Genomic DNA, 115,343 nt, shown 5'->3' with positions numbered 1-115,343 from the left:
ATGGCATTAGCACAAGAGACGAGCATTTTGCTGCTGGACGAACCTACTACCTATTTAGATATGTCCCATCAAATGGAAGTGTTGAATATTGTTCAAAAGCTGAACAGAGAGCACCAATGTACGATTGTCATGGTGCTACACGATATTAATCATGCTGCCCGTTATTCTGATGAAATCATTGCAATGCGGGATGGCGCGATTATTGGCCATGGACCACCGCTTGCCATTATGACCTTTGAACTTCTAAAGGATGTCTTTCAGATTCAGGCAAAAATTATGTATGATGAGGAACTTCATATCCCTATCTGCATTTCTTATGATGTGTTTAAATAACGGTTTGAGCGTGGCCTACTTTAGGCTGCGCTTTTCTGTTATACGTATAACAGAAAAGCAGAGTAAACGGACAGTAAGGATTCAGGCATTTTCATCTAAATGGAGCGTAGAATAATAATGGGTGTATGCAGTCGAAAGGGGATATGTCAAAAATGAATGGTGGAAAACTTTCTTTATAAAAGAGAACGCGGCATCTATTGTTTCAGGAGTATAGTTGTCAGCAAAATAATAAAAAGACTATCCAGCAAAATTTCCCGGATAGTCCTACGCTGCCTATAGCAAACAAATTATTTATTGAATAAGTCGAATAAGCCGCCGATACCGCCTTCACCTGTGGATTTGCCGCCGCCGCCCTGCGAAATAGGAGCTGCTGCAAAGACACGGCTCGCCAAACGGCTGAATGGAAGGGATTGCACCCATACTGTTCCTGGTCCGCGCAATGTAGCAAAGAAAATACCTTCACCACCAAATAAAGCTGTCTTAACACCGCCAACCGCTTCAATATCATAATCCACGTCAGATGTCATAGCTACTAAACACCCTGTGTCAATACGGAGTCGTTCGCCAGGGTGCAGCCTGCGCTCATGGATTGTGCCTCCTGCGTGAATGAATGCCATGCCATCACCCTCAAGCTTCTGCATGATAAAACCTTCACCGCCAAAGAAGCCAGTTCCTAGTTTACGCTGAAATTCTACTCCTACAGATACACCTTTAGCAGCCGCTAAAAATGCGTCCTTTTGACAAATAATTTTCCCATTTAATGTACTTAAATCCATCGGGATAATTTTCCCAGGATATGGAGAGGCAAAATAGACATGGCGCTTTCCTTTTCCTTCATTCGTAAATGTTGTCATGAAGAGACTTTCACCTGTAACAAGGCGTTTTCCGGCTCCCATTAATTTACCCATAATGCCACCGCCGCCTCGGCTGTTGGAGCCATCGCCAAAGATTGTTTCCATTTTAATATCGTCTTCCATCATCATTAATGCTCCGGCTTCTGCCACTACCGTTTCGTACGGATCAAGTTCGACTTCTACAAACTGCATATCATCACCAAAAAGTTTGTAGTCAATTTCATGATTGTTCATGTTATTGCCTCCTGAAAAAAGTTATTTAATACCTAATACTTTATGAGTGCCTAAAAAGTTTCATTAATCCCGAAAAAAATCGCAGGAAATAATTATATAGAAAAAAAGGGCTTAAAGTAGAAAATGTCGAATAAAATGACAAAGGCGATTACCTGATTATGTAAGGGAGGGACGGAAGATGAATGTGAAAAATTATATTGATGGGTGCTGGAGAGAGGGAGACCTGAAAACGGTACCTGTTATTAATCCGGCAAACGGAGAGCAGATCGCGATGATTCCATTATCAACCCAGGATGAGGTAGACGAGGCGGCTTTAGCAGCGAAACGTGCACAAAAACAGTGGGCACTCGTACCTGCGCCAAAACGAGCGGATTATTTATATGAGATTGGTTATAAGTTGAAAGAAAAGAAAGAGTATTTAGCCGAGCTGCTCACAAAAGAGATGGGTAAGGTCATTGAAGAGGCACGAGGAGAAGTACAGGAAGCGATCGATATGGCATTTTATATGGCTGGAGAAGGAAGACGCCTGTTTGGGGAGACCGTACCTTCAGAGCTTGCCAATAAATTTGCTATGAGCGTTCGTACGCCGGTTGGGGTAGCAGGGTTAATCACGCCTTGGAACTTCCCGATTGCTATTGCATCCTGGAAGGCATTTCCTGCTCTTGTATCAGGCAATACAGTTGTTTGGAAACCATCAAATGAAAGTCCTCTTATGGCCTATGAATTTGGGAAAATTTTTGAAGAAGTAGGGTTGCCCCCCGGCGTAGTAAACATTGTTTTCGGAGCGGGCCCTACTGTAGGGACAGCAATAGTTGAACATCCGGATATCTCGATCATTTCCTTTACTGGCTCAAATGCAACGGGAAGTAAAGTAGCGGAGCTGGGAGGTAGGCTACTTAAAAAGGTATCACTGGAGTTAGGCGGTAAAAATGCAGTTATCGTTATGGATGATGCAAACCTGGATCTAGCGGTGGAAGGGATTTTGTGGAGCGCATTTGGTACAGCCGGCCAGCGGTGTACAGCATGCAGCCGAGTCATTGTTCACAAAGCAGTGAAAGAGGAAATAGTAGACCGCCTATTAAAAGCAATGGATCAGCTGACAATCGGTGATGGGCTTGATCCAAAGACAAAGGTAGGACCGGTAGTAAATAAGGCAGCGCTGGAGAAAATCAACCACTATGTACAAATTGGGAAGCAGGAAGGAGCTACTTTAGTAAGAGGCGGCAATATTTTAGCTGATCCACCTTATGATAAAGGGTTTTATTTTGAACCGACATTATTTACAGACGTACGTCCAGATATGACGATTGCCCAAGAGGAAATTTTCGGGCCGATCATCAGCTTAATTGAAGTTTCTAGTTTAGATGAAGCAATTGAGGTAAACAACAATGTGAAATTCGGTCTTTCCAGTGCTATATTCTCACAGGACGTCAATACAATCTTTAAAGCGCAGCATTTGCTTGATACAGGCATTGTCTATATAAACGCCGGGACAACGGGTGCAGAGATCCATCTGCCATTTGGCGGTACAAAGGGGACGGGAAATGGGCACCGTGACTCAGGGCAGGCAGCGTTGGATGTATATACAGAATGGAAGAGCATTTACGTAGATTACAGCGGCAAACTGCAGCGTGCTCAAATTGATACGTAAAAATAGAAAGCAAAGGGGATGTCTATATGAAGGTGGTCGTATTAGGTGCTGGACTAATGGGGAAAGAAGTGGCGCGTGATCTAGTAGCGAGCGAAAAGGTTGAAAAAATCATTTTGGCGGATGTGACACCGGAAAAAGGACATGAGTTCGTCCAAGCATTAGGGACGGATAAAATCGACGTAGCAGCATTGGATGCCACATCAGATGAAGCCCTTCGCCAAATAATGGCGCAGGGAAATGTCGTAGTAAACGCTTTATTCTATGAGTTCAATGAGCGAGTCGCAAAAGCAGCAATCGAAGTGGGGGTGCATGCGGTAGATTTAGGAGGCCATATTGGCGGGATAACAGAAAACATCTTAAATTTATCGGAAGAAGCTGCTGCAAAAAAAGTAACGATTATTCCAGATTTAGGGGTAGCACCTGGAATGATCAACATTCTAGCAGGCTATGGGGCAACGAAGCTGGATAAGGTGGAATCCATTAAATTATACGTAGGCGGTATTCCGACAGACCCTAAGCCGCCTCTTAAATACACACAGGTATTTTCACTGGAAGGGGTATTTGATCATTATACGGAGCCGAGTAAGGCAATTCAAAAAGGCAAGCTGACAGAAGTAGAGTCACTTACCGGTATTGAACCAATCTATTTTGAGGGATTTGGTGTATTAGAGGCGTTTTATACTTCGGGGGGCATTTCTACACTTTACAAAACATTCCCTAATATAAAAACACTTGAATACAAAACAATCCGCTACAAAGGGCATGCAGATCACTTTAAGCTGCTTGCCGAGCTGGGATTCCTCAGCAAGAACAATATGGTACAGATAGAAGGCCGTGATGTATCTGTACGTTCAGTCGTTCGGGAAGCACTGAAGAAAAAGCTTGATATTGGCAATAATGTGGACGCTGTACTTCTGCGAGCTATTATTGCAGGCGAAAAGAATGAAGAGCAGATGACGTATGAATACGAAATGATTGTACGTAAGGATGAGGAAGCGAATGTGACAGCTATGGCCCGTGCAACGGCCAATACTATCTCGATTGTGGCACAGATGATCGGAAATGGAGAGATTGACCAGCGCGGTGTGTTCCCACCGGAGCAGATTGTTCCAGGGAGAGCGTTCATTAAGGAAATGTCAAAACGGGGCGTTGTTATTAAGGAAACATCACACCGCTCGGCAATGATCGTGAAATGGTAGGGTGAGCTTATGAATTTTGACTTTACGGCAGAGCAGGAGTTATTGAGAAAAACGGTGAGGCAGTTTGTAGATGCAGAAATTATGCCATATATCGGGGAGTGGGATGCTGCAGGTGCGTTTGATAGACGCATCTGGCAGCGCCTTGCTGCTCTTGGGTTAATGGGAGTATGCGTACCTGAAAAATACGGCGGGGCAGGCATGGATTATAATAGCCTTGCTATCGTATGTGAGGAACTGGAACGCGGGGACACAGCTTTCCGAACGGCTGTTTCTGTGCATACGGGTTTGAATTCCATGACCCTTATGCAATGGGCGACAGAAGAGCAAAAGCAAAAGTACCTGGTTCCGCAGGCAAAAGGCGAGAAAATCGGCGCCTTTGGACTAACAGAGCCAGCAGCAGGTTCAGATGTTGCAGCCATGCAGAGCACAGCTGTCCGTGATGGGGAGTATTATATATTAAACGGCCAAAAGACATGGATTTCACTCTGCGATGTAGCAGACCATTTTATTATTTTTGCTTACACGGATAAGTCGAAGAAGCATCATGGCATCAGCGCTTTTATTGTGGAGCGTACTTTCGAAGGATTCTCTTCAAAGGCGATTAAAGGCAAATACGGCATTCGGGCGGGGAATACGGGAGAATTGTTCTTCGAAGACGTTCGCATACCGGCGGAAAATCTCCTTGGCCAAGAAGGGGAAGGATTTAAAATTGCCATGTCTGCCCTCGATAACGGCCGCTTCACTGTAGCAGCAGGAGCAGTAGGCCTCATTCAGGCATGCTTGGAGGCAAGTATTAAATACTGTAAGGAACGGGAAACGTTCGGTAAGCCGATTGGCGAGCATCAACTAGTTGGTCAGATGCTTGCACAGATGGAGGCAGGCTATCAGATGAGCCGGCTGCTTGTATATCGTGTAGGAGAGCTAAAGAACAAAGGAGTCCGCAATACCCGTGAAACGTCGCTTGCGAAATGGCAGGCTTGTGATTTTGCCAATAAGGCGGCAGATGATGCACTGCAGATCCATGGCGCCTATGGCTATTCTGACGAGTATCCGGTTGCAAGATATTTACGCAATTCTAAAGCACCTGTTATCTATGAAGGAACAAGGGAAATCCATACGATCATGCAGGCAGATTATGTACTTGGCCGTCGCGAAGACAAGCCGCTTAATCATATGCTGCCGTCTTGGCCTTTTGACTAGCAGATTGTATAGAAGCCATAACTATTTACTAAACAGCGGCGGTGGAAAAATAGAGAAGCCTGCAAAGCAGGCTTCTCTATTTTAAAGTGTATTCCTTTTCCAAAATAGAGTAGTAATATTGGTCCGTCCATTGCCCCCGCCACATCAGCTCCCCTCTAAAGATTCCTTCTCGGGTCATGCCGATCCGCTCCATAACAGAAGAAGACGCAATGTTTTGGGCGTTGCACATACCGACAATTTTATGAGCGCCAAGCCCTTCAAAGCTCCATTTTAAAAGAAGTTCCGCTGCTTTTCCTCCATAACCTTTCCCGCTATATTCAGGCAGTACAGCAAAGCCGATTTCCCAACTTTCCCTAAAATCGATATAGCTCCAGATTTGGGCTAGGCCGATTTTTTCTATCGTTTCCCCCTGTTATAAACAGATGAGGAAATCGTATCTTTTTGGTTTTGCTTTATCCGCTAGTCTTTGGCTATACTTCCTCCATACAGTGTCTAAATCCGTTTCTACCGATTCTTCGTACTGCCATAACTCACGGTCACACTCGATTTGGCAAATGAAATCTAAATCTTCATTGGAAATAATTTTTAAAAATAAATTGCCGCTTGTTAACTTCATTCCTGTCATTTCCTCCTTTTAAAGCTCATTGTCATTGACGAGCTGACTAATGAATACACATGAATTCCCCAACTTTTCTCTATAACATGGCTTTCTATAAGGATATCCTCCAAAATAATCCTATTCTTGAGAGTGTACAGGCTGTATTCTTTTTACAAAATATACAGAAAAAGCGTAACTTTTTTTCCTGATGTAAGTCTACTGTAAAAAAGGGAGGCAGGATGGAATGAAAGAAAAAAAGAAGTTAAAAATTAGTGGAATATTAGCATTGGCAGCGGTGCTCTTGTTTGGGGTTGCTTATTTCTTTAGTCCGCAGCCTCATGCGTACGCCTCATCGATTGTTTTTGAGGATCAGGGTTTTTATGCAAGCTTCGATAGACAGCTTAAGAAAGCAAGTATTTCAAATGGCGAGATTTATGTGTTAGGTGAGAAGGGGAAAAAGGTAAGTCCTTTTATTTCTCTGGAAGAGGATAATAAGACACTTGTCATAAAAAAACTGACAGAAGGTTCCTATACTCTTCATATAAAAAAGACGGCGTTTAAGAAGAAGGCTTCCTCCGATATAACGATTTCTTTTTCAGTAGTAAAAGAATTGCAGGCCATTAAGTCTGAAAAGGATTTACAGGATTATTTCCAAGCAGTATTAAATGAGGGCAATAACTCTTACGTCCAAATAGAGGAAGAAAAGTCTGATTCTATGGTCAGCAATGACACAGCAGGCTCCTCTTCCGGTACAAACAATCAGGTTGAAGGTATTGAAGAAGGAGATATTGCTGTTACAGATGGAAAATATATTTATTCGATTAATGATCAAAGCATCTTTATTACGGATGCAAAAAAGATGGAGATAGCGAGTAAAATCGGTCTGCAGGAAGCCTATCCATCGAAGCTTCTTTTGCATGAAGGAAAACTGCTCGTATTTTATGATAAATATGTGGAGGAAAAAAGAAAAAGAGGTTATTATTCTGGAACAAGCATGACGCAGGTCGCAGTCTATGACGTTTCTGATGCCGCAAAGCCGCAGCTTATCCGGGAAGTAGGTCAGGAAGGATATGCGGTCGGCATACGGGAATATAATGGCATTTTATATATGGTAACAAACAGCAGTCCAAACTATTGGCTGCTGCAGGAAGAGAAAGAGCTGGATTTAAGACCGCGACTATTCGATTCAAGTAAAAAGGAAATGACGCGTGCACCGCTCGATACTATCCATATTTTTCCGGGAAGCAGGGAGGCAAATTACGCCATTGTTTCAGCACTTGATCTGCGTAAGGGCAAAAAGGGCGAATTTGTAGTAGAGACATTTGTAGGCGCAGGCTCATCGTTGTATATGTCAGAAAAAGCGATTTATATGGCGGCGCCGTCCTATACATCTTTAGGAGCGATACAGTATTCTATAGGGGAAACATCGATTATGCCGATGTGGAACAATGATACAGAGTTATATAAGTTCACCATTAATGGTACTTCTATCGACATGACTGCCCGGACAACAGTTGAGGGATCACTCGTTAACCAGTTTTCTATGGATGAGTATAATGGATACTTCCGTATCGCTACTACGACAGGGCAGGCCTCGATGCAGGGGGCGAATTCCAATAATCATCTGTTCGTTTTGGACGCAAATCTACAAGAGGTTGGAAAGCTGACGGATTTAGCCCGGGGGGAAAAGATTTACTCTGTCCGATTTATGGGAGAGAAGGCGTATATCGTTACATTTAAAGAAACAGACCCTCTCTTTATCATCGACGTAGCAAATCCTAAAGCTCCTAAAGTGCTTGGTGAATTGAAAATTCCGGGCTTCAGTAATTACCTGCATCCACTCGATGAGACGCATCTTATTGGAATCGGCTACGATACAAAAGTAGAGCCGGATGCATATACGAAGCAGCCGATCGTTTATACGATGGGAATGAAGGTATCGCTGTTTGATGTAAGCGATGTTTCAAAGCCAAAAGAAGTAGACAGTGAGATTATCGGTGGACGAGGGACATATTCAGATGTACAGCACGACCATAAAGCTTTGTATCGCGACAAGAAAAATAACTTTTATGGATTCCCTGTTGTCCTTTATAATAAAGAACAATATATGGGTGGCGGCGCCCTTATCTACCGTATTACTTCTGACGGTATTGATCTTGCCGGAGATTTAATCACAAAGGCACAAGGGGAACAATATGAGGAATGGAATACAAGCGTGCAGCGGTTACTGTATGTCGGGGATACAATGTATGCGATCTCACCGTCTAAAATTGAGTCCTATCACCGAACAACATTTGACAAGCTGAAAACAGTAAAATTGAAATAAAACAGGAGGTGTCCGGAAAGTTTTCTCTGGGACACCTCCTTTGCGGAATAATGACATATTGATACGTCCGCACGTATATTGCGGGGAATAGCTGTGTTAAAAGCTACATTAGCTTTTAACACAGCCTTTTCTAATTTATTGAAACAGTTTATAAGGTAGTGAAAAGGCGATACTTTTGCGAAGTGGCAAAGGACTGCTATAGGAAGTTTGCCATTTCTTCATTTGTGGGAATGGTTAATGATAGGGCAGTATTTCGCTTACAGTTACGAATTCATAGCCTTCTTTTGATAAGAACTCAAGAACTGCAGGAAGCGCATCAGCAGTTGATTGATGGATATCGTGCATAAGGATAATGGCATTATTATGTATTTGCTGTTTTACCATTGCAACTACTTTATCAGCATTTTTATGTTTCCAATCTAATGTATCAATCGACCAAAGAATACCGTCACGCGGAAGATTCTGTTCAATTGCTTCATTTGTTGCACCGTAAGGAGGACGAAATACAGTGGCCTCTTGACCGGTGGCATTAAAAATTGCCTCTTCAGTTGTTGCAAATTCATTCATAACTTGAGCCGCTGTTAGTTTAGTAAGCACAGGATGGCTCCATGTATGATTCCCTAATTCATGACCTGCATCCTTCACTTTCCGGGCAATATCCGGGTAATGCTGAACGCGGTTCCCAAGCATAAAGAATGTTGCTTTCGCGTGATAACGCTCTAAACATTGCAAAATTTGAAGCGTTACTTCAGGATGCGGGCCATCATCAAAAGTGAGTGCTACCCGCTTCTGCTCGTTTCCCTGACTAGCAGGAGGTGTCTCTGTTGTTCCAATTGGCTGCTGAAAGTCGGAGGCAAGGAGCGGATTCAAAAATGACAACGATACATTGATTGAAAGAGGGCCCACTTTGGCAGGGGCAATCATCCCTGCATCAAAGTATATGATGAGCTCATTATGAGAAATAGCAAATTGGTCAAATAAGACCCAACGAGGCTCTGTTGCAAGGTCCACTTTATCCGGCCAGATGCTCCTACGTGAAGTGGGACTGGTTTTTAATCGAGTCCGTATATGGTGGGAGAGTGTTTCCAGACTATTTATATCTTCTCCGAGCAACGTCCGGATATCTATAGTTCTAGCGTTCTCCTTATCATAAAAAATGGTTTTTATGTTTGTCTTTATGTCTTTATCATTTTTGGAAATATGCTCGGTAAAAACGAAGGAAAAATATTTGCCATTGTGCTGATATGTATCCAATTGGATTGTAAGCGCGGCTGGCGGAGAAGTATTCCCGTCTTTATTTTTACTTTTAAGCATATCGTTTATATAGGATTTTTTTGATTTTTGTATGTAATCTTCTATGATCGTATTGAATTTTTCATCTTCTATTTGTGGATACTGGATGAAAAAGGGTACACTGCGTTCAGTTGATTTTTCTGTCACCACAAGAACTTCCGGGAAAGTGGAAGATTCTTTCGTTACCGTTGAATCAATCGGGGATCCGGCAGCTGTTTTCTGGGAGTGAGAAAATGCTTTCCCGTCTTCTGAAGTGATGAAAAAAACAATAGCACCAGTCAATGCTAATATAAAAGTAATTAATGCAAAGTCAATCCAAGGATTGCGCCTTCTTCCAGGTATATGCTCCATGATGTATGCGCTCCTTTCTATTACTGTCAATATCCATGGGATTTATAAAAAAGAAGTTGAGGTTTTTTCATTTATTCGTTAAGATGTGTCTATCCAAAAGGGGGGTTCCATTTCCAGATGAACATATATGATAATGAATTGGCAATCGACTGTATTTTGCTTGCAGGCCGCATTATGATGGAAAGCGGGGCCGAAACATATCGGGTAGAAGATACAATGCTGCGTATGGCGCACTCTCAAAACATGGAAAACTCGCAAAGCTATGTAACGCCAACGGGGATTATTTTCTCCCTCGGAAGGACCCAGCCTACGAGAATCACATCCATTTCTACAAGGGTCACAGACTTGCATAAAATAGCACTTGTAAATAATGTATCTAGAAAACTTACATCTCACATCATAACATTGGAACAAGCTTATGACGAGTTACAGAAAATACAAAAAACTAATTACTTTTTGCCGATTTTACTTCAAGTATTGGCAGCATCTATTGCCAGCAGCTGCTTCATCATCTTATTGAAAGGCTCTTGGCTAGATGTACCGGCAGTCTTTGTGGCTGGCGGTGTCGGCTTGTATGTTGTAACCGTTGTTCATGCAAAGACAAGGGTGAAATTCTTCTCGGAGTTTTTGGCAGCGCTGGTAATAGGAATCATCGCTTTCTTAGCGGTGAAATTTGAAGTTGGACAAGATTTAGACCGCATTATTATTGGGGGAGTCATGCCTCTCGTACCTGGCTTACTTATGACGAATGCAGTCCGTGATTTAATGGCAGGGCATTTTATGGCAGGTATGGGGAAAGGTGTAGAAGCATTTCTGACGGCCTTTGCGATAGGAGCGGGAATCGCTCTTGTGCTATCTTTTTAACTTGAAGTGGCAAATGGGCAGAGGACTCACTTCAGCGGGTAACCGGTATGCCTGTAAAAACTGCAGGCTCAGGCGGTTATCCGAAAAGGTGATTTAGGCTGGCTGCTGTATAGTATCAGCTAACCGACATGTGTGCTGTCAGCGTAAGGGCGAAGCTTCATACAGGTATAACAATATCGATACATAATAGATGGAGGGGACGTCAATATGGAAACTTTTTTACAAATAGGGCTTAGCTTTGTGGCAACAGCCTGCTTTGGCGTCATTTTCAATGCACCCATTAAAGCCATTCCATGGTGTGGTATTGTAGGAGCAGTAGGATGGATAATTTACTCCTTATTATCTCAAAATGGTGTATATGAAGTGCATGCCTCTTTTTTAGGTGCTTTTGTCGTAGCCATCGTAGCGCATATTTACGCTAGACAATTCCGGATGCCGATGATTGTATTCAGCGTCTCCGGCATTATTCCGCTTGTACCCGGTGGTATTGCTTATAATGCGATGCGTCATATTGTTGAGGTGGATTATTTAACAGGGATGGAATACGGGATGCGTGCCTTTTTAATTTCAGGCGCTATTGCGATGGGCCTCGTTTTTGCTGAAGTCATCATGCAGCTGATGTTCCGCTTTATGAATAGAGGACGTACATCCATCCAATCATTTGTTAAAGAGAAGAAAGCAACAAAATTAAAATAAGAAAACCCGCTGCATCGGTAAAAAGATGAGCGGGTTTAGTTTTACTGAAAACAAGCTATTTGCCTAATTACAGACTATAGCATTGCGTGGCGCATCAAATGATGAATTATCTGAAGATGATCCTCGGTTATTTTCCACTATACATATATTCGATTTCCTTAGGCTCTACAGGTCTGCTGATATAATAACCTTGGATACTATCGCAGCCGTAGCTTTTCAGTAAATCTTTTTGTTCCTCGATTTCAACGCCCTCTGCTAATACAGTTAAGTTCATCGATTTTCCGAATTTCACCATACCATCAATTAAACGCTGCGTTTTTTCAGACTGCAGCAGGGAGCTGATGAACGTTTGGTCGATTTTCAAGATTTCAATTGGCAGCAGCTGCATATAGCGGAAGGAAGCATAACCTGTACCGAAGTCATCTAGCGCAAAGGTAATACCTTCATTTTCTAGTTGGCGCATTTGCTTAATAATGGATGTTTCTGCTTCAGCCTCTAATGCAAACTTCTCCGTGATTTCAATTTGAAGCAGGCTAGGCGGACAATTTGTTTTCGCCAGTGTATCCAAAATGGATTTTGCCATATTTTTATCCCGGAATTCACGTACCGAAGAGTTAATGCTTACCTTTAGGTTGATACCGGCATTACGCCACTCTACAGCCTGTTCACAGGCACGCTCCAGCATGAAGGAGCCGATACGGTTGATTAAGCCGGTTTCTTCGGCGATCGGAATCAATTCATCTGGTGCCACAACACCTATTTCCTCATCTTCCCAACGAACAAGCGCTTCAACGGCTGTTATGTTGCCTGTTTTTAAATCCAATTGCGGCTGATATAAAACTTTTAAGTTCTTTTGGTCTAAAGCCAAAAGCAGACGTTTCTCAATTACAGCTTTACGGTTTAGAGCCTTATGCGTTGTTTTTGATAAGGAAACGATACTGTCGCCCCCAGCTTCCCGGACAGAAGCAATCGTTGCAAGAGAAGCCTTCATCAGCTGTGTGAATGTCGATTGGTCTTCTGGATAACGTGTAATCCCCCCGCTTACAGAAAGCGGTACGGCTACATTCTGGTTATAGATTGGATGTTGCTGCAAATACGTCAGGAATCCCTGGGTAAACCATTCAGGCAGCGGAGTGATGACAACAAATTCATGCTCGTTAATACGTGCCATCGTACTGTCCTGGAAGTACATTTTCATGCGTTTTGTAAATTCTACAATAAGTCCGCTGTCTATCTCACTTTCGTGCAGGTCTTTTAATGTGTAAAATTTATCAATGCTTAAGTAAACGAAAGAAAAATGCCGTTTTGCCCCGATCATGTCGTTAATGATTTTCTCAAGGCGATGGATATTCATCAAACCCGTTTCTGTATCAATATAAGCGATTTTTTCGAGCTGCAGCTGAATAATTTTATCTTTTGTAATATCTTTTTCAATAAGGGTGAAGCGAGTTTTCTCCTTCGTTAGCCCAAGGGTCGGAATAGCCGTCAAATGCACCCAATAAGTTTGGCCGTCCTTTGTTGCCTTCTCTACTTCTCCCTGCCATATATGTCCATTATTCATTGTTCTCCAAATTGTCTGTGTAAGCTTTGCGCTTTCCTCATTCTCAGGGAACAGCTTCCAAAAAGTCTTGCCGAGTACACGTTTTGGCGTCCAATGGCTTGCTTTTAAAAATTGCTGGTTACAGCCAATAATGAATCCTTCGTAATCCAGTGTGACAGTCATAAAAGAAGACTGGATCCCGTTTTGTAAATTGATAAGCTCCTGCTGCTGATCATCTGCCGTCACAACGTCCTGTTGGGGAACTGTCATGACAAAAATTGCCTCTTCTTCATTGTATCGACATGGTCTTGTCAGCAGGGAGGCTTCTATTAGCTCCTCTTTTTTTGATAGCAGGTGCAGGTGATTGAACTGGATGGATTGTTCACTAGTAAAAATTGCTTCCTGCACATCTTTTGGTAATGAAGCGAACAAGTAATCGCTTACAGAACCTTTTATAAAATCATCTGCCTCATAACCAAAATAATGACGACCTAGTGCACTCCATTTCAGTACTTTCCCTTGACGACTTATGATAAAAGATGGGAAAGGAGTCTGCTCTAATAGTTCGTTATTCATTTGGTACATTTGTAGTGGACTCATGAATAATATCTCCTTGAATTGTAAATGTATAAGAATATTATAGGTAATATCAGTCTCATAGTCACTATTAAACTACTATTAATATTTTGATAGTAATTTGAAGAAGGACTTTTATCATTGCTTTCAAAAAAAAAGAAGAAAAGATATTAAAATGGTAATAAGAAATTTATACCCTTATAAGGGAGTGCAGTATACTTATCTTTTTAAATTAACAAAGGTGTCCTATGCAGAATGGAAGGGATATTGTATTTAAATTAGGAGAAAAGAACGGAAAAGTACGGTGGAAAATCAGGGATAATTTATTGGTAAAAGAGCTTGCAATGCAAAGGGAGGATGGCTCTATATTTCTTTTCTGTATCTTTTATACTGTTCTTCTTAAAATGTTGTATATAAAAAATGATTTCTATTCCAGAAGTAAAGAAATCGGGAGAGGGGATATTACATTTATAGGCAATAAAAGGTAATGGAAACAAGGAGTTAGACTGTAGTGGACTGCAGAATAGGCGGTCATAACAGCAGAGAATGCCTAAATTGCATATCAAAAATTTGCTACCTTTTGCTGATGATTATAAATTTGTGTAACACAATTGACATATTCAACCAAATAATAGCGTGTTCTTTTTTCGAACCGACCGTTCAAAAATACTGAATATTATGTCATAATGGGGAAATAAAAGATTCGAGTTTCGAATTAATTGATAGGAGATGCTTTTGTGAGGGCAGTTTTTTCTTATGTAAAACCTTACAGATGGCCTGCAATTATTGCGCTGATGCTAATGTTTGTGGAGCTGTTTGTCGAATTGGCACAGCCGCTCATCATTGCGAAAATTATTGATGAGGGAATTTTGCCGAGTGACGGTACTGCCATTTGGCTATGGGGAATCGTCATGCTATTTTTATCTTTTCTTGCGTTAGGAGCAGGGATCACAAATTCCTATTTTAGTTCCCATGTAGCGCAGAGCTTTGGATTTGATCTGCGGAATGCTTTATTTCGGAAAATCCAATCATTTACAATGGCGACATATTTGAGGTTTCCGACCTCCAGTCTAATTACAAGATTGACAAGCGACATTACACAGGTGCAGAACGTCCTGTTTATGAGTTTGCGAATTATGCTCAGAGCCCCTCTTGTCGTAATAGGAAGTATTATTATGGCGCTTTTAGTAAATGCCAAAATGGCAATATTTTTGTTATTAGGTGTCCCTTTTTTATTAGTGTTCCTTATTATAATGGTCAAAAAAGGAATTACATATTTTTCGGTAGTCCAAGCTAGACTTGACCGTGTAAATCGTGTCCTTCAGGAAAGCTTACAGGCAATCCGGCTTGTAAAAGCATATATGAGGGGGCAGTACGAGGCGAGTCGCTTCCAAAAGGTTGCCTCCAACCTTCAGGTAGATACGGTAAAGGCACTGCGTATTATGGAACTGATTATGCCGGTGCTTCTCGTCGTAATGAACCTATGCCTGCTTCTTGCCCTATGGTTCGGTTCTGCCGAGGTACGGAGTGGAAATGCACAGGTAGGAGATCTTGTTGCTGTTGTAAATTACGCGATGCGTATGACAGGGGCTTTCTCAATGTTTGCCTTTATTATCATTGCTTTTGCACGTGCGAAGGCATCAGCAGAACGTATGGAAGACATTTTATTGATCGAAGAAGGAACAGAAGACAGAGCAGGCATTAAGGAAATAGAGGAAAACCAAATTGGAACAATCGCATTTCATAATGTGACATTCCGTTATCCTGGAACAAATGTTGATGTCTTATCTGATGTGTCTTTTTCTGTATCACAAGGACAGAAACTTGCTATTATGGGTGCGACAGGAGCAGGCAAATCTACGCTATTAAGTTTGATTCCGCGCTTTTACGATGTAACAGCCGGTGAAGTATATGTAAACGGACGCAATGTGGCGTCATGGGACCTTGATATACTGAGAGGGATGATTGGCTTTGTTCCTCAGCAATCAATGTTATTTACAGGTTCTATTGTAAATAATGTAAGCTGGGGCAAGCAAAACGCAGCATTGGAGGAAGTCCAGGCTGCAGCAGCTCAGGCACAGATACACAGTGCAGTGGAGAGCTTTCCAGATGCCTATGAGACAAAGGTTGGGCAAAAAGGTGTCAACCTGTCAGGGGGACAAAAACAACGCCTATCGATTGCAAGGGCGCTTATCCGTAAATCACATATTTTAATTTTGGACGATAGTACATCTGCGCTTGATGTGAAGACAGAAGCAGCATTGTGGGATGCGTTAGCAGAGGAAGAAACAACAATGCTTGTCGTAACACAAAAGGTGCGTACAGCCCGTGATGCAGATCGGATATTGCTGTTGGATGAAGGTCGGGTAGTAGGCTTTGGGACACATGAGGAGCTGCTCAGCGGCAGTGAATTGTATAAAAAAATAGCCGCTTCACAGCAGGAGGTGGAGTAATATGAAATACTTACAAAATCCATTCGGCTATGAGCGGATCTTAAAGAAAGACGACTTGGGCTCCGGCAAGAAACAGAAGGGAGCCCGGGCTGCTGACTGGAAATATACACTTAAGCGCATATGGCAAGTTGTTGATGAGCAGCGTTCACTCCTTGTACTTGTGTTTATGATGGTTCTTGTAAGCTCCGTTTTATCGCTTACCGGCCCGTTTTTAGTTGGAAGAATTATTGATCACTATGTTGTGCCAGGAGAATATGACGGAATGATTAACCTTATTCTGGTGCTGATAGTAGTGTATTGTATATTGTCTATATCTTTGTTTTTACAAAACTACTGGATGATCGGCATCGCGCAGGCTACGATTTATCGTATGCGTACAGGTGTATTTGCCAAACTGATGCACCTGCCGGTAACCTATTTTGATAAACGCCAGCATGGAGAATTGATGAGCCGTGCTACGAATGATATTGAAACATTGAGCTCTACGTTGAACAGTGCCTTTATTCAAGTTGTTTCAAGTGTGCTAACCTTGACGGGCACAGTGCTTGTCATGTTGTATTTGAGCCCTTTACTGACAGTGCTGACGATGATTATTATTCCGCTTATGTTTATGGCCATGCGCTGGATTACACGCCGGACAGGCAGACTGTTCAAGGAGCAGCAGGCGGCTATTGGTGCGCTGAATGGAATGATTGAGGAGACAATTTCCGGACAGCGCATCGTTAAAGCCTTTTCTCAGGAGCAGCAGGTGATTGAGGAGTTTGAGGAGAAAAGTGGACGTCTCCGAACAGTCGGATTTTGGGCCTTATCTTATTCGGGGTATATTCCCAAAGTGATGAACGCTCTGAATAATATGAGTTTTGCAATTGTAGCCGGCATTGGCGGTCTACTTGCGCTAAATGGTTATGTCACTATCGGTACGATCGTTATTTTTACGGAATATGCACGCCAATTTACAAGGCCGCTGAATGATTTGGCAAACCAGTTCAATACAGTTCTTTCAGCTATTGCAGGAGCAGAGCGTGTTTTCGCCATTCTGGATGAACCGGCTGAGGAGGATAAAGGAGTAAGGGATATCAAGCTTCAAGGTGCTGTGACGTTTCGCCAAGTCTATTTTAAATACAATCCCGAGGCAGAAAAGGATACGCTGTCTGATATAAACTTTGCTATTCAGCCCGGCCAGACAGTAGCATTAGTAGGGCCAACAGGAGCTGGAAAGACAACGATTATGCAGCTGCTTGCGCGCTTTTATGATGTCAGAAGCGGTACTGTAGAGTTTGATGGGCGTAATGTGCAGACGATTGCAAGGGAAACGCTTCGCAGCCAAATGGCCTTTGTGCTGCAGGACCCCTTCCTATTTGAAGCAAGCGTGTTTGACAATATCCGTTACGGAAAATTGGATGCGACAGATGACGAGATTATAGAGGCAGCAAAAAAAGCGAATGCTCATGATTTCATTATGAAATTGCCCGAAGGATACAAGACAGTACTTTCAGCAGATGGCGGCGAAATCTCACAGGGGCAGAAGCAGCTGCTCTCCATCGCACGGGCCCTCGTGGCCGACCCGGTTGTTCTGTTATTGGACGAAGCGACAAGTTCGATTGATACAGTGACAGAAATGAAGATTCAGGAAGCTCTTGAGGTGTTGATGGAAGGGCGAACAAGCTTTGTAATTGCTCACCGTCTGAATACTGTACGAAATGCCGATGTCGTCCTCGTTATGCAGCAAGGTCAGCTGGTTGAATCAGGTATGCAGGAAGAATTGATTGCCCGCGGCGGCATTTATGCAAGTATGCTCCGGGCAGGAAAAGATATTGATGCACTGTTAGACAGGTAATAAAGAGGGCTGCCCTGAAAAGTAAGCACTTTCCGGGGACAGCTCTCTTTCTATTGGTGAATATTTGCAAATAAGCCTGGCTGTTAGGATGGCATATAAGCATGAGGCTCTTTTTGTGCAAGGGGTACCTTTCAGATATTTCTTTTTATTAGGCAACGCTGATAAATTGGTGAGAACCGCTGATAACTCCCCAGAAATCCCTGATAACCACCAAAATATCACCGCTCCTACGACAACTTCATAAATAAAGGCCTAATAAGGAGAAATTATCAAAACGATGGATTGCATAATGAGAATCGTTCCTCTAAAATAAAGAACATCATTTTACAAGGAGTTCGATGTATGAATTTTTCTTTTATGACGGTATCATTCCCTGTCGATAGGGAGACATATAGCGAGATGAAGGCGCTTTGTGAAGAAGTGCATCATGCAGATAAAGCACACTATGAATCCATTTTAAATTTGCCGACTGCTCAAAACAGTGAGGTATCAGGTTTTTTTGTGCTTGTTTACAACGATGAGGATGACCGGCTGGTCGGGCTGGCGAGTGCCATTGATCTGCTTGGGTTGAACACGTTTGAATGGTCAATCATCGTCTCCCCAATGTACCGCCGAATCGGAATAGGTGATGCCATCTATCATGTTCTGCGTGAGGGACTTGAGGTAAGGGGAGCTGAAGGAGAGCTTGCCCTGATGATGGAAGGAGTGGAAAGCGGGCTCGTGTTCCTTGAGAAACATGGATATGTTTATAGTTTTTCAGAAGCGACATTGGAGGCACGTGCAGAGCAGTCGGAAAGTCATCCTGGTCTGAAAATCCGTCCATTTGCTGCCAAGGATACAGAATCGCTTGTTGACATATTTAGCGAGGCGTTCGGTGACCTGCGAGAGGAAGCGCTCGAATTAATCCATTTCAATACGCATACAGAAGGGCTTGTGCTATGGGTAGCAGAAGAGGATGGAAATATCATCGGGACAGTAACAACACGAAAAGAAGGGGAAGCCCAATGGATTACAGCGTTTGCAGTTCATCCCGATGCTGGAGGCCGGGGCATTGGTACAGCAATTCTATGTTTTGTAAAGCAGCTTGCATTCCAAAATGGGGAAAAGCATGTGCTGCTTGATGTGGAGCTGGAGAACGACAGAGCATTGGCTGTATATAAGAAGGCAGGCTTCAGCAAGGCTGCACAGGTAGATTATTTTGCATACAGTGGATGACCGTCATAATCTGCAAAGTATATATAAAAAGAGAAAAAGCGGCTCTTTTTTTGCTGAGTGGAAACCAGTATTTCCTGTTGCTAATAGATAGCCGGTAAAAGGCAAACAGCAATGAAAGTTATTAATATTGTGCTGAAAGAAAGCATATGAAGTGCTGTGTCTGCATATACTTTTAACAAAGGAGATGATGCAGATGCGTATGCCAGCGCTGCCAAAGGATAAGGCGGGTCCGAAACGTTCCTATATCCAGCTATTAAAAGAAAAGCTGTTCAAGCTAAAGAAAAAACAGCCGTTTATCAAAGTACCTGAACGTAAATAGGCTGCACTGATGCCGATATCAGTGCAGCTTTTTTTATTTTATAATAAAAAGGTTTCTTCATTTGGACCGATTAAATAGAGCTCATGCATAGCCCGTGTAAGTGCCACATATAGCAGCTTTCTATCAACCGGATGATCATAAAAAGGGGGATCAAAAGCGGCAATCATGACAGCATCGAATTCCAACCCTTTCGCAAGATGGCTTGGTACGATGAGAAGCTTTGACTGATCAAGTGCGGCTGTTTCGTCGAGCAGTTCAGCTTCAATATTAGCTTTTACAAGGGCGGCGGCGAATTTTTTTGCTTCGCTTGTCGTTTTTGTAATAAGTGCAATGGAACGATGGCCGGACGATCTAATCGTACGGTACGTTTCTATTATAACGTTCTCGTCAAATGCCGGGCATGGAATGAAGACTGGCGGTTTTCCATGTCGTACAACCGGTTCGACCAATGGTAAATTCTCGTCCATTTTCGCTAGAATTTTATTGGCTGTATTCATAATTTCTATCGTTGTACGATAGCTTTTTTGCAGCGTAGCATAAGTGGCGCGCGGGAACAGCTTAAGCACCGACTCCCATTCGGTAAGAGAGCGGTAGCTGTGAATTCCCTGGGCTAGATCACCTACCATCGTAAACATATCTGTTTCCAGTCCAGCCTTCAGAGCAGCGAGCTGGAAGAGGGAATAATCCTGTGCTTCATCAATGAATATTACCCGCATTTTCCATTTGTCAGGAACTCCTTTAATACGAGCATGCAAATAGTAAAGGGCTGCTAAATCTTCAAGTACCCAAGCTTCTTTCCGATGTGCGGAGAGAAACATCTCGATTTCCTCTAAAGACCATTCGGGTGCTGCCTCCGATAAAAGCATACGATTTGTTACAAGCTCACGATACATGATCTTAATTTTTACCTTTTCAAATTTCCGCATATAGAGAGTGGCTGTGGACTTTACCTCTTGTTTGATTTTCGGGATGCGCTCATCACGTTCATCAATATATTTCGTGACGACACGGCGACGTTTTGCATCATCCCGAATACCGTTCAAAGCCCGCCCGATAATCTCTTCATATTTTGCATTTAGTGTATTCAAAACAGCTGCTGTCTTCCGCTTTACCTCTGTCTGAATGACTTTCTTAATCCGTTCCAGCCGTTTCTCAATCGGCATATAGGCAAATTCAACGAGGAACAGTTTCTTAAGATGGGAAGCCCGTAGAATGCGGTATTTTTCAATAAATACATCCTCAAAAAGAGCGGCCAGTTTTTGTTCATGCATAGCCGTATAACGATCCATTATATCCCGATAAAGAAGAGAGCCTTTTATTTGCGGGATATTGAAACGGGGAAGCATATCTGTATTATTTTCGACAATGCTCTCGAGCTGTTCGTTTGGATTCTGCAGCTTTAATTTGATGCCGATTGCGTTCTGTACATATTCAGCATAGGTTGTCTGGCAGATACGATCTACGCCTAGCTCTGGCAGTACATCACCGATATATTCAATAAACAGTTTATTTGGAGCAAGGATCATTAACTGCTCAGGCTTGAAATGCTCTCCCATTGTATAAAGAAAGTAGGAAATACGGTGAAGGGCGATTGTCGTCTTACCAGAGCCTGCCGCCCCTTGGACGAGAATCGGCTGACGTAGATGGGCACGGATGATTTCGTTTTGTTCTTTTTGAATAGTGGAAACAATTTCAGTGAGCCGGACATCTGCCTTTCCTTCAAGTGCTTCCTGAAGAAGTTCGTCATTTGTCGTCAAATCAATGTCCCGGTAATCAAGCAATTCTCCGGATTCAATCTTATACTGCCGCTTCGAAAATAGATGACCGGAATGTTCCTCGTCCCTTACCTGATAGGTTAAATCTCCGAGTCGTCCGTCATAATACACATTGGCGACAGGAGAACGCCAGTCAACAATAATCGGCTCATGTGTATCCCGGTGGAAAAGGGAGGTTTTGCCGATATAGAGGAACTCTTCTGGTTCGCCCTCCCGCTGAAAATGGATACGGGCAAAATAAGGCTTATTCATCACTGCCTCCAATGCCTCTTTCTGTGTTCGTGCCATTTCAAAGAATCGGGAGTTAGTTAAAATGTTTAAATAGCTATCACTCGAATCAATATATTCCAAGTTTGCCATAGCTGATCGGATTTTCTCCTGAGAAGATTGCAGGTCCCTTTCGGATTCTGTTAGCAGTATGTTCATGTATTCTTTTGTATGTTTTAATCTTGCTGCTTCTTTTTGATATTCTGCAGTTTGTTGACTCATTGCATTTCCCTCCTGTCGCTAGATCTATTATATCTGGGTGGAGATTTTCATTTCTTTATTGGTAGTCACTCGGACCGGCCTCTAGTGTTCTTTATGCTAACCTGCCTTCTATCAAAGTGGAAGCCTTCTGAAGTGAAGAAGGCAAATTAGAATTTTATTCTATTATATAAAAGATTGGGGAGCCATAGAAAATAGGGAGCTCCTGATATATTGGAACATCTTCTCTTTTATTTCTTCGGAAAAAGCAATACTTTCCCGCATACTATCATTTACAAAATGACTAACTTTTCATTTGTTTCTAGATAATAGGGAGCGATTGTTGTTACAATTGATGAGAAAGCTATTGAAAAGGAGATGTAAAGGGACAGTGTTTAAAAAGACAATAATGTTTATCACCGCGCTGGCAATATTAACAGCCTGCAGTGATAAGGAAGCGCCTGCAAATAATGAAGAGGCTTCTGGGAAGACACAGGGAAATTTGCAAACTCAGGAAGAACAGTCGGAGGTTAAAGAGACTGAACAGCAAGCCGAATATATTGAAAGTTCTTCTGAAGAAAATGTTAATTCTATTGAATGGGCCTCATTACCTGAATATAGTAAAATTATTGAACAAATAGGCGATAAAGATTATAACTTTGAAACAGTAACTGATAATGACGGAAAGCGGGTACTGTATATCATCGATGGAAATGGAGAAAAGCAATATAAAACCGTATTTATTAAAAGTACTAGTCACTTAAAGATAATTAATATAAATGGGAACGGCCTTGTCTTTAACGGAGATTTACATTTGTAAAGAAAGATTATTGCTTTTTTGATTCAACTCTATCGATTTGACCCTGTTTTATATTTATATAAGAGATAGGAAGATAATGGCTCCTCAAGGCCTTAAGTTATTAATGCGTTTGCTTAGTATACAAAGCTCTACGGGATGTCCGGATTGTATGATGATACTTTCAATAATAGTACTTTTAAAATTAGGAGTAGGGGTGGTGAAGTGATGATCCATTTCATAATATCGGTTGTCATTGCACTTAGCATCATTTTGCTTATAGGCTTTGCTATGGGGATATCGGTTTATAACCGTGAAAACATAGAGAAAGGAGGAAGAGAATCCTAAAGTGATTTTCTTCCTCTTTTTTATGCATGAAAGGATTCGTTTGTCCTCTACCACTTTGCTACATGTTCTTCTATACAGCCGAGCATTTGTTTAATTTGTATACTGCTGTTTTCTAAACGGATACGGCCGTTATAGTAGCCCATCATTTGATGGACTTCCGAACGGATGAGCTTAGCATCTGTTTTGGCAACGCGCTCGAAAAACGGTGTGAAGGTTAGTTCCACCGTTTCACTAAATTTAGATTTGACCGTCCAAGGCTCCATGAAGTTTTGCGGATTATAATCGAACAGAACGTCCTCGTGAATTTTAATCATTGTACCATCAATAAACACAGCATTTTCCGTCATACCCGTGCCATCCGTCCATTTTCCTCCAAAATTCAAACCAATCCGGCGTCCGCGCAGGCGCTGGCTTGCCATAGCCCAATTCCATGTAGCCTCCCGCGGCCAAACGCCTCTTCCGTAATCCAGCACAGAGAAGCTTTCTTCCTCATTGAAGACATAGCGGCGGTCGCCAATTTTTACTATTCCTGTCGTTGGGAGTGTATGATGTTTGGCTGTAAATTGAAACATTTGCCGGTTCCAAGGGATGACGACATTTAATGAATCGTCCTCTTCAGGGTGGTGGATTGTGAGCTCTGCATAAAGGTGCTCTCCGTCAAAGTCATTGCTAATGACAGATAAATGAGTATCACCATTTAGATAGGTAATATTGATGTGCATATCACTGTTGGCAAAGCTGATGGTTTCCAATACTTTTGTCGGCATTTTTACCTTGGCGCCTAACGGAATGGTGATCGTTTTTTCAAAATAGCGCTGTGTTTCATATTCAAGAAAGTACACGAAGCAAACGGCAGCGTAGTCGAGATGACTGATCGTGACAGAAAATAAAATATCTTCCCCATATACGCACCAGTAGTTCCATTTTTTTTTGCGCATAAAATGACCGCTTAAGTTGCAGTCAATGATCGGCTTTCGGGCAAAACCAATTACTTCGGGGTTTAAGTTACCCTTCTTATCACAAAGAGGCATTGCCTCAAATATTTCTTTTTCTGCATGTTGCTTCATATCACATCACCATCTCCTCTTGTGACCTACTCTTTTCTTCCTATTCTAACAAAACAATAAAGGAATTGTTTGAGATTTAATTGGAAAATTGCGGATTTTATTCCGCTATAATTTATATATATTTTTAATCTAAGCGCAAAAACGGATCTCATTTACAATTATAGCAGGACATAATTGTATAAATGTAGCATATTTTTAGCATGACCTGAAGATTGCTTTTTCAATTCAAAAATATTTAGAAAATAAGAGGCATATAAAAGGATAAGAAAGAAAAAGGAGGAAGGAAGAATTCCTACTTACAATCGAGATGCAGCGGTGGAATATGCAGAAAAATGGTGGAACGGCAGAAATCCGAATTACCCATCGTTTGCAGTAGATTGCACAAGTTTTATTTCTCAATGCCTATTCGCTGGTGGAGCCCCAATGAGAGGCGCACCTGATCGTGGGAAAGGCTGGTGGATTACAGGTGGTTGGAAAAGTGGAGACAGCAAACATTACCGGAGCGAAACATGGAGCTATAGCTGGTCTGTCGCCCATAGTCTAAGGTGGTATTTGGAAACATCTAAATCGGGGCTGACAGCAAAACAAGTACCCTCTGTCTCTGATTTACAAATTGGTGATGTTATTTTTTATGATTTTCAAGGAAACGGTGTTATTGATCATAGCACGATCGTCACAAGTATCAGAAATGGCATTCCTTATGTTCACGCCCATACAAATGACAGCCAAAACCGTCATTATGAATACAGAAATTCAGGAGCATATACGCCGAACATCCAGTACTACTTCTATCGGATTGACGATGTATTTTTGTAATAGGAGACTTTTTTCCGCCATGATATTCTCCTGACTACTGTATAGTAGAGACTTATAGAGAAATCTGTTTTATGTAATTAGATTAGAAGATATTTTAAAACTTCTCTAATTATGATAAGGTTGGTTGGAGGAAAAGAGCATCTGTTTACTTATAATAATATACTTTCAATATTTTAAGGAGAGATTCGGGAAATGAATGAACAATCGCTATCTGTAAGAGAAGCGGTCATTGGTCGACGTTCAATTAAAGTATTTAACGGCCAGCCTGTGGACCGGGAAGATTTGCTTAGTATTATTAATGATGCTGTATGGGCACCTAATCATGGTAACCGGGAGCCTTGGCGTCTAGTTGTAGCATGTGGACCGGAGCTGGAAAAGCTCTATGATTTACTGCGCGATCTTGCTATCCCTCGTTGGAAAGAACTTTCTTCAGAAGAGCTAAAGAATCAGATGAAGAAGTTTACGTTACCAGGTGCATATATATTCGTCATTGTGCCGGAAGATGCCCGCCAAAAAGAACGCCTGGAGGATTACGGAGCGGCTGCCTGTCTCCTGCAAAATATCCAGCTGCTTGCATGGGATAAAGGTATCGGCTCCTGCTGGAAGACGCCTGGATTCCTTGATGTGCCAAAATTCCGGGAGGCGATGAAGGTAGCACCGGGAGAGCGGGTTATCTCAATGCTCCAGCTTGGTTATTTTGATGAACTGCCGAAAGGGAAAGAACGTAAAACAGCTGAAGAAATTATCACGGTTTTCGGCGAATCATAAAAGTGCATTTTGTTATGGACGTTTAAAGGTAATTATTTGTTTAGGTATTTCTTTTAGCCTGAAGGCAAGAGAGATACTGTCGCCCATATTTTAACAAGCACATCCATAAAGGTAAAAGTAGAATCCGTTCGCTTTTTGCATACAAGCAGGCTTACCGGCCGGCATGTACCTAGTATGACTAGATGCAGAAAGCTTGCGGATTTTTTCCTTTTTAGGAGAATGAGTAGGTTTTACATGTAAAGCCTAATCGATAAGGCAGTAAAATGTATACGACAACAGTATAGATAGGCAGGACCTGCAAACGTCATCTTCATAAAGATAGCTGCTGAACTGTAAATGAACGTACTGTCTTCCATGATAGAAGCCACAAGTAAACCTGTGAAAAGCCCCGATACAGCTAGGGTACTGACCTTGTTTTGGTGGAATGCTTTATCCCGTAATCAACAAAATCGCTGGTCCGGGCATGAGTATTAGCAATATAGCTATCGCTTAAAAGTGAACATTACATTAAATTGCATATAAATTCCTCTGTATATGTATCCTATCATCAATCAACAGAGTACTAAATGTATTCGAATGACAAAAAAGTGGCATGAACCCGTATATTTTTTGAGAGATAGGGTATTTTTATATGGTAATAAGCTATAGAGGAGTGGAATTTTATATGAAAAACGTAAAATGGCTGGCAATCCCAATGAGCATGCTATTATTAGCAGCTTGTGGTAATGATGACGAGAAAGTCAAGGATAAACCTAAGGATGCGCCGACGGAACAAAACGAGAGTACGACAGACAACAACGCTACAACGAATAATGGCACTACAGATAATGCGGATAATAATGCTAACAATAATGCGGTATCCAATGCGAATGCTTCCTTTGACTTTACACACTTTTCCCTTGATGTCGATTACTCTGAGACAAAAAGCTTTGAAGTAGAATATGAAAATGAACAGTCGGGTGTAGAGGCCTCAATTGAGGATGATATAAATGGTGATAATTCATATGGCGATGAAGCATATGAACGATTGGAACCGATCTTCCAGAGTTTCAAGTTTGGCGCTTCAACACCTGAAGATGAAGTGATCACAGAAGTGCTTAATGTATTTAACCTAAGAGATGACTACACAGAGCTGGAATTAGAAATACGCTTTACAGATGGTACAGAAAAAGAGTACCATAACCGAAAATAACAAAAACTGTCTATATACCTTATAGAGTAGGCGCTTTAAAAAAGTCTATTCTATAGGGTTTTTTCTTTGGAAAGGCAAAAGTATACAGAAGCAGACTGATATGCTGAAGTGATACTTTCCTGAGACTCATTTTAAGCATTATTAAAAATGAGTAAATATACATAAGGCAGCAATATAGCAATGAGCCGATTAATAATGAAAATAGAAATATGAGAAAGAAGATGAACGAATAGAAAAAAGGAAGGAAAAATGCTCCTTCCAGCTAATATGAAAACACCTCATTTAATGAATGCGCTTCTTGAATCCTCTCAAGCTCTATATTTTTTAAATATTCCTTCGTCCCTGTACCGCCTATGAAAAATTTAACGTGCGGAACTGTTTTAGCAAAGGCATCGAGAGTCAATAAACTTTTCCCCCCATCCGCCCAAGCCTCCCCGGTTGTAGCGCTCAATAGCACAATTGCTGGATTAGCAAGGCGAACGGTAGATTCAATAGCCGTTGGAGCAGGCGAAGGACCAAGCATCAGTGTGCGGTAGCCGCGCAACAAGCACTGTACGAGCAGAATCTGCAGCGGAATTTCATGACGTTCATTTGGCAGGCAGCTGCCCAATACAAGTGGTGCGTGGTCTGGTACATAAAAACGCCGGCGGACATTGGCTAAAAAGTCGCGAATCGTTTGGCTGCTGACCGCCTCCTGATATTCTCCCCATTCTTTATCACACCATAGCTGACCGATCCTTTGCAAAAAAGGAAGGATAATCTGCTGTATGGAAATATCTATCCCGAATTGGTGATGCGCCTGTTCAAGAAGATGAAGTATTTTCTTTTCATCCGCAAGCTTGCCGGCATCTTCTAAAGCATAAAGAAAGTAACCGAACCGGTCTACAGGAACGTCGATGATTTCCTCCTGTTCCTCAGGTTCCTGGACGGCGAGCATGGCTGCTTGCTTGATGCTATGCCCTGCCTCTGTCAAAACGACGATTTTCTGAAGTAAGGAGACTTCAGCCTGGTTATAAATACGATAGCCGTTTTCCAGGCGCTCCGGTGTAATGATTCCGTAGCGGTCTTCCCATTTACGGATGACCTGTTTGGATAGACCTGTCATATCAGCTACTTGTTGAATTGAGTATGTGAGCTTTTTGTTCATTCAATCACCTCTTTTTAAATCTGTTCTATAGGTGCTACTAACATTCAACAAAAAAAAGTGATGGTTGTCAAATGTTGCAAGAGTTAAGTATAATGTTTGTATAATGATATCTTTTGATTTAGCGCTGAAGGTCCGTTAATACCATATAATCAGTAAATTCCTTCGATAAAATTGGCTATTTTCAGTACAGTATATCTTTCTCTTACATTCTCTGTATAACGTTTGCTATCATGAAGAAGAAAAGGCTGCCGAGACATAAAAGTTTTTTCTTCTAACATGCCGGAGACAAAATATCTTCTAACTAAAGGAGATGTGAAACCGATGATGGAGAAATAATCATTAAAAAGAATATGCTGTACAGCAACAGACATTTTACGGATATCATCATGTGCTATAGCGAAGCCGATGATTTATTTACATGCGGGAGGAATATTGCTGGATTTAAATGGATAAATATTGGGGTATACTTTATTACTAATAGTAACTTCAGATGATTATTGACCTTCTTGGAAGGCATTTTCCAATCTCTTTTTAGAGATGGGCGGTATGCTTAATATGCCTTTCCTGCCGTGACAATGCCGCCGCTATATCTTTTTCTAAATATTACTAATTACGATTGGCTAACAAAATAAATCTACGTATTGGATCACAGCTAATCTATTTAAGAAAGGCTAAGAATAAAACTATTGTAGTAGAAAAGGGGAGCTTGCATGAAAAAACACCCGTTGGAAAGATGGGGAGAGATAGTAGGGGGCAAGAAGACGAGATGGGTCACCCTTGGCCTTTGGATTGCTCTGGCTGTTGTACTTGCAATGATTTTTCCGCAAGTAAATAGTGTAGATAACTATGGAGGCTCCGACCTGCCGGCTGAATTGATGTCCCAGCAGGCAGATGCGCTGTTAGAGGAACAGTTTCCCTCAGACTCAGGTATTCCATTGTTAATCGTTTGGTATAGGGAAGCCGGTTTAGAAATGAGTGACATTGAAGGGATACAGAAATTATATGCAGCACTTGGAGCAAATCCGCTGCCCGGGCAGGAGGCTCTTCCACCCTTTGATCAGATGCCCCCGCAGGCTTTAATGGGTTCTGTATCTGAGAATGGCGCTTCGATTGTGACACCTGTGTTTTTCAGTACAGAGGCGAATACAGATACGTTAAAGAGTAATTTAGCCGAGATTAAACGTATGACAGAAGAGCAAATGGAGGAAAATCCGTATGATACATCTTTACATGATGATGTATTGCACGCCCGTTTTTCAGGCCCTGTAGGGATTTCAGTTGATGCTACTGATTTATTTAAATCTGCTGACTTTCAGCTGATGGTGGCAACCGTCATTATTATCCTTGTCATTTTACTGTTAATTTACCGTTCACCCATTTTGGCGATTGTGCCGCTTGTAGTTGTCGGAATTGCTTTTATGGTGGTCAGCCCGCTTCTGGGATGGATGGCGGACTCCGGCTGGATTGATAAGGATGCACAGGCAATCTCCATTATGATTGTCCTTTTATTTGGGGCAGGTACAGACTACTGTCTATTTTTGATCACACGCTATCGGGATGTCCTGCTGGAGGAGGAAAATAAATTTCTGGCACTTGCACAGGCCATTCGCGAATCTGCCGGCGCTATCGTCATGAGCGGATTAACAGTGGTGATCGGTCTTGCAACACTGGCATTAGCAGATTATGGGGCGTTTCAGCGCTTTGCGGTTCCATTCAGCTTTGGTGTTTTGCTGACGGGTATTGCGGTCTTGACTCTCCTGCCTGCCGTTCTTGCAGTTTTGGGAAGAGCCGCATTTTGGCCATTTGTTCCCCGTACAGCCGATATGGCGAAGGCTTACGCTGCAGACAAGAAAAAGCCTTATAAGGAGCCTAAGCAAAACCACCGCTATATGCGGAAGCTTGGAAATTTTGTAACAAGCAACCCTTGGCTTGTCATTATTTTAACAGGTACTGTATTAATCGGTCTGGCGTACACTTCAACTCATATTAAATATAATTATGATTTATTGTCTTCTTTCCCGGAGGATATGCCTTCACGTGAAGGGTTTACTTTAATTGAAGAGAACTTTACACCAGGTGAACTGGCGCCAGTACAGGTGTTGATTGATACAGGAGGAAAGGATACAAATATTACGGAGGATCTGGCAGCATTGCCTTATGTTGATTTCGTAAGTGAAGTACGAACTGGTGAAACGAAACCAGATATCCAGCTGTATGAAGTAGATTTGAATAAAAATCCATATTCAAATGAAGCAATGGATGATGTGGAAAAGATGAAAGAAGATATGAAGGAAATTATGACAGGTGCTGGTCTGGCAGAAACGGGCTTCTGGCTTGGCGGCGAGACGAGTGCACAGCTTGATACAAAAGAAGTACAGTATCATGATGAAACACTGATTCAGCCGGTTATGATTGTAATTATCTTCCTTGTCCTGCTCGTATACTTGCGGGCCCTTATTACAGCTGTTCATCTCATGATTACAGTCATTGTGTCATTCTTTGCCGCATTAGGAGCGGGATGGCTCATTATTCATGGATTGCTCGGCCAGGAGGCAATGGCAAGCGCCATTCCATTGTATAGCTTTGTGTTTATTATTGCACTTGGTAATGACTATAATATCTTTATGATTTCTGATATTTGGAAAAACCGTAAACGTGACCACAGGCATACAGATGCAATCGCAGGAGGAGTTGCTTCAACAGGAGCAGTTATTACTTCTGCAGGGTTGATCTTAGCAGGGACATTTGCCGTGCTTGCAACACTTCCAATTCAATTGCTCGTACAATTTGGTATTGTGACAGCGGTAGGGATCCTTCTTGATACATTTATTGTACGGCCTTTGCTGGTGCCGGCATTAATTACGGTGTTCGGGAAGTTTTCTTACTGGCCAAGCAAGCTTTGGAGAAAAGAATGAGAGAGAACGTAAAAGGGCATCTTCTTTATTAGACAGAGCAAGATGCTGTATAGGAATAAAGATTTTAATAAGGGTCTACCCGCTTTTTAGGGGTAGGCTCTTTCATATTTTGGATAATGAATGAAGTTTTTTCTATTTGCTGCTATAATTTATTTGAAACTTATTACCTTTTTTAACCGTATATTTATTGTATAACTATAGGAGGAAAGCTAAATGTTTAAAAAAATTGCTTCTGATGCACTCGGTCTGTCTGATATCGGGGTAGTGGTACCACGCTCTGATTTTGATAAAACAGATGCCGATGATTTTATTTTTAATGAAATTGATGAGGAAATTTATTTCTTGATTAAGACAAAGGCAGATGAATATTGCTTTACAAATTATGGCCTTATTCATGTAGACGGAACAAGTGCGTTGAGTAAAAAACGCCTTCTTCGCCGCTATGACTATGAGCATTATACAATTGATAATGTCTTCCTTGAAACAGCGGGCACGATTGACCTGGATGTGGAAATTAAGTTTACAATCGGGAGTACAGCCCTTTCTATTGATATCCATAAAAAACATATTGATGAAATTAAAGACCTCTATAAAGCTCTTCATGCAATTTCCCTTGAACAGAAGTCAAATGCCTATAAATTGGATGCTGCAAAGCAAAGTTTGACTCTTGCTTCTACGGCGATAGGGCGGGGCAGTAATAGTGAATCTACACCAGCTGCTTCCTTTGAGCAAATCGTTGAGTTTTCGCATGATTGGCTTATTCAAAACAAAGAAGCTTTCATGAAAAAAGATTTCGGAGCTACATTTGAAAAATATATTAATAACTAATAGAGAGCACCAAGCATATCGCGAGGTGCCTTTTCTTTTCTGGTTCACTTTTTAAAAAGGATTTCTGCGCTTTTATATGCAGAAGCCGAGCGATAATAAGCTACTTATCATATACAGGAATGTAATAAAATGAAGGACATATAAGTTCATAGTTTTTGGCCGGATAGCTGTTTATTTATTAGTCATCTACATAATCGTAATGGGATAGGGGGTATCATGTATGGAAGAAAAGGTATTGTTGTTTCTTGATAATTTAAAAAAGATTCATTTGTTTTTTGGGAAAGGAGCCAGACAAATAGGCACCCGGATGGCGGCAAAGCTGGCGGTAAAAGGTATGAGCTTCTCTGCTAAGGATTATGAGGAAACTGTAAAGACGATTAAAGTGAATACTAAATGGTATCAAAAGATAAGGATGAATCAAAAGCTGCAGCATCTCTATTATGCTCAATTTGCCGGGCAGCCGCATAGGGTCGAACAGGCCCTCGCCCTACAGAAGCAGATGACGATTGGAGGAGAAGAATCTTATCGAGCAGCGATGTATATAAAAGAGCCAGAGCAGATTGATAAAATAAAGAAGATTTCCGCTTTTCTGAAGAAAAAAGCCGGGATGAAATGGTTCTCTTTACCACAGCCCTTGCTTGCTGTACTTGCAGCAAGATCTGAAGCAGCAGAGGAGCTGGCCGCAGCGTATGAGAATTACTACACTCGTTTGACAGACCTCGGGTGGTATAGCGGCAATCAGGGAAAGTGGGCAGCGCTTTTACTTGTTGTAGGAACAGGTAGTTTTGATCAAGCTGTATGGGAGTGTGTTGGTCGCTTTTCAAAGGCAATGGAGGACGAGGATAAGCTCGATCTGGACACCTATAGCGTAGTCTGTCTGCTTGCTATTGCTCAAGCGGAACTGAAAGCAATAGGTGAGCTGGATGCCATTTGTGAATTTATAGATGATAGGACTGATGATTTACCGATAGAAGGTGACCTGCTTTTGCTGGCAGCACAGCTTCACACATCTAGTGAGGTATATAGCGATCCGCCGCATATAGACGTATCAGATATGGATTATCTGGATCTCATAGACGCTGTTATTGATGGGACATTCGATGGTTCGGATGGAAGCGGAGACGGAGGAAGTGATGGTGGTGGAGACAGCGGGGGAGGAGATTAAAACAGTTTGTAAAGTTACATAGAACGTGGTCAGCAAAAATAAAAAGCCGGCGAATGTCCCGTTTTTTCTTTTACTTTTTCGATTATAAAATGGGGGGAGTAAATGGAGACATTGTTTGATGTAGTGTGGAACAGCAGATTGCAAGGGGAATTGCTGATGGCTTATACCTACTATTGGGAAGCCCATCAAAAAAGGCTGTTGCCAACATGCAACAGACGGGAGTTGCCGGTAATCGCTTTAACTGAAGGAGACAAGGCTGCTATTAGCCAATTGTTATATAACGATTTTTTACTTTGCAGGACATCGCGCTTTATGCTGTTTCCTTCAGTGATCAGGGGTACGCGCTTTATTTTGCCCGCTGCCTGGACCAGGTTGTACAGCTGCACGAATATATTTATCGGGCAGCAGGGAAGGGGATGGAACTAATTACCATTGCAGAGTAGACTGCCATGCTTGATCGGATGTTTTACGAAGAACATAAGAGGGAGGAAAACTGGAAGATTCCTGTTATGCCCTTCTATATCGGAGAACATCTTGATAAAAAAGGTAAGGGACATGCAGGGAAAGTGTTCTTTTATTCTCCTTCATTTTGTAAGGGTAAATAAAAAGGATATAATAAATGTAACCAATCGGACAGGGAGAATTGCTATGAATTTATTTATTGTTAGTGATATTCACGGAATGTACAAGCAGTTTGAGGAAATAATAAAGTACTGGGACAGGGAAAGCCTGCTTGTCATTTTAGGCGATATGATTGACCGCGGGGAGTATTCGTATGAGGTGGTACAGCGTATAATGGAGCTCCAGAAACAATACCCTGACAAGGTCGTTGTAATGAAGGGCAATCATGAAGATATGCTGATGTACTATGTAGATGGACATATGAAGGATCCGACACCATTTTTAGTGAACGGCGGATTAGAAATGCTGCGCTCGTTTATCAAGGATTTGGATGAAGAGGCAGTTGAGCAAAATGCTGTTATTCTTAAAACACAATTTGCAGCGGAAATAGAATTTTTGCGAAATGCCCGTCATTACTATCAATACGGCAGCCTTCTTATCACACATGCGGGTTTTGATTCCCTACTTGAAGACTGGCAGGAGACAAGTCCCCAAGACTTTTTATGGATTCGCAATCACTATAAGGAAGAAAATAAAACAGGACTTATCAATATTTTTGGCCATACGCCGGTACGAAATATGCATGAGATAGATGATATTTGGATCAGTCCCGGCGGCAAATACATTGGTATTGATGGCGGATGTGCATATGGAGGCCAGTTGAATGCGCTTTTCATCAGCGAGCAGGGTGAAATAATAGATATGTTTGTAGTTTGTTCGGATAGGAAGATGGAAAGTAAAGAATGATAAAATTCAAAAACAGTAAAAGGTGAACAACAAGATGAATTTTTACATCGTTATGCAAGGACGTACGTATGTAGAGGAGAAAACTAAGGGTGTTATTTGGTCTTTGATCAAGGATAAAAGCGGGCAAACCCCACACTTTTGGGAACGTATGAAAGAAGTAAAAGCAGGAGACGCCATTTTCCATTATGTAAAAGGAGAAATTATGGCGATAAGTATAGCCAAAGAAGATTGCTACGAAGGGAAAAATCCTTATCAAGAGAGGGACAGCACGGTAGGATTTACTGTTGAAACAGCATACGAGGAGCTGGAAAGACCACTTTCTATTAAAGAGAACCTAAAAGCAATCCAGCCATTGCTGCCAGTGAAATATTCAGCCTTTCAGGAAGATGGAGATGGGAACCAAGGCTATCTCTATCCATGCAATGAGCTATTGGCTCTTAAATTGCTTGAGTTAATAAGTGATCTGAATATTTATGAACAAGAATAAGAGCAGCTTGAGTTTGCAATCGGCACTATTGCGAGTAAAGAAAGAAATACATTGGCCCCGATACTCGCAGAGACTGAATCAGAGGCGAAAATGAAGCTGCGAAAAGGGAAGCAGAAATTCACACAAGGCTTGTTGCCCCTCTGGGATCATCAATGTGCTCTTTGTGAAATTAATTTACCGGAACTGCTAATGGCAACTCACTCGAAGCCTTGGAAAGACAGCACAGATGAGGAACGGCTCGATATTTATAATGGTTTATTGCTATGCTGTAACCACGAAATTTTATATGATCAGGGATATATTGCATTTGATGGCTCAGGCAAAATTCATATTGCCAGTGAAATAGATATTACTGAGTACGGAAAATATGGCATACATGCTAAAATGCGTGTTAATCGGAGAGAGGAAAATAAACCTTATTTTAAATGGCATAAACGGAATATTTTTAGAGGATAAAAGAGAGGGCTCCCGGTAGATTATCCGAAGCCATCTTTTTATTCTTCTACCAAGTAATGGTAAATACCGTATTGTACAGGCTGTTCTAGTACCATATTCATTGTGACGACAGAATAGGTCTTTCCTTTATCAAGCAACTTTTCATTTTGGGCAGAAAGCGGATCAACCCTTACTGGCCCTAGGTAATAAAAATTTAAACGTTCCATTAAATTTCCTACTTTCAATTTCCTTATTTTTCAGCGATGAGCTTTTCTACGGCAGGGATATCTGCGGGGGCAAACTCAAGCGACATTAATTGGTTGCGAGGCACCCATCGTGTCTCTGCATGTTCTAAAGCAGTAGGTTCTCCTTTTAAGATAACAGAAAGGTAAGTTTCAAGCCGTACAATTACTTTTTCGTATTCATAAGTAGTATCCTCTATTTTTCTCCCGACAGAAATTTCACAGTTGAATTCCTCCTTGATTTCACGGGCAAGTGCTTCTTGGGGAGTTTCATCTCCTTCAATTTTTCCACCCGGGAATTCCCAATAGTTAGGCAGCGTCATTTCTGAACTTCGTAGAGCACAAAAAATTTCTTTATTTTTATTTTCAATTATTGCACCCACTACATGTACTGTTTTTTTCATTTAAATCATCCATTCTACATATTTATATTTATCTTACTACATGTCTTCTATATTAGGATGTAAGGAGAAAAGGAAGTTTTCCAGTTATATGGGTTCATCCTAATCTTCCCGCATAATTTGTCAATATTAAGATACAACTTAAATGAAAATAAGTGTCATAAAGGGTAAAGGAGCAGCCCGACACTGAATTTAGATTAAATTGTATATGGATTTCTCTATCTACTGCGATAAAAGTGGTAAAATATAAACAGAAGCAAAGGTATTCACATTCTCTTTCCAGGGAAGAATAGGAATGAAAGATGTCTCCCGTATTATACAATTATTGTAACCTGATCAGCTATGTCAGTCACAGATGTTCTTTTTAGGGATGTAATTTGCGGATTTTATATAATAAGTAAATAGGATAAATAAAGAGCTGAGAAGACAAACATGTCTTATATGATGGTTCCCCAAAAGCAAAATAACACATCACTTCTATTAGTGAGGTGTCCGATTATGGGTAGTAATTGTATAATTTGCCTGGTTGATAGCCTGTTCGACAATTTGACTGAAGCGATTTGTGCTTGTATCGTCCCGGGCGAGCAGGGAGGTGATCAGACGCTGTTGAATGTAGAGCGTGTCATCATCAGAATGCTGCATATCCTGTTCGTCCATTAAATAATAGTGCCGGTTTTGGTTTTTGTTAAATATCTCGTTAGCAGTTTCTTTATTGTTGCGGATAAGTACAAAATCGATCCAACGCAGAAAGTGCAGTCCCAAATAATAGCTTAGAACAAATAGACGGTCCTCGTCGTTTTTCCAATCCTTTAAAAAAGCATGGAGTTCTTGTGAGATGTTTAGCTTCTCCATAAAAAAGAAATTATACTGGTGGGAGAAGTTTTTCTCTACTTTTGTAACGGTTACTTTCGGGTGACGGCGGAGAAGCTTCCAGCAGTTTAAAACAGTGGCAAGTGCATCTTCTTCGTTATGAATTTTAGTAGTAAGCGGGGGTAGCTGTGGGCTCCATCTCCGATAAAAACTCTCAAATTCCCCCAGTTCTTCCTCCGTTAACGAAACTAAACAATGCTGAACGGTTAACTTTATCATTCCTCTGATTACCCATCCCTTTATCGTAGTCTATTAGTGAATAATATATTAATCGAATAGTAAAAAAAATACAATAGAGAACGTAAATTCTTCCTAAAACAGGGAGGTAGGCGGGTGTTAATTAGAAGAAGGGGGAATCTAAATGAAAGGGATTATTAAAGTATTATTCATTGCATTAGCCGGTGCACTAGCCTTTAGCTTTCTGCATTTTCCGGTTCCGTGGTTACTCGGCTCCATTTTTACGGTACTCATTAGTCAATTTATCATACAGGGGGAGCTTTCATGGCCGCCGATTTTACGTAATATTGGCTTAATCATTGTAGGGGTAGCAATCGGCCAGCAATTTGATCTTTCTTTGTTCAATGGTATGGGAACTCTCCTGCTCTACATGGCAGCACTGAATATAGGACTGATAGCCTTTGCTGTCATCCTGGCAATCTGGACAGCCAAATGGACAGGCATGTCCTTAAAGACATCACTGACGGCCAGTATTCCGGGAGGGCTATCGCAATTCGTCCTGTTTGCAGAAGAGGAAAAAGATGTTGATCTGGCTGTTGTAACTTTTTTTCATATTATTCGTGTAGTAGCAGTCGTCCTTGTTATTCCCTTTATAGTATCAGGACATATTGTCACTAATGGAGGACAGCCTGTTGTATTTGACTTATGGCTTATTCCCGTCTTTATACTTGCTGCCTGCTCGGTATGGATTGGATTGAAAATAAAGCTGCCAGTTGCGCATTTTTTAACTCCTGTTTTGTTAGTTATCATTATACATATGTGCGGGGCGGAGGTACCGCATATTCCTGTATCATTACTTCATATAGCACAGTTGTTGATCGGTGCCTATATCGGGCTGCTTTTAAAACCCGATATGATTCGGCTTCCTAAAAAAGTTCTGATGGCAGGGCTGCTCAATACGGTTGCGCTTATCATTGTAACTTATGGAGGAAGCTTGATTGTCAAATGGCTTTTAGGTTATTCGTTTGCCACTAGTTTTTTAAGTACGGCTCCGGGAGGGCTGGACCAAATGGGACTCCTTGCGGCTGCAGTAGGAGCAGACATTTCCATAGTGACTGTATTCCAGCTATTCCGGCTGCTGTTTATCTTCCTTGTCGTACTCCCACTACTGAAAATGGCGGCACGAAAAATGATAAAATCCTAACCTGGAGAACACAAGCGGTAGGAAGTATATAGGCTGTATTTGGTTAGGTTGTTCTTCTTCGTTGGATATGGAAAGAGTGAAAGAGAAATGATTGACTTATACAAATAAAAGAAGCTTAGTATCAAGCCATTTATCCATATAAGAAACAGAGGCAGGACGTTGTATTCAAATCAGGTGAAAAACAGCTTGTTCTTTTGTTATAAGTTGTTGGATGTGCGGAATAATATGGGGAAAAAGAGGTGATCATGCATGGAATCCTATGGCATGGAGGAATGTGATGTGTGCTTCGATCTCGTTGACACGACAAACCGCCGGCATTATGAATTGGTAGATTCCTACAATGTGTGCTGCTTTATGTGCATTAGCTGTTATGAAAGAATGCTTGATATGACAGAGGAGCAGCTTGATCACTTTTTTCCGCCCCATATCCGTCGAAAAGTTGTAAACAAATATGAAGGGATTCCGTTTATTAAGTGGATCAGCCGTTTTAATTAACAGACGCCCGAAAATATAATGCGTAACTCCCTATTATGGCAGGGCTGAAGGCATATTGTGTGTAATGCTTTATGGCAAATAGCTGCTGAAAGATGAAGAGCTGTCTGGAAAGTTTCTACTTTCTAGACGGCTTTTTCATTACGTGTGTATATTTTGCCTCTTAAAGATTGGTAAGGAGGGAACAAAAAAGCAATTAAACGAGGCGTATAAGTGAGTATATTTTTATAAAATATGTACAAATGCTGACATAGCCTAATTAATAATAACTTGTGTCATTTATAAGAAAAAAGTCTGCCATATTGGAAGTTGGGGTACGGTTGGGTTATACTAATGGAAGTGATTATATGAGGGAGTAATGAAAAAAGACAAAATGGAGAAGCAATCTTATTCTAAATTGTGGGCGCAGGCAGTCAAAACAGGGATTATTAAATCAAATCTAGTCCCTATGGTAGCTGGTTTGATGCTTGCATTATATACGTATGAACTTAGTTTTACTGATAATATATGGAATCTCGTTTTAGCTTGTGCCGGATCGGCAGCTGTTATTGGGGCAGCGGGTTCCTTTAACAATGTGTATGACAGGGATATTGATGCCGTCATGGCACGGACAAAGGTTCGTCCGACAGTAACAGGTGCACTTAATGTAAAGACGGTCTTGATAGTGGCGGTAGTATTATTGATTGTAGGACTGGTTTTACTTTATATGACGACACCACTGGCTGCTCTATTAGGATTCCTTGGTGTATTCCTCTATGTTGTGCCTTATACAATGTGGACAAAACGCCGAACAATCTGGAACACAGAAGTCGGCAGTATTTCAGGCGCTGTTCCTCCACTTATTGGATGGGCTGCGGTAGCACCGGACATTTGGCACCCTGCTTGCTGGGCACTCTTCATTATTATGGTTATTTGGCAGATGCCGCACTTTTATGCTATTGCAATTCGTAAACGTGATGATTATGCGGCAGCGAATATTCCAATGCTCCCCGTAGTAAAGGGCGAGCGCCGCACATATATTCAATCGAATGTCTATTTAATCTTATTGATTTTAACAAGCTTTCTCTTTGCGCCATTAAGCTGGGGTCTGACGCTCGTATCTTTTATTTTGGGAGCGGTCTGGTTGTGGCTGAGCTTTGTTGGATATCGCAAAATGGAAGGAAAAGCATGGGCGAACAAAATGTTTGGTTTTTCTCTTTTCCATATGGTTTTCTTATTTGCAACAGTCATTATTTATTCATCAGTGGGATTGATTTTACAGGCTTTGTAAAAATGTCTCGGAGCGAATTGGCTTCGGGCATTTTTTTATGTTAAAAAAGCCAACCTTTAAGAAAAAGGCCGGCTTGAACAATTAATATGACAGTTTGTATTAGAAAGCGTAACGATTTGATTTTTCCCTTGGCTTTTTGCCATATAAAGCGCCTGATCTGCTATGCGAAACAACTGTTTAAATTTACGGGCAATGATACTCTCTGTTGAGACCATTCCCATACTGATTGTAAATTGAATTTTATAATCATGCCCTGTTACACACAAGTTTGTAAGCGCCTGAAAGAGTTCCGAGATTTTATGCATGAGGTGCTGCTTTGAGAAATTTTTAAAGAGAATAACAAATTCATCCCCTCCATAGCGGCCAATGATTGTCTGCTTTTCCTGAATAACCTCCCGGCACGTTTGTCCCACAGCCTTGATCACTTCATCCCCAACAAGATGTCCATACTGATCGTTAATTGTCTTGAAGTCGTCTATATCAAATACCACACAGCAAATATCATCCTTCGTTTCACGTGCTTCAGATAGCCATTGGTCACATGCTGACTCTAAATAATGCCGTGTATAGACTCCGGATAAGGAATCTATATTAGCTAAGCGTTCGAGAGTGGACATATTATATTGAATATCCAGGTCCTCCAGCTTTGAACGGGTGCATCCTTTATAGAGGTCTTCCAGCATAAATGTATACTTTTTCATATAGGAATAGGCAAGCTCAAAGCATTTTAAGTTCTCATAAGCAAGCGCCTGTTGGAGATAGACTCTTTTTAGCAAGGTACTGTTTTGAGTAGTGAGAGCAAGCGCCTCCGCTTCTACCAGGAAGGAGATAGCCAGCTCAGTATCATCCACTTTGAGGGCGAGAAGACCTTTTATGTATAAAAAGCGGCTGCGTTCAAGTCTGCTGCTTTGGGAGAAAGGGTTGCGTGCTACTACTTCTAAAGCATAGGCAGCTTCAGCTAACTGATCCAACAGCACGTATGAGATGGAAAGTATACTATAAATATGGCATTGGATACGGGAATCTTTAGAAGTATGGAGCTCAGCAATGGCCAAAGCATCCTGTGCAGTCGTCAATGCCTCCTCGTATTGCTCGGTCATAAGATGAATATAGCTCAGTATAGTGTAGCTGACGCATAGTTCGTGAGGCAAGCTTAATAATCTGGCAAGATGGATGCACTCCTCTGTACACTCTTTTGCCTTTTTATAATTGCGCTCATATTCATAAATCAGGGACTGGAGATGGCATAGATTATATTGTTCATACTGAGCGCCGTATTCATCGCATAATTTTTTATATAATAAAATACTTTGGAAAGCACATTCGCTTTGACCCATACAATAATAGCAAGTAGCGATGCTGATATGAGCAAGCATAGCGCCGTAAGGGTTTTTATTACGCTCGCACTCTTCCAGGAAGGTACGCATGACCTCAATCGCTTCCTCATAGCGTCCTGCTGCATACAGGCGGTCATATTCTGTATCTACTTGTACAGCAGGTTTGTATGTTATCCTCAATCTTCTCCCCTCCTTACTAATACGAATAGACTAGGACTGATTTAATTTAAAATGGGCAGTTTTTCCTTTTGCTAATTATATAATTTTTCCTGTAAATTGGATATACCTGGGATTATTTATTTTTAAATTTCCAATAATTTGTGACAATTTGGTAAATGGAATATTTATAAGAATGAAAAGCCGTAAAAATGAAAAAACGAAAAAGAGCGGTCCGATAACGCTGTAGTTATTGGACCGCTCTCTGATTTAGTTAGGATAGGTGTTTAAGACATCCTCTTCTTTTTACAAGGAAAGTGTGGATACTTCATACAGGTAGTCGCCAAGAACGCGGAGTCCCTTGTCGAAGTTTTCCAAATGGAAATGCTCATTTGGTGCATGGAAGTTTTCGCTTGATAAGCCAAAGCCCATTAATACTACTGGTAGCTGCAGAATCTGATCGAATGCCGCCACAATTGGAATAGAACCGCCGCCGCGCGTATAGGCAGTAGGTACTTCATATACGCGCTCGTAGGAACGTCCTGCCGCCTGAATGACGGGATGATCGAATGGTGTGATGAAAGGCGCCCCTTTATCAAACTCTGAAATTGTTACTTCTACACCTGCTGGCTTGTGCTTTTCAACATGTGCTTTTAAAAGAGCGACAATTTCATCCGGATCTTGGTCTGGTACAAGGCGGCATGTAATCTTTGCTCCTGCTTCCGCCGGCAATACTGTTTTAATACCCTCACCTGAGAAGCCGCCGAATACGCCGTTTACTTCCAGTGTAGGGCGGGCCCATGTTTGTTCTAAATAGGAGTAACCCTTTTCGCCAAACAGCTCTTTTACGCCTACTTCTTCTTTTAATGCCTCTTCATCGAAGTTTAGATCGAGGTATGCTTGGCGTTCCTCTTCGGAAAGAGGACGTACATTGTCATAAAAGCCTTCTACCTGGATTGTTCCATGCTCGTCACGGAAGGATGCAAGAATATCAGCCAATGCATGGATGGCATTTTGGACCCCGCCTCCATAAAGGCCGGAGTGCAAGTCGCCTTTCGCTCCTCGTACATCAATTTGGATACCTGTTAAACCACGAAGCCCATAGCATACTGCTGGCTTGCCTGGTGCGTATAGCCCTGTATCGGAAATAAGGATTAGATCTGCTGCTAATTTCTCTTTGTTTTTTTCTACATATTGAGGAAGGTTCGGACTGCCGATTTCTTCTTCTCCTTCAATAATAAATTTCACATTCACCGGAAGCGTTCCATCAAGGGCAAATAATGCTTCGAGTGCTTTTAGATGCATGAATACTTGGCCTTTATCATCTGAAGCGCCGCGTGCGAACAGCTTATTATCACGTACAGTCGGCTCAAACGGCGGTGTTTCCCAAAGATTTAAAGGGTCAACTGGCTGTACGTCATAATGGCCGTAGAATAAAATTGTCGGTTTGCCTGGTGCATGCAGCCAATCTGCATACACGACTGGATGACCGCCAGTTTCATCAATGGAAATGTTGTCAAGATTTACGCGTTTCATTGCTGCAGCCAGCCATGAAGCTGCTGTCTGCATATCTTGCTTGTGCTCAGATAGGGAAGAGATGCTTGGAATACGTAAGAATTCGTTCAATTCTGCTAAATGATTGTCACGATTTTCCGCGAAGTAACCATCTAATTTGGATAAATGACTCATAGTAGGAGCCTCCTTTAATAATTCGGTAATGGAAATATTATAGCACAAATGAAAGAAAACATTAGGAGCCCAGGCCATTAGTGAAAGGCAGCTTTATTAATTAATGATAAGGATTATTATGGAAAAACATATGTAAAAGAAGGAAAAACATAGGGGGGGCGGGGATTGTCCTATCATATCCAACGCTATGTTACAAAAAATTTCATTCAACCTTACAGCATTGTAAGAAAAATGAAAGCAAATACGATAGAGCGTAATATTTGTTTTTGCGAAAATGAAAGTAAGAAAACGAACATAAACCATTTCACATAAAATTACTCTAAACGGGAGAGGTTTAACATGAATGAAAAATTAACTGCTATTTATAATGAATTTGATCGATACATTTACCACCTATGCTTAAAGCTTACACGCAACACGAATGAAGCGGAAGACCTGATGCAGGAAGTCTGGGTAAAGGTTGTCCGTTATGAACAAAATCTTGCGGAAGTCGATCATGTAAAAGCTTGGCTGACGACTATTACAATGAATACATTTCGGGACCGTTACCGTAAAAATGTACGACGCAGTAAATATATGATGAGTCAACCTGAAACATTAGACGTTCCGATTCTAGATTTGGTTCCAAATAATGAATTATCAACAGAAGAACAAATTGAAAAAACGGAAATCACGAAAATTGTCCAAGAGAAAATGCACCAGCTGGATGCGATTTACCAAAAGACTTTGTGGTACTTTTATGTCGATCAATATTCTTTAGCTGAAATTTCAACATTAATGAAGGTTTCTGTTGGTACAGTAAAGTCTCGACTTTTCCGTGCAAAGGCACGACTAAAGGAAATTTTACTGTCAGATCAAAAACTGGAGACAGTTGTTACCGCGTAGCATGAAAACAGGGGACCGGAAATTTATTTGGTGTCACTCATTTAGCGTCAGCAGCGATGGCATATTGATATGCCCTCCATATAAATCATAAAGATAGATAAAAAACTTAAGAAAAAATAGGGCTCTCAAAAAAGTATTTCCCTTTTTGAGAGCCCTATTTATTTGTGAAATCTTATGGTTACAGAAAAGGGGAAGGAACGGGAAGAGGTTTTTGGATACTGCCGTTGCGACAGGGATAGTGACATATTGATGTGCCCTCCGCAGCTGTATTATTTATAGCGGTTATTTATGATAGAAAAAGGCTGTGCTAAAGGTCATTTTGACTTTTAACACAGCCCCATCAAATAAAGTGTGTGATTATCTCTAAGAATGCATTTTGTAGAAGATTTTATGCAATGTGGTGATTTCCTCTTCTGTCAGCATACCGAATAAATGATCAATAAGGGCTTCGATTTGCTTTCGAGAATCCTCCAATACTTGAAGTCCTTCCTCTGTAATAGAAATTTGTGAGGCACGACGATCATTTTCATTTTGTGTCTTTTCTATGAAGCCTCCCTTAAGCAGCTTTGTTGTGAGCACTGTTACCCCGCCTGTTGTCACCTTGAGACGATCGGCAATGGCAGATGGACGTTTTGGTCCTTCCTTTGCTAAAAATTCAAGTATCAAAATATGAGACTTTGAAAAACCGAGTTCATTATGGCTATTCCATTCGTTTGCCACTTTGCGTTCCAGCACGGAAATCGATTCGAAAAGAGCTGTTAAGTTGTCTTTTCTCTTTTGGTCCATTTCGCTCAACTCCAACACATTCTTTCAAAAACTTTTATGTAAATAAAGAAAGCGGTGAAATTACTCAACCGCTAGTCTTTGTAAAGCATTCAGTTCAAATGCACGTACTTTACGTGGAATGAAACGTCGAATATCCATTTCATTATAGCCCACTTGAATACGTTTTTCATCTAATAGAATCGGGCTGCGCAACATACGGGGATGCTGCTGGATCAGATTGTATAGCTCTTGGATTGATAGCTGATCGATATCGACATCCAGATTTTTAAAGTCATTTGAGTTTGTTGCGATAATTTCATCCGTTCCGTCTTCTGTCATACTTAAAATATTTTTAAATTCTGCTAGAGTTAGTGGCTGGGAAGTAATGCGTTTTTCTGTATAGGCAATATTATTTTCATTTAACCATTTTAAAGCTTTTCGTGATGAGGAACAGCTAGATTGTGTGTAAATTGTTACTGACATATAAATTCCTCTCTTCCAATAGATTATTTTGAAATAGCCTATCAATAAGATAATTTAACATAAATTTATCTTACTAATAAGATATTTGTTTTGCAAGTTTTTTTATAAGTCGGCTGCGTATGTAACCTTTATCCATTTATTGTATACCCAGCTCTCTATAAATATATACGTCCTTTCTCAAAAAAAGTTTCGTTTGTCAAAAAATCAACACATTTTTTCTTGAATCATCTTAAAGAGGGAATTTTAGGTTTCATACTTTTCCATATACCAATTGTATTGACAAAGTTAGGAGAGGTGGAGACCATCTCAGTCTTCAGGCGGAGATGAAAATCCATTTATGGACTGTTAAAACCCAGCTTTGTTATCGGTAAGATGAATGTAACAAAGCGAGAGGAGAAAAACATATGAAAAAATTTCTGAAATACACAGTAATTGGCTTCGGTATTTTAATCGCAGCTGCTATTTTAGCACCGATGATTGCCGGACTTTTAGTTGGCGGAGCTATTATACTTGGAGGGTTCTGGCTGTATGAGAGAAGTGAATCATTTATTATGAAGCTGCTTAGCATCACAATCATGGGTTCTGGTGTCATGGCTGCAATCGGCAGCTCACCGGTTCTGCTGTTGATCGTTGCACCGGCAGTCGGCTATTTGGTTTACAAGCTATGGAATCGTAACGAACCGGAAATGGTAACGGATAATCCCTTCGATAACTTCGAAGCGGAATGGAATAAACTATCAAAATAAAAAGGAGAGAGTTCAATGAACTTATTACAACGTTTTATCAATACAGCTGAGGCAAAATTACATGAAATGTTTGATTCAGCGGAGCGTAAAAACCCAATTAGTATGCTGAATCAATATGTCCGTCAGGCGGAAAAGGAAACAGAAAAGGTGGGCAGTCTTGTAGTACGTCAGGCAGATCTCAAACATAAGATTGCTACAGAGTTAAGTCAGGTGGAAAAGAAGCTGCAAAAACGTACAGAGCAGCTCCAGCTTGCACAGCAGTCAGAGGAAAAGGATTTGATTGATTTTACTTTATCGGAAGTGGAAGCTTATAAAACACGTGTAGATCTGTTAGAGCAAAGTTTGGCAGAAGCGACAGCAGAGCATGCGAATCTTGAACGGCAGTTTGAACAGATGAAACATCGTTTACAGGATATGAAGGTACGTCAGCTTCAGTTAATGAGCAAGGAAAATGTAGCGCATGCGCACTATCGTTTAGAGGAGGCATCTTCCAAACAGGCGGATTTACACGCTAACAAATTTGGAGAGGCGACTGAATATATTGAACGTATCTCTTTAAAGCTGAAGAATGACTATGAAATCACAACATTTGAACAACGTTTGGCGGCGCTTGAACGGAAGGAATAGTATAATGAAAGATGTGGAGTAACAAGCTCCACATCTTTTTTCCGTACTACCGTCAGGGCCATAAGAACAGAAGCAACTGCATGATAGAGTAATGGAAAAAGAGGAATAACCATGCAATAGAAAGGCCTATCCATAGGAGGCGGCAAATGAAAAATAAACTATTAATAATTATCGGTCTCATCATATTTATAGAACTATTCGTTTTTCATAATGGGGGCGTATTGTTCCTGCTCGTTGCGTTTGCACTTTACGTATTAAGTGTGCAAAAAAACGAGAAAATGTATGCTTCCATCGCTCTTGTATTTGCTATTCTCGCCATTTTATCGATGGTAACACTTAGATGGCTGATTCCGGTAGCTATCATTTATTGGTTATATCACCACTATAAGCGGGATGCTTATGTGCCGGTCTTTTTTGGCACATATCAGACGGAGGAAAAGCCGTATCCGTGGAAAAATCAAGGTGTTACAAGAGTATTCGGCAATGTAACGATTGATGCCACAAAAACGATTTTACCGTTGGAGCCTGCATTCATTTCTATTTTTCAGGGGATTGGTAAAACAACGATTTTAGTACCTTATGATGTAGAGTGCTATATTGCTGTAAACCAAGGCTACGGCAGAGTGTTCATCAATGGGGAGCCGGTGACATCGACGCAAAGTATAGTAATAGAAGAGGGCGGACGTCGAAAGCTGATGATTCACGTATCAATCGGGTTGGGTGAGGTGGAAATATGGCAAAAATAATAGGCTTTTGCTTTCGCACCCTGCTGCTTATGATGCTGCTCGGTTCGTTTGTATATGGCAGTCTTGTCCTTTTATATGGAGAGCCGAATGAAGAAAGCTGGCGTCCGCTCATAGAGAATGCCGAAAAAGGTGAATTGCCGGTATTAGCCATGCTTATTTTTGGTGTTCTGGTAGCGAGCTTGATCATTTCGTTTTGGATTACCTTCATCATTGTGACAAAGGATTTCCAAACGAGCAGACAGATTAAAAAGCTGCTCGATATCGAACGATATAAAGAGCCCAAAACTTCTCCACGCACGACACGGAAATCCTTATCGGAGGTTGCAGAACTGATTGAACATCAACGAAAGACGCTGCATCGTATTACGAATGAAAAGGTGGAAGCAGATGAAACAATTGTCCGCCAACGCTTAGTAGAGGAACGGCAGCGATTGGCACGGGAGTTGCATGATTCTGTTTCGCAGCAGCTATTCGCGGCTTCCATGTTATTGTCATCTGTTACTGAAAATAATGAGGATGCAGCCATTTTGGTGCAGATCGAAAAAATTGTCCAGCAGGCTCAGTTGGAGATGCGTGCACTGCTTTTGCATTTGCGCCCGATTGCATTACAGAACAAAACGCTTGCACAGGGACTTCGTGAGCTGATAGAGGAGCTGCAGCAAAAGGCAGCCTTCGAACTTCATTACGAGCTTGCAGATGTACCATTGACAAAGGCGCAGGAGGATCATCTGTTTCGGATCGCACAGGAGGCCTTATCCAATACGCTCCGCCATGCAAAGGCAACGGATGTAGAGCTTCTACTCATGGAAAGAACAAATATGTATATCTTGCGAATTCAGGATAACGGCGTTGGATTTGATGTCCAGCATGAAAAAATAGGATCCTACGGTATGAAAAACATTGTGGAAAGAGCAACGGAAATTGGGGGTATTTGTACAATCACTTCCGTCCCGGGACAAGGCACGAAGATAGAAGTACAGATCGCAAAGGAATTGGAGGAAAAGCATGATTAAAATTGTCGTAGCAGATGACCACGAAATGGTACGTATTGGCGTTGTCGCCTATCTTTCGGCACAATCGGATATGGAAGTCGTCGGGGAGGCAGCAGATGGGAAAGAAGCTGTTGGTAAGGCGTTGGCTTTGCGTCCGGATATTATTTTGCTGGATAATGTGATGCCGAATATGACGGGGGTGGAGGCCGCGACCGAAATTTTAAAGCAATGGCCTGAAGCGAAAATTATGATGGTTACAAGCTTTTTGGACGATGATAAAGTGTATCCGGCTCTGGAAGCGGGGGCTGTCAGCTATTTGCTGAAAACATCAAATGCAAAGCAAATTGCTGAGGCGATCCGCCGTACAGTGAAGGGGGAATCGGTCCTCGAACCGGAGGTAACAGCAAAAATGATGCAAAAGTTCCGCCGTCCGAATGTAACGCTCCATGATGAACTGACCGAACGGGAGATGGAGGTATTGCTCCTCCTAGCACAAGGGAAAACAAATCAGGATATTGCTGATGAACTGTTCATTGGAATTAAAACGGTAAAGACGCATGTCAGCAATATTTTATCGAAACTGGAAGTGCAAGATCGTACCCAGGCAGTTGTTTATGCTTTTCAGCACCATCTAGTAAAATGAAATGGTAAGCAGGCCGATATAAGAAAATAGAATAGACGGCAATAGGTGGGATGAACATGGTTAGACCAGTAGGTACGAGTGGGACAAATATAAACGGCCCTTCTCCAAAGAAAACACAGGAACGGACACAGACAACATTTCCAAATGTGGGTGGTAAGGGACTGCTAGAAGAAAAGACAGAAGCTTCTTCTAAGGTGCTCATGGCAGGGGCGAGACCGACAAGGAATATCCTTTCTATTATGGAAGAGGAACAGGACGTTGTCCGTCGCAATGCTGATGGTGATAGGCTGGAAGTGAGCTGAAGAGCTATTTCCTTAGCGAGGGAGAGAATAGATAGTTAGAGAAAAGCCATGCCGACGCTGCCGGCATGGCCTTCTTATTCTTAGAAATCTATTTTTCCTGTTGTAAACCAATCTTGAACGTTCCAAACTTTTGTGGCCAGTCCCTCGTAAAAATCAGGCTCGTGGGATACAAGGACGATGGTGCCTTTGAATTCCTGCATCGCACGCTTTAATTCTGCCTTAGCATCCACATCTAAGTGATTTGTCGGCTCGTCAAAAATCAGCCAGTTTGCTTCATTCATCATCAGTTTACACAGACGGACCTTCGCCTGCTCACCACCTGACAGGGAATTAAGCGGACGCTGTATATGTTCTGTCTTCAAGCCAGCGCGGGCTAATGCAGCACGTACCTGCGCTTGTTCCATAGACGGGAATGCATTCCATACATCGTCAATTGGTGTGATTTTTTCAGCTTTTACTTCCTGTTCGAAGTAAGAAGGGAAAAGGTAGTCACCACGGATGACTTTCCCGCCGAGCGGGTTGATTTTGCCCAGCATCGTTTTCAGCAGGGTCGATTTACCGACACCATTCATTCCGACTAACGCGATTTTCTGTCCACGTTCGATTTGGAATGTCAATGGAGGTAATAATGGCTTATCTTTGTCATACCCAATGAGCAGTTCCTCTGCTTCCACTACATAGCGGCTCGATGCACGTGATTCCTTGAAGCCAAACTCAGGCTTCACCGCTGTTTCGGGACGATCGATCCGTTCGAGACGGTCGAGCTGCTTCGCACGTGATTTTGCACGGCCTGTTGTTGAATATCTAGCTTTGTTCTTGGCAATGAAATCTTCCTGCTTTTTAATGAATTCCTGCTGCTTTTCATATGCCTCAATGTGCTGGCGCTTATTGATTTCAGCAAGCTCTAGGAATTTCTCGTAAGTAGCTGTATAGCGTGTCATTTTAGAAAACTCCAAGTGAAAAATGACATCTACTACATTATTCATAAACTCCGTATCATGCGAAATTAATAAAAAGGCATGAGGATAGTTTTTTAGGTAGTTTTTCAGCCATGTAACATGCTCTTCGTCCAAATAGTTAGTTGGCTCGTCCAACAGCAGAACTTTCGGTTTTTCCAGCAGCAGCTTTGCTAATAGCACTTTTGTCCGCTGACCACCTGATAGAGCTGCTACATCACGGTCTAGCCCAATCGCATCAAGGCCGAGTCCGCGTGCTACCTCTTCAATTTTCATATCTAATGAGTAGAAGTCCCCCGCATCCAAAGCGTCCTGGATTTCAGCCATATCCTCCAGCAGCTTTTCCAGTTCTTCCGGTGTTGCCTCTCCCATTTTCATCGTAATCTCGTTTAGTTCTTCTTCCTTTTTATAAAGCGGAAGAAAGGCATCCTGTAAGGCATCTCGCATTGAACGGCCTGCTGTAAGCACAGTATGCTGGTCAAGATAGCCGTAGTGAGTGCCGGGAAGCCACTCGACTTTCCCTGTATCATGGATTGCCTGTCCTGTAATAATACTCATTAATGTAGATTTTCCTACACCGTTTGCACCGACCAAGCCAATATGATCACCTTCAACTAAACGGAATGACACGTCTTTAAATAGTGTGCGGTCGCCAAAGGAATGCCCTAAATTTTCAACCGTTAAAATTGCCATATATTATCGTTCCTCCAATAATTCTTCGTCTATTATGTTCATCAAAAAACTCGCGGTACGCGACCGCGAGCAGAGTAGAATATGTGTTCAAAGCAATTTAAAACTCGGCTAACTGCTTGTTTAATTCTGCAAGTCGTGCTTCCATCTTTTCCAGGCGTTCCACCGCTTGCTTGACCGATCCCTCATGACCTAACGATTCAAGCTTCTCCATGTCACCCTGCAAGTTGATGTAGTCCATTTTTAATTCTGCAATCTGCTCTTGTACCTGTGCTTTTGTCAGCATGGAAATATACACTCCTTTACAAAAAATATTCCCGCTTCTTTTTGAGAATTTCTGCTCTCTATTGTAGCACATACAAGCCGGATTTGAGAATGAGAATGGTTTTTTACCGCAGTGAAAAAATGGAGAAAAGAAGCCAGCATCCTGTGGGATAGGGTAAAGGACAATCAATTGGCTTTTGCTGAGCTTACAGCTGTGCTAAATGTCTGCCATATGCTAAGTCTAAAAGCAATGCCTGTAAAATTTCATTATTTCCTAAGATTTCAAGGGACCGCTGTTTACGGATAGCACGCTCCCGGCGGTGTTCGTGCAGCAGCAGTTCCATGACCGCGTTTTGAATGGAAGACTGCTTAATTTTACGGCCGAGTCCTAAATGAATAAAACCATTGAGTTCACGGGCAAATGCGTGAGCAATTTCCCGCTCATGCTGAGCCAGGGTAATACATGGAATACCGATTGATGCTACTTTATAAGGTGTATAATTGTTGTTACATACGACAATATCGGCGTCATGCAGCAGCTCATACAGTGCCTCTGTGCTTTTTACAATTTTGGCATTGCGGCGGCTTAGCAGCATCATTTGTAAATCCCCGATAGGATGTTTGTATTCTTCATCGATCGCGACAGAAATTCTTAAAGGAACATGTAGCTGTGTCAGGTGCCGCAATGTACGATATGTGAGATTGTGCTCGTCCCCATCCTCGAAAGCTATCACAATATGAGGCGGATGATTGGTCATTTGGTCATCTCGGATCGCTGCGATCTCCGGCAGATGGCTGTTTACTGCAAATGCATAGCTGCCAGCCAGCGTATTGGCCGGCAGCATTTCACCTGATGAACCTAAGTCCTCAAATAAAGCGACTACATTACAGTCCGCCAGTACATTGCCACTGCCAAAATCATCAAAGTGAACAATCGTTTTACAGAATGGGCGCAGCATCTCTACTTGTTCGGCTATAGTATCTTTTCCGTCCTGAATAATTAAGTCCAGATCAAGATTGCGGATCGACTTGACAAGCTCCTCATATTTTTCAAACAAAACAGGTGTTACGCCTGTTTCCTCAAAGCGTTTTAACGCATTCATATCGTTAGTTTTCACAAACATAAAAACAGATTCTTCATTTAATAGTTTACTTAACAGCATTGCTCGTTCAAGTGGATAAAGACCTTTAATAGGGCAATGTTCCACAATAAAAGCAATTTTCCTTTTTTGATTTGGCAAATTCATCGCATCCTTTCTCTCGCCTGTTCCTTTTAAAATATGGTGAAAAAATGGTAGTTATGTGTGAAAATGAAACAAAACTATAGAAAAGAAAAGGTGGGCGTGCATATGGATATGCGTTCAGCCATTGTAGTAGGGGCCACAGGGCTTGTCGGATCACATCTTGTCCGATTGCTATGTGAAAGTGAGGAATATGTTTCCGTTACAGCACTTACAAGAAGGGAACTAGGTTATCATCATAAAAAGCTAGTTGAGAGGATTGTTAATTTTGATGAATTGGCAGAAACCGATTTAGATTTTGCGCATGAAATATATTGCTGTCTTGGCACAACGATAAAAAAGGCCGGTACACGTGAGAATTTTGAAAAGGTAGATTTAGAATATCCACTGCATATCGCTTCACTGGCAAAAAAGATAGGCGTTCGGCATTTTATCGTTATTTCTGCGATGGGTGCCAATGAAAAGGCGCTCGCTTATTATAGCCGGGTGAAAGGGAAGCTGGAGAAGGAGCTTATCGAAATGGATTTCCCGCAGCTGTCAATTATCCGGCCGTCATTGCTTGTAGGAGAACGTAAGGAATTTCGCTTCGGAGAGAAAACGGGAGAACTAGTCTTAAAGGTGTTAAATCCGCTTCTCATCGGTCCATTAAAAGGAATAAGATCGATTGAAGCAAGCCAAGTAGCGCTGGCGATGAAAGTTATCGCTCTGAATGAAAAACAGAAAAAGGTGGCTATTTATGAGTCCTCACAACTGGCAGCAATGAAGATACCGGTAATAGAAAGGGATGCAGAGATGGACCGGGAGAAGATGTTTGATTGGACAAAGTTAAAAGAAGATGACCATACTCCCGTGGATAAGGAAGTAGTATTTGACCGTACAAAGTTAAAGGAAATAAAAAGAGAGGAGGAGTAACTTTATCCTTTCAGGGAAATTCCCGCTAAAGAAATTTTGGAGGCAGAGGCGGAACGAGAAGGTGTAATAAGTCGGCAAAGAACAGCAGTGAAAAACGTACGGCTACTGTCTTGTGGTTACGCCTTAAGACTGAATTTGCGCTATCCGTCTATTCGTTATGCCTCTTCTTCTGTTACAATGTTATATGAGTATATCAACTCGTGTATTTTATAATGGAGGCAGGAGTATAATGAAGATATTACTAGTTGACGGCACAGTATTTGGTCGTAAGACAGGTGCAGTACTACAACAAGTTCAACGATATATTGCAGACTTAAATACCGATTTAGAGTTAGAAATTCTTTACTTCAGCGATTTGAAACATCAAATTTTAGATGGCAGCCCGCTGAATGACGATATGAAAATGATGATTCAAAAATTTGAAGAGGCGGATGGCTATATCTTCGCATCGCCTATTTTCCAGGCATCCATTCCAGGGGTGCTGAAAAATGCATTTGATATGATTCCTCCTAAAGCGCTGCGCTATAAGCCGGCTGCAATTGTTGGGAACGGCGGCACATACCAGCACCATCTTGTGTTGGAAAATCAATTGAAGCCGATTTTGGATTATTTCCGCTGTTTAGTGCTACCAAACTATGTATATACACATGCGGATCACTTCGATGCAGAAAACAATATCGTGGACGAAGAAATTCACATGCGCCTGAAAGAATTGGCACGTGTATTTGCCCAATACTGTGAGATGAGTAAGGCTTTAAAGCAAGAGCCGGTAAACGCTCAATAAGAATGAAATGAACCCCGCAGGAACAGTCCGGCGGGGTTTCATTATAGGTGCGTCCAGCAGGTCACCTCTTAAGAGGAGGCACCTGGAAGCAGGCGGCTTAAATTTGCCATTTCGATGGCTGAAACCGCTGACTCATAGCCTTTATTGCCTGCTTTTGTACCTGCGCGCTCAATTGCCTGCTCAATCGTTTCTGTTGTGATAATGCCGAAGATGACCGGCACGCCTGTTGATAGACCGACGCTTGCAATCCCTTTAGCGGCCTCGTTGCATACATAGTCATAATGAGTTGTAGACCCGCGTATAACCGTACCCAGGCCAATAATGGCATCGTATTGTCCTGATTCTGCCATCTTTTTGGCGATGAATGGCACTTCGAAAGCTCCTGGTACCCATGCCACGTCAATATCCTCTTCTGCCATACCATGGCGCTTTAATCCATCCATAGCCCCGCTGAGCAGCTTTGCTGTAATAAACTCATTGAACCGGCCGACTACAATGCCAACCTTAAGTCCTGTACCGATTAACTGTGCTTCAAATGTTTGTCCCATTTTGCTCATCTCCTATATAAAAATATGATCCATTTTTTGTTTTTTTACTTCTAAATAATGTTTATTTTCCGGTACTGCTTCAATCTCTACCGGCACACGTTCTACTACTTGAATTCCGTATTGCTCAAGACCATGGATTTTAGCGGGATTATTCGTCATCAGACGTACCTTTGTGATCCCTAAATCCCGCAGCATTTGTGCGCAAAGCCCGTAGTCCCGCATTTCTGGTGCAAAACCAAGCTTTTCATTTGCCTCCACTGTATCGTATCCCTGTTCCTGCAGCTCATAGGCTTTTAACTTATTGAGAAGCCCAATACCGCGTCCTTCCTGTGCCATATAAAGCACAATCCCTGTCCCTTCCTGCTGAATGAGATGCAGGGCCTTATGAAGCTGCGGACCGCATTCACAGCGCTTTGAGTGAAAGATATCGCCTGTCAGACACGCAGAATGGATTCGTACAAGAGGAGCTTCTTCTTCAAAAATATTACCTGCATAAAGAGCTATATGCTCCTTGTCATCAACTTGATTGGAATAACCGATCATCTGAAAAGCACCGAATTCAGTTGGCATTTGAACACTTGCCTCACGAGCTACCAGCTGTTCCCGTTCATAGCGGTAGCGGATCAGATCTGCTATCGTGATAATTTTTAAAGCATACTGCTTAGAGATTTCTAAAAGTTCAGGAACTCTTGCCATCTCTCCATTTTCCTTCATAATTTCACAGATCACACCGGCTGGCTGTGAGCCGCAAAGAGTAGCCAGGTCGACTGCCGCCTCTGTATGGCCGTTTCGCACAAGAACGCCTTGTTCCTTTGCTACTAAAGGAAATACATGGCCGGGGCGACGGAAATCTACAGCAGTTACTTGAGAATCTAGCATACGCAAAATCGTTTCAGAGCGTTCATAGGCACTGATTCCTGTCTCTGTTGTCATGTAGTCAATGCTTACCGTAAAAGCAGTTTGATGGTTATCGGTATTATAGCTGACCATCGGATGCAAGTTGAGACGTTCAGCAAGTGCAGGGGAGATAGGTGTACAAATAAGCCCTCTTCCGTGTACGGCCATAAAGTTAATATTCTCTGGTGTTGCATGCTCGGCTAATACGAGAAAATCTCCTTCATTTTCCCGGTCTTCATCATCTACCACAATAATTGGTCTTCCCGCCTTTAAATCTTCTATTGCCTCATCAATTGTGTGAAACATTGGGGCACCTCCTAAAATCCATGCTGATGTAAAAAATCCATAGTAAGCGAGGACGACTTCTGGCGTCCCTTAAATTGATTGATAATATACTTGCCTAGTAGATCGGTTTCAATATTTACCGGTTCTCGTTCCTTTTTCATCCCAAGCACTGTTTCCCGGTAAGTGTGAGGAATGAGCGAAACAGTCAACTGCTGAGGCTGTAAGTCAAAAATCGTCAAGCTCGTACCATCTATCGTTATCGATCCTTTTAACAGGCAATACTCGCTCAGTGCTTCACTGATGGCAATATCGATATATACGGCATTTGCTACAGGGCGCTTTTTTATGATGATTCCTGTACCATCTACATGACCGGAGACGAAATGTCCCCCGAAACGACCATTTGCAGACATGGCCCTTTCCAAATTTACATGGCTGCCGGCCGTAAGAGATTGTAGACTAGTGGATTTTACGGTTTCAGGCATGACATCTACAGTAAAATACTTATCCGAAAAGGAAGTAACAGTTAAACAAACACCATTTACTGCGATGCTATCCCCAAGATGGATATCCGATAGGATTTTGCTTGATGAAATAGTAAGTTCCATCGTATTTGGTCCTTGGACAATTGAGTGCACCTTTCCTATGTCTTCAATAATACCTGTAAACATTTTTCCTCCTCCTTTCTCTGCTGCAATTTGTATGTTTTGCTGTGCGGGATTTGTATCTTTGGTTAGAAGAGAGTCATGGACATTTTTTAACCAGCGCTACATTTCCAAAACAAAAATGAGCCCCTTATTAATAAGGGGCTCATGAGTAAAAGGCGTCACTAAATAAGCCTTGCTGTGAAGACTTTTTCAGCTCCTTCTTCCATCCAGACTATTACTGTCGGCTTTGGACTTGCACCAAATCCTGCTGTTACGCTCGCGGGCTTAAGATTTCTCTATCACCGCCGATTGGGAATTACACCCGACCCCGAAGGACTTCTATTAAAATTGGCAATAAAAAAGCCCAAGTAACGAATTACTTGGGGTACTGGTATGATGAAAATGGGTATACGAAATAAGCCTGAAAAAGTGGTTTTTCAGAAAAAATCCGCATCCTTCTTCCATCCAGACTGTTACTGTCGGCTTTGGATTCACACCAAATCCTGCTGTTACGCTCGCGGGCTTAAGATCGCTCTATCACCGCCGATTGGGAATTGCACCCGACCCCGAAGGACTTATTTATCGTTGCCCTATATTATAACACTATATTTAAAGAAATCTATAAATTTTACTTGGAATAGTGAAAAGGAAGGAGTGAATTGAGTAAAAAGGGGGGACCTTCTAGGTAGATTATATAAAAAGAAGCCATACTTCCCGAAGGTAGTACGGCTAAAGAAGAATTATTTATCGGAGGAAATAATAGAATATCGCTCCCATTTACGGCTGCGCCAACGAAGAAGGACAAAGATAGCACGGAGCCATTCATCAGCTGCAACGGCAAGCCATATTCCTACCAGCCCCATATCCATGACAAAGACGAACAAGTATCCAAGTGATAAACTGACACACACCATTGTAAGGAATCCGACTCTTACAGGGTAACGGGCATCCCCAGCCGCACGTAAAGCATTGATAAATGTTAAGTTAATGGCACGCCCCGTTTCTAGTACGATACCGAGCAAAAGAACGGAGGCCCCGATGGAAACGACTTCTTCATTTGTTGTAAAGAGCCGCATAAAAGGCTCCCGGAAAATTGTGATGACCACCACTGTAGGAATAGTTAAAACCATGGCTGTTTTGACACTGGACCAAGCCCGATTATAAGCAATGTCCTTTTCTCCTGCGCCGACACTGCGCCCGATTAGAATAGCTGTTCCTGTCCCAATGGCAAGAGCGAACAAGTAAGTAAACATGGAAATGTTTACTGCATACTGCCGGGCTGCAAGAGAAGCAGCCCCAAGATACGTCACGTAGTAAAGGAATACAAGCTGGCATGCTTGATATAAAATCTGCTCAACAGCAGAGGGAATCCCGATCTTTAAGATTTCCTTTACATAGTTTTTGGAAAAAGTATAAAAGTAGCGATATTCGATTTTAATCTCCAACGAGCGATACAGCAGCCAGAAAAAGACGACGGCAGCAATACCCCGGCTAATAATAGAAGAAAGCCCCGCACCCGCGACTCCCATCTCTGGAAAACCAAATTTGCCGAAGATGAACAGATAGTTGAACAAAGCATTCAGGAAGTTCATCCCCGCTGCTAAATACATCGTTTGCTTTGTCAAACCTTGCACCCGAATAATCGCGGAGGCGGAAGTAATGATAGACTGGAAGAAAATAGAGCCGCCTACGAAAGTTAAATAGGTTGTAGCAGCAGTTAGAACATCACCTTCTAAGTTCATAGCTGCTAAGATGTTACCTGAAAATATGATAAATACGAGACTTACTAAAATGCCTATAATAAAGTTAAGTGTAATAGATAAAGCAGAAAGTTTTGTTACGTCTAATAGACGATGTGATCCAATATATTGTGAAATGACAATAGAAGCTCCTGTTCCGATAACGCCCAAAATTAAAATAGCAATCTGGACATATTGATTGGCTGCTCCGACACCGGCTACTGCCTCATCCGAAACTGAACTCAGCATAAACGTATCGACCAACCCCATAAGCATGAATAAGAACAACTCTAGAAAAATAGGCCAAGTTAATTTAAATAAGCTCAGCTCTTTTTTGTTTGTCATCTGCCACCCCTGTTTCAGTTACGTATTTCAAAACATGATGTATAGTAACATACTATTTCTCAAAAGTGTTGTAGAAGATTCCGAAAAAAGAAGTGAATTTTAAAATGGCATTGTATCAACGTTTATACCCGATATTCAGGAGATGAACCATCCGGTTTCTTTGTATAAACCTATGAATATTTCCTGATTCCTTATGTTTTTCATTCTACCCGTAACAATTTACTCACAAATAAAAAAGGGGTTAAATATGCGGAATATTAATACTTTTAAGAGTATTATAGTATCAAGAGAAAGGGGAAGATGAATTTGTTGATTGAAGAATTGAAAGAAGTAGTAGGGACTGTTTCTACTAACGAAACAATTATGGAGCATCATAGTAAGACATTTACTTACCACAAGGCGAGTATGCCTGATGTAGTGGTCTTTCCAAAAACAGAGCAGGAGCTGATCGGCATTGTAGCCGTTGCGAAGAAGTATAAAAAGCCAATTATCCCGTACGGCGTAGGGACGAGCCTGGAAGCCCAGACTATTCCTTATTACGGGGGCATTGTAGTGGATTTCTCCGAAATGAACGAAATACTTGCCATTCGACCAGAAGATTTCACTGTAACTGTTCAGCCGGGAGTGACAAGGGAACAGCTGAATCAGGCGCTAAAACAGTATGGATTGTTTTTTCCGGTAGATCCAGGTGCGAACGCAACGCTTGGTGGTATGACAGCAACGAATGCTAGTGGTACGAATGCGGTAAAGTACGGAACAATGCGCCAGCAAGTCCGCAAGTTACGGGTCGTTCTTGCTTCAGGAGAGGTCATCACCCCTGGAGCAGATGCTGCTAAAACTTCTGCCGGCTATGCGGTAAAAGAGTTGTTCGTAGGTTCCGAGGGGACATTAGGTCTGTTTAGTGAAATCACTTTAAAACTATATGGGATCGAAGAATACAGTGCTGTTGCAAAGCTGACGTTCAATGAGATTACGGATGCCAGTGATGCAGCGTATCAAATTCTGGCAGGCGGCATGAAAGTAACCAAAATAGAGCTGCTTGATGCGGAGACAATCGCCAGTGTTAATAAGCAATCCGGGCTTGATTTAAAAGTGGCGCCTTCCTTATTAATTGAGGTGAGTGGCAGTAAAGAGGAAGTTGGTCTGCAATTGGCTATCCTCAAGGAGATGGCCGGGGATTGGACATGTGATTTACAGATGGAAACGGATTCACTGGCTCGCGCAAAGCTTTGGCAGGCCCGTCATGATGCAGCACTTTCTATTGCCGCGGCAAACCCGGGGAAACAACTGATGTTTACTGATGTCTGTGTTCCTTTATCAAAGCTGAGTCAAGCCATTTTATATGCGCGGCAAATTGTAGATAAATATAATATGCATGCTTCTATTTTAGGACATGTAGGGGATGGGAACTTCCATGTCGCCATGGCCATCGATCAAAGTAATGAGGACGAAGTAGCAGTTATGCATGCCATCAACGATCAAATTGTAGAATTCGCACTGAAGCATGGGGGAACATGCACAGGCGAACATGGGGTAGGAGTTGGGAAAAAGCGTTTCCTGCAAAAAGAGCATGAGTCGACACTTTTCATCATGAAAGGAATAAAAAAGCTGCTGGACCCTGAGAACCTTTTCTCACCGGGAGTCATCTTGGATGTAGAAGGATGAAGAAAAAGAAATATTACCCGGGAAATATAATTTTTTTTGTCATAAAAGAAACATTTTGGAAGGTCGTACGTATAAGAAATGAGGAACAGCAGGAGGAAGAAGCTATTTTGCCGACCTCTATTTTTTAGACAAGGAGGAATTCGATGATCCAGGTGAAAGGGCAATATACGGATGCCCTTATTTATACAAATAATCCACAGGAAGCGGCGATTGCCCAAATTGAAGAGCTTGTTAACCAGCCGTTTATGGAAGGCGCAAAAGTCCGTATCATGCCTGATTATCATGCAGGAAAAGGCTGTGTAATCGGAACAACCATTGCATTGAATAACCGTGTTGTACCAAATTTAGTCGGAGTGGATGTAGGGTGTGGTGTATTCGTTGCCGAAATCGGCGAGAGAACGATTGACTTTGATCAGCTTGATAAGACGATCCGGCAGTTTGTACCGTCTGGAAATGATATACATGAAGAAGCAGGCAGTATCCGGCAAACAGAGCATTTTGCCAATGATTTATTTGTAGCAAGCGGTCTGCATAATGATTATACAAACCGTTCTCTTGGCACGCTTGGTGGAGGGAACCACTTTATAGAGCTAGCCAAAGATGAAGGAGGCAAACATTATTTGCTTATCCATACAGGATCGCGGTATGTCGGTGCAAAAATCGCGAACTGGCATCAAACTCGTGCGTTTGAATCGCTGCGCCGTATAGATTTGACAGAGAAGATCGACGCACTAAAGGCGGCTGGAAGACACCGGGACATCCAGCGAATGATTGCGGAATACAAAGATGAAAATCCACTTGTTCCGAAAGAGCTGGCATATCTGGAGGGAGACCTGTTTTCTGATTATATTGCAGATATGAAACTGGCACAGCAGTTTGCCCATGAAAACCGCCGGGCGATTGCACGTATCATTGCCGAGAAGATGAAGTGGGAATACGGACAGCAGTTTGATTCCGTACACAATTATATTGACACTGACTCGATGATTTTGCGGAAAGGGGCTGTTCGGGCAGCAGCAGGAGAACAGCTTGTTATTCCAATGAATATGCGTGACGGTTCACTTATTTGCATTGGAAAAGGCAGCGCCGCATGGAATGAGTCAGCTCCTCATGGTGCGGGACGGATTTTTTCACGTTCAGCTGCCATGAAAAATCTATCGATGGAAGATTTTAAACAGACGATGGAAGGAATTTGGACGACATCCGTTTCTGAGGAAACGCTGGATGAAGCACCAATGGCATACAAGCCAATGCAGGAGATTATGGACCAGATTGATGAGACAGTAGAAGTCCAGAAGCGTATTGTTCCCGTTTATAATTTTAAGGCAAGCGATAAATGGACAGGGCATAGAAAAAGGTAAGCGGAGCAGGAAGAAACATAAGGAATTATGAGGGGGACTAATTTCTATAATACGAAATCAGCCCCTGCACTTTTAGCAGTAGCAGCTTCATTTTCACAATAATGCTAAAGAAATCATGTTGTGTAATAACATTATATAAGAGGGAAAAATCACATGAAAACAGGGGGTAAATATGTATATTGAAACAGAAAGACTTATTATTGAAACATTTAAAGAAAGAGATTGGCGTGACGTCCATACTTATACATCAAGAGCTGATGTAATGAAATATATACCAGAAGGAATCTTCAGTGAAGAGGCTGCAATAAAATTTGTTCAAGATCATGCAGGGGAAGAAGCGAAACATTTTCCGGTAAGAATCAAGGGGGAAGAAACGATCATCGGCCATATTACATTTTTCAAATATTTCGGTGATCATACATATGAAATCGGGTGGGTGTTTAATCCCGGCTATTTTAATAAGGGATATGCTACAGAAGCAGCCCGTGCTGTGCTTGATTACGGCTTCACAGAAATGAAGCTGCATCGGATTATAGCTACATGCCAGCCGGAAAATATCCCGTCCTGGCGGGTAATGGAAAAGATTGGAATGAGACGGGAAGGCTATTTCAAACAATGTATTCCAGCCGGGGATAGCTGGTGGGATGAATACTACTATGCCGTGCTTGCTGAAGAATGGAATGAATAATAGGAAAGAGGTGTCCGAGAAGGAATTTTCGGATACCTGTTTTGCGGAGAAGCTGGTGACATGGTGATGCGAACACTACAGGGGTACTATTTTAAAGCAGTTATTTATAATGGAAAAAGGCTATGTGAAAAGTCGTTTTGGCTTTTCACATAGCCTCTTTTATATGTTAGTCGAATTTTAAGCCTTTCAGCGCTTCAGCGAGTGCATTGTTCACCGGTTCTTCTTTTTCCTGTTGCTTCAGATACTTCTGCACACTCCGTTTATCCACTTTACCGCCGCCTTCTTTCTTCCGGCGTGCTTCAAAGGCGGATAGTTTCTCGCGGTAACCGCATTTACATACGAAAATCTGGCCGTCACCTTCACCACGAAGTTCCAGCTTTTTCTTACACTGCGGACAGCGCGCATTTGTTACACGTGACACATTTTTGCGGTGGCCGCATTCGCGGTCCTGACAAACAAGCATTTTCCCTTTTTTGCCGTTCACTTCAAGCATCGGTTTGCCGCAATCCGGGCAGGATTTCGTAGAGATGTTATCATGTTTATATTTTTTGTCGCTTGATTTGATTTCAGCTACAATTTCTTTTGTATGTTCCTTCATTTCATTGATGAATACATCTTTTTTCAATTTGCCCTTTGCAATCAATTCAAGCTTCTGTTCCCATTCGGCAGTGGTAGCAGGAGAGCGCAGTTCTTCCGGCACTAAGTCTAAAAGCTGGCGGCCTTTTGATGTAATATAAATATCCTTTCCGCCGCGTTTTTCGATTAGGAAGGAATTGAAGAGTTTATCGATAATATCAGCGCGTGTAGCCACTGTACCTAAACCGCCCGTTGATTTTAACGTATCGGCCAGCTTTTTATCTCCTGTTTCCAAATACTTCGTTGGGTTTTCCATTGCAGATAATAATGTAGCTTCTGTAAAACGTGCCGGTGGCTTTGTCTGGCCGGATGTTTGGGCGATCAGCTTTGTTTTTAAAACGTCGCCTTTTTCGATGCGCGGCAGCAGTTGCTCTTTTACGTCGTCTGTTGATTCTTCATCATCAAAGCGGTTTTCATAGACTTCTTTCCAGCCGGCGTTTAACACTGTCTTTCCTTTAGCAATAAATTTCTCATTACCGATTGCTGCTTGTACTGTCAGCTGTTCATATTCGTGCGCAGGAAATAGTACAGCAAGGAAGCGTTTTACGACAAGGTCATAAATTTTGCGCTCCTTATCATTGAAAGCGGAAAAATTTACATACCCTTCTGTCGGAATGATGGCATGGTGGTCACTGACCTTGCTATCATCTACAAATGCTTTCGATGCCTTGATCGGCTTGTTCAAAACTTTATTAGTCAGCTGGCGGTATTCACCTACACCGCATGCCTTTAAGCGTTCTGGAATTGTCGCTACGATATCGCTTGAAAGATAGCGTGAATCTGTACGAGGATATGTCAATACTTTATGCTGCTCGTACAACTTTTGCATAATGTTTAATGTCTCTTTAGCTGAATAGCCGAAGAATTTGTTTGCATCGCGCTGTAATTCTGTCAGGTCATATAATGCCGGTGCGAATGATTTTTTTGCCTTGCGATCAATTGCTACGACTTTCGCATCCTGACGCCCAAGAGACTTAACGATTGCATCAATTTTCTCCTTATGGAAGCTCCGGCTGTTGCCGTTTGCGTCCTGCCAAGTCAGCTTTACTGTATCCGTCTGTGCCTCAATACCATAATATGTTTGCGGCTTAAAGTTTTTAATTTCATCTTCCCGTGCTGCAATCATTGCTACAGTCGGCGTTTGAACACGTCCACAATTTAATTGGGCATTGAAGCGTGTCGTTAAGGCACGTGTGGCATTCAGTCCGATATACCAGTCTGCCTCCGAGCGGGCCACTGCTGCATGGTACAGGTTTTCATATGCCTTGCCAGGTTTTAAATTGTTGAAGCCTTCTTTGATTGCCTTGTCTGTTACCGAGGAAATCCATAGACGCTTGATCGGTTTATTCACTTTGGCTTTGGCGATAACCCACCGTGCCACAAGCTCGCCTTCACGGCCTGCATCCGTTGCGATAATAATTTCATTTACGTCGCTTCGGTTCAGCTGGGACTTAACGGCGTTGAACTGCTTGCCTGACTGCTTGATGACCGTAAGCTTTAGGCGCTCCGGCAGCATCGGAAGGTCCTCTAAGTTCCATGTTTTATATTTATTATCATACGTTTCGGGGTCGGCGAGTGTCACGAGATGTCCGAGTGCCCACGTCACGATGTATTTATCTCCTTCTAAAAAACCATTTCCTTTTTTATTACACTTCAGCACATTCGCAATATCCCTTGCTACTGAAGGCTTTTCTGCTAATACTAAGCTTTTTGCCATTCCAAACATCCTTTCTTGCATCCTTACTGTAAATATAGCATATTGACCTCCTTTAATCATTTTAAGTTGTAAACAGCCATTCATACCCCGTTCATATTCACGTTGTATCGTATAGCTATAACATCAAGACGGAGGAGAAAAACATGCATTTGGCTTGGAAAGAAATAAAGAGAAACAAAAGCAAGTTTCTCATTGTTGGAGCAGTTATTTTTTTAATAAGCTTTTTAACATTTATGATATCTGGGTTAGCAAACGGCTTGTCTCAAGACAATGCAGCCCTCATAAAAAATCTGCCAGATGGAACATTTTATATGACAGAAACGGCAGAAGAAACATATACGCTGTCGCAAATAAATGAAAATCTCCAAAAAGATATACTGGAAGACTTTGAAGAGGCTGCTGCTTTATCGATTCAAATGGGATTTGTAAATGATGGGGAAGAGAAACAGCATAGTGTTGCGTTTGTAGCATCTACGGCGTCAGATCTGTTTCCAAACATAGAACCCGGTGAAATTGTGCTGGATGAATCTTTGCAGGAGGACGGTTTGAAAGTTGGAGATGTACTGACAAACAGTCAATTGGATGGGGAATTTACTGTTAAGGGCTTTGTGGAGCAGGCAAAATTCAGCCACGCACCCGTAGCTTTTATTCATCCGGACAATTATAAAGAAATGTACCGTACAGATACGATGCAGCTTATGTTTGTACAAGGAGAAAGAGAAGAAATCTCCGGTTTACAAGCATTTTCAACAGCCGACTTTTTAAATACAATTCCAAGTTACAGTGCCGAGCAGCTGTCATTGAATATGATTATCGCCTTTTTATTCGTCATTAGCGGTATGCTCATTGGAATCTTCTTTTATATGATGAATGTACAAAAGTTCGGCTTGTATGGAATCTTAAAGGCGATTGGATTGAAAACATCAGCCCTCTTTAAAATTATGTGGACTCAAATGCTGGCTGTAACAACGATAGCACTTGTGTTAGCAATTATGTTAAGTCAAGGCTTCCAATTCATTGCACCGGAGGGCATGCCGTTTCACCTGCCGTTTGATACTTCATGGAAACTATCACTTGTTTTCTTAAGTATCGGCTTTATAGGTGCAACGCTATCCGGGCTGCAAATTCGAAAAATCCAGCCATTGCAGGCTATTCAACAGGGGGAAATGTAATATGGCCGTCTTTGTAATTGAAAATGTAGAAAAAACATTTAAAGTCGGTGAAGTAGTAGAGCGAGTATTGAAGGGAGCCAGTTTGACATTAGAACAGGGGCAGGTAACCGCCCTTGTAGGAACTTCCGGTTCAGGCAAAAGTACGCTGCTTACCATTGCAGCAGGTTTACAGCAAGCGACCGATGGTAACGTTATATTCAATGGATACAATTTGAAAAATATGAGCCATGAGCAGATTCGCCAAGTACGGGCGAAGGAGTTTGGCTTTATCTTTCAATTTGCACATCTTGTCCCTTTTCTGAATGTGGAGGAACAGCTTAAGCTTATGCTGGAAGTAGCGGAAAGCAAGATGTCGAATAAAGAGCAGCAGGAAGAAGTGGACCAGATGCTTGAGCTTGTCGGGATGACCCATCGTAAAGAAGCCTATCCTCCATCTTTATCGGGAGGGGAGAAGCAGCGTATTGCGATTGCACGCGCATTAATTCATAAACCAAAAGTATTGTTTGCGGATGAACCGACGGCAAGCTTGGATTCAAAACGCTCGCAGGACGTAATGGCCCTGATCCGGCATTTAACAAAAACGTTAGGTGTGACGACATTAATGGTGACACATGATGAGGAGATGCTCGCTTTTGCTGATCGCGTTGTAAAAATGAGCGATGGAGTAATTTTGCAGGATGAATAATGAAGAAACGTAGCTCTGCTTCAGCTGGGCTATTTTTCTATGGAGGGAAATCGCATGACAACGATTTTAATAGTAGATGATGACCAGAACGTAAGGAAATTTGTACGGATTTATTTAACGGAGCAGGGCTATCAGGTGCTTGAGGCAAGTGATGGAATGGATGCTTTACGTGTGCTGGAGCAGGAGCGATGCGATATAGCCGTGGTGGATGTGATGATGCCGTATATGGACGGTTTCGCCCTTACAAAGGAAATCCGCCGCCGTTATGAGATACCGGTCATTTTATTAACAGCAAAAAATCAAATTGAAGACAAAGAGCAAGGATATGAGGCAGGGACGGATGATTATGTAGTAAAGCCGTTCGAGCCGAAAGAATTGTATTTTCGTATTCAGGCATTGCTGCGAAGATATGAGAAGAGTTCGGGAGAGCCTGTTGTAAAAATAGGCGGGACTGTAATAAACAAAAATAGCTATGAGGTACAAACTGCTGAGCGTACCTTCCTATTACCGCTCAAGGAATTTGAATTGCTGTTTTGGTTAATGTCGCATCCCTCCCAAGTATTCACAAGAGACCAGCTTATTGAACAAATCTGGGGCATGGATTATGAGGGGGATGACCGTACCGTTGATGTGCATATTAAAAGGCTGCGCGAGCGGTTTGCTCCACTGACGAATGACTTCCATATTAAAACGGTCCGTGGTGTCGGCTATGCATTAGAGGCGAATGCATGATGAAATCCCTTTACACAAAGTTTGTTGTTGTTACGATCAGCATTATGCTGTTTAGCGGGCTGCTGGCATTTTTATTATCGAATGTATACTATCAAAAAGAACTGAAGCCTTATAACGATATGAAAATGACGGCTTTTGCTCGGTCGATTGCGAGCTTTCCAACCGAAAATCCGACGGTTGATTTAGAAAGCTACTTACAAAATACATCTACAATCGGTTATCAAATTTATCTTGTCAAAGAAACAGGAGAGGATCGGTTTTTTGGCGCTCCTTTTCGCGATCAACATTTAGAGGAACAGGTTGTCCAGTCTGTACTAAATGGGAAGGAATATCATGGTATTCTCCAATTTCCGCACAAAACATTCGTAACGGGGTTTTTTGCAAATGAGCTGACAAACACAATAGGAGTTCCTCTCTCTTATAAAGGCGGGAACTATGCGATTTTTTTACGTCCGAATATAAAGCTGCTCTTTAATGAAATGCACCTTTTGTTTGCAACGCTGTTAGCTTTGACCATTTTTTTGAGCATCCTCTTTGTTCTGTTAAGTACCCGCTATTTAATAAAGCCTATTACAAAGCTCACGACAGCCACAACAGCTTTAGCTAATGGGCAGTATACTATTCGGCTGGACCATACCCGGAATGATGAGCTTGGAAAATTATCCGAAAGCTTTTTAACGATGGCGCAAAAGCTGGAAAGGGTAGAGGAAACTAGGAAAGAGTTTATCTCAAATATTTCTCATGATATCCAGTCGCCGCTAGCCAATATTCAGGGATATACAGCATTGCTTGAAAAAGATAACGTAAGCAAAGAAGAAAAAGAGGAGTATGTCGGCGTGATAAATGGGGAAATCAAGCGGTTGTCTACATTGACGAAGCAACTGCTGCTCCTTTCCTCACTGGATCGAAATGAAGAGATTCTGCAAAAAAAAGTGTTCAATGTAAGTGAGCAAATTCGCTTACTTGTACAAAATTATCAATGGCAGCTCCGGGAAAAGGAAATCATGCTGAGCTATGCGCTGCCAAAGGTTGAATTAAAGGGGGACTCATCATTATTAAATACTGTATGGGACAACTTATTATCCAACGCCATTAAATATAATAAAACAAATGGTACGATCGATATTACAGTAATCGAACAAAATGGCCAAGTAATGATTTCTTTTCAAGACACAGGTATCGGCATGTCCAAGCAGGCACAATCACGGATTTTTGACCGCTTTTACCGGGTAGATTCGGCACGCACAAGAACGATTGAAGGGACGGGCCTAGGCTTATCAATTGTAGAGACTATTATTCATATGCATGATGGTCATATCCACGTAGAAAGTGCCGAAGAGCAGGGGACAAAAATTACAATCACCTTACCAGGCTATTCCTCGTAGTTTCGTTTACGGGATCGCTATTCTTCTGCAGATAAGGAAGTAAAAAAGAAGACTCCGGTATGTTGCCGGAGTCTTCTTCTGTCTTTATCAAAACTTTCTAGCTGTTTACTTATTTTCTCGCACTAATTATGATGCAACGTATTGTTCTGTACGTTCCTTTCTGCGCTGAGGAAGGACCGGGCTACCTACTTACTTGTAGGTGGTTTTGTATCTTTTTCAGCGGAGCTTTTAAAGTCAACATCTAGTACTGCCTTACCGATGATACCAATTAATCCAATCATAACCCCGACACCCACTACCAAATACATCATCGTAAAAATTTTCCCTAAAGTTGTAACAGGGGAAAGACCGATTTCGACACTGCTTGGAATCAGGCTCACTACAGCAAAATAGATAGCATCTATATATGCCCAACCTTCAATTTTCGAATAAAATAACGTTCCGGATAAAATAATGAGAAACAGCGTCATAATTAATGATTTGAATATAGGCTGCTTAATGGCCTTTATCAAAGCCTTCAACAACCTTTTTGCTGTTAAGAAAAATGAAATCATCTATAGGTCCTTTCATTCATCGATAGTTTAGGGAGGACAATTTGAGTTTAAATTTCCCCTTTTTGGATATGCTCAATCAGCCTTTCGAAAAACTGCAGCGAGCCATCTACCCGATACTTTGAGTAATCATCCAGAAAGTCTGCGAGCACTTTCTTATCTGGTTCAATCGGAAACTGGTCTTCGAGTTTTGATAGATATTCTCTTTTTTTCTTTAGCGCATCCAATTTTTTTTCGATCAATGAGATGGCTTTATCACGGTCTATATACTTCATATTGGCCAGGCCAATCACCATATCATCAATTGTTTCAGCATTTTCAAAGAGCTTATATATTTTCTTAGGCAAGATCTCCCGTCCTTTATCTGTGATGGCAAACACCTGCTTATCTGGACGATTCTCTTCCTTAATGATTTCTTTAGCTTCAATAAACCCCTGTTTTGCCAATGATTCAAAATGGTAGTAAAGTTTACTTTCTGTTAAACCATTTACTGTATCTAGGGGTTGCAGTGCTGAAATTTGTTTCTTTAGTTTATAGGGATACGTGTTTTCTTCCATCAGCTTGCTCAAAATAAAAATTTGAATTGCCATATTTTACGCTCCTTTGGCAAGTAATACTCCCATTGTAGCAAAATTAAGCTTGGACTTCAGTAGAATTCATTGTTGGAGCAGGTTTTGTCACAGGCAGCGGTTTATGGAAAAACCGTACGATCAGGATATTGATCAGCATCGTCACAAGACCGACAGCGACCAGACCGAAAATGTAAGGGCTCACGCTTGCGCTTCCATAAATATTTGTAAAGTATGCCTGAACAGAATAATACATAGGTGTAATATGACTGATCCACTCGTAAGGAGCGTACATCATATCGCGTGACAATGTCGCACCATTGGCGATTGTCTGTGATAATAAAATCGGGATATTGACAATCATCCCCGCCTCACCAATAAGGAGAACAAAAATTGCTGTGAAGTTGAAGCTAACCCAGTAGTTTAAGATTTGTTGTCCCCAAATCGGCAGGAAGAGCTCCCCGTCCAAATCATTAATGCCAAATGCTACGCCTGTTGAAGCTAAGCCGGCAACAATGCCGATTAATACGGCTGTCAATTGCATGTAAATGAACAAACGTGTTTTACTCGCTTTGCCTCGGTTAGCCTTGAAAGCACCAACTAACTGCATGGCGGCAATCATAGCCCCTACATATAACGCCATAGTTAAAAACATCGGAAGCATATTATTATGCATACCGTCCGGAATATCATTGATTGTGACAACATTCGGTATATAAGTATTTTCAATTGTCTCAGCCATTGCTTTAGCCTGTTCTTCTGGTACATTAAAATTCATTAATATTCCCTGTGCTGTTTGCTGTGAAAACTGTGCGCTTAACTGGCTGTTAATTTGAGAAACGACTTGTGTCATAGAGGAGGAAACGACAGTGGCTGCTGCTTCATTCATTGTGAAATCGATACTCGAAGATACGTTTTCGCTCTCTAAATCAGCCGAAAATGTTTCCGGAATATGAACGACCAATGCCAAATCATTTTCCTCTAATTGCTCGAGTGCCTTTTTATTGGAAATATCTTTTTCTATCTCTTTAAATGGCAGCTGTTCAGCTAAGCTCTCTGCAATTTGGCCACCGTACTCTCCCTTATCATCATTGACAATAGCAATCGGAAGCCGATCGATATTTCCGGGAATCGCTGTGTAACCCGGCAGGAAAATTCCCAGCATACATACTGCATAAAAAATACCCATAAAAATAGAGGCACTGGCCCCTTTGCTTTTTAGAAACTGTGTAAACTTCATTTGTTAGATCCTTTCAGCCTATTTCAGCTATATATTCGGTGAAATTAAAATAGTTTAATTTGAGTAGTTTGTTTAAACTATGTTTGCTATTCTACAAAAATAATTTTCTATTTGCAATGAAAAGAAAGGAGAAAGGGCTATTTTTTCAACACTATGTGTCAAAGATGTGAAAAAATAAGAAGTATCCAAGACTAAATGGTTATCAGACTTATAAATATGGACATGCCTATTTAATGCAGCAGAAACTTGAGATAAAGAATGAAGTTCCTGTTACACCTGCAGTAAATACTCTGGCTACAGTGAAGGCCGAAAGGAGTAACATATCCCTAACGGCACTGCTTGATATTGAAAAATAGAAAGCTGGAGGTTGAGATAGATTAAATTGATGAGTTATAAAACGGAATTAAAAAAGCAGAAAGAAATAAAAAAGGATAAGCAGAATCATAATGCCAAGCATAGTGGAAATAAGGGAAATATGCTGGTCGGAAGGATAGAATTTTTCTTCTATAATATAACGGCGCTTCTTTTTATAATTTCGAGTTGTAGTGATAATAATGATGAACCCAAACATACAGGCAAAGATTCCTACAAGAACGGATAATGTGTCAATCAGCGGGTCGCGTATATTGCCGATTGTGAAATGAAGGCTGGTTGCCAGAAAGCCTACACCGACGATCGAAATAGCTGTCCGGATCCAAGCGAGATAGGTTCGTTCGTTTGCCAGATGCTGCTGCGCATATTTCAATTGTTGCTTTGCTTGTTCTTCGGTCAATGATATTTAGCTCCTTTCCATTAAAAAACCCCTCATAATTTGTTGAAACGTTTCTGCTCTTTTATTATAAGCATTTTTGGAAAGGGAAAGTAAAGAATGGAAGCCGTTAAAACATGGATTATAAAAGGGCTTTAGATCTATAGTTATTTGGTGAGAAAAAAGGGAAAAGGTAATTCTGTTCTTTTGTTATATAGTTATTAGGAATTATTTGTAATTAATAGACATATAATTTTAATTAGTGTGCCGATAAATATGATAAATGAAATGGAAGACTGTGGGGGTGTAGATAAATGAAGCTGCCGCAATTGTTGAGTGGTACGAATATAGACCTTGAAAATCGTAAGCGAGCATTACAAAGGCGTGAAATGGGACAGGTATATCGTAAGAATGCACAATACCAAGCACCGAAAAATCCACTGCTGGAGGCTTTGGAAAATCTGCTTTCTGGGAAGACAGAGAGGGATATGCATATATCCGGTAAAGAAAAAAGAGAAACAGATGATTTACTTGTGCCTCATTCAGTAAGAGAGAATGAGCATTTCGAGCAAGTAGAAGAAAATGCTATAAACACTTTGTATTCATCGTCGCAGGAAGTACCGCGAGCAGATAATGAACGTCCGGAAATGTGGAAGGGTCAGGCAGGCGAAATGAAGGACAAAGTGCTGGAGGCCGGCAGGAAGTCTGCTGATTTTGCAGAGAATGAAAAGGTAAAAATACCTGAGCGTTTCACCGGCAGTTTTATGGGGCACAATATCTTACAAGGTACGTTACTGACTGGAAGGCAGATTGAAAGCTGGACAGCGCATCATTTGTTCCAGCTGGCGAGTACGAATTATTTACAACACATTGCGATGGTCAAGAATGACTATCGTTCACTCGATGAACCGTCTTTTTCTAAAATAGCTTAATATATTCCAAGACATGAGGGGGCGGTGATATGAACTCTTCATGTCTTTTATATTCGGAAGAAAATAAAACATTAGATTTTAGACTTTAGACTTTCCTGTAAAAACAACTTATACTGATAGCAATTCATTATAAAAACATTAAGTCAAAGGAGCTTCTATATTGAACTACTCACACCTTTTTCGAGGAACTGCTTTTTCCAGCAAATCACCAAAAAATCTCTCTATATTAGAAGATCATTTATTTTGCATCAATGAGGATGGAATGATTGAAAAGATTGTAGCACCAACAGATGAAGAGTATCAGCTGCTGTTGAATATGTATAAAGACAAGAATAACTTCCATCAATTATCGGAAGGCCAATACTTCCTCCCAGGGTTTGTCGATTTGCATGTTCACGCACCGCAATGGGCACAATCGGGTACGGCATTGGATATTCCACTTTTTGATTGGTTAAATACGTATACATTTCCTATCGAATCTAAATTTTCTGATTTAGTGTTTGCTAAGGAAGTTTATGAAGATGTAGTGAGTACCTTGTTGGCGAATGGTACGACGACGGCTCTTTACTTTGCGACAGTGCATAAAGAAGCAAGTGTTTTACTTGCAGAAATTTGTGCTGAAAGAGGCCAACGGGGGTTAGTCGGCAAAGTTGTGATGGACGATCCGGAGCAGACCCCGGTGTATTATCGGGATGCGGATACAAAAACGGCATTAAAAGATACGGAAGAATTTATTCTAGCGGTCAAAGAGCTGGCAAAGTCAGTAAAACAGGGGGTTTATCCTGTTGTAACACCGCGTTTCATTCCAAGCTGTACAAGTGAAGGCCTGCAAGGGTTAGGGGAGTTGGCTGCAAAACATGATACATATATCCAATCGCACTGCAGCGAAAGTGACTGGGCGCATCACTATGTACAACAGCAATACGGGAAAAATGATGCCTTTGCTTTACATGATTTTGGGCTTTTACGTGAAAAATCAGTAATGGCGCATTGTAACTTCCTGGATGAGGAGGATGCCGACTTATTTGCCAAAACGGGAACTGCTATTAGTCACTGCCCAATTTCAAATGCATACTTTGCAAATAGTGTTATACCAATTGCGCATTTCCATAAAAAAGGGATTGAGGTCGGTCTCGGCTCCGATATTTCAGGAGGTTTTTCCCCAAGTCTTTTTGATAATATTCGGCAAGCGGTAATGTCTTCTCGTATGTTAGAAGACGGGGTAAATCCGGCATTGCCTGCAGATGACCGCGGTTTGCCGAACGCACGAATCACTGTAGATGAGGCATTTTACTTTGCGACTGCTGGCGGGGGAGAAAGTTTAAGCTTGCCAATCGGGCGCTTGGCTGAAAACTACGTATGGGATGTTCAAGTAATTGATACACTTGTTCCTTCGGCAAGAATCCCACTTTACGACCGTAATGAGCACTTACATGATATCTTCCAAAAAATTCTATACTTAGCCCGGCCGGAAAACATCCGTGAAGTATGGGTGCAGGGAGAAAAGGTACATTCACGAGAGTAAATAACTGTATTGAAGCGAACTTTTTTAAGTAAAAGGCTGAGCAGACTGTTGGCAAATTTAGGTAAATCCGAATTTGCTTTCAGTTTTTTTCTTCTACAATTGGATTTAGAATAAACAGTATAAAAAGAAGAGGGGATAAAATTGGCCAAAAAATCGGTTAAGACGAATGCGGTACGTTTGATTGAACAGCAAAAGATATCATATGAGCTGTTTGAATATACATCAGAGGATGGCCAGGCAGTGGATGGAATAACAGTGGCGGGAAAAATCGGTCAGCCTGTAGATACTGTATTTAAAACACTGCTCGCTACGGCCGGACCAAACCGCTATTATGTGTTTGTTGTCCCGGTTGCGTCTGAGCTCCATTTAAAAATGGCTGCAAAAGCCGCTGGAGAAAAGAAAATTGAGATGCTGCCGGTAAAGGAACTGCAAAATTTGACAGGGTACGTGCGCGGCGGTTGCTCACCTGTCAGTATGAAAAAATTGTTTCCTACATTTATAGATGCCTCCGCAGAACCGCTTGAACACATAATTGTAAGCGCAGGGAAAATTGGCATGCAGGTAAAACTTGCCCCAGCCGATCTGGCAAAAATTACGAAGGCAGCGTTTGCTCCACTGACGGATTGACTGTCAACCCACAGCTTAAAAGGGCATCATCACACTTAATTTTACTCTTTTGTTCATTTTTCTATTTAAATCCTCTTCTGTAAGGAATATAATCGATTCATTCATAACTAGTAAGATAACGATCTTTGGAAGGAAGGAACAGCATGTCAAGGCAACTTAAATGGCGGTGGGTATTTTTCTTTAGCGGCTTACTTACTATGGCCCTTGGGATTACGCTTACTATTAAAGGCCGCCTCATTGGAACAGGGCCGTGGGATGTGCTGCATATCGGTTTATTCCAGCAATTTGGTCTGTCAATCGGTAATTGGGCGATTCTGACGGGATTTTTTATCATCCTAGGCACGTCGCTTTATTTAAAGGAATGGCCGCGTCTGGGAACATGGCTGAATATGCTGCTTATCGGCAGCTTTATAGACTTATTTAATTGGCTGCTGCCGGAAACCAATATCTTTATAGCGGAGCTTTTTTATTTTTTAGCAGGGTTTATCGTACTGAGTATAGGATGCGGCCTTTATATTTCTGCCGAACTAGGGGCAGGCCCCCGGGATTCTGTGATGATGATTATTGTGGAAAAGTTCGGCGGATCTGTCCGGATGGCCCGGGCGATTATGGAAGTGACGGCTGCGGCAGTCGGCTTTCTGCTTGGTGGACCTGTAGGATTTGGTACTGTCATATTAGCTCTTGGCACAGGTTATATTATTCAGCCCAGTCTTCATTATTTCAGAAGAAAATTGTATCAATTAATCGAGGAATAGCTGTGGATAAAAAAGTTATCCACAGTTATTTTTTAAAAATTGAAGGAAAACTCACTACTTATTCACAAATATTCTGAATAATCAACAGGCAAATGTGGGTAAAAGCTCGAATTGTGCATAACTTTATCATTTCATCGAAATACAATGGAAATATGCTAAAATGTTAATAGTCTGAAAAGTGAAAGGGATGAACAGCTTTGTCACACGTATTGGAACAATTTCTAAACGAAAATTTACAAGATTTGCGCGACCAAGGGCTTTACAATGAAATTGACCCTGTAGAGGGAGCGAATGGCCCGGTTATTCAAGTGCGCGGGAAAAGCTTAATCAATTTATCATCAAACAACTATCTAGGCCTTGCCACAAATGAAGAATTAAAGCGTATCGCAAAAGAAGCGATTGATCGCTATGGTGTAGGAGCAGGGGCAGTCCGTACAATTAATGGAACGCTGGATCTCCATGTAAAGCTGGAGGAGACGCTTGCAAAGTTCAAGGGAACAGAAGCAGCTATTAGCTATCAGTCTGGTTTTAACTGTAATATGGCTGCTATTTCTGCCGTGATGGATAAAAATGATGCCATTCTGTCTGATCAATTGAACCATGCTTCTATCATCGACGGCTGCCGCCTGTCGAAGGCAAAAATTATTGCCTATAACCACTCGGATATGGATGATTTGCGTAAAAAGGCGAAGGAAGCAAAGGAGTCGGGGCAGTATAATAAAATCATGGTCATTACTGATGGGGTCTTCTCAATGGATGGCGATATTGCTAAACTGCCGGAAATTGTTGAGATCGCAAAGGAATTTGATTTAATCACTTATGTAGATGATGCACATGGATCTGGCGTGACAGGAAAAGGTGCCGGAACAGTAAAGCATTTTGGCTTACAAAAAGAAATTGACTTCCAGATAGGTACGCTGTCAAAAGCAATCGGTGTTGTCGGCGGCTATGTTGCCGGTAAACAAAATCTCATTGACTGGTTAAAGGTTCGTTCCCGTCCATTTTTATTCTCTACGGCGCTGCCGCCAGGTGATGTTGCGGCTATTACACGTGCTGTGGAAATGCTGATGGAATCAACAGAGCTTCATGACAAGCTCTGGGAAAATGGTGACTATTTGAAGGCGGGCTTGAAGAAGCTTGGTTTTAATATTGGAGAATCAGAAACACCAATCACTCCATGTATTGTCGGAGATGAAAAGCTGACACAGGAATTTTCACGACGACTATTTGAAGAAGGAGTATATGCAAAATCCATTGTCTTCCCGACAGTAGCAAAGGGAACGGGGCGTGTCCGCAATATGCCGACTGCAGCACATACGAAGGAAATGCTTGATGATGCACTGGCGATTTATGAAAAAGTAGGACGAGAGCTAGGCGTTATTCAATAAGCAAGGTATGAAGCTGCGTTTGCTTTAGGGAAAGCTGTAAAGAGAAAAGAGCAGGCCAGAAAATCCCAAATACTGGCCTGCTCTCTTTTTTTATCAAAATTATGACCCGGACGGTAATCGCACCAATGCGCACCTATACGGTATATTACATCATAACGTAATTTCTATTTCCTTTCATTCGCGTATAAGCGTCATTGCAGGAAGCCCTGCAGCTGTACGCTGGCCAGATAAGCCCATTGACACTTTAAATTCACTATATAAGTTTTGCATAACTTGATAGACACCGTCTTCTCCATCATAAGCAAGACCATAGACAAAAGGCCGGCCAATGCATACTGCATTGGCACCAAGCGCCAATGCCTTTAATGCATCAATTCCACGGTATACACCACCGTCCAACAATACTGGTACACGGCTGTCTACCGCTTTTACAATAGCAGGCAGAGCATCAAGACTTCCGATGACACCATCCAATTGACGGCCGCCATGGTTGGAAACGATGATTCCATCTACTCCGGCTTCAATAGCTAGCCGCGCATCTTCAGGGTGTAAGATACCTTTAATAAGCAGTGGGACATGAAGACGCCTTTTCAATTCACGGACATTTTCCCAATTCAGTGTGGGATGGAAAATATTAGCTAGTATACCTTCTACATAAGACTCCAATGAATCGTCCTTTAAGGAGGCAGTAAAGACAGGGTCATTCATATAATTGCCACGCGCCAGCCCCAGCTTTAACGGTGAAAACTGATTACGTACATCTTCCTCCCGCCAGCCAAGCATAACGGTATCGACTGTCAGGACAATTGCTTCGAAGCCTGCACTTTCCGCGCGGGCAGCCATACTATAAGCGATTTCTTCATTTGTGGACCAATAAAGCTGAAACCATTTTGTATGATCCGGCACTGTCTCGGCCACTTCCTCAAGTGAATAGCTGGAGACAGTACTTTGAATGTAGGGCATGCCAAGTCTTTGGGCAGCACGTACAACAGCCAATTCTCCGAGTTCATGAACCATCTGATTCATCCCAACCGGTGCAAATAAAAAAGGAGTAGGGTATGTTTTGCCGAACAGCTCGATGGATGTATCCGGTTCGGACACATCTGTTAAAAAGCGTGGAACAATAGAATACTTCGCAAAAGCGCTGCGGTTGTTACGAAGTGACTGTTCGCCGCCAGCCCCGGAGCGGATATAGCCGTATGGTCCGGCAGGAAGTCTCTCTGCTACTGCTTTTTCTAAGTCCTCAAAGCAAATTGGAAAAGGTTTGTTTCCCTGAATATTTTTTAAGAGCAAGTCTTCTTTTGTCATGAATATATCAGTCCTTTTTCAGCTTGGCAGCAACACGGTTGCCAATTGATTGAACTACCTGTACTAAAATAATAAGAATGAACACAGCTGCATACATAACATCTACCTGGAAACGAATATGGCCGTAGCGGTATGCTAAGTCACCAAGACCGCCAGCGCCTACCAGTCCTGCCATTGCCGTTGCTCCAATTAGTCCGACTGTTGCAATCGTCAAACCGAGTACAATGGAGGAGCGGGCTTCACGTAACAGTACATGCCAAATGATATGACGCCGCTTAACGCCCATTGCCGTATAAGCCTCCATTACACCTGGAGACACTTCTAAAAGAGCGGTTTCCAATAGACGGGCAATATAGGGGGCTGTATAAACAACAAGTGGTACAATTACGCCCTTTACACCAATTGTTGTACCGACAAGAAACTTTGTGAGCGGCAAGATGAAGAATAATAAAATAATAAACGGTATCGAGCGGATAATATTGATAATCAGGTTAGAAATACGGTAGACCCATTTATTTTCAAATGCCTGTCCTGAACGTGTCAGTACTAGCATCAGCCCAAGCGGAACACCCAGAGCAATCGAAATAATGAGGGAAATAGAGGTCATCTGGAACGTTTCAATTAACGCCTCCCAAATGATCGGTCCCCATTGCTCCAAAAAGCCTTTATCTTTATTCATTTGCTGTACCTCCCAACACGTCAATTTGTACGCCGTTATCTGTTAGGTACCGGGTAATATCAGCAATGTCTGCTGCTGTTCCATTGATATGAACAACGATATTGCCGACAATTCCATTTTTAAGTTCAACAATGTTGGCGGCCAGAATATTCGGCTGTACATGGAATCTACTTGCTACATCCGCAATGAGCGGTTTCCCTGTACTTTCGCCGACAAATGTTAGGCGAATGACCGCACCCGTCAAATTCAACTGTTCAATGAGCGAATCCGGCAGGCTGCGCTGTGAAATCGTATTTAAAAACTTGCGTGTCGTTGGATGCTGCGGTTTTGTAAACAGCTCAATGGCTGTATTATGCTCCACGAGCTTTCCTTTCTCCAGGACATATACATAGTCACAGATTTTCTGAATGACATTCATTTCATGAGTGATTAAAAGGATGGTAATGCCGAGCTTTTCATTGATTTCAAGGAGCAGATCTAAAATAGAATCTGTCGTTTCGGGATCCAGCGCGCTTGTCGCTTCATCACTAAGTAGAATTTCAGGTTCCTGCGATAGGGAGCGGGCGATGGCGACACGTTGCTTTTGTCCACCCGACAGCTGGTTTGGATAGCTAGCCAGCTTCTCCGTTAGGCCGACGATTTCCGCATATTTCTTTACCTTTTCTTCTACCTCCTGTTTGCTATAGCCTAATAGTTTTAAAGGTATGGCGATATTATCATAGACCGTCGCTGTTTTCAGTAAATTAAAATGCTGAAATATCATGCCGATTTTTTGGCGCGATTGCCGGAGCTGTTCTGGGGAAGCTTTCGTCAGATCAACACCGTTAATGATTACCTTGCCACTTGTTGGTCGCTCCAGCAGATTGACACAACGGATAAGTGTGCTTTTTCCAGCGCCTGAATAGCCGATTACCCCATGGATTTCACCTTTTTTTACTTGTATATCTACCTGATCAACAGCCGTAACTGTACCGTTCTTTGCTTCGAATTGTTTTACAACTGATTGGAGTTGAATCATTTTCTCCCCGCCTTTCTAGCTAAAAAGCTACCGGTATCAATACCAGTAACTTTTGCGCATGTAATGGATTAGAAACCTGGAATGACAGCTCCGTCGTATGTTTCTTGAATATACTCGCGTACTTCATCCGATTGATATGCTTCGATGAATTTCTTCAAGTCTTCACTGTCTTCATCGCCCGGGCGTACAACAATGACGTTTACATAAGGAGACTCTGCGGATTCAAGCAGGATGGAATCGTTTTTAGGATTTAGGCCTGCCTCCATTGCAAAGTTTGTATTAATAGCGGCGAAATCTACTTCACTGAGCTGTGTTGGGATTTGTGCTGCTTCCAATTCGATGAACTCCAGGTTTTTTGGATTTTCCTCAATATCATAAATTGTGCCATTAATACCCACACCTTCTGTTAATGTAATATAGCCGGCATCAGCAAGAACCGCTAATGCACGCCCGCCGTTTGTCGGGTCGTTCGGGATGGCTACTTTTGAACCTTCCGGAACAGCATCAATTGATTTATATTTCTCCGAATAGAAGCCCATTGGATTTAATACTGTATCGGCTACAGCTACAAGCTCCTCACCCCGGTCTTTATTAAAGTTATCCAGGAAGGGTTTGTGCTGGAAGTTGTTTACATCAAGGTCTCCCTCTACAAGCGCTGTATTTGGCAAAACATAATCAGAGAATACTTCAATCTGCACGTCAAGATCGTTTTTAGCCGCAACTTTGGCAGCGACTTCCGTAATTTCTTCATGCAGCCCGGCTGTTACACCAACCTTGATGACACCATCATTTAATTTCTCTTCTGAATTCTCATCGTTGCTGCATGCTGCAAGTGACAGAGTAAGTAATGCTCCTGCGAATAAATAACCGAATTTTTTTGTTTTCATGTATGATTCCTCCAACGTGTTTGTTTTTGTCCTTTAATAAAAAATGCCTCTCTTTTGAAAAGAGAGGCATGAATAGACAATATTCAAACACCACTCTTATCTTTCAAAACGAATTCGTTTTGTAGGATTTAGCACCGTGCAAATGCGTCCTTCGCAAATGCTGGTTGCCGAGCTTCATCGGGCCAGTCCCTCAGCTACTCTTAATAAGAGAGAAAACACTATATTAAAAAACTATGAAACCTAATATACAGACTATTTATTCATTTCGCAATAGTATTTTATTATTTTTTTAAAAAACTTAAAAATAAATAAATAGATTGGGTTCGTTTACTCGACAGTGAGGTGAAAAATGCCAAGCTTTTCTACACGAGCAATTGCCTCCCGCAACCGATCTTCCGAAACGAGCAACCCGACACGTACATAACCTTCCCCGTATTTCCCGAATCCATTTCCTGCTGCGACCGCAACATCCGCCTTGTCCAGCAGTACATCGGCAAACTGCTGGCTGGTAAATCCTTTTGGAACAGGCAGCCAAGCAAAAAAGGATCCTTTTGGCGCCTGGACATTCCAGCCAATCCGTCGTGCTTCTTCAACAAGCACATTGCGGCGGCTTTCATACGTATTACGCAGTATTTTCACACAGCCCTGTTCAGCTGTTAATGCTTCAGCCGCTGCGTACTGAATAGCAGGGAAAATGCTGCAAAACAGATGATCCTGAATTAAATTAATCGCTTCAATCATCTTTTCATTACCAACGGCAAAACCAACACGCCATCCAGCCATATTATATGATTTTGATAGGGTATATAGTTCGATACCAACATCTTTGGCACCCTCTGCCTGTAGGAAACTGGCGGGCTTTACACCATCGAACCCTAATGCACCATACGCAAAGTCATGGGCGATAGCAATATCGTGTTTTTTTGCAAAGGCAACTGTTTCTTGAAAGAATTGCTGATCCGCTACACCACCGGTCGGATTGTTCGGATAATTGATATACATTAGCTTGGCACGTTCTTTCACTTCTTCAGGGAGGGCATCATAGTCCGGTAGAAATTTATTCTCTTCAGTAAGCGGCATTGTATCAAAATTCACGTCTGCAAGAGCAACGCCAGATAAATAATCGGGATAGCCCGGATCGGGTAGCAGCATAGTATCCCCGGGATTCAACATAGCTAACGGCAGCTCAACAAGCCCGATTTTGGTTCCTCCTAAAATAGCAACTTCTTTCTCAGGGTCGATGTCGACATCATATTCACGCTTATAGAAGTCGGCTGCTGCCTGGCGAAGGGCCGGTATACCGCGGAAAGGTGAGTATTTATGTGTGAGCGGATCTGCTGCTGCCTCCTGCAGGGCTTCGATAATATGAGGAGGGGTCGGCTGATCGGGGTTGCCTTGTCCCAAATTGATAATGTCACGCCCTTCAGCAACTGCCTTCGTCACTTTGCCTACGAGGGCCGCAAAAAATTGAGGAGGGAGCTGCTGTAGTCTATTCGAAAATTCCATTTTATTATCACCTTTTTTCAGAATTTAGTAAAAATTATACGAATCATGTTATGATATTTAAGAGAAAAAGTCTATAGGCGGTGTAGGAATTATGAAAATCGGATGTATTCAACTAAATATGGGATTTGGGAAAGTAGAAGAAAACTATGAACGCGCTGAAATGCTGATTCGGGAGGCGGCGGAAAAGGGCGCAGAAATCATTGTGCTGCCGGAAATGTGGAACACAGGCTATGCGCTTGAAAAGCTGGAAGAACTAGCGGACGTAGACGGTGAACGTACGAAGGCCTTTCTCATACGTTTAGCAAAAGAACTCGGTGTTCATATCGTTGGTGGCTCGGTTTCTGTAAAAAAGGGCGGGAATTTTTACAACACGATGTATACGGTAAATAAAGAAGGCGAGCTTGTCGGTGAATACAGCAAGGCTCATTTATTCCGCTTGATGGATGAACATCTTTATTTAGAGGCGGGCTCTGAAATGAACCGTTTTGCCCTGGGGGATCTAGAAGCCGGTGGTGTCATCTGCTATGATATCCGCTTCCCGGAATGGCTTCGCAGTCATGCATTGTCTGGTGCGAAGGTTCTGTTTGTACCGGCACAGTGGCCAACTCCGCGTATCGACCATTGGAAAACATTGCTGCAGGCACGTGCTATCGAAAATCAGTGCTTTGTCATCGCGGTGAACCGTATTTCAAGAAAACCGGAAAACTTCAATGGGCAGTCGATGGTTATTCAGCCTTGGGGAGAAGTATTATGGACGGGTGCCGAGGATGAAGAGCTGGCCATTATTGATGTAGATTTTTCGATTGTCGATGAAGTGCGTGGAAGAATCCCTGTTTATGATGACCGCAGACCAGAATTATATGAAACGGTAGTAAAAAAATAAAAATGTAAGAGGCTGTCCAACGAGAGGACAGCCTCAGCCTGTTGACAAACGCTTTCACCCTGCGTTGCTTGCCTCGCTCGTCCGCTCATGAACTTAGGTTCTATTCGCGTCTTCGCTCATCGGCGCGCCTTGTCTGGCAAGCGTTTTCAAGACAGGCTGGGTAAATCTTCTTTTTTGATATTATCTAAAAATACGTAAAGACAAAGTCGCAAAAAGACTTTGTCTTCACTCTGAGGCTGTCCAACGAGAGGACAGCCTTTTTTTGCTGCTTACTTATCCGTCTGCCGCATAATGTTTTCTCGGCTGATTCTCGCTGATTGAGCTGATGGAATATGAAAAGCTGACATTTTCAGAACTTTAAGGTTGTCGTCTCAATTGTCTCATTTTATGATAGGAACAAACGTTCTTTCCTCGGGGTGGTTAAATGTATGAAAATGCGCCAAATAAATCGATTATCTGTATTGATATGCGCTGTTTTTATGCGAGCTGCATGGCACATCTTCATAAGCTTGATGTGATGAAAGTGCCTATTGCAGTGATTGGAAGTTTCCAGCAGCCTGGCAGCATTGTACTTGCTGCTTCCCCGCCGATGAAAAGCCGCTTTGGGATTAAAACCGGATCTCGCTATTTTGAAATTCCCAAGCATCCCGATATCCGTTTATTTGAGCCAAAGATGGAGTTTTTCCTCCGAATCTCCATGGAAATCACACGCCTTTTTAATCAATTCGTACCAAAGGAGGCCATCCATGTCTACAGTGTAGATGAAAGTTTTATTGATTTGACTGGAACGGAAAGGCTATGGGGTTCTCCCGAACAGACTGCTAGAAGAATTCAACGTTGGGTTTACGAGCAATTTGAGATTCCGAGCGCCATTGGAATGGGGCCGAACATGCTGATGGCAAAGCTGGCGCTTGACATGGAGGCAAAAAAGACCGGATTTGCTAAATGGTCATACGAGGATGTTCCGCAGAAACTTTGGCCAGTTTCTCCGCTTTCAAGTATGTGGGGCATTGGTACAAGAACAGAACGTACATTGAATCATATGGGCATCTTTAATGTATATGATCTTGCCCATGCGGATCTCGCTGCTTTAGAGAAGCGTTTTGGCATTATGGGAAACCAATTATATTATCATGCATGGGGAATCGACCACTCGCTCATTGGTGCCCCCATTCTAAACGGGCAGGTGAGCTATGGAAAGGGGCAAATATTAATGCGTGACTACCGTACCCGTGAAGAAATCTTAGTAGTCATTCTTGAAATGTGTGAGGATGTGGCTAGAAGAGCAAGGGAGGCATCAATGGTAGGGCGCACTATTTCTCTTGGGCTAGGGTACAGTAAAGATGCCTTTGGGGGAGGGTTTCGTCATGCAAAAACAATTGAAGAGCCGACAAATGATACGCTTGTGATTTATAAGGTGTGTGTTGAACTGCTTGATACATTTTATGCTGAGCGTCCGGCACGTCAGCTTTCTATAACCTTAAGCAACTTGGAGAGCGAATATTCCATGCAGTTAAGCCTTTTTGATGAGGAAAAGTGGAGCAGGAGGAAGTTAGGCATGGTGATGGATGCAGTCCGGGCAAGGTATGGCTCAACTGCTATTTTACGTGCTGTTTCCTACACAGAGGCAGGTACATCTGTTACTCGGGGAACATTGCTTGGTGGACATAAAAAGTAAGAAGGGATGGTCGCTGATGAATAGAGATAGAGGAACGATCAAGTGGAATGCCATGATGCTGCCGGAGCATGTTAACTTGCTGCATGAATGGAAAGCAGAGGATAACAAAATAGAAAAGCCGAACCTCGATGAGTGGGCCTGTCAGGAGCTGGGAGCCCAACTCACCGCTGCATATCATCACCGGCTTCCCATCCGGTTGACTGTTTGGCAGGAAGGGGAAAAGACCGTATGGACGACGGTTATTAAAAGAGTTGATGATAAACGGCAATCTGTTTATACAGAGGAAGGAAAGGAGATAGCGATTAGGCATCTCTATAATGCAATAATTATGGATTAAGATGGGAGATACGTAGAGCAAGGTTTTAACAAAAGGACCGACAGAAATAAATGATTCTGTCTTCTCGTAAAACGGCAAAATGCTTCACCTTTCACGGTATAAAAAGGAATGCATATAATAGCAGCAAGTAGGCTATCAGCATTATTTTTATCATTGTCCATATCTGTTCTCCTATTCAGAAAAGTAATGTGGCTATTCTATCCTTTCATCGTTGATGTGAAAAGAGAGGCATAACGATTCAAAAAAAGCTGTCCAATAAGGCCAAACTTATCGGACAGCTTCTTTATGTAAATCAGATTTTTTTAAGAAAAAATTTTACTGTGATTGCTGCTATGTAATGATTCTACTGTTGCTGCAGGATGGCCCTTTTTTTCATCTACCTTCATTTTTTAGAATTCAGCAGAAAATGAAATAAAAATGATTGTACTTTCAAAAAGGACGTTATATAATGCGATTAGCTAATAAATGTTGATATATCAGGTTTTCTGTGTATTTGTGGAATGTACAAATGTTTCGCTTCAGAGGAGGGCTTCTATTGAAAAGGATAATGGTTACAGGTGCACTTGGTCAGATTGGTTCTGAACTCGTAGTAAAGCTACGTGAAATATATGGAACAGATGCTGTTTTGGCTACCGATATTCGAAAGGTCGAAAATAGCGCTGGACCATTTGCTGTATTAGATGTAACGGACGATAAGCAAATGTTTACACTTGCAAAGGAATTTGGGGCAGATACAATGATTCATATGGCTGCATTGCTTTCTGCAACAGCTGAAAAGAATCCGCTTCTTGCATGGAATTTAAACATGGGTGGGCTGGTGAATGCGCTGGAGGTAGCTCGTGAACTTGATCTGCAATTCTTTACACCAAGCTCTATCGGTGCCTTTGGGCCGACAACACCGAAGGATCAAACGCCGCAGGATACGTTGCAGCGTCCAACAACAATGTATGGAGTAAATAAAGTAGCAGGTGAGCTGCTATGCGACTATTACTATACAAAGTATGGTCTTGATACACGGGGAGTACGATTCCCCGGGTTGATTTCCTATGTTACGCCTCCAGGAGGAGGAACGACTGATTATGCAGTCGATATTTATTATAAAGCAATCGAAGAAGGGCGCTATACGTCTTATATTGCAGAAGGCACTTATATGGACATGATGTATATGCCGGATGCCCTTCAGGCAATTGTAGATTTGATGGAGGCAGATGGAAGCAAACTTGTTCATCGTAACGCCTTTAATATTTCGGCTATGAGCTTTGAACCTGGGGAAATTGCAGCGGAAATCAAGAAACATATTCCTCATTTCAAGATGAACTACGATGTTGACCCGGCACGTCAGGCTATTGCAGACAGCTGGCCGAACGCTATCGATTCCTCGGCTGCACGTGAGGAATGGGGCTTTAAAGCAGAGTATGACCTGGCGAAAATGACAGTAGATATGCTGGAAAAGCTAAAAAGAAAATTAGAGAGAAAAGCAATTTCTTAATATAACAAAAAGCGGTTGTCCTATGGGGCGCCGCTTTTTTCGTTTAATAATATAGTCATATAGAAAGGAGCCGGAAAAGTAAAATGCCGGTTCCTTTAATTTTGCTGTTTTAATCCTGCTAGAACGAGAGTGGTGAAGTTGTTCATTTCCTTCACAAGATCGAATGCCTCATCATGGATGAGCCAGTCATACACATTGGCACGCATGCATCGTTGGATCACGGCCTGTATTTTCGGGGAATCTAGATCCTGTCGAAATTCCCGCGTTTGAATGCCTTCTTCAATATACTGGTTAAGGATTTGAAAAATCTTACGCTGGGGACTGATTAAATAATGATCCTGCCCTGCATGGTTCGTAATAGCAGCCGTATAGACTGTTCGCATAACATCCTTTCCGACTACGGTTGTCAAATAAATCATTTGCTCTTCATAGATTTTAAGAATTTTTTTGCTGGCAGGCAGGTGGGAATCGATTTTTTTTTCTACTGTCATATAAAAATGATCCAACTCTTTAAACTTTTCTAAAATAACATCATATTTGGATGGAAAGTGTGTATAAAAAGTGCCCTTTGATACATTACAAGCCTTCGTAATCTGCTCAATTGATACATGTTCGAAACCATATTTGCCAAACAGCTCCAGTGATTTAGTAAGCAATTTCTCACGGGTTTCCAGTGCTTTCTTTTGCCTTTCCGTTAAGTTTTTCATAGAACTTGTCCCCTTTTCATACTATTTAAAGATAATGAAATACAAAAAAACTGCTTAATAGAGAAAAAAACCGCATTGACGATTGGTAAATCAGTGGTTATGATTTAGGTGACCGTGGTTATTGACTGCGGTCAGTTAATTTTGCTTTTCCCATCTTACGACAAAACAGGATGGTTGACTAGTCGTAACTTCAATCTTTGAAAACGTTTTTTCATGATTACTTAGGAGGGGTTATGTATGGCTACAGCACAAGAAGTAAAAGTATTAACGCACTTTATCGGTGGGGAAATGGTAGAAGGCAAAAGCGGAAGATTTGGCTCTGTTTACAACCCAACAACAGGCGAGATCATTGCAAAAGTACCGCTTGCAACAGCAGAAGAAACAAGAGCGGCAATTGAACAGGCACAAGCTGCCTTTCCAGCATGGCGGGATCTTTCTGTAGCAAAGCGTGCAGAAGTCCTGTTAAAATTCCGCAATCTGCTGACAGAAAATATGGATAAGCTGCTTCAAATTATTTGTACAGAAAGCGGTAAAACGATAGAGGATGCAAAAGGAGAAGTAACAAGAGGAATCGAATCAGTGGATTTGGCAATCGGGGCCCCTCATCTTATGAAGGGTGAGTATTCGGTAAATGTTGGCGGACAAATCAATGCATATTCTGCAAAATATCCGCTTGGTGTAGTTGCGGCTATTTCGCCGTTTAACTTTCCGATTATGGTGCCGCTTGCTCAAACAAGTATGGCAGTCGCCGTCGGAAATGCAGTCATTTTAAAAGCATCCGAACGTGTTCCAATGACAGCTTTATTTGTAAGTGAGCTATGGAAAAAAGCGGGGCTGCCAGATGGCATTTGGACAGTCGTTAACGGCGATAAAGATGCGGTGAACGAATTACTGGAAAATCCGGCGGTACAGGCGATTTCATTCGTCGGTTCAACACCTGTTGCCCGTTATATTTATGAAACAGGTGCAAAATACGGCAAGCGTGTAACAGCGCTTGGCGGGGGAAAAAACAATATGATCGTCATGCCGGATGCTGATCTAGAGCAGGTGGCAGATGCCTTTATCGGTGCCGCGTATGGTGCGGCATCACAGCGCTGTATGGCGATTTCTACATTAATGCCTGTAGGGGAGGAAACGGCAGACCGAATCGTAGCCATCTTAAAGAAGAAGATTGCCGAATTGAAGGTGGGTTCTTATACAGAACCCGATACAGATTTTGGACCAGTTATTTCCCAACAATCAAAAGAGGCTGTTCTAGCGGCTATTGAGCGCGGCGAAGCAGAAGGAGCAGAAGTTGTATGGGATGGACGTGAACTGCCGATTGTGAAGGAATCGAAAGGGTTCTTTGTAGGTCCAACGCTGCTGGATCACGTGAAGCCGGGAATGGAAATTTATGAGCAGGAAGTATTCGGTCCAGCCCGCAATATCGTCCGTGTCGCTTCATTAGAAGAAGCGATTGAATTAATTAACAGGCATGAACTTGGGAATGGTGTAACGATTTTTACAAATGACGGAGCGGCAGCCCGCAAATTCACAACAGAAATCGATGTAGGCATGGTTGGTGTAAATGTACCGATCCCCATTCCAGTCGGCTATCATAACTTTGCCGGGTTTAAAGGTTCCCGCTTTGGAGATGGGGTAATGTTTGGGCCGGAACAGGTGCGCTTCTTTACGAAAACAAAAACAATCTCAGAGCGTTGGACAGCCCCTGTCTCAACAGCATCTACATTTGCTTTTCCAAGTAACGACTAACGATGACGAAAAAATGTTCGGAGGGATGGACATGATTCAAACAAAGACAGCTTTTACAGTGCAATCACCGGGAACGGTCGTATATGGACGTGAAGCCTTTGAAGAAGTTGGGGTGTATGCAAAAAAACTTGGAACAAAGGCGCTGATTGTGAGTGATCCAATCATGGATAAACTAGGATTTGTCGCAAGATGCCTTACTCTATTGAAAGAGCAGAATATCGAAGCTGTTTCCTATTTAGGAGTGACAACGGAGCCGATTGATACGTATGTGGAAGAGGCGCTGACGCTGGCAGATGAAGAAAGCTGTGATGTAATCATTTCGTTAGGCGGGGGCAGCTGTATCGATACGGCAAAAGCGGTAGCGGTCGTTGCGACAAATGGGGGCTATATTAAGGATTATATGCATATGAAAAAAATAGCAAATGAGCAGCCGATTCCGCATATTGCCATTCCGACAACGGCCGGTACAGGTTCAGAGGCGACGAATGCAACAGTCATTACAGATACGGCGAATGATGTAAAAATGATGATTAAACAGTCTGCCTTTATGCCGGATGTGGCGATCGTCGACCCTGTTCTTACGCTGTCTTCACCTCCAGCGATTACAGCAGCAACAGGTGTTGATGCATTGAGCCATGCAATTGAGGGGTACTTATCCCGATTGGCCCATCCTTATACAAATACGCTCGCATTGTCAGCTATGAAGCTCCTTATAGAAAATATACTGACGGTGTATGAGGATGGAGCTAATATCGAAGCACGCGAGGCAATGGCACTCGGTTCGCTTCAAGCAGGACTTGCATTTTCGAATGCCTCGGTTGCGCTTGTCCATGGCATGTCCCGTCCAATCGGTGCATTATTCCATGTACCACATGGCATTTCTAATGCGATGCTGCTGCCTGCTGTACTGGAGTATTCGAAGGATACATGTATCGACCGCCTGGCAGATGTAGGGACATTCTTTCAGAAAGAGGGGCAGCCAATGTCACAGGAAGAACTGGCCGATTTAGCCATTCAATCTATCAAAGAGTTATGTAAGAAGATGGGGATTGGTAATTTGCAAAAGTGGGGTATTGAGGAGCAGGCATTTTATAGTGCCATTCCGAAAATGGCTGATGATGCACTGGCTAGCGGCAGCCCTGGTAATAATCCTAAGGTGCCGACGAAAGAGGAATTGATGGAACTTTACAAAATAGTGTACCATTATGAATTTTAACGAAATAGAGTACTTGTTGACGAATCCCCCTTCCACCGAAGCGGGATTCGAAAACATGTGCTTTGCCAGTAATTAGTTAGGGGGACTCTGTTCCCTAAAGAACTTAATGGAAGTTTGACTTGCGCTTTATAATCAAAAGGAAGATAGCGATAAAGAATATTCCATAAAGGAAGACAAAACCGAATCTCCAATAAAATACTTCAGGGATAAATGGTAAGCTGTCGTCTGAAGCCATCATTTCCAACGGAAGATAAACGGGCGGAACCAACCAGATCAGCCCCTTTACTTGGAGGAATGAAGCTTTAAATGCGACAAGTGATAAAGAAATAACGAGAACACTTAAAACTCCCCACCATGTATTTATTCTTTTTTTAACAATATCCCTCGTAAAGACGGCAGATAATCCAATAGACAAAAATGCTAAGCTGAAATGGGAAAGAACCCCCAACAGAACATGCAGTATCCGTGTTTTCACGCCAAAGGCTCCAAAAGCAATTGGAGATGCCACTGCCACTATACTTAGAAAAAGACCAATCAATGCTGCCAGGAGATAGAGAGATACATAGTATTTGCTCAAACTTTGGCTATGTAATAATGTGATTTGCTTCTGCCCCGGATCCTCAACGTGAAAGATCGTTACGGTAAACCACCCCATGATAAAAAAGAGCATGAGGGAGGTAAAAGAGTAACTATCCAATATTGGATTAGGGGTGTATGTGTAGTTTACGATCAATAAAATAATAAACAGAGAAAGTGGGGGGACGTATTGATAAGATCTCAAGTAGCTGATGAATTGGTAGTGCAACAAACCTTTCATAACTTCTCATCTCCTTGTTTGAAAAAGCCTTGATAGAATGCTTCCTTTGCTTCATTAATAGGTAATAGCTGTTTAATGGATACCTGCTTTACGAGAAGCTGCCGTATCAAATCGTCCGTTGCCTCTTCGTTTACAACTGCCTCTACCCTTATAATCATAGGCGTTAGATGAACCTTTTGTATAATTTTCATAGAGGAAAGCAATTCTTCAAATGTTTGTCTGGCAGGAATTTCGAAAATTAATTTATTCACTTTTTGTATAGTATCCGTCGATAGAGTGGAGTCAATGACTTGATGATTTTGAAGGAAGAGCACCCGGTCTACTGCATTTTCTAATAGCTTTGTTTCATGGCAGGTTAAAAGGATGCTCAACCCTTGTTCTTTTAGTGTTAAAAGAAGCTTCTCTAAATCCATTTGGGCTTTCGGATCAAGTCCTGACAATGGCTCATCCAATATGAGCAGATCCGTCTCTTCTAGCATTGCCTGCATAATCATCATTTTTTGTTTCATCCCTTTAGAGAAACGACTCATTTTTATATGAATGTTGCTTTGGAGTTGAAATGTATGAACGAGCATCTCAATTCGGTTTTTTAGAAGCTGCTTATCCATTCCTCTAATGGTCCCCATATGCATAAGATATTCCTCAGGGGTAAATGGCAAATCAGCAGGGGTGACTTCTGGTACGTAGCCTATTTTTAAAGGGTGGATTAGTTTATTGATTGCACCATGATCTGCTTTTACCAGCCCTGCTGTTATTTTCAATAATGTGCTTTTGCCGGAACCATTACTGCCAACAAGAGCGGCAATCTGCTGTTGATATATAGATAATGAAAGGTTATCCAAAACCATTTTCTCCTTATATTTCTTTGTGATGTCGGTTAGTTCCATAATTTTATTCATTCTTACAGCCCCCTCTATAGAAGAACCTGCCCTAAATCATGAGCAGATTTTGTTTCAATTCATTTCATTATAACACCACAAATATACAAATAAGGTTATATTTATAAATATGGAGGTCGCTTTCCTCCTATTACATAAGAAGACAGCAGCGCCTCTTAAGGAGGGGCTGCTGTTCTCGTTTTATTTCTTCAGCATGGCAAATACCTGCTCAACGTCCTTATCTCCACGTCCTGAAATATTGACGATGATGCTATCTTCAGCAGAGAGGGCAGGCGCCAATGTAAGGGCATATGCCACAGCATGGGCGGATTCAAGTGCTGGGATAATTCCTTCCACTTTTGAAAGGGTCTGAAATCCTTCAAGTACTTCCTCGTTCGTCACAGTCACATATTCAGCACGTCCGCTCGTCTTCAAATAGCTATGTTCCGGGCCAACACCAGGATAATCCAGTCCGGCCGCGATGGAGTACGTCGGCAATGGGGTGCCTTCCTCATCCTGCAGGACGATACAGCGGAATCCGTGCAGATTGCCAGGACGTCCTTCAGTGAGGGTAGGGGCCTGATCGGGCTCAACATCGATTAACCGTACATTGTGCTCGTCAATATATTCAGCGAATGCACCGATTGCATTGCTGCCGCCACCTACACAGGCAAGAACGGCAGCTGGTAATTTGCCTTCTTTGGCTAAATGCTGCTTTTTTGATTCTTTTGATATGACGGATTGAAAGTGTTTAACCATGGACGGGAACGGATGTGGGCCAACCGCCGATCCTAATAGATAAAATGTGTGCTCATAATTTTTCACAAGGTCTGCGAAGGCTTCATCTACTGCATCCTTTAGGCGTCCTTGCCCTTTTTCAACTGCTACAACCTTTGCTCCAAGAAGCTCCATTCTAAATACGTTTAACGACTGGCGCTTTGTATCCTCTGCCCCCATATAAATTGTGCAATCTATACCGAACATCGCACAGACTGTGGCTGTTGCCACCCCGTGCTGGCCAGCTCCAGTTTCAGCAATGACACGCTTGGCGCCCATGCGTTTCGCTAAAAGGATTTGTCCTAATACGTTGTTGATTTTATGGGAACCGGTATGATTCAAATCCTCCCGCTTTAAATAAATTTTGGCACCACCGCACTGCTTCGTTAAGTTTTCGGCAAAGTAAAGAGGTGATTTCCGTCCTACATACTCCTCGAAGTAATAGTTCAGTTCCCGGTTGAATTCTTCATCATCCTTATAACGATAGAAATTTTCCTCTAAAATGTCCAAGACGTTTTGCAAATCGGAGGGGACGGAACTGCCGCCGAACTCTCCGAAATAGCCTCGTTTTTCTGTTGCTTTCATACTTAATTCACCTCCGCATGTTTTGATGCTTTTACTAATGATTCAATCGTTTCCCAGTCATTGTGCGCGAGAGCATCGACAATTTTACTGCCGACAATGACCCCATCGCTAAATGAACCGAATGCTTCCACTTGCTCAGGTGTTGAGATGCCGAAGCCGGCCAGCACAGGTAGGGCACTATAGGACTTTAAGTTAGCAAAATGAGGGGCCAGGTCATTAGAAAAAACGGAGCGGGCACCTGTTATACCGTTGACTGTGACTGCATAGATAAATCCTTCACTGGCTGCTGCAAGCTTTGCGATACGCTCGGTCGGGCTTGTCAAAGAGACAAGCTGTATAAGGGAAATCTCTTTTTCGGAGAGCTCTGTATGAATGATTGAGCTTTCCTCCAGAGGCATATCTGGTACAATCAGTCCACGGATGCCAGCTTCGTAGGCATCTTGGGCAAATGCTGCAGCCCCATACGCTAAGATCGGATTCAAATATGTCATCGCAACAAGGGGGATCTTCACTTCATGGGCAAATTCCTTCAAGGCCGCAAGTACATTGCGTAAATTTACCCCATTTGCCAGCGCACGTTCACCAGCCTTTTCAATTGTAGGACCATCTGCTACAGGGTCAGTGAATGGGATGCCTACTTCAATAGCTGTTACACCTAAATGCTGTAGGCGAAGTATTGTCTCACGTAAGATGCTTAAGCCGCCGTCGCCGGCCATAATATAAGGAACAAATGCTTTTTCCCCGGATTTGATAGCTGATTCCATTGCTGTTTGTAGTGTCATCGCATATTACCTCCCAGTGCATCAATCAGTGTATGAACATCTTTGTCTCCCCGTCCGGATAAGCATACGATGATGATGTCATCCTTTTTCATAGTAGCTGCCAGCTTCGATGTATAAAACACCGCATGAGCACTTTCAATAGCCGGCAAAATACCTTCTGTAGCACATAATAGCTTGACGCCCTCCAAAGCTTCTTCATCTGTTACCGAATCATACGCAGCACGGCCGATATCCGAAAGGAAACAATGCTCTGGACCAACAGCGGGATAGTCGAGTCCCGCAGAAATAGAATGGGCCTCCTGGACGAAGCCGTTTTCATCTTGCAGGAGATACATATAGGCACCGTGCAGGACCCCTTTTTGCCCTCCTGCAATAGCAGCGGCATGCTTACCGGTTTCAATACCTGCACCGGCTGCCTCGACACCAATCAGCTTGACATCCCGATCTCCGATGAAAGGATAGAACATGCCGATTGCATTGCTGCCTCCTCCGACACAAGCTACAACGGCATTTGGAAGACGTCCCTCTTGTTCTTGAATCTGAATACGGGCCTCATCCCCTATGACCCGCTGAAAATCGCGGACGATCGTAGGGAAGGGGTGTGGTCCTAGAGCTGAGCCAAGTATATAATGAGTATCTTCAATATGGGTTACCCAGTGGCGCAGAGCCTCATTTACCGCGTCCTTCAGTGTTGCAGAGCCCTTTTCCACAGAGATAACTTTTGCCCCAAGGAGTTCCATGCGAAAGACGTTCAGCGCCTGGCGTTTGACGTCCTCTGCGCCCATATAAACGATGCAATCAAGATTAAGTAAAGCGCATGCTGTTGCTGTTGCTACACCATGCTGGCCGGCACCTGTTTCAGCAACGATCTTCTTTTTACCCATGCGGATGGCAAGCAGCGCCTGGCCTAGGGCATTATTGATTTTATGTGCACCCGTATGGTTTAAATCCTCACGCTTCAAATAGATCTTCGCCCCTCCGATCTTTTCTGTCAGACGTTCTGCGAAGTAAAGAGGGGTTTCGCGTCCGACATAATGCGTCAAATAGTAGTGTAATTCTTCCTGAAAGGCAGGATCCTGCTTTGCTTCCTCATAGGATTTTTCAAGTTCAAGTAATGGTGTCATCAGCGTTTCTGGTACGAATTGTCCTCCGTATGCACCGAAACGTCCTGCCGCTGTCGTAGTAGTCATATCATCTTTGCTCCTTTTGCTGTTTGTAGAAAGCCTTTTATTAACGCTTCAGCCTTTATACCGTCCTGTTCGACACCGCTTGATACATCTACACCTGCCGGCTGAACGAGGTGGATGGCCGCTGCAATGTTGTCAGCATTCAATCCACCGGCTAAAATAACTTTTTCACGTGGAATATTCGATTCCTCGAGTAATGACCAGTCAAAAGAATGACCGCTGCCTCCTCGGTAATCCGTTCTGGGAGCGTCAAAAAGATAGTAATCGACATCATAGTCCGCTGCTTTTAAGACATCCTCCGTTGTCCGAATGGAAAAAGCCTTAATTGCCGGAAGGCCGACCTGCTTGATGAAGTCAATCGTTTCATCCCCGTGATATTGAATGTAATCGAGTGGCACCTTTTTATATGCTTCCTGTAAAAATTCCTTTTCTGCATTGACGAATACGCCGACCTTCTTTACGTTTCCGGCGATGTCTTTTGCTAGTGCAGCGGCTTGCTCAATCGTCACTTGCCGCTTGCTCGGTGCAAAAACAAAGCCAATAAAATCTGTCCCAGCGCTGATGGCTGTTTGAACATGGCGCTGTTCCGTTAAGCCACAGATTTTTACGAGTGTCATCTTACTTCACCCGCTTTCAATTCCACTTGCAATGCCTGAAGAGCAGCTATTATGTTGTTGCTGCGCATTAATGATTCGCCGACTAATATTCCCTTTGCCCCGTAGCTCGCCACAAGTGCAGCATCTGCCTCATTCCAAATACCGCTTTCTGATATAAATGCGACATCCGGCCGGTTGAAAGCACGGGCTACTGTTTTTGTCTGCTTCAAATCAACCTCAAAGGTTTTAAGATTGCGGTTGTTCACACCAATAATACGTGCGTTTATTGCTAGTGCGCGTTCTAGCTCCTCTGTATCATGTACCTCTACAAGAACCTCTAGGTCATGGTTAGTTGCATAGGTATGGAGACGGGCCAGTTCTTCATCTGACAAAGCGGCAACAATGAGGAGGATGACAGAGGCACCAGCCGCTTTTGCATAGTCGATCTGTACCTCATCGATAATAAAATCCTTACAGAGGACTGGAATGACTACTGCCTTTGCTACAGCGTTCAAATCCTCGTATGAGCCTTTGAAATATTTCGTTTCGGTCAGCACGGAGATACACGCTGCACCTGCACTTTCATAATGGCTTGCCTGCTCGACAGGATTAACATATGCTGCGATATCTCCTTTAGAAGGAGAGGCACGTTTCATTTCAGCGATAACCTGTAGGTGATCTGCATGAATTAATGTGTCATAAAGGGAAGGGCGCTTCTTTTTATCTAGGTTAAACAGGGGAGTCTGCCCCTTTAATTTCTCTAACTCCGTTTTTTTATGATCAAGTATCTGATTTAAAATAGTCATTTGTTTGCACCTGCTTTCGTCAACTGTTGGCTGTAGGCGATAACTGCTTCTAATTTGCCTATTGCACGTCCGGAAAAAATGCTGTCTTTTGCCATGTCAATTCCTTCTTTCATCGTTTCAGCAAGGCCGTATGCAAAGAAGCCGATACCTGCATTAAGAATGACAGTGTCAAAGTAGGCACTTTGTTTTCCAGCAAGCAGTTCTCGCATAATAGCTGCATTTTCCCCAGCGTTTCCTCCACGGATGGCAGAAAGTGGCTGCGAGGTCAATCCTACATCTTCAGCACGTAATTTAAACGGCAAAATATCGCCGTGATCCAGCAGGACAAACGTATTTTCACCTTCCAAGGAAGCCTCATCCATCCCTTTTGCACCTGATACGACAATTGCCCGGTCCCGCCCGATCATATGAAGTACTTCCGCATAAGAGGTCGTAAAGGCAGGACGGTTAATCCCTACGAATTGAGTCTTTAATGGAACAGGATTTGTTAACGGACCTACCATATTGAAAATAGTCGGCTTGCCGATTGCCTGACGGATTTCACCGATTCGTTTTAGTTTTGGATGGATAGTGGGGGCATGCAGGAAGGCAATCCCTTCCTGCTTCAACAGCTCCGTTGTCTGCTCTATGGTAGACAATAATCCAATGCCCAGCGCTTCCAGTACATCAGAGCTTCCTGATAAACTGGACACTTTTCGATTCCCGTGTTTAGCAACGAGCAGTCCGCCGCCTGCGAGGACGAAAGCAGAAGTAGTAGAAATATTAAAGCTTTGTAATCCATCTCCACCCGTTCCGCAATTATCGATATAAATCCCTTCAGGCACTTCAATCGGGATAGCATGTGACCGCATAACAGAGGCAAGGCCCGCTATTTCATGGGCTGTTTCGCCTTTTGCACTTAAAACAAGCAGGAATTCGTGAATCTGCTCCTTAGGTGTTGTTTCATCGAATACATAGCCTGCTGCATCTATCATTTCTTCAAATAATAGATGTTCACCCTTTGCAAGACGATTTATATAATTCGTTAAGCTCATGATGTCCGCCCCTTTACCATTTCTGAAAGTAAGTCAACTTGTGAGTGCTCATAGAGAATTGAGCCTACACTTTCTGCTGTCACCGTCGCACCGGTTTCTGTCAGAGCCTTCCCTTGTTGAAGAATCAATGTACGGGAAGCGAGGGCGAAATCTATTTGTCCATTGAAACCGATATAGCCAATAGCCCCGCCATAAAGAGCCCGCTGACTTTGCTCGGTTTTCTGGATTGCCTCCTCGGCCTGCTGTTTCTGTTTGCCTGTCACGATGTCAGCCGGCAGCAGGTAGGTCAATGCATCAATAGCATGCAAAGCAGGAGAAAGCACACCGGAGATGACATCGTCCTTCTGCTGGATGGTATCCCTTAAGCAAACATCCTGTATATTAGTTGAAGCATTCGTTTTTAATACATGGCCATGCACACCGACTACACTTGTTGGTGAAGCACCAATTACTGTATGATCGTCGAATTCGATATAGTACAGATAGGGCGAAGGGTGCTTTACTCGTAAAGCCCGGTAAAGCGAAAAAGCATCACCGGAAAAGTCAGCCAGTAACCTGCGGGATAATACGACTTCTGTTAATTCCCCGGCAGCTATCATTTTCTGCAGCTGCTCGACCTGCCCAGTCCATTCCTTTTTTGATGTTTGTTCCGTAAAACGGCCAAGCAAAAATTCCTGCGGCAATAGAGTATCAGCATTTATGATTTGATGCATAACCTCTTCAATACAAGGCTCCTTTACTTCTGCTTCAATGTTCGTATGAATGATTGTCACCTCATCAGTTACATGATCAAATATGACAATCGTATCGTACACATGGAAATTTATTGCCGGAATATCCGCTTGCTCCCGATTGAAACGAATATATCCGATGGCCCCTCCTGTAAAAGGGTATTCTGTATTTGTTGAAATGCGGGGCATCACTTGCTTTAGGAGGTTTACTAAATCCCCCTCGTAGCTATAGCTTCTATCCGTTAAATATGAATACTCGGTTAGTGTCTTATTCGAACCTGTATACGTCTTTCGCGGGTTTGCCCCAATGAAAGAATAGCGTCCAGTCGTTTCGTGCTTTGCCGAACTCTCTAGTAAAAATTTCCGTTTTCCCTGTAGACGATTAAAAATCAATACCGGTGTTAAGCAATCACCGTTGATCTTTTTGATAGTCGTCCGTAATTTGTGCTTGATCATCTGCTCCACTCCACTCATCTAAAATAAAAAAAGTCCTCTACAAAAAGCGTAAACTTTTTGTAGAGGACGATTGAATAACCGCGTTGCCACCTCAGATTGGAGCATATTGCTCCCTCTCAAATCCCGTAACGTGGGATTTCCCGTCCATCAACTCATGCTGACGGCTCTCCTAAGGCCCATTCACAGGAAAAAGCGACACGTTTGCACCAACCACGTGCTCTCTAAACGCTTTACTGCCTGCTACTCTTCTTATTCATCAATTTACTCGGCTATTCTCAACTCTGCTCATATGGCGATTGCGGCTCTCCGCAACCTTCAACCAGTCCGAACGAATGAATTAACGATAATTGTAAAGGGTAGAAAACGGTAAGTCAATATTTTCTGAAAATAAAGGGGTGAAAAAATGGAGCGGTACCGAGTTGGAACCGCTCCATTAGCCTGGGGATGCCCCTGCCGTTAATAACAATTAAATTAAGTTTTTAAAATGCAAGCGGCTGTTTAATAGGTACATGATCGGTGTACCAATTGCCAGTACGACAAATTCCCCGATTGCACAGAACAACCAAGTTTCCCAGAAAGGAAGCTCCAAGGCCAGGTTTAGCTCGAAAGCGATGATGAACATTGTACATGTAAATAAAAATGTATTAATGATGAGACGAGCCCATACATTTTTGACGTATTTACAAATAAGAATGAAGATACCAAGCGTGATCATTGTATGACCAACACCAAAAATGAGATCCAAGACACCAATTGTTGAAAAGAGAGAATTGGAAATAAATACACCTAATACGACACCGACCATATAACGTGGATTAAAAGCAATCAGATGATTAAAAATTTCTGCAAGACGGAACTGTACCTGTCCGAAGCTGATTGCAGAAAACATCATTGTGACGACAATATAAAGCGCGGCGATAATGGCACTTGTCGCTAAAAACTTAACTTTCATATGAAAATCCTCCTAGTTTTTTTGCGTGGGATGGTTGCGAACCACGTGTTTTTAGCACAGAGTAATATTTTAATACAGGGAAGAGAGTGCGTCAAATTTCATAGAAAAAAGAAGTGGAGACAGGGGAAATTAATTTTTAGAAAATTGACAAAACGAATATATTTGATATAAAAATAACCTTTTTTTGTATCTTTGAGATTGAATATCAAAAAAATAACAATAAAAATAGGGAACCTCCAGTGCTTATAGTTCAGAAAATTCACAATGTTATTGACTATCTGACGATATGAATGTAAGATAGCGGTAAATTCACACTTTGGCAAGTTGAATCGGTAAAGCATAAAATAGAAAAGTAGTTCTAGGGGGGACTTGAGAATGGCATTTACATTAAAAAAGGCTTCATTTTTATCGGCAGCAGCGCTTACTTTTATGCTGGCTGGATGTGGGAGTGATTCAGATTCAGCAAACGATAAGGTAAAAACAGGATCAGCCGCAGAGGAAAAAGACACATATGTTATCGGCGTGACACAAATCGTGGAGCATCCTTCACTAGATGCGGCTTATGAAGGTTTTCAAAAGGCACTTGAAGATGCAGGACTTGAAGTGGAATATCAGTTTAATTCAGCAAGTGGAGACAGTAGTCAGACGGTTACCATTGCTCAAAAGTTAGTAAGTGACGGGGTCGATTTAATCTTCGCAAATTCTACACCATCTGCTCAGGCTGCCAAATCTGCCACATCTGATATTCCGATTGTTTTCACATCGGTAACAGATGCAGTCGGAGCAGAATTAGTGACTTCTATGGAGGCCCCGGGTGGAAACGTAACCGGAACAATTGACCTGCACCCTGACACAATTGCTAATACAGTCAAATTCTTAAAGGATGAGCTTGGTGCGAAAAAGGTAGGTACGGTGTATAACACAGGTGAACAAAATTCCATTGCGCAAGTCGAACAAGTAAAGAAAGCTCTTAAAGCGGAAGGAATTGAATTAGTGGAAGCAGCTGTATCAACATCAGCAGAAGTAAAACAGGCTACAGAATCATTGCTGGGTAAAGTTGATTCCTTATATATCCTTACAGACAATACAGTTGTATCTGCACTGGAATCAGTGATCGATGTGGCAAATGCCAATAAATTACCGTTAATGGTAGGAGAGATGGATTCCGTAGCACGCGGTGGTTTAGGCGCTTACGGATTTGAATATTATGATATCGGCTATGAAGCAGGGGAAAAGGCAGTCCAAATTCTGAAAGAAGGAAAATCGCCTGGAGAAATTCCGGCAACATACCCAGGTAATCTGAAATTAGTGATCAATAAAAAAGCAGCAGATAATCTAGGCCTTGAAGTGAAAGAATCTTGGAACGCAGAGATTAGTGAATAATAAACAGGAGATGATTCAATATGTTAGCTCTATTTGGTTCTGTTGAGCAAGGAATCATCTATGCAATTATGGCGCTCGGCGTGTATCTGACATTCCGGGTGCTGGATTTTCCGGATTTAACGGTTGATGGTAGCTTTGTGACGGGGGCAGCGACAGCAGCGATGATGATCGTGCTTGGCTATAACCCGCTCATTGCGACGTTAGCCGCAGTAATAGCTGGATTTATTGCAGGATGTATAACAGGGCTTTTACACACAAAGGGAAAAATAAATCCGCTATTATCAGGGATTTTAATGATGATTGCCTTGTATTCTATTAACTTGCGGATTATGGGCATGACACGTGAAGGCGGGGCCGGTGTATCAAACGTACCACTGCTAAATACAGATACGATTTTCACTATGTTCCAAAACTTCTGGGGCAGCCTTGGTATTGATGATACTATCAGCAACATGCTCCGGGAAATGGGCGTTGAGTCAGTACCTACAACATATGGTACTGTGTTAGTAGTCCTTATCATCACGATAATCATTAAGTTCATTGCAGATTGGTTTTTAAAGACGGAAGTCGGTCTGGCTATCCGAGCTACAGGTGACAATAAACGAATGATTCGTAGTTTTTCAGCCAATACAGATAGATTGATTATTTTGGGGCTGGGTCTTTCAAATGCACTCGTCGCTCTTGCAGGAGCACTTATTGCTCAATACTCAAAATTCTCCGATATTCAGATGGGAGTAGGAATGATTGTAATCGGGCTTGCTTCAGTTATTATCGGAGAAGCAATCTTTGGGACAAAAACGATTGTCCGTACTACTTTTGCTGTAGTAGCAGGAGCAGTTATTTACCGAATGATTTATGCCTTCGCGCTGCGTGTCGATTTCCTGGATACAGGAGACATGAAGCTGATCACAGCATTTATCGTTATTTTAGCATTAGTAGTACCGCAAATAATAGACAAACAGAAAGAGAAAAAACGCAAGGCGAAACGTATGGCAGAGCGCAATGCTGCACATATACCAGCGCCTGTAGAGCAAGGAGGCAATCCTCTTGCTTAAATTAGATAGAATCAACAAAATTTTTAACGAGGGTACTCCAGATGAAAAGATTGCCCTCGATAATATTAATCTCCGGCTGGCACCTGGTGATTTCGTTACAATCATCGGAAGTAACGGTGCTGGGAAATCTACAATGATGAATATGATTTCAGGTGCTCTTATGCCGGATTTTGGGTCAGTAACGATTGATAGTAATGATGTAACGCGTCTCCCAGAGTATAAGCGCGCACACTTTATCGGTCGCGTGTTTCAGGATCCTATGGCAGGAACAGCCCCGGCCATGACAATCGAGGAAAATCTTGCAATTGCCTACTCACGGAATCAAAAGCGTGGTCTTCGTTTTGGAGTGGATAAAAAAAGACGGGATTTCTTTCGGACATCTCTGGAGCGGCTTCATCTAAATCTAGAAAACCGCCTGACAGCGAAGGTTGGTCTTCTATCAGGGGGAGAACGCCAGGCATTAAGTTTATTGATGGCTACCTTTACGAAGCCGTCCATCCTTTTGCTGGATGAACATACAGCAGCACTTGACCCATCACGTGCTGATTTGATTACGAAGCTGACAAAAGAGCTTGTCGAAGCAGACAATCTGACAACGCTGATGGTCACGCATAATATGCAGCAGGCCCTAGATCTTGGGAATCGCTTGATTATGATGGATAAAGGTCAAATCATCCTGGAAGTCAGCGAAGATAAAAAGCCCGGCCTGACCATTCCGGATTTAATGACGGAGTTCGAGCATATACGCGGAGAAAAGATGAACTCAGACCGTGCGTTATTAGGGTAATAAAAAGAGCGTCCTATCTAGTAGGATGCTCTTTTTGTATGCAGTAATTGGCGAATAATGCGGAATGAGGGAAATGGAATAATTACCCGGGAAATAAATTTCGCCAAAATTTTCATTTTATACATTTTGAAGGTGCATTTAAATAGCTACCCAACTAATAGGAAAGGAGGAATAAATGATGACAGATACAGCGAGGAAGGTAAATGTACTTCAGTCGCCTATGCGTCGGGTGGTTCCGGAAATAGAACGGACTTATTCAAGATGAAAGCAGGTCATGCAGGAGAGCAGCAGGTCAGATGGCACTGATAGGATATGCATCTCGAAATAGAACATGCACTGTTCTATGATTTTACGATTCAGCTGGATAATGCTTTCTATCAATTGGATGTTTTATTTATATCGAAGTATTTTATCCTTATTGTAGAAGTGAAAAATATGGTAGGAGGAATCAGTTTTTGCGATTCCCGGCACCAATTTGTGAGAAAACGTGAAGACGGTGTGGAGGAAGGCTTTCGTAATCCACTTGATCGGGTCCGGCGGCATGTCCGAGCACTAAGCCAATTAATTGGAGCGGCTATACCAATTGAATATGCTGTTGTTTTCTAATACAAGAGGGGTTTTAAAAGATGTACCGGTAAATGAACCGGTATTTCATGTCAGCGGGCTTGAAAGGTATGTAAATAGCCTGCTTTCCCGCTATGAAATAAGTCTTGGCCGGCCGGAATTTGATGAATTAGTGCGGCAATTAAAAAGCATCCGGAAGGAGAATCTGTTTCAGCCAACTTTTGATAGCGGCATTGGAGGACTATTATTTACTTGTAGGGAGCTGGATGACAAATGCGGTGTTTCGAAAGGACGCAGGAGTCCAATCGACAGATTCAGCAAAATGGCTGCTATTATCCCTCAATGTTACATACGAAGGAGAAAAGAAAGGTCGTCGGTATCGGATTGCTGACTTATTTGAGAAGCAGTGATAAATTCTGCAAAACCGCTAATATCCTCCAGAAAACCGCTGATAAAAAAGGCCGAACGACAAAAAAACCCGTGCAGCCGATATGCACGGGAACATTTTCTATATTAGCAATCCAAAAAGTGTACTATCATTATTTACCTCTTTATATTCAAAACCGTTTGCCTTCATCCGTTCCAGAAGCTGTGGGTAGTCTGAACGGTTCAGTACTTCAATTCCAACAATGGCAGGGCCGCTTTCTTTATTGTTTTTCTTTGTATATTCGAAATGTGTAATATCATCTGTAGGCCCTAGCACCTCTGTCAGAAACTGACGAAGAGCACCAGCACGTTGCGGGAAATTGACAATGAAGTAATATAACAAGCCTTCATATAGTAGCGACTTTTCCTTAATCTCCTGCATCCGGCCAATATCGTTGTTTCCGCCTGAAATAATGAGTACAACAGATTTACCACGGATTTGATCTGCGTAAAAATCAAGCGCTGCTACAGGCAAAGCTCCTGCGGGCTCAGCCACAATAGCGTGTTTGTTATATAAATCCAAGATAGTCGTGCATACTTTTCCTTCAGGTACAGAGAGTATATCGTCCAAATAATACTGGCATATGTTATGCGTCTCCCTGCCGACACATTGGACAGCAGCACCATCTACAAATTTATCAATACTGTCAAGAGAGACTGGTTCTCCTTCTGATAAAGCTGCTTTCATGCTTGCTGCCCCCGCAGGCTCAACACCTACTACCCGTGTTTTAGGGGAGAGGTTTTTCACGTAAGCAGAGACCCCGGCCATTAAGCCGCCTCCCCCAATGCTTCCAAAAACAAAGTCAATTGGCTCTTCAATATCATTCATAATTTCTACAGCTACAGAGCCTTGACCGGCTATTACATCCAAGTCATCAAAAGGATGGATAAAAATCATCTCATGCTCATCACAGAAGGCGGTAGCACTGGCTGCCGAATCGTCGAATGTATCACCGGCGAGAATAATTTCCACATATTCACGGCCAAACATACGCACTTGGCCAATTTTTTGCTTCGGTGTAGTTTTGGGCATGAAGATTTTCGCTTGGATTTTCAAATGGGCGCATGCATAGGCAACTCCCTGGGCATGATTGCCGGCGCTTGCGCACACAACACCTTTTTCCCGAGCTTCGTCTTCAATTTTCTTTATTTTATAATAAGCGCCGCGCAGCTTGAATGATCGGACATGCTGCAAATCTTCACGCTTAAGGTAAATAGCCGCGCCGTATTTCTCGGACAAATAATCATTTTTTTGAAGCGGGGTATGCACCACAACATCCTTTAGAAAATGATGGGCAATCAGCACATTTTCTACCGCCAAGGTTTTAACTTGAGCAACTTCTTCCATCTATATGTAACCTCCATATTAAAAAACATTGCCTCATTTTATCATAAAATTCAGAAAAATATACGGCTGAACGAATATTATTCTAAAAATTCAATAAATGTTCATAATGAAAGCGCTGTATTTACTCTTTTTAAGAAAAGGCGGTCTACTATGGAGCATACTTATTATTACTTAGGCTGTTGAAAGTATCTATATATAGTAAATGGGATGGCTGGAGTATAGCAGCTTTTCTATGGTCTCGATGTAGCAGTATAACTTCCCATTACTATAATGAAGAAAGGCTATCTAAAAACGTGATGGAAGATGAGATATAAAAAACAACTTGGCTGCTATTAACTTCTTACAACGTAGCATATCAATGCGGGCTTTTCCGGTTTTTAGGCAAGGTTAAATTTCAGGGGAGAGAGGGAATAGAAAGTGTTGTATGCGGCTGCAAATATAGTGAGGGAAAAAGGCCCTTCTTATTTGAACAAAATAAAGAATGGAAGGAGAAAGCGTCAGAAGTTATAGGAGGGATTTTGCATAAGCTGCACGGGTATAATAGCAGTAATTTATTAAGAAGTGCTGATAGACTATTTTCTAAAGCGCAGCACCAAAGAAGAGAGAAACGATGCTTGTAGCACCAATAGAATGAAGGAAAAGCTTAAATTACTCGACCAAGTAATTTAGCTGCTAGTAATTTATAAATTGCTGGTTTTAACAGCGGATATATACTACTATTTAAATACGCTTCATTAAGTAACTTTAGCGAAATATAAGGTGGGATTCAATTTGGATGTTATTAATCAAATTTTAGACACGTATGCCATGTTTTTCGATTGGCATATGTGGGGTGAAGTACTGACAGACCCTGTTTCATGGGGACTTATCTTTTCCTTAGTAATCATTGAGGGGCTGCTCTCAGCTGATAACGCGCTTGTTTTGGCGATTCTCGTTAAACACTTACCGGAAAAACAACGTAAAAAGGCATTGCTTTACGGACTGATTGGTGCCTATGTTTTCCGTTTCATATTTATCGGTATTGGTGTCTATCTCGTTAAGTTCTGGTTTATTAAGTTATTAGGTGGTCTATACTTGGCCTGGATCTGTATTTCCCACTTTCTTCAAAAATCTGGTGATGACGAGGAAGGGAAGGAATTCAACAAAAAGAGCTGGCTTGTACGAGTATTTGGTGTTTTCTGGGCAACAGTTGTTTCAGTTGAACTGATGGACGTTGCCTTCTCAGTAGACTCTATTTTAGCGGCATTCGCTATTTCAGATAAGGTATGGGTACTGCTTATCGGCGGAATGATCGGAATCTTGATGATGCGTACGATCGCGGGTATTTTTGTTACGTTGATCGATAAGATTCCGGAGCTGGAAACAACAGCTTTCATCCTTATTGGTATCATTGCAATCAAAATGCTACTGAGCATCGTTGGAATCGAGATTTCTCATTACTTATTCTTTGCCATTTTAATAGCGGCATTTGCTGTCACAATACTCATCCATTATGCGAATAAGGGAAAAGGACGTACATCATAATGGCAAGGGGCAGGCTTCTAGGAAGCCGCCCTTTTTTCTTGGAGGGAGAAGTTGTAAAAAAATTCAGACGCTAGCAGAGCGATTCATACTATTGATGTGCAAAATAAAGTATAATTTAAATGTATTTGCTAAATAAAAGAGGTGAGGCTAGTGATTATATTTCAACCGCTCGATTATACTGACCCGTCAGCACAGCAATGGGAGAGTATCATTACGCAGCCGTTAGCATCGAGACCCGACTATACTAAAAGTGATTCCACATTCCGGTACACAAGAATTGCGCAGGTTATGCTCGGTATTTTTGATGATGAGCATAATATGAAGGAATATTTATATAATCTAAAATCATTACCTGTTGGCTGGTCCTTATTATTCGATTCTTTACCGAAGGCAATTGAACCTGAAACAAGGACAGAAATTGTAAATATCCTACAAATACATAAACAGTCGCCGCTATCCATCAATCGAATGCTGGCTTTTTTCACGGCGCGGCAATTACTGCCTTTGACAACTACGCCATATAAGCAGCATATCGTGCAGACATTTAAAAGCTGGCTGGAGCTGATGGACAAAAAGTATCCTAAATTATCACACCCTAATCTTCAGCGTATATTCCTGGATTTAGTGAAATGGTCAAAGCACTACTTCCCCCTATGGATGCAGGAGGCTCCATTTGAGGAGAAGATGCCTAAAATTCTTTGGTATGGGCCGATGAAGGAAAGTGAGGCGTATTTCGTTTATTTTCTTTATTTGTTTGGCTGCGATATTGTAGTTTTCGATCCGACAGGGGAGAATCCATTAGAGAAATACGGGCTTTTCGGCATTCCGACAACAAGGCTTGCATCTACAAGTACGCTGTTTGACTTCCCCCATGAAAAGCCGCTTCAAGTACAGACAGTGACAGCACGTACTTATGAAACAATGAAGCAAAACTTCTATGAGTCTTCTAAACTCAATTATCCGTGGAAATATCTCGATCATGAAACGCGGGCAATCATGCTGAATACTACGTACGATGAGATGTTTATTGTCACCGAAGCAAAAATGGAACATCGTGAAGGGTTCGATGCCGATGAAGAGCATGTGTATCTTCCAGTTCTTTTTGGAAAAATAGACGGGGTGGCAGCAAACAGGCAGGAATATAAAGACCAGCTGGAACGCTTGAAAGAAAACCCGCTGACGCAAATCGTCCATACATTTCCATTAATTGAACCGCAGCGGGCCAATATGCAGTATTATGTTCAGGATGCCAGTACGAATGGAGAATTGGACGCTGAGAAAATGATCCAGATGCGTAATTGGCCATACAAAGAGCTGCCGGCAGCAAACCAGCGAAACATAGCGAAGACAATCATTCGTTTAATCGATTTGCAAATCGTGGAGCGGCTTCCCCATGAGTCAGATGTCGACTATAAGGGATATATTATGGGGCAGCTCTTCAAACTGCAAGAGGAGACGCTCCGGCTTTACCGTCAATTTGACTATAGCTACGAGAATCCGAAATATGTCCTATTTATTGAAGAAGATGCAAAGATGCAGCGGGGAGATGCTGTGTTATTAGTCTTTTTGGCATTTTTAGGGTTTGACGTTTTTATTTTCTCACCAGGCGGCAGTACAAATATTGAGCTCTTCTTAACTGAACCAATCATAATGACACACAGATTGGAAAAAATGGAGTTCCATCTTACATTAAAAGATATTTTACATGAAAAAAAAGAAGCGAAAGAGAGTAAACGTCTTTCACTGAAAAACATTTTTGATCGTATGAAACGCAGGGACTTTTAAAAAGTGGAGCATTTTTTGGAAATGCGAAATTGGAAATGGTACTATTTAGTTGTTAGATAATTTGAACGAAAGGAAGTGTGTCCGATTGGTAATAAATCTGCAAAAAGGCCAGCGTGTTGACTTAACAAAAGGTAACGCTGGACTAAGCAAAATCGTTGTTGGACTCGGATGGGATCCAGTTGAACAGAAAAGCAGCGGCGGCGGTTTTTTAGGCGGTCTTTTCGGCGGTGGCGGTAGTTCAAAACCTAATATTGACTGTGATGCATCTGTTTTGATGCTGCAAAACGATAAACTTGCCCGCCAGGAGGATGTTGTCTACTTCGGCAGAAAAACAAGTACGTGCGGGTCGGTTGTTCATTCAGGAGATAATTTAACAGGTGACGGCGACGGTGATGATGAAGTCATTACAATTGACCTAAATGCTGTGCCGGCGCAGTTTAATAAATTAGTGTTTGTTGTGAATATTTATGAGGCGCAAAGCCGTCAGCAGCATTTCGGTATGATCCGCAATGCATACATCCGTGTGCTTGAGCCAGGCACGAACAATGAGTTGATTCGTTATAATTTATCTGAGGATTACCAAAATCAAACAGCCCTTATTACAGGGGAGATTTACCGTCATAATAATGAATGGAAATTTGGCGCAACAGGTACCGGTACGCAGGATAAAAAACTTGGCGAAGTTTGTGCCCGATTTACATAATTAAAAGGGGGAATTATAAAATGGTAGTTTCATTAGCAAAAGGTCAAAAAGTGGATTTAACAAAAACAAATCCAGGTTTGCAAAAAGTGATGATTGGTTTAGGGTGGGATACAAACAAGTATGACGGTGGACACGACTTCGACCTAGATACTTCTATTTTCCTGCTGGATGAAACAGGAAAAGTAAAAGACCCAAGCGATTTTGTTTTCTATAACAATACAACAGGCGGGAATGGTTCGGTTGTCCACTCGGGTGATAACTTGACAGGTGATGGCGACGGTGATGACGAAGTAGTATACGTTACATTGAATGAAGTACCGGCTGCTATCCAAAAAATTACTTTCACTGTAACAATCCATGATGCAGAAAGCCGTAATCAAAATTTCGGCATGGTATCGAATGCCTTTATCCGTATCGTTAATGATGCAAATGGTCAGGAATTAATCCGTTATGACTTAGGGGAAGATTTCTCTATTGAAACAGCCCTTGTAGTAGGCGAGCTATACCGTCATGGTGCGGAATGGAAATTCTCTGCAATTGGTTCAGGCTACCAAGGTGGCCTTGCAGCTTTATGTAATGACTTTGGTTTACAGGTAGGGTAAGAGGAGGATTCGTATGGCGATTCAATTAAGCAAAGGGCAACGTATTGACCTGACAAAAAACGATCCCTCCCTACAACGAATCATCATTGGTTTAGGCTGGGATGTAAAGAATTTCGACGGTGGCCAGGACTTTGACTTGGATGCCTCTGCCTTTCTGCTAGGGGCAGATGGAAAATGCCGTAATGATCTGGATTTTATCTTTTATAATAATTTGCAAAGCACAGATGGTTCCGTTACTCATACAGGCGATAACCGTACGGGTGAGGGAGATGGAGACGATGAGCAGATTAAAGTCGATCTATCAAAAGTTCCGCAGTCTGTAGATCGTATAGCTATTACTGTAACGATCCATGATGCAGAGGCACGCCGCCAAAACTTTGGCCAAATCACCAATGCATTTGTACGTTTGATAAATGAAGATACGAATAATGAAGTGCTTCGTTTTGATTTAGGTGAAGATTTCTCCATCGAAACAGCAGTTGTGTTCTGCGAGTTATATCGTCACAATCAGGATTGGAAATTTAATGCGGTCGGATCCGGTTACCAAGGCGGGTTGGCTGCTTTGGTCCAAGCGTACGGCTTATCAGTATAATAAACGTTTCATTCTATTTACTTTAATAAAGTACAAAGGAGGCCGTTCCGAAAGGGGGCGGCTTTTTCTTTTCAAATGGAGGTTTTATATGCGTTTTTTTATGGGGTTACCCCACGAGGAACTAGCGTCTATTTTTTATAAACAGCCTACTCTTTTTTCAAAAAATACCTCTAAGGAGTACCTTGCTTATTGCTTAGGCGCCACTCTTTATATGCCCGCTACAAAGCCACGGATTGCACAGGATTTAATAATGAAAAAGTTTCCTAACTTAACATCGGTTGTTATCGATTTGGAAGATGCGGTAGGAGATCTGCATGTAACAGCGGCTTTAAACAATTTATATGAAACCTTTGAAGTATTGGCTGCAGCTATTGAGCAGGGGGCAGTGACCCACGAGGAACTGCCGTTATTGTTTGTGCGCCCGCGTAATCCCGAACTATTGCAGGAGGTAACCGCCTTGCTTGGCCCACTGCAGCACTATTTGACGGGCTATGTATTCCCGAAATTCTCAGTGTATAATGCCGATGCCTATTTGGGGGAACTGTCGGAGCAAAGAGCAAAGGGCTATTCGCTTTATGGGATGCCGATTCTGGAAACGAGCGATATTTTGTATAAAGAAAAGCGGCATGAGGCCCTGTTGATAATCAGAGAAAAACTAGTACAGCATTATGATGCGATTTTAAATGTCCGCATTGGCACAACCGATTTCTCGGGATTATATGGAATCCGCCGTACATTGCAGACAAGCCTTTATGATATTGTCATCGTAAGAGATTGCTTAGCGGATATTTTAAATATCTTTGGCAGAAATGAGCATCCGTTTGTTCTTTCCGGCAGCGTATGGGAATATTTTGATTCGCCCGCTCCCCATCATTATGAAGGAGGCAGTATGCTGACGAAAAAAATAACAGCTACTACTGAAGGGTTAATTAAAGAGATACAATTGGACCGGCTGAATGGATTAATCGGAAAAACCATTATTCATCCAACTCATATCAATGTAGTAAATGCCATGCATGTAGTGACACATGAAGAATACTTAGATGCACTGGATGTTATGGGAAATCAGCAAGGTACAGTAGGCGTCCAGAAAAGCGAATATGCAAATAAGATGAATGAAATGAAGCCTCACTACGAGTGGGCAAGAAAGATACTTATCCGAGCAGAGGTATATGGCGTATTTCATCCACAGCGCCAATTTGACGACTTACTATAGGAGGCGGTTCATATGTACTCAGTATTGGAAAAACTATATGTAAATACGACAATGCGGGAAAATCCTTACCATTTTGATCGTACTGTACTCTTTGATGTAGCGGCACGTATTAACAAAAAACGCCCATTTTTATTCGTCAGCAAAGTACTAGGAAAACACTTGGCAGTGCAGCCGCAGATTCCGCTCCTTACAGGTGCTCTTTTGGCCATGCGCTTTGCAGAAGTGGCATTCCAGCAAAAGCATCCGCATACTGAGGAAGCTGTTCACGCCATTAAAACGAAAAAAAATTTAGAGATAGTAGAACAAATTTGGGAGCGACCGATTGCGCTGCCTAATAAGCACCTTATTATCGGCTTTGCGGAAACAGCGACAGCATTAGGGCATGCCTTCTTCCGGGCGTGTAATGATCAGGCATCCTATATTCATACAACCCGGGAAGAAATTTGCGGCATGGCCCCAATTATCCGGTTTGAAGAGGAGCATTCCCATGCCACGAGCCACCGGGTATATACCGAAAATAAACAGCTATTTATGGAACACAAACATATTATTTTAGTAGATGATGAGATTTCCACAGGGAAAACGAATTTGAACATTATAGATCAATTGAAAAATGCCTATCCCCATCTTGCACATTTCACGGTCATTTCAATTTTGGACTGGCGTAATAACGGCCAACGTGCAGCCTATGAGGAAAAGGCTGAACATCTTGGTATTACATTGAATGTAATATCGCTGATGGCTGGGGAAATGAATGTAGAAGGTTCTGTAGAAGGTGAAGAGGAGCCTGTAAAAAAGAATGCTCGATCAATAGCGGTTGAACAGATAGAGGACACACTGCCATCTATCTTCCCTTACCATTCCTTTAGTGAAGACGGCTCGATCTGCAGAGAACCTTATTATGCAGGAACAGGGCGCTTTGGCATTACAAAAGAAGAAGAATGTCGCGCTGAGCAGGAGTTTAAGGCATTGAGCACTCGGATCAGGTCAAAGCGCAGAGGGGGAGAAACTCTCGTCATCGGTACAGGTGAATGCATGTATGTACCGATGCGTATTGCTTCCTGCCTTGGTGAAGATGTTTATTTCCAATCCACGACCCGCAGTCCGATTTACTCGCATGAGGACACATTAATTTATAATAAATTTCAGTTTGAAAGCCCGGAAAATGCCGGTGTTACAAACTACTTATATAATATTCCAGAAGGACGCTATGAGGAGATTATCATTGTTCTGGAGCGCTTAGCCAGCAAGAAGGGTCTTGAAGAGCTCCTTGCTTCTTTAAGTACGGTGGGCGCAAAAAGGATGACAGTAGTAAAGCTGACGAAGGGCACATCTTTACCGGATATGAAATCCAGCTATAGAAAGGAAGATGTAACATTCCTGCTGCGCGACATCAGCCATATTAAAATGGAAAAAAGCACAGAGGAACGTGAACGATTAATTCAGCAAGGAACGCATTATGCGGAAATGCTGCCGATTGAGTTTCAGCCAAATGAACAATATATGAGGCTTTACTATGAAACTCTTCATCGTTATGCTGCTCGTATTGCAATAGCTATCGGCATTGTCGCTGAAAAAATCATTGCAGGCAAAAGGCTTGAAGATGTTATACTTGTGAGCCTTGCACGTGCAGGCACGCCGGTCGGCATTCTAATTAAACGCTATTATGAGTATAAATATAAAGTAAATGTGCCTCACTACTCAGTTTCTATTATCCGTGGCCGTGGAATAGATGAGACGGCCCTTCTCCATATTGTGGAGCATCATCCACAAGGGTATATTCAGTTTATTGATGGATGGACGGGAAAAGGCGCCATCACGAAGGAATTGATAAAGGCATGTGAAGCTTTTAATAAAAAGTATAATAGACAGCTGGATGCTACGCTTGCTGTTTTGGCAGACCCAGGCCATTGTGCTGGTATTTACGGGACAAGAGATGATTTTTTAATTCCGTCAGCCTGTCTTAACTCGACTGTTTCGGGTCTTGTGAGTCGGACGATCCTGAATGCTGAATTTTTGGAAGAAGGAGATTTCCACGGGGCAAAGTTTTATGATGACTTGATTGATGTGGATGTATCAAACGATTACATTGAAAAAATTGTATCAAACTTTGCCTCAACCGAGCAGGACGTGTGGGAAGCTCTTGAATCAGCTGCAGATGAGCCTCCGACATGGAAAGGGCTGGAATCGGTCGAGAATATCAAAGAAGACTTTGCTATTACAAATAGTAATTACATTAAACCGGGCGTTGGAGAAACGACAAGAGTGCTTCTGCGTCGCATTCCGTGGAAAATACTTGTCAACCCGGATTTCGATCAGGATCTGCAGCATATCTATTTATTAGCCGAGGAACGCGGAGTGCCGGTGGAAACTTATAAAAATATGAGTTATTCATGCTGCGGTCTTATTAAGGAGATGGAAAAATGAACGTATTCACTACAGATTTAGACAGAACCTTCATCTTCTCGGAGCGTACGGTAAACAGGTTGGCAGAAGAGCTTGTATGTATCGAGCAGTGGGAAGGGAGAGATCTTTCTTTTGTATCTAAAGCATTGCTTGATTATGTAATAAATATTGAGGAAGATACGCTGATCATTCCAGTCACAACAAGGGCGCTGCACCAATATGAACGTATTACATTATTCACCGATTCGTATAAACCTTCCTACGCTATTGCTGCGAATGGGGGAGTTGTTATGAAAAATGGCAGACGGGACGAGGAATGGGATGAAATATTGAAGCAGCGGCTGCAGGATAGTATTTCTTTCCAAGATATGGCCCTTATGTTTGAGAAACAGTGGCAGCATAAGATGTTCCGCCGTATTGCAACAGCGGATGGGCTATTTTATGTGCTGATGCTTGAGGAAGAGGATGTAGACAGAGCATACCTGGTAGAGCTTCAGCAGGAGATGCGAAAAGTCGGCTGGAGCAGCTACGTGAACGGCCGGAAGTTTTATGTACTGCCGAAGCCTTTGACAAAAGAACAAGCCGTCGAATATATATTGAAAGATATTCCTTATAAAACGCATTATGCAGCGGGAGATTCCATTATGGATTTAGGAATGCTGGAAATGGCGGATGTGGCTTTTACACCGATGCATGGTGAGCTTTATAAACAGCAGAGGGATACCCTGAAGGCAACCGTTGTATATGAAGAAGGAGTGCGTTTTACAGAGATGGTTATAGGAGAAATCTGCGGAAAAACAATTGTAAAATAGCATGCAGCTAATTAGTTAAAGGGTTGGAAGCTTCGAGTTATACAAATTACCTGAACAATCGTGACCACAGCTGTGAAAAGCTAAAGAGATACGACTGTACTTATCGAATAGGGGTGGAGAAATGGTAAATTTAAATAAAATCGAACTAACGAAAAAAGGACAATCGATCAATCTTGAAAAGAAAAATGCGAAAATCGGTCGGATTACTGTCAATCTGAACTGGAATCAGCAGGTTCAAAAACCGAGCGGCGGCTTTT

108 protein-coding genes, 2 pseudogenes, 4 riboswitches and 1 other annotated feature (2 of these 115 cut by a window edge) are annotated in these 115,343 nt (G+C 42.2%); of the genes and pseudogenes, 66 read left to right on the top strand and 44 right to left on the bottom strand.

Features of this window, described 5'->3' with window-relative positions; genetic code table 11:
• Window positions 1-333: the 3' end of an ABC transporter ATP-binding protein gene (locus BOD01S_RS14330; RefSeq protein ID WP_036153402.1), read on the top strand. It extends 456 nt beyond the left edge of the window; the window shows 333 of its 789 coding nt (coding positions 457-789); its start codon lies beyond the left edge, outside the window; it ends in the stop codon at window positions 331-333.
• Window positions 334-620: 287 nt separating this feature from the next.
• Here the strand turns inward: BOD01S_RS14330 and BOD01S_RS14325 are convergent, their stop codons facing one another.
• A complete protein-coding gene (locus BOD01S_RS14325; protein WP_036153400.1) occupies window positions 621-1,421 on the bottom strand; it encodes a TIGR00266 family protein in 801 nt (266 codons plus the stop codon).
• 178 nt (window positions 1,422-1,599) lie between these two features.
• On the opposite strand from BOD01S_RS14325, the gene BOD01S_RS14320 reads away from it, so the two are divergent.
• The 3 genes from BOD01S_RS14320 to BOD01S_RS14310 are packed head-to-tail and all read left to right on the top strand — an operon-like array spanning window position 1,600 to window position 5,471.
• Entirely contained in the window at window positions 1,600-3,072 is a 1,473-nt protein-coding gene (locus tag BOD01S_RS14320; protein WP_036153398.1) for an aldehyde dehydrogenase family protein, read from the top strand.
• A 26-nt stretch (window positions 3,073-3,098) separates the two neighbouring features.
• Window positions 3,099-4,271 (top strand): saccharopine dehydrogenase family protein, encoded by a 1,173-nt coding sequence (locus BOD01S_RS14315; protein WP_036153396.1) that lies wholly within the window; start codon window positions 3,099-3,101, stop codon window positions 4,269-4,271.
• Window positions 4,272-4,280: 9 nt separating this feature from the next.
• On the top strand, window positions 4,281-5,471 hold the full coding sequence (locus BOD01S_RS14310) for an acyl-CoA dehydrogenase family protein (protein WP_036153394.1): 1,191 nt from the start codon (window positions 4,281-4,283) through the stop codon (window positions 5,469-5,471).
• 76 nt (window positions 5,472-5,547) lie between these two features.
• Here the strand turns inward: BOD01S_RS14310 and BOD01S_RS23735 are convergent, their stop codons facing one another.
• Window positions 5,548-5,862: a GNAT family N-acetyltransferase gene (locus tag BOD01S_RS23735; RefSeq protein ID WP_269845646.1), complete on the bottom strand. Its 315-nt coding sequence runs from the start codon at window positions 5,860-5,862 to the stop codon at window positions 5,548-5,550.
• Window positions 5,863-5,883: 21 nt separating this feature from the next.
• On the bottom strand, window positions 5,884-6,087 hold the full coding sequence (locus BOD01S_RS23730; protein ID WP_233153149.1) for a GNAT family N-acetyltransferase: 204 nt from the start codon (window positions 6,085-6,087) through the stop codon (window positions 5,884-5,886).
• A 226-nt stretch (window positions 6,088-6,313) separates the two neighbouring features.
• Between BOD01S_RS23730 and BOD01S_RS14300 the strand changes: the two genes are divergently transcribed.
• Entirely contained in the window at window positions 6,314-8,395 is a 2,082-nt protein-coding gene (locus tag BOD01S_RS14300) for a beta-propeller domain-containing protein (RefSeq protein ID WP_036153393.1), read from the top strand.
• A 234-nt stretch (window positions 8,396-8,629) separates the two neighbouring features.
• Here BOD01S_RS14300 and BOD01S_RS14295 read toward each other — a convergent pair whose 3' ends face one another.
• Window positions 8,630-10,039, bottom strand: a complete 1,410-nt coding sequence (locus tag BOD01S_RS14295; RefSeq protein WP_036153390.1) for a polysaccharide deacetylase family protein — start codon at window positions 10,037-10,039, stop codon at window positions 8,630-8,632.
• Window positions 10,040-10,156: 117 nt separating this feature from the next.
• On the opposite strand from BOD01S_RS14295, the gene BOD01S_RS14290 reads away from it, so the two are divergent.
• Together BOD01S_RS14290 and BOD01S_RS14285 are read left to right on the top strand one after the other, a co-directional pair.
• Entirely contained in the window at window positions 10,157-10,903 is a 747-nt protein-coding gene (locus tag BOD01S_RS14290; RefSeq protein WP_036153386.1) for a threonine/serine exporter family protein, read from the top strand.
• 207 nt (window positions 10,904-11,110) lie between these two features.
• Complete coding sequence (locus BOD01S_RS14285) at window positions 11,111-11,599, top strand: threonine/serine exporter family protein (RefSeq protein WP_036153383.1); 489 nt, start codon at window positions 11,111-11,113, stop codon at window positions 11,597-11,599.
• A 127-nt stretch (window positions 11,600-11,726) separates the two neighbouring features.
• Here BOD01S_RS14285 and BOD01S_RS14280 read toward each other — a convergent pair whose 3' ends face one another.
• Window positions 11,727-13,739, bottom strand: a complete 2,013-nt coding sequence (locus BOD01S_RS14280) for a bifunctional diguanylate cyclase/phosphodiesterase (RefSeq protein WP_036153380.1) — start codon at window positions 13,737-13,739, stop codon at window positions 11,727-11,729.
• 713 nt (window positions 13,740-14,452) lie between these two features.
• Between BOD01S_RS14280 and BOD01S_RS14270 the strand changes: the two genes are divergently transcribed.
• The 4 genes from BOD01S_RS14270 (at window position 14,453) to BOD01S_RS23850 (ending at window position 19,539) form a co-directional block, all read left to right on the top strand.
• On the top strand, window positions 14,453-16,168 hold the full coding sequence (locus tag BOD01S_RS14270; protein ID WP_036153376.1) for an ABC transporter ATP-binding protein: 1,716 nt from the start codon (window positions 14,453-14,455) through the stop codon (window positions 16,166-16,168).
• A gap of 1 nt (window position 16,169) precedes the next feature.
• Window positions 16,170-18,005, top strand: coding sequence for an ABC transporter ATP-binding protein (locus BOD01S_RS14265; RefSeq protein WP_036153374.1), 1,836 nt, complete (start codon window positions 16,170-16,172; stop codon window positions 18,003-18,005).
• Between the two features lie 342 nt (window positions 18,006-18,347).
• Window positions 18,348-19,220, top strand: a complete 873-nt coding sequence (locus BOD01S_RS14260) for a GNAT family N-acetyltransferase (protein ID WP_036153373.1) — start codon at window positions 18,348-18,350, stop codon at window positions 19,218-19,220.
• A gap of 193 nt (window positions 19,221-19,413) precedes the next feature.
• Window positions 19,414-19,539 (top strand): hypothetical protein, encoded by a 126-nt coding sequence (locus tag BOD01S_RS23850; RefSeq protein ID WP_269845645.1) that lies wholly within the window; start codon window positions 19,414-19,416, stop codon window positions 19,537-19,539.
• Window positions 19,540-19,577: 38 nt separating this feature from the next.
• Here BOD01S_RS23850 and helD read toward each other — a convergent pair whose 3' ends face one another.
• Window positions 19,578-21,803, bottom strand: coding sequence for an RNA polymerase recycling motor HelD (gene helD / locus BOD01S_RS14255; protein ID WP_036153371.1), 2,226 nt, complete (start codon window positions 21,801-21,803; stop codon window positions 19,578-19,580).
• Window positions 21,804-22,170: 367 nt separating this feature from the next.
• On the opposite strand from helD, the gene BOD01S_RS14250 reads away from it, so the two are divergent.
• Window positions 22,171-22,599: a lipoprotein gene (locus BOD01S_RS14250; protein ID WP_036153367.1), complete on the top strand. Its 429-nt coding sequence runs from the start codon at window positions 22,171-22,173 to the stop codon at window positions 22,597-22,599.
• Window positions 22,600-22,970: 371 nt separating this feature from the next.
• On the opposite strand, the gene BOD01S_RS14245 is transcribed toward BOD01S_RS14250, so the two are convergent.
• Complete coding sequence (locus BOD01S_RS14245; protein ID WP_036153365.1) at window positions 22,971-23,990, bottom strand: DUF2804 domain-containing protein; 1,020 nt, start codon at window positions 23,988-23,990, stop codon at window positions 22,971-22,973.
• Between the two features lie 288 nt (window positions 23,991-24,278).
• On the opposite strand from BOD01S_RS14245, the gene BOD01S_RS14240 reads away from it, so the two are divergent.
• From BOD01S_RS14240 to BOD01S_RS14230, 3 genes are all read left to right on the top strand, one after another.
• The gene (locus tag BOD01S_RS14240; RefSeq protein ID WP_036153362.1) at window positions 24,279-24,806 is read left to right on the top strand and encodes an amidase domain-containing protein; all 528 of its coding nucleotides are present in this window, start codon (window positions 24,279-24,281) and stop codon (window positions 24,804-24,806) included.
• A gap of 192 nt (window positions 24,807-24,998) precedes the next feature.
• Window positions 24,999-25,574: a nitroreductase family protein gene (locus tag BOD01S_RS14235; protein WP_036153360.1), complete on the top strand. Its 576-nt coding sequence runs from the start codon at window positions 24,999-25,001 to the stop codon at window positions 25,572-25,574.
• Between the two features lie 664 nt (window positions 25,575-26,238).
• Window positions 26,239-26,766 (top strand): YusW family protein, encoded by a 528-nt coding sequence (locus tag BOD01S_RS14230; RefSeq protein ID WP_036153358.1) that lies wholly within the window; start codon window positions 26,239-26,241, stop codon window positions 26,764-26,766.
• Window positions 26,767-27,028: 262 nt separating this feature from the next.
• On the opposite strand, the gene BOD01S_RS14225 is transcribed toward BOD01S_RS14230, so the two are convergent.
• Window positions 27,029-27,913, bottom strand: coding sequence for a MerR family transcriptional regulator (locus BOD01S_RS14225; RefSeq protein ID WP_036153356.1), 885 nt, complete (start codon window positions 27,911-27,913; stop codon window positions 27,029-27,031).
• 710 nt (window positions 27,914-28,623) lie between these two features.
• On the opposite strand from BOD01S_RS14225, the gene BOD01S_RS14220 reads away from it, so the two are divergent.
• The 6 genes and pseudogenes from BOD01S_RS14220 (at window position 28,624) to BOD01S_RS14195 (ending at window position 35,132) form a co-directional block, all read left to right on the top strand.
• Window positions 28,624-30,828, top strand: coding sequence for an MMPL family transporter (locus BOD01S_RS14220; RefSeq protein ID WP_036153351.1), 2,205 nt, complete (start codon window positions 28,624-28,626; stop codon window positions 30,826-30,828).
• 213 nt (window positions 30,829-31,041) lie between these two features.
• Window positions 31,042-31,656, top strand: coding sequence for a PH domain-containing protein (locus BOD01S_RS14215; protein ID WP_036153349.1), 615 nt, complete (start codon window positions 31,042-31,044; stop codon window positions 31,654-31,656).
• Window positions 31,657-31,876: 220 nt separating this feature from the next.
• Window positions 31,877-32,821, top strand: coding sequence for a DUF4003 family protein (locus BOD01S_RS14210; protein WP_036153346.1), 945 nt, complete (start codon window positions 31,877-31,879; stop codon window positions 32,819-32,821).
• Between the two features lie 102 nt (window positions 32,822-32,923).
• Window positions 32,924-33,247 (top strand): hypothetical protein, encoded by a 324-nt coding sequence (locus tag BOD01S_RS14205; RefSeq protein WP_036153344.1) that lies wholly within the window; start codon window positions 32,924-32,926, stop codon window positions 33,245-33,247.
• Between the two features lie 222 nt (window positions 33,248-33,469).
• Complete coding sequence (locus tag BOD01S_RS14200; protein WP_036153340.1) at window positions 33,470-34,189, top strand: metallophosphoesterase family protein; 720 nt, start codon at window positions 33,470-33,472, stop codon at window positions 34,187-34,189.
• 34 nt (window positions 34,190-34,223) lie between these two features.
• Window positions 34,224-35,132, top strand: a pseudogene (locus tag BOD01S_RS14195) (HNH endonuclease).
• 38 nt (window positions 35,133-35,170) lie between these two features.
• On the opposite strand, the gene BOD01S_RS22645 reads toward BOD01S_RS14195, so the two are convergent.
• The 3 genes from BOD01S_RS22645 to BOD01S_RS14185 all read right to left on the bottom strand — a co-directional run bounded on the left by BOD01S_RS22645 (window position 35,171) and on the right by BOD01S_RS14185 (window position 36,843).
• Complete coding sequence (locus BOD01S_RS22645; protein ID WP_081977910.1) at window positions 35,171-35,338, bottom strand: DUF3427 domain-containing protein; 168 nt, start codon at window positions 35,336-35,338, stop codon at window positions 35,171-35,173.
• A gap of 23 nt (window positions 35,339-35,361) precedes the next feature.
• Window positions 35,362-35,757, bottom strand: a complete 396-nt coding sequence (locus BOD01S_RS14190; RefSeq protein WP_036153337.1) for a (deoxy)nucleoside triphosphate pyrophosphohydrolase — start codon at window positions 35,755-35,757, stop codon at window positions 35,362-35,364.
• 477 nt (window positions 35,758-36,234) lie between these two features.
• Window positions 36,235-36,843: a hypothetical protein gene (locus BOD01S_RS14185; protein ID WP_036153334.1), complete on the bottom strand. Its 609-nt coding sequence runs from the start codon at window positions 36,841-36,843 to the stop codon at window positions 36,235-36,237.
• A 142-nt stretch (window positions 36,844-36,985) separates the two neighbouring features.
• Between BOD01S_RS14185 and BOD01S_RS14180 the strand changes: the two genes are divergently transcribed.
• From BOD01S_RS14180 to cyoE, 3 genes are all read left to right on the top strand, one after another.
• On the top strand, window positions 36,986-38,005 hold the full coding sequence (locus tag BOD01S_RS14180) for an AbrB family transcriptional regulator (protein WP_233153147.1): 1,020 nt from the start codon (window positions 36,986-36,988) through the stop codon (window positions 38,003-38,005).
• A gap of 264 nt (window positions 38,006-38,269) precedes the next feature.
• Entirely contained in the window at window positions 38,270-38,500 is a 231-nt protein-coding gene (locus BOD01S_RS14175; RefSeq protein WP_169804324.1) for a hypothetical protein, read from the top strand.
• A gap of 355 nt (window positions 38,501-38,855) precedes the next feature.
• Window positions 38,856-39,767 (top strand): heme o synthase, encoded by a 912-nt coding sequence (gene cyoE / locus BOD01S_RS14170; protein ID WP_174523094.1) that lies wholly within the window; start codon window positions 38,856-38,858, stop codon window positions 39,765-39,767.
• 56 nt (window positions 39,768-39,823) lie between these two features.
• Here cyoE and BOD01S_RS14165 read toward each other — a convergent pair whose 3' ends face one another.
• Both BOD01S_RS14165 and BOD01S_RS14160 read right to left on the bottom strand, forming a co-directional pair.
• Window positions 39,824-41,284, bottom strand: a complete 1,461-nt coding sequence (locus tag BOD01S_RS14165) for a tetratricopeptide repeat-containing diguanylate cyclase (protein WP_036153331.1) — start codon at window positions 41,282-41,284, stop codon at window positions 39,824-39,826.
• A gap of 282 nt (window positions 41,285-41,566) precedes the next feature.
• On the bottom strand, window positions 41,567-42,949 hold the full coding sequence (locus BOD01S_RS14160) for a dipeptidase (protein WP_036153327.1): 1,383 nt from the start codon (window positions 42,947-42,949) through the stop codon (window positions 41,567-41,569).
• 339 nt (window positions 42,950-43,288) lie between these two features.
• On the opposite strand from BOD01S_RS14160, the gene BOD01S_RS14155 reads away from it, so the two are divergent.
• On the top strand, window positions 43,289-43,834 hold the full coding sequence (locus BOD01S_RS14155) for an RNA polymerase sigma factor (RefSeq protein ID WP_036153324.1): 546 nt from the start codon (window positions 43,289-43,291) through the stop codon (window positions 43,832-43,834).
• Window positions 43,835-44,197: 363 nt separating this feature from the next.
• Here the strand turns inward: BOD01S_RS14155 and BOD01S_RS14150 are convergent, their stop codons facing one another.
• Window positions 44,198-44,620 (bottom strand): MarR family winged helix-turn-helix transcriptional regulator, encoded by a 423-nt coding sequence (locus tag BOD01S_RS14150; RefSeq protein WP_036153322.1) that lies wholly within the window; start codon window positions 44,618-44,620, stop codon window positions 44,198-44,200.
• A 60-nt stretch (window positions 44,621-44,680) separates the two neighbouring features.
• Complete coding sequence (gene spx, locus BOD01S_RS14145; RefSeq protein ID WP_036153319.1) at window positions 44,681-45,082, bottom strand: transcriptional regulator Spx; 402 nt, start codon at window positions 45,080-45,082, stop codon at window positions 44,681-44,683.
• A 404-nt stretch (window positions 45,083-45,486) separates the two neighbouring features.
• Between spx and BOD01S_RS14140 the strand changes: the two genes are divergently transcribed.
• The 6 genes from BOD01S_RS14140 (at window position 45,487) to BOD01S_RS14115 (ending at window position 49,138) form a co-directional block, all read left to right on the top strand.
• Window positions 45,487-45,828: a lmo0954 family membrane protein gene (locus tag BOD01S_RS14140; RefSeq protein ID WP_036153317.1), complete on the top strand. Its 342-nt coding sequence runs from the start codon at window positions 45,487-45,489 to the stop codon at window positions 45,826-45,828.
• Window positions 45,829-45,843: 15 nt separating this feature from the next.
• Window positions 45,844-46,455, top strand: a complete 612-nt coding sequence (locus BOD01S_RS14135) for a PspA/IM30 family protein (protein ID WP_036153315.1) — start codon at window positions 45,844-45,846, stop codon at window positions 46,453-46,455.
• Between the two features lie 146 nt (window positions 46,456-46,601).
• On the top strand, window positions 46,602-47,201 hold the full coding sequence (gene liaF, locus BOD01S_RS14130) for a cell wall-active antibiotics response protein LiaF (RefSeq protein ID WP_036153314.1): 600 nt from the start codon (window positions 46,602-46,604) through the stop codon (window positions 47,199-47,201).
• Window positions 47,189-48,214, top strand: a complete 1,026-nt coding sequence (locus BOD01S_RS14125; protein WP_036153312.1) for a sensor histidine kinase — start codon at window positions 47,189-47,191, stop codon at window positions 48,212-48,214. Before liaF ends, BOD01S_RS14125 begins: the two co-directional genes overlap by 13 nt.
• Window positions 48,207-48,836: a response regulator transcription factor gene (locus BOD01S_RS14120; protein WP_036153310.1), complete on the top strand. Its 630-nt coding sequence runs from the start codon at window positions 48,207-48,209 to the stop codon at window positions 48,834-48,836. Before BOD01S_RS14125 ends, BOD01S_RS14120 begins: the two co-directional genes overlap by 8 nt.
• Window positions 48,837-48,892: 56 nt before the next feature.
• The gene (locus tag BOD01S_RS14115; RefSeq protein ID WP_036153524.1) at window positions 48,893-49,138 is read left to right on the top strand and encodes a hypothetical protein; all 246 of its coding nucleotides are present in this window, start codon (window positions 48,893-48,895) and stop codon (window positions 49,136-49,138) included.
• An 80-nt stretch (window positions 49,139-49,218) separates the two neighbouring features.
• On the opposite strand, the gene BOD01S_RS14110 is transcribed toward BOD01S_RS14115, so the two are convergent.
• The 3 genes from BOD01S_RS14110 to BOD01S_RS14100 all read right to left on the bottom strand — a co-directional run bounded on the left by BOD01S_RS14110 (window position 49,219) and on the right by BOD01S_RS14100 (window position 52,289).
• Window positions 49,219-50,787: an ABC-F family ATP-binding cassette domain-containing protein gene (locus BOD01S_RS14110; RefSeq protein WP_036153307.1), complete on the bottom strand. Its 1,569-nt coding sequence runs from the start codon at window positions 50,785-50,787 to the stop codon at window positions 49,219-49,221.
• 97 nt (window positions 50,788-50,884) lie between these two features.
• Window positions 50,885-51,070, bottom strand: a complete 186-nt coding sequence (locus tag BOD01S_RS14105; RefSeq protein WP_081977909.1) for an SE1832 family protein — start codon at window positions 51,068-51,070, stop codon at window positions 50,885-50,887.
• Window positions 51,071-51,254: 184 nt separating this feature from the next.
• Window positions 51,255-52,289 carry a PseG/SpsG family protein gene (locus tag BOD01S_RS14100; RefSeq protein WP_233153145.1) on the bottom strand — a complete coding sequence of 345 codons (1,035 nt, stop codon included), beginning with the start codon at window positions 52,287-52,289 and terminating at the stop codon, window positions 51,255-51,257.
• Window positions 52,290-52,397: 108 nt separating this feature from the next.
• On the opposite strand from BOD01S_RS14100, the gene BOD01S_RS14095 reads away from it, so the two are divergent.
• Complete coding sequence (locus BOD01S_RS14095; protein ID WP_036153303.1) at window positions 52,398-53,201, top strand: oxidoreductase; 804 nt, start codon at window positions 52,398-52,400, stop codon at window positions 53,199-53,201.
• A 229-nt stretch (window positions 53,202-53,430) separates the two neighbouring features.
• Complete coding sequence (locus BOD01S_RS14090; RefSeq protein WP_036153301.1) at window positions 53,431-53,985, top strand: NADPH-dependent FMN reductase; 555 nt, start codon at window positions 53,431-53,433, stop codon at window positions 53,983-53,985.
• Between the two features lie 68 nt (window positions 53,986-54,053).
• Here BOD01S_RS14090 and ribH read toward each other — a convergent pair whose 3' ends face one another.
• The 4 genes from ribH to BOD01S_RS14070 all read right to left on the bottom strand — a co-directional run bounded on the left by ribH (window position 54,054) and on the right by BOD01S_RS14070 (window position 58,446).
• Complete coding sequence (gene ribH / locus BOD01S_RS14085) at window positions 54,054-54,533, bottom strand: 6,7-dimethyl-8-ribityllumazine synthase (protein WP_036153297.1); 480 nt, start codon at window positions 54,531-54,533, stop codon at window positions 54,054-54,056.
• A 12-nt stretch (window positions 54,534-54,545) separates the two neighbouring features.
• Window positions 54,546-55,736 carry a bifunctional 3,4-dihydroxy-2-butanone-4-phosphate synthase/GTP cyclohydrolase II gene (locus tag BOD01S_RS14080; protein ID WP_036153294.1) on the bottom strand — a complete coding sequence of 397 codons (1,191 nt, stop codon included), beginning with the start codon at window positions 55,734-55,736 and terminating at the stop codon, window positions 54,546-54,548.
• An 11-nt stretch (window positions 55,737-55,747) separates the two neighbouring features.
• On the bottom strand, window positions 55,748-56,386 hold the full coding sequence (gene ribE / locus BOD01S_RS14075) for a riboflavin synthase (protein WP_036153291.1): 639 nt from the start codon (window positions 56,384-56,386) through the stop codon (window positions 55,748-55,750).
• A 187-nt stretch (window positions 56,387-56,573) separates the two neighbouring features.
• A riboswitch (FMN riboswitch) is annotated at window positions 56,574-56,702 on the bottom strand.
• A 109-nt stretch (window positions 56,703-56,811) separates the two neighbouring features.
• A riboswitch (FMN riboswitch) is annotated at window positions 56,812-56,940 on the bottom strand.
• Between the two features lie 162 nt (window positions 56,941-57,102).
• Window positions 57,103-58,446: an MATE family efflux transporter gene (locus BOD01S_RS14070; protein ID WP_036153289.1), complete on the bottom strand. Its 1,344-nt coding sequence runs from the start codon at window positions 58,444-58,446 to the stop codon at window positions 57,103-57,105.
• A gap of 300 nt (window positions 58,447-58,746) precedes the next feature.
• Between BOD01S_RS14070 and BOD01S_RS14065 the strand changes: the two genes are divergently transcribed.
• The 3 genes from BOD01S_RS14065 (at window position 58,747) to BOD01S_RS14055 (ending at window position 62,160) form a co-directional block, all read left to right on the top strand.
• Window positions 58,747-60,111, top strand: a complete 1,365-nt coding sequence (locus BOD01S_RS14065) for an FAD-binding oxidoreductase (RefSeq protein WP_036153285.1) — start codon at window positions 58,747-58,749, stop codon at window positions 60,109-60,111.
• A 143-nt stretch (window positions 60,112-60,254) separates the two neighbouring features.
• Window positions 60,255-61,472, top strand: a complete 1,218-nt coding sequence (locus tag BOD01S_RS14060; RefSeq protein WP_036153282.1) for an RNA-splicing ligase RtcB — start codon at window positions 60,255-60,257, stop codon at window positions 61,470-61,472.
• 172 nt (window positions 61,473-61,644) lie between these two features.
• Window positions 61,645-62,160, top strand: coding sequence for a GNAT family N-acetyltransferase (locus BOD01S_RS14055; RefSeq protein ID WP_036153279.1), 516 nt, complete (start codon window positions 61,645-61,647; stop codon window positions 62,158-62,160).
• A gap of 166 nt (window positions 62,161-62,326) precedes the next feature.
• Here BOD01S_RS14055 and BOD01S_RS14050 read toward each other — a convergent pair whose 3' ends face one another.
• Window positions 62,327-64,513 (bottom strand): DNA topoisomerase III, encoded by a 2,187-nt coding sequence (locus tag BOD01S_RS14050; RefSeq protein WP_036153519.1) that lies wholly within the window; start codon window positions 64,511-64,513, stop codon window positions 62,327-62,329.
• 143 nt (window positions 64,514-64,656) lie between these two features.
• Here BOD01S_RS14050 and BOD01S_RS14045 point away from each other — a divergent pair, with 143 nt between their 5' ends.
• From BOD01S_RS14045 to BOD01S_RS14030, 4 genes are read left to right on the top strand one after another with little or no spacing between them, the layout of a single operon-like run.
• Entirely contained in the window at window positions 64,657-65,685 is a 1,029-nt protein-coding gene (locus tag BOD01S_RS14045) for an ABC transporter permease (protein WP_036153277.1), read from the top strand.
• Between the two features lies 1 nt (window position 65,686).
• Window positions 65,687-66,370 (top strand): ABC transporter ATP-binding protein, encoded by a 684-nt coding sequence (locus BOD01S_RS14040; RefSeq protein WP_036153274.1) that lies wholly within the window; start codon window positions 65,687-65,689, stop codon window positions 66,368-66,370.
• 54 nt (window positions 66,371-66,424) lie between these two features.
• Window positions 66,425-67,102 (top strand): response regulator transcription factor, encoded by a 678-nt coding sequence (locus BOD01S_RS14035; RefSeq protein WP_036153272.1) that lies wholly within the window; start codon window positions 66,425-66,427, stop codon window positions 67,100-67,102.
• The gene (locus BOD01S_RS14030) at window positions 67,099-68,487 is read left to right on the top strand and encodes a sensor histidine kinase (protein WP_322786770.1); all 1,389 of its coding nucleotides are present in this window, start codon (window positions 67,099-67,101) and stop codon (window positions 68,485-68,487) included. Before BOD01S_RS14035 ends, BOD01S_RS14030 begins: the two co-directional genes overlap by 4 nt.
• 185 nt (window positions 68,488-68,672) lie before the next feature.
• On the opposite strand, the gene BOD01S_RS14025 is transcribed toward BOD01S_RS14030, so the two are convergent.
• The 4 genes from BOD01S_RS14025 to BOD01S_RS14010 all read right to left on the bottom strand — a co-directional run bounded on the left by BOD01S_RS14025 (window position 68,673) and on the right by BOD01S_RS14010 (window position 71,619).
• Complete coding sequence (locus BOD01S_RS14025) at window positions 68,673-69,041, bottom strand: potassium channel family protein (protein WP_036153270.1); 369 nt, start codon at window positions 69,039-69,041, stop codon at window positions 68,673-68,675.
• Window positions 69,042-69,088: 47 nt separating this feature from the next.
• Window positions 69,089-69,628, bottom strand: coding sequence for a PadR family transcriptional regulator (locus BOD01S_RS14020; RefSeq protein ID WP_036153267.1), 540 nt, complete (start codon window positions 69,626-69,628; stop codon window positions 69,089-69,091).
• Between the two features lie 43 nt (window positions 69,629-69,671).
• A complete protein-coding gene (locus BOD01S_RS14015) occupies window positions 69,672-70,796 on the bottom strand; it encodes a YhgE/Pip domain-containing protein (protein WP_322786769.1) in 1,125 nt (374 codons plus the stop codon).
• A gap of 454 nt (window positions 70,797-71,250) precedes the next feature.
• Window positions 71,251-71,619: a YidH family protein gene (locus BOD01S_RS14010; protein WP_036153261.1), complete on the bottom strand. Its 369-nt coding sequence runs from the start codon at window positions 71,617-71,619 to the stop codon at window positions 71,251-71,253.
• Between the two features lie 290 nt (window positions 71,620-71,909).
• On the opposite strand from BOD01S_RS14010, the gene BOD01S_RS14005 reads away from it, so the two are divergent.
• The 5 genes from BOD01S_RS14005 to BOD01S_RS13985 all read left to right on the top strand — a co-directional run bounded on the left by BOD01S_RS14005 (window position 71,910) and on the right by BOD01S_RS13985 (window position 76,822).
• The gene (locus BOD01S_RS14005) at window positions 71,910-72,527 is read left to right on the top strand and encodes a hypothetical protein (RefSeq protein WP_036153258.1); all 618 of its coding nucleotides are present in this window, start codon (window positions 71,910-71,912) and stop codon (window positions 72,525-72,527) included.
• 157 nt (window positions 72,528-72,684) lie between these two features.
• Complete coding sequence (guaD, locus tag BOD01S_RS14000; RefSeq protein WP_036153255.1) at window positions 72,685-74,052, top strand: guanine deaminase; 1,368 nt, start codon at window positions 72,685-72,687, stop codon at window positions 74,050-74,052.
• Between the two features lie 141 nt (window positions 74,053-74,193).
• The gene (ybaK, locus tag BOD01S_RS13995) at window positions 74,194-74,679 is read left to right on the top strand and encodes a Cys-tRNA(Pro) deacylase (protein ID WP_036153253.1); all 486 of its coding nucleotides are present in this window, start codon (window positions 74,194-74,196) and stop codon (window positions 74,677-74,679) included.
• A gap of 143 nt (window positions 74,680-74,822) precedes the next feature.
• The gene (locus tag BOD01S_RS13990; RefSeq protein WP_036153251.1) at window positions 74,823-75,434 is read left to right on the top strand and encodes a YczE/YyaS/YitT family protein; all 612 of its coding nucleotides are present in this window, start codon (window positions 74,823-74,825) and stop codon (window positions 75,432-75,434) included.
• Window positions 75,435-75,631: 197 nt separating this feature from the next.
• Window positions 75,632-76,822 carry a glycine C-acetyltransferase gene (locus BOD01S_RS13985; RefSeq protein WP_036153249.1) on the top strand — a complete coding sequence of 397 codons (1,191 nt, stop codon included), beginning with the start codon at window positions 75,632-75,634 and terminating at the stop codon, window positions 76,820-76,822.
• Window positions 76,823-76,996: 174 nt separating this feature from the next.
• Here the strand turns inward: BOD01S_RS13985 and BOD01S_RS13980 are convergent, their stop codons facing one another.
• The 5 genes from BOD01S_RS13980 to BOD01S_RS13960 all read right to left on the bottom strand — a co-directional run bounded on the left by BOD01S_RS13980 (window position 76,997) and on the right by BOD01S_RS13960 (window position 82,220).
• Complete coding sequence (locus tag BOD01S_RS13980; protein WP_036153247.1) at window positions 76,997-78,130, bottom strand: alpha-hydroxy acid oxidase; 1,134 nt, start codon at window positions 78,128-78,130, stop codon at window positions 76,997-76,999.
• 7 nt (window positions 78,131-78,137) lie between these two features.
• Window positions 78,138-78,809 carry a methionine ABC transporter permease gene (locus tag BOD01S_RS13975; RefSeq protein ID WP_036153245.1) on the bottom strand — a complete coding sequence of 224 codons (672 nt, stop codon included), beginning with the start codon at window positions 78,807-78,809 and terminating at the stop codon, window positions 78,138-78,140.
• The gene (locus tag BOD01S_RS13970; protein WP_036153242.1) at window positions 78,802-79,827 is read right to left on the bottom strand and encodes a methionine ABC transporter ATP-binding protein; all 1,026 of its coding nucleotides are present in this window, start codon (window positions 79,825-79,827) and stop codon (window positions 78,802-78,804) included. Before BOD01S_RS13970 ends, BOD01S_RS13975 begins: the two co-directional genes overlap by 8 nt.
• 68 nt (window positions 79,828-79,895) lie before the next feature.
• The gene (locus BOD01S_RS13965) at window positions 79,896-80,714 is read right to left on the bottom strand and encodes a MetQ/NlpA family ABC transporter substrate-binding protein (protein WP_036153240.1); all 819 of its coding nucleotides are present in this window, start codon (window positions 80,712-80,714) and stop codon (window positions 79,896-79,898) included.
• A 93-nt stretch (window positions 80,715-80,807) separates the two neighbouring features.
• Window positions 80,808-80,924, bottom strand: a riboswitch (SAM riboswitch).
• Between the two features lie 117 nt (window positions 80,925-81,041).
• Entirely contained in the window at window positions 81,042-82,220 is a 1,179-nt protein-coding gene (locus tag BOD01S_RS13960; protein ID WP_036153238.1) for a pyridoxal phosphate-dependent aminotransferase, read from the bottom strand.
• Between the two features lie 91 nt (window positions 82,221-82,311).
• On the opposite strand from BOD01S_RS13960, the gene BOD01S_RS13955 reads away from it, so the two are divergent.
• The 4 genes from BOD01S_RS13955 to BOD01S_RS13940 all read left to right on the top strand — a co-directional run bounded on the left by BOD01S_RS13955 (window position 82,312) and on the right by BOD01S_RS13940 (window position 86,607).
• Window positions 82,312-83,103 carry a carbon-nitrogen family hydrolase gene (locus tag BOD01S_RS13955; protein ID WP_036153235.1) on the top strand — a complete coding sequence of 264 codons (792 nt, stop codon included), beginning with the start codon at window positions 82,312-82,314 and terminating at the stop codon, window positions 83,101-83,103.
• A gap of 424 nt (window positions 83,104-83,527) precedes the next feature.
• The gene (locus BOD01S_RS13950) at window positions 83,528-84,781 is read left to right on the top strand and encodes a Y-family DNA polymerase (protein WP_036153232.1); all 1,254 of its coding nucleotides are present in this window, start codon (window positions 83,528-83,530) and stop codon (window positions 84,779-84,781) included.
• Between the two features lie 16 nt (window positions 84,782-84,797).
• Complete coding sequence (locus BOD01S_RS13945; protein WP_036153513.1) at window positions 84,798-85,118, top strand: YolD-like family protein; 321 nt, start codon at window positions 84,798-84,800, stop codon at window positions 85,116-85,118.
• A 535-nt stretch (window positions 85,119-85,653) separates the two neighbouring features.
• The gene (locus BOD01S_RS13940; protein WP_036153230.1) at window positions 85,654-86,607 is read left to right on the top strand and encodes an L-threonine 3-dehydrogenase; all 954 of its coding nucleotides are present in this window, start codon (window positions 85,654-85,656) and stop codon (window positions 86,605-86,607) included.
• Window positions 86,608-86,702: 95 nt separating this feature from the next.
• Here BOD01S_RS13940 and BOD01S_RS13935 read toward each other — a convergent pair whose 3' ends face one another.
• Window positions 86,703-87,314: a TetR/AcrR family transcriptional regulator gene (locus tag BOD01S_RS13935; RefSeq protein WP_036153228.1), complete on the bottom strand. Its 612-nt coding sequence runs from the start codon at window positions 87,312-87,314 to the stop codon at window positions 86,703-86,705.
• 237 nt (window positions 87,315-87,551) lie between these two features.
• On the opposite strand from BOD01S_RS13935, the gene BOD01S_RS13930 reads away from it, so the two are divergent.
• Together BOD01S_RS13930 and BOD01S_RS13925 are read left to right on the top strand one after the other, a co-directional pair.
• Entirely contained in the window at window positions 87,552-89,066 is a 1,515-nt protein-coding gene (locus BOD01S_RS13930) for a CoA-acylating methylmalonate-semialdehyde dehydrogenase (protein WP_036153225.1), read from the top strand.
• Between the two features lie 31 nt (window positions 89,067-89,097).
• Window positions 89,098-90,282, top strand: a complete 1,185-nt coding sequence (locus BOD01S_RS13925; RefSeq protein WP_036153223.1) for an iron-containing alcohol dehydrogenase — start codon at window positions 89,098-89,100, stop codon at window positions 90,280-90,282.
• Between the two features lie 103 nt (window positions 90,283-90,385).
• Here BOD01S_RS13925 and BOD01S_RS13920 read toward each other — a convergent pair whose 3' ends face one another.
• From BOD01S_RS13920 to BOD01S_RS13875, 10 genes are all read right to left on the bottom strand, one after another.
• On the bottom strand, window positions 90,386-91,099 hold the full coding sequence (locus BOD01S_RS13920; RefSeq protein ID WP_036153220.1) for a hypothetical protein: 714 nt from the start codon (window positions 91,097-91,099) through the stop codon (window positions 90,386-90,388).
• Complete coding sequence (locus BOD01S_RS13915; RefSeq protein WP_036153217.1) at window positions 91,096-91,998, bottom strand: ATP-binding cassette domain-containing protein; 903 nt, start codon at window positions 91,996-91,998, stop codon at window positions 91,096-91,098. The genes BOD01S_RS13920 and BOD01S_RS13915 overlap by 4 nt, the downstream gene beginning before the upstream one ends.
• A gap of 180 nt (window positions 91,999-92,178) precedes the next feature.
• Entirely contained in the window at window positions 92,179-93,339 is a 1,161-nt protein-coding gene (trpB, locus tag BOD01S_RS13910) for a tryptophan synthase subunit beta (protein ID WP_036153215.1), read from the bottom strand.
• Between the two features lie 2 nt (window positions 93,340-93,341).
• Window positions 93,342-94,121: a tryptophan synthase subunit alpha gene (trpA, locus tag BOD01S_RS13905; protein ID WP_036153213.1), complete on the bottom strand. Its 780-nt coding sequence runs from the start codon at window positions 94,119-94,121 to the stop codon at window positions 93,342-93,344.
• Window positions 94,118-95,311: a tryptophan synthase subunit beta gene (gene trpB / locus BOD01S_RS13900; RefSeq protein WP_036153212.1), complete on the bottom strand. Its 1,194-nt coding sequence runs from the start codon at window positions 95,309-95,311 to the stop codon at window positions 94,118-94,120. The genes trpA and trpB (BOD01S_RS13900) overlap by 4 nt, the downstream gene beginning before the upstream one ends.
• Window positions 95,308-95,925 carry a phosphoribosylanthranilate isomerase gene (locus BOD01S_RS13895; protein WP_036153210.1) on the bottom strand — a complete coding sequence of 206 codons (618 nt, stop codon included), beginning with the start codon at window positions 95,923-95,925 and terminating at the stop codon, window positions 95,308-95,310. Before BOD01S_RS13895 ends, trpB (BOD01S_RS13900) begins: the two co-directional genes overlap by 4 nt.
• Complete coding sequence (gene trpC / locus BOD01S_RS13890; protein ID WP_036153208.1) at window positions 95,922-96,710, bottom strand: indole-3-glycerol phosphate synthase TrpC; 789 nt, start codon at window positions 96,708-96,710, stop codon at window positions 95,922-95,924. Before trpC ends, BOD01S_RS13895 begins: the two co-directional genes overlap by 4 nt.
• Window positions 96,707-97,744, bottom strand: coding sequence for an anthranilate phosphoribosyltransferase (trpD, locus tag BOD01S_RS13885; RefSeq protein ID WP_036153206.1), 1,038 nt, complete (start codon window positions 97,742-97,744; stop codon window positions 96,707-96,709). Before trpD ends, trpC begins: the two co-directional genes overlap by 4 nt.
• The gene (locus BOD01S_RS13880) at window positions 97,741-98,931 is read right to left on the bottom strand and encodes a chorismate-binding protein (protein ID WP_052124781.1); all 1,191 of its coding nucleotides are present in this window, start codon (window positions 98,929-98,931) and stop codon (window positions 97,741-97,743) included. The genes trpD and BOD01S_RS13880 overlap by 4 nt, the downstream gene beginning before the upstream one ends.
• Window positions 98,932-98,990: 59 nt before the next feature.
• Window positions 98,991-99,197, bottom strand: a binding site (T-box leader).
• A 200-nt stretch (window positions 99,198-99,397) separates the two neighbouring features.
• On the bottom strand, window positions 99,398-99,883 hold the full coding sequence (locus BOD01S_RS13875; RefSeq protein WP_036153205.1) for a QueT transporter family protein: 486 nt from the start codon (window positions 99,881-99,883) through the stop codon (window positions 99,398-99,400).
• Window positions 99,884-99,889: 6 nt separating this feature from the next.
• Window positions 99,890-99,934: riboswitch (PreQ1 riboswitch) on the bottom strand.
• Between the two features lie 324 nt (window positions 99,935-100,258).
• Between BOD01S_RS13875 and BOD01S_RS13870 the strand changes: the two genes are divergently transcribed.
• From BOD01S_RS13870 to BOD01S_RS23560, 5 genes are all read left to right on the top strand, one after another.
• On the top strand, window positions 100,259-101,266 hold the full coding sequence (locus BOD01S_RS13870; protein ID WP_036153202.1) for an ABC transporter substrate-binding protein: 1,008 nt from the start codon (window positions 100,259-100,261) through the stop codon (window positions 101,264-101,266).
• A gap of 20 nt (window positions 101,267-101,286) precedes the next feature.
• The gene (locus tag BOD01S_RS13865; protein ID WP_036153200.1) at window positions 101,287-102,321 is read left to right on the top strand and encodes an ABC transporter permease; all 1,035 of its coding nucleotides are present in this window, start codon (window positions 101,287-101,289) and stop codon (window positions 102,319-102,321) included.
• Window positions 102,314-103,108, top strand: a complete 795-nt coding sequence (locus tag BOD01S_RS13860; protein ID WP_036153198.1) for an ABC transporter ATP-binding protein — start codon at window positions 102,314-102,316, stop codon at window positions 103,106-103,108. The genes BOD01S_RS13865 and BOD01S_RS13860 overlap by 8 nt, the downstream gene beginning before the upstream one ends.
• Before the next feature lie 312 nt (window positions 103,109-103,420).
• Window positions 103,421-103,714 carry a nuclease-related domain-containing protein gene (locus BOD01S_RS13850; protein ID WP_036153193.1) on the top strand — a complete coding sequence of 98 codons (294 nt, stop codon included), beginning with the start codon at window positions 103,421-103,423 and terminating at the stop codon, window positions 103,712-103,714.
• Window positions 103,715-103,893: 179 nt separating this feature from the next.
• Entirely contained in the window at window positions 103,894-104,082 is a 189-nt protein-coding gene (locus BOD01S_RS23560) for a hypothetical protein (RefSeq protein ID WP_036153190.1), read from the top strand.
• 98 nt (window positions 104,083-104,180) lie between these two features.
• On the opposite strand, the gene ilvA is transcribed toward BOD01S_RS23560, so the two are convergent.
• Window positions 104,181-105,446, bottom strand: coding sequence for a threonine ammonia-lyase IlvA (ilvA, locus tag BOD01S_RS13840; protein WP_036153188.1), 1,266 nt, complete (start codon window positions 105,444-105,446; stop codon window positions 104,181-104,183).
• 807 nt (window positions 105,447-106,253) lie between these two features.
• On the opposite strand from ilvA, the gene BOD01S_RS13835 reads away from it, so the two are divergent.
• From BOD01S_RS13835 to BOD01S_RS13795, 10 genes and pseudogenes are all read left to right on the top strand, one after another.
• The gene (locus BOD01S_RS13835; RefSeq protein WP_407656003.1) at window positions 106,254-106,970 is read left to right on the top strand and encodes a TerC family protein; all 717 of its coding nucleotides are present in this window, start codon (window positions 106,254-106,256) and stop codon (window positions 106,968-106,970) included.
• A 150-nt stretch (window positions 106,971-107,120) separates the two neighbouring features.
• Window positions 107,121-108,755, top strand: coding sequence for a YceG family protein (locus BOD01S_RS13830; RefSeq protein WP_036153177.1), 1,635 nt, complete (start codon window positions 107,121-107,123; stop codon window positions 108,753-108,755).
• 85 nt (window positions 108,756-108,840) lie between these two features.
• Window positions 108,841-109,458: a TerD family protein gene (locus tag BOD01S_RS13825; protein WP_036153174.1), complete on the top strand. Its 618-nt coding sequence runs from the start codon at window positions 108,841-108,843 to the stop codon at window positions 109,456-109,458.
• Window positions 109,459-109,478: 20 nt separating this feature from the next.
• Window positions 109,479-110,060: a TerD family protein gene (locus BOD01S_RS13820; RefSeq protein WP_036153171.1), complete on the top strand. Its 582-nt coding sequence runs from the start codon at window positions 109,479-109,481 to the stop codon at window positions 110,058-110,060.
• A gap of 13 nt (window positions 110,061-110,073) precedes the next feature.
• A complete protein-coding gene (locus tag BOD01S_RS13815; RefSeq protein ID WP_036153169.1) occupies window positions 110,074-110,652 on the top strand; it encodes a TerD family protein in 579 nt (192 codons plus the stop codon).
• An 88-nt stretch (window positions 110,653-110,740) separates the two neighbouring features.
• Window positions 110,741-111,868, top strand: a complete 1,128-nt coding sequence (locus BOD01S_RS13810; RefSeq protein ID WP_036153167.1) for an HpcH/HpaI aldolase/citrate lyase family protein — start codon at window positions 110,741-110,743, stop codon at window positions 111,866-111,868.
• Between the two features lie 12 nt (window positions 111,869-111,880).
• Window positions 111,881-113,137: pseudogene (locus BOD01S_RS23725) on the top strand (phosphoribosyltransferase family protein); the annotation flags it as partial.
• Window positions 113,138-113,170: 33 nt separating this feature from the next.
• Window positions 113,171-114,295 carry a cysteine protease StiP family protein gene (locus BOD01S_RS23720; RefSeq protein WP_052124789.1) on the top strand — a complete coding sequence of 375 codons (1,125 nt, stop codon included), beginning with the start codon at window positions 113,171-113,173 and terminating at the stop codon, window positions 114,293-114,295.
• Window positions 114,292-115,086: an HAD family hydrolase gene (locus BOD01S_RS13800; protein ID WP_052124779.1), complete on the top strand. Its 795-nt coding sequence runs from the start codon at window positions 114,292-114,294 to the stop codon at window positions 115,084-115,086. The genes BOD01S_RS23720 and BOD01S_RS13800 overlap by 4 nt, the downstream gene beginning before the upstream one ends.
• Before the next feature lie 121 nt (window positions 115,087-115,207).
• Window positions 115,208-115,343 carry the start of a TerD family protein gene (locus BOD01S_RS13795; protein ID WP_036153166.1) on the top strand. It continues 491 nt past the right edge of the window, so the window shows 136 of its 627 coding nt (coding positions 1-136); its start codon is at window positions 115,208-115,210; its stop codon lies beyond the right edge, outside the window.

Origin of the sequence: Lysinibacillus odysseyi 34hs-1 = NBRC 100172 (assembly GCF_001591965.1) — a bacterium.
GTDB classification, from domain to species: Bacteria; Bacillota; Bacilli; order Bacillales_A; family Planococcaceae; genus Lysinibacillus_B; species Lysinibacillus_B odysseyi.
The sequence above is the reverse complement of the archived record's forward strand: the minus strand, read 5'-3'. Positions and strand labels throughout refer to the sequence as shown.

Excerpts from the sequence above, each read along its gene's own strand:
- BOD01S_RS14325 (WP_036153400.1), bottom strand. The coding sequence starts at position 1,421 with ATGAACAATCATGAAATTGACTACAAACTTTTTGGTGATGATATGCAG.
- BOD01S_RS14320 (WP_036153398.1), top strand. The coding sequence starts at position 1,600 with ATGAATGTGAAAAATTATATTGATGGGTGCTGGAGAGAGGGAGACCTG.
- BOD01S_RS14315 (WP_036153396.1), top strand. The coding sequence starts at position 3,099 with ATGAAGGTGGTCGTATTAGGTGCTGGACTAATGGGGAAAGAAGTGGCG.
- BOD01S_RS14310 (WP_036153394.1), top strand. The coding sequence starts at position 4,281 with ATGAATTTTGACTTTACGGCAGAGCAGGAGTTATTGAGAAAAACGGTG.
- BOD01S_RS23730 (WP_233153149.1), bottom strand. The coding sequence starts at position 6,087 with ATGAAGTTAACAAGCGGCAATTTATTTTTAAAAATTATTTCCAATGAA.
- BOD01S_RS14300 (WP_036153393.1), top strand. The coding sequence starts at position 6,314 with ATGAAAGAAAAAAAGAAGTTAAAAATTAGTGGAATATTAGCATTGGCA.
- BOD01S_RS14295 (WP_036153390.1), bottom strand. The coding sequence starts at position 10,039 with ATGGAGCATATACCTGGAAGAAGGCGCAATCCTTGGATTGACTTTGCA.
- BOD01S_RS14290 (WP_036153386.1), top strand. The coding sequence starts at position 10,157 with ATGAACATATATGATAATGAATTGGCAATCGACTGTATTTTGCTTGCA.
- BOD01S_RS14285 (WP_036153383.1), top strand. The coding sequence starts at position 11,111 with ATGGAAACTTTTTTACAAATAGGGCTTAGCTTTGTGGCAACAGCCTGC.
- BOD01S_RS14280 (WP_036153380.1), bottom strand. The coding sequence starts at position 13,739 with ATGAGTCCACTACAAATGTACCAAATGAATAACGAACTATTAGAGCAG.
- BOD01S_RS14265 (WP_036153374.1), top strand. The coding sequence starts at position 16,170 with ATGAAATACTTACAAAATCCATTCGGCTATGAGCGGATCTTAAAGAAA.
- BOD01S_RS14260 (WP_036153373.1), top strand. The coding sequence starts at position 18,348 with ATGAATTTTTCTTTTATGACGGTATCATTCCCTGTCGATAGGGAGACA.
- BOD01S_RS23850 (WP_269845645.1), top strand. The coding sequence starts at position 19,414 with ATGCGTATGCCAGCGCTGCCAAAGGATAAGGCGGGTCCGAAACGTTCC.
- helD (WP_036153371.1), bottom strand. The coding sequence starts at position 21,803 with ATGAGTCAACAAACTGCAGAATATCAAAAAGAAGCAGCAAGATTAAAA.
- BOD01S_RS14245 (WP_036153365.1), bottom strand. The coding sequence starts at position 23,990 with ATGAAGCAACATGCAGAAAAAGAAATATTTGAGGCAATGCCTCTTTGT.
- BOD01S_RS14235 (WP_036153360.1), top strand. The coding sequence starts at position 24,999 with ATGAATGAACAATCGCTATCTGTAAGAGAAGCGGTCATTGGTCGACGT.
- BOD01S_RS14230 (WP_036153358.1), top strand. The coding sequence starts at position 26,239 with ATGAAAAACGTAAAATGGCTGGCAATCCCAATGAGCATGCTATTATTA.
- BOD01S_RS14225 (WP_036153356.1), bottom strand. The coding sequence starts at position 27,913 with ATGAACAAAAAGCTCACATACTCAATTCAACAAGTAGCTGATATGACA.
- BOD01S_RS14220 (WP_036153351.1), top strand. The coding sequence starts at position 28,624 with ATGAAAAAACACCCGTTGGAAAGATGGGGAGAGATAGTAGGGGGCAAG.
- BOD01S_RS14215 (WP_036153349.1), top strand. The coding sequence starts at position 31,042 with ATGTTTAAAAAAATTGCTTCTGATGCACTCGGTCTGTCTGATATCGGG.
- BOD01S_RS14210 (WP_036153346.1), top strand. The coding sequence starts at position 31,877 with ATGGAAGAAAAGGTATTGTTGTTTCTTGATAATTTAAAAAAGATTCAT.
- BOD01S_RS14205 (WP_036153344.1), top strand. The coding sequence starts at position 32,924 with ATGGAGACATTGTTTGATGTAGTGTGGAACAGCAGATTGCAAGGGGAA.
- BOD01S_RS14200 (WP_036153340.1), top strand. The coding sequence starts at position 33,470 with ATGAATTTATTTATTGTTAGTGATATTCACGGAATGTACAAGCAGTTT.
- BOD01S_RS22645 (WP_081977910.1), bottom strand. The coding sequence starts at position 35,338 with ATGGAACGTTTAAATTTTTATTACCTAGGGCCAGTAAGGGTTGATCCG.
- BOD01S_RS14190 (WP_036153337.1), bottom strand. The coding sequence starts at position 35,757 with ATGAAAAAAACAGTACATGTAGTGGGTGCAATAATTGAAAATAAAAAT.
- BOD01S_RS14185 (WP_036153334.1), bottom strand. The coding sequence starts at position 36,843 with ATGATAAAGTTAACCGTTCAGCATTGTTTAGTTTCGTTAACGGAGGAA.
- BOD01S_RS14180 (WP_233153147.1), top strand. The coding sequence starts at position 36,986 with ATGAAAGGGATTATTAAAGTATTATTCATTGCATTAGCCGGTGCACTA.
- BOD01S_RS14175 (WP_169804324.1), top strand. The coding sequence starts at position 38,270 with ATGGAGGAATGTGATGTGTGCTTCGATCTCGTTGACACGACAAACCGC.
- cyoE (WP_174523094.1), top strand. The coding sequence starts at position 38,856 with ATGAAAAAAGACAAAATGGAGAAGCAATCTTATTCTAAATTGTGGGCG.
- BOD01S_RS14160 (WP_036153327.1), bottom strand. The coding sequence starts at position 42,949 with ATGAGTCATTTATCCAAATTAGATGGTTACTTCGCGGAAAATCGTGAC.
- BOD01S_RS14155 (WP_036153324.1), top strand. The coding sequence starts at position 43,289 with ATGAATGAAAAATTAACTGCTATTTATAATGAATTTGATCGATACATT.
- BOD01S_RS14150 (WP_036153322.1), bottom strand. The coding sequence starts at position 44,620 with ATGGACCAAAAGAGAAAAGACAACTTAACAGCTCTTTTCGAATCGATT.
- spx (WP_036153319.1), bottom strand. The coding sequence starts at position 45,082 with ATGTCAGTAACAATTTACACACAATCTAGCTGTTCCTCATCACGAAAA.
- BOD01S_RS14140 (WP_036153317.1), top strand. The coding sequence starts at position 45,487 with ATGAAAAAATTTCTGAAATACACAGTAATTGGCTTCGGTATTTTAATC.
- BOD01S_RS14135 (WP_036153315.1), top strand. The coding sequence starts at position 45,844 with ATGAACTTATTACAACGTTTTATCAATACAGCTGAGGCAAAATTACAT.
- liaF (WP_036153314.1), top strand. The coding sequence starts at position 46,602 with ATGAAAAATAAACTATTAATAATTATCGGTCTCATCATATTTATAGAA.
- BOD01S_RS14125 (WP_036153312.1), top strand. The coding sequence starts at position 47,189 with ATGGCAAAAATAATAGGCTTTTGCTTTCGCACCCTGCTGCTTATGATG.
- BOD01S_RS14120 (WP_036153310.1), top strand. The coding sequence starts at position 48,207 with ATGATTAAAATTGTCGTAGCAGATGACCACGAAATGGTACGTATTGGC.
- BOD01S_RS14115 (WP_036153524.1), top strand. The coding sequence starts at position 48,893 with ATGGTTAGACCAGTAGGTACGAGTGGGACAAATATAAACGGCCCTTCT.
- BOD01S_RS14110 (WP_036153307.1), bottom strand. The coding sequence starts at position 50,787 with ATGGCAATTTTAACGGTTGAAAATTTAGGGCATTCCTTTGGCGACCGC.
- BOD01S_RS14105 (WP_081977909.1), bottom strand. The coding sequence starts at position 51,070 with ATGCTGACAAAAGCACAGGTACAAGAGCAGATTGCAGAATTAAAAATG.
- BOD01S_RS14095 (WP_036153303.1), top strand. The coding sequence starts at position 52,398 with ATGGATATGCGTTCAGCCATTGTAGTAGGGGCCACAGGGCTTGTCGGA.
- BOD01S_RS14090 (WP_036153301.1), top strand. The coding sequence starts at position 53,431 with ATGAAGATATTACTAGTTGACGGCACAGTATTTGGTCGTAAGACAGGT.
- ribH (WP_036153297.1), bottom strand. The coding sequence starts at position 54,533 with ATGGGACAAACATTTGAAGCACAGTTAATCGGTACAGGACTTAAGGTT.
- BOD01S_RS14080 (WP_036153294.1), bottom strand. The coding sequence starts at position 55,736 with ATGTTTCACACAATTGATGAGGCAATAGAAGATTTAAAGGCGGGAAGA.
- ribE (WP_036153291.1), bottom strand. The coding sequence starts at position 56,386 with ATGTTTACAGGTATTATTGAAGACATAGGAAAGGTGCACTCAATTGTC.
- BOD01S_RS14070 (WP_036153289.1), bottom strand. The coding sequence starts at position 58,446 with ATGACAAACAAAAAAGAGCTGAGCTTATTTAAATTAACTTGGCCTATT.
- BOD01S_RS14065 (WP_036153285.1), top strand. The coding sequence starts at position 58,747 with ATGAATTTGTTGATTGAAGAATTGAAAGAAGTAGTAGGGACTGTTTCT.
- BOD01S_RS14060 (WP_036153282.1), top strand. The coding sequence starts at position 60,255 with ATGATCCAGGTGAAAGGGCAATATACGGATGCCCTTATTTATACAAAT.
- BOD01S_RS14055 (WP_036153279.1), top strand. The coding sequence starts at position 61,645 with ATGTATATTGAAACAGAAAGACTTATTATTGAAACATTTAAAGAAAGA.
- BOD01S_RS14050 (WP_036153519.1), bottom strand. The coding sequence starts at position 64,513 with ATGGCAAAAAGCTTAGTATTAGCAGAAAAGCCTTCAGTAGCAAGGGAT.
- BOD01S_RS14045 (WP_036153277.1), top strand. The coding sequence starts at position 64,657 with ATGCATTTGGCTTGGAAAGAAATAAAGAGAAACAAAAGCAAGTTTCTC.
- BOD01S_RS14040 (WP_036153274.1), top strand. The coding sequence starts at position 65,687 with ATGGCCGTCTTTGTAATTGAAAATGTAGAAAAAACATTTAAAGTCGGT.
- BOD01S_RS14035 (WP_036153272.1), top strand. The coding sequence starts at position 66,425 with ATGACAACGATTTTAATAGTAGATGATGACCAGAACGTAAGGAAATTT.
- BOD01S_RS14030 (WP_322786770.1), top strand. The coding sequence starts at position 67,099 with ATGATGAAATCCCTTTACACAAAGTTTGTTGTTGTTACGATCAGCATT.
- BOD01S_RS14025 (WP_036153270.1), bottom strand. The coding sequence starts at position 69,041 with ATGATTTCATTTTTCTTAACAGCAAAAAGGTTGTTGAAGGCTTTGATA.
- BOD01S_RS14020 (WP_036153267.1), bottom strand. The coding sequence starts at position 69,628 with ATGGCAATTCAAATTTTTATTTTGAGCAAGCTGATGGAAGAAAACACG.
- BOD01S_RS14015 (WP_322786769.1), bottom strand. The coding sequence starts at position 70,796 with ATGGGTATTTTTTATGCAGTATGTATGCTGGGAATTTTCCTGCCGGGT.
- BOD01S_RS14005 (WP_036153258.1), top strand. The coding sequence starts at position 71,910 with ATGAAGCTGCCGCAATTGTTGAGTGGTACGAATATAGACCTTGAAAAT.
- BOD01S_RS13990 (WP_036153251.1), top strand. The coding sequence starts at position 74,823 with ATGTCAAGGCAACTTAAATGGCGGTGGGTATTTTTCTTTAGCGGCTTA.
- BOD01S_RS13980 (WP_036153247.1), bottom strand. The coding sequence starts at position 78,130 with ATGACAAAAGAAGACTTGCTCTTAAAAAATATTCAGGGAAACAAACCT.
- BOD01S_RS13975 (WP_036153245.1), bottom strand. The coding sequence starts at position 78,809 with ATGAATAAAGATAAAGGCTTTTTGGAGCAATGGGGACCGATCATTTGG.
- BOD01S_RS13970 (WP_036153242.1), bottom strand. The coding sequence starts at position 79,827 with ATGATTCAACTCCAATCAGTTGTAAAACAATTCGAAGCAAAGAACGGT.
- BOD01S_RS13965 (WP_036153240.1), bottom strand. The coding sequence starts at position 80,714 with ATGAAAACAAAAAAATTCGGTTATTTATTCGCAGGAGCATTACTTACT.
- BOD01S_RS13960 (WP_036153238.1), bottom strand. The coding sequence starts at position 82,220 with ATGGAATTTTCGAATAGACTACAGCAGCTCCCTCCTCAATTTTTTGCG.
- BOD01S_RS13955 (WP_036153235.1), top strand. The coding sequence starts at position 82,312 with ATGAAAATCGGATGTATTCAACTAAATATGGGATTTGGGAAAGTAGAA.
- BOD01S_RS13950 (WP_036153232.1), top strand. The coding sequence starts at position 83,528 with ATGTATGAAAATGCGCCAAATAAATCGATTATCTGTATTGATATGCGC.
- BOD01S_RS13945 (WP_036153513.1), top strand. The coding sequence starts at position 84,798 with ATGAATAGAGATAGAGGAACGATCAAGTGGAATGCCATGATGCTGCCG.
- BOD01S_RS13935 (WP_036153228.1), bottom strand. The coding sequence starts at position 87,314 with ATGAAAAACTTAACGGAAAGGCAAAAGAAAGCACTGGAAACCCGTGAG.
- BOD01S_RS13930 (WP_036153225.1), top strand. The coding sequence starts at position 87,552 with ATGGCTACAGCACAAGAAGTAAAAGTATTAACGCACTTTATCGGTGGG.
- BOD01S_RS13925 (WP_036153223.1), top strand. The coding sequence starts at position 89,098 with ATGATTCAAACAAAGACAGCTTTTACAGTGCAATCACCGGGAACGGTC.
- BOD01S_RS13920 (WP_036153220.1), bottom strand. The coding sequence starts at position 91,099 with ATGAAAGGTTTGTTGCACTACCAATTCATCAGCTACTTGAGATCTTAT.
- BOD01S_RS13915 (WP_036153217.1), bottom strand. The coding sequence starts at position 91,998 with ATGAATAAAATTATGGAACTAACCGACATCACAAAGAAATATAAGGAG.
- trpB (WP_036153215.1), bottom strand. The coding sequence starts at position 93,339 with ATGAAAGCAACAGAAAAACGAGGCTATTTCGGAGAGTTCGGCGGCAGT.
- trpA (WP_036153213.1), bottom strand. The coding sequence starts at position 94,121 with ATGACACTACAAACAGCAATGGAATCAGCTATCAAATCCGGGGAAAAA.
- trpB (WP_036153212.1), bottom strand. The coding sequence starts at position 95,311 with ATGACTACTACGACAGCGGCAGGACGTTTCGGTGCATACGGAGGACAA.
- BOD01S_RS13895 (WP_036153210.1), bottom strand. The coding sequence starts at position 95,925 with ATGACACTCGTAAAAATCTGTGGCTTAACGGAACAGCGCCATGTTCAA.
- trpC (WP_036153208.1), bottom strand. The coding sequence starts at position 96,710 with ATGACTATTTTAAATCAGATACTTGATCATAAAAAAACGGAGTTAGAG.
- trpD (WP_036153206.1), bottom strand. The coding sequence starts at position 97,744 with ATGAGCTTAACGAATTATATAAATCGTCTTGCAAAGGGTGAACATCTA.
- BOD01S_RS13880 (WP_052124781.1), bottom strand. The coding sequence starts at position 98,931 with ATGATCAAGCACAAATTACGGACGACTATCAAAAAGATCAACGGTGAT.
- BOD01S_RS13875 (WP_036153205.1), bottom strand. The coding sequence starts at position 99,883 with ATGAAAGTTAAGTTTTTAGCGACAAGTGCCATTATCGCCGCGCTTTAT.
- BOD01S_RS13870 (WP_036153202.1), top strand. The coding sequence starts at position 100,259 with ATGGCATTTACATTAAAAAAGGCTTCATTTTTATCGGCAGCAGCGCTT.
- BOD01S_RS13865 (WP_036153200.1), top strand. The coding sequence starts at position 101,287 with ATGTTAGCTCTATTTGGTTCTGTTGAGCAAGGAATCATCTATGCAATT.
- BOD01S_RS13850 (WP_036153193.1), top strand. The coding sequence starts at position 103,421 with ATGCATCTCGAAATAGAACATGCACTGTTCTATGATTTTACGATTCAG.
- ilvA (WP_036153188.1), bottom strand. The coding sequence starts at position 105,446 with ATGGAAGAAGTTGCTCAAGTTAAAACCTTGGCGGTAGAAAATGTGCTG.
- BOD01S_RS13835 (WP_407656003.1), top strand. The coding sequence starts at position 106,254 with ATGTTTTTCGATTGGCATATGTGGGGTGAAGTACTGACAGACCCTGTT.
- BOD01S_RS13820 (WP_036153171.1), top strand. The coding sequence starts at position 109,479 with ATGGTAGTTTCATTAGCAAAAGGTCAAAAAGTGGATTTAACAAAAACA.
- BOD01S_RS13815 (WP_036153169.1), top strand. The coding sequence starts at position 110,074 with ATGGCGATTCAATTAAGCAAAGGGCAACGTATTGACCTGACAAAAAAC.
- BOD01S_RS13810 (WP_036153167.1), top strand. The coding sequence starts at position 110,741 with ATGCGTTTTTTTATGGGGTTACCCCACGAGGAACTAGCGTCTATTTTT.
- BOD01S_RS23720 (WP_052124789.1), top strand. The coding sequence starts at position 113,171 with ATGACAGTAGTAAAGCTGACGAAGGGCACATCTTTACCGGATATGAAA.
- BOD01S_RS13800 (WP_052124779.1), top strand. The coding sequence starts at position 114,292 with ATGAACGTATTCACTACAGATTTAGACAGAACCTTCATCTTCTCGGAG.